Here is a 115,343-nt window from a genome sequence, read left to right on the forward strand (position 1 = left end):
GGACGCTTCCTTCGCGGCCCCTGCGGGCCCCTCCGGGCGCTTCGTTCTTCCGTGTCTCCAGCTTATCAGACCCGCGGAGTGTCTCTCTCCGCTTCGCTGACCCCCGCCGGCGGGGTTCCTGCGTTCTTTCCTTCGCCTTCCGGCGCTTTCCGACTCTAGCAGACCGATCGGATCGCTCCGTGAGCCGAATTCCCCGAACATGTCGAATGCAAATGCATCGGATGTTCGACGGGAGGTGCCGCTGCGCGGAGTCCGCGCTGAGCGACCGTGGAACTGTACGGCCGCGGCGGCGGCGGAAGCAAATCGACCCTCCGGACCGCCCGAGGGCGGTGCGGAGGGTCTCGGTCCTGCCGTTGCGTGCTCCGGTTCCGTGGTCCCGGAGCGCGGGTCAGCGGACCTCGGTGATCTCGGGACCCCGGTCGAAGGGGTTCAGGTGGGAGCCGGCGAAGCGGGAGTCGCCCTCGACCGGAGCCGCACCGGTGTCGGCCACCATCTGGGCGTCCTCGGGCAGCTTGAGCACGATCGGGTCGCGGGGCGCCATCGGCGACTCACCGCGGACCACCACGGTCTCCCGGAACACCTGTTCCAGCACGCCGGCGGTCTCCGGCTGCACGGCGGCCTGGCCGGAGATCACACCGCGGAGGAACCAGCGGGGGCCGTCGCAGCCCACGAAGCGCACCAGCTGGACCCCCTGGGTGCCATCCGGCAGCTGCACGGGCACCTGGGCGCGGAGGTGCCAGCCCAGCGGGCCCTCCTCCTCGTCGACGATGCCGCCCTGCTGGGTGATCCCGCCGGCGATCTCGTCGCGGACCTCCCCCCAGATGCCCTCCGACTTCGGCGCGGCGAACGCCTGGAGCTGGATGGCGCTGCTGCCCAGGACCAGGGTCGCGGCGACGATCGAGTCACCCGCGACCTCGACCCGCAGCTCCATGCCCTCGACACCGGGGATCAGCAGACCGCCGAGGTCGACGCGGCCCTCCTCGGGGCTCTCCAGCTCGGAGACGTCCCAGGGCCCGTCCGGCCGGGGAGCGGGCGGCAGCCCGACACGCTCCGCCGGGTCGGCGTCCGATCCGGTCTCGGCGTAGGCGGCACCCTCGACGTCGTCGGCATACTCATCAGCGCCGAAGGCGTCCTCTGCGAGCTGCTCGACAGCGTCCTCGCTCTTGTGGCGACGACGGAACACGGTCACTGTCCTTCCCGGTCGGGGGCCGAAGTGAATACCTGCCCGGCCGCGGGCATGCTAACCGCGGCATGGCCGCCCGTCGACCCGAAGCCCCCGTCGGCGCGGGCCGATCCCGGCAGCTCGGCCACCTCGTGGAAGCGGGCCTTCTCGACCTGCTGGACGACCAGCTGGGCGATCCGGTCCCCGCGGCGGAAGCCGACACGCTCGCGCGGGTCGAGATTCACGACGATCACCTTGATCTCACCACGGTACCCGGCATCGACCGTTCCCGGGGCGTTGACGAGCGCGACCCCGCAGCGCGCCGCGAGGCCGGACCGCGGATGGACGAAGGCGGCGTAGCCGTCGGGCAGGGCGATCGCGACACCGGTGGGCAGGACGGCGCGCTCACCTGGTGCGAGGTCGGCGTCGACGGTGGTGCGCAGGTCGGCGCCGGCGTCGCCGGGGTGCGCGTACTCCGGGAGCGGGAGGCCGGGGTCGAGACGGCGGACCAGGATGTCCACGGGCGGCCGGGGGTGGGAGGCGCTCACGGGTTCACCTCGAAGGCTCGGGCGCGCTTGAGGACGTCGGGGTTCTCCATGGCGGCCTTGATGTCCTCCGGCCGGCCGTGGGTGGTGAAGTGCTCCAGCCGGACCTGGACGAAGAGCGCCTGGGCGCGGATGGCGACCGGTCCGCCGGGGCCGTCGAGGCGGCCCTCGGCGGCACAGTAGATCTTGCGGCCGTGCACGCCGGTGACCCGCGCGTGGATGTGGAGGACGGTGTCCACGGGGACGGGCCGGACGAAGTCGGTCTCGAGCCGCCTGGTCACCGAGGCGGTGTGCAGCATCCAGTTGAGCGAGCCCAGCGCCTCGTCCATGGCGGTCACGAGGACCCCGCCGTGGGCGAGGCCGGGACCGCCCTGGTGCACGGGCTTGACGGTGAACTCGGCGGTGACCTCGACGCCCTCGCCGGCCCGCGCCTCCAGCTGGAGGCCGTGGGTCTGCCGGGGGCCGCAGCCGAAGCAGTGGTCGTAGTGGGAGCCGAGCAGCGTGCCGGGCGCGGGGGCCTCGGGGTGGCGCACGGGGGGCTGGGCGTCGGGCGGCGGGGCGGTCGCGGGCCGCGCTGCGGTCTGGCCCGCGTCCCGGGCCTCTGCCGCCTGGGGTGCAGTTGGTCCGGTCACAGGCGTTGACCCTACCGCCGCACGGCCGGCGGTCCGCACGTGCGCAGGGCGGCCCGGGGCGGGCACGGCGCCCGGGCGGCCCGGGCGCCGCGGAGGGCGGCCCGGCGGGGGCTGCGCGGGGGCCTGCCCGGAGGCGCCCACAATGGAGCCATGTACGACGAACGCCTCTCCGCGCCCCGCTCCTGGTGGCTGCTGCCCGTCGCGGCCGGGCTCTCCCTCGCCCTGATCCTGCTGCGCTTCGGCCCGGTGCCGGGAGTGATCGGCCTGGTGGCCGGCGTGGTGCTCGGCGCCGCGGCGCTGAGCGGGTACGGGGCGGCCCGGATCCGGGTGGTGCAGGGGTCGCTGGTGGCGGGGGACGCCCGGATCCCGGTGGACGCGCTGGGCGAGGCGCGGCCGCTGGACCGGGCGGAGGCGCTGGCGTGGCGGACGGCGAAGGCCGATCCGCGGGCGTTCATGCTGCTGCGGAGCTACGTGCCGACGGCGCTGCGGGTCGAGGTGAGCGATCCGGAGGACCCGACGCCGTACGTCTACCTCTCCACCCGGTCGCCGGAGCGGCTGGCGGCGGCGCTGGAGGCCGCCCGCGCGGAACTGCCGCGCGGCTAGGCCCTGCCCGGCCGCTCCCGCCGGGCCCGCGACGCGCCCCCGGGCCCCGTCCGGGAGGCGCCCCCGGGAACGGGCGCCCGCCGCGTTGCCGTGCCGCCCGGGCAGGGCCACGACGAGGGGCGGTCCTCCGCCCTGCGATCGGCCGCACCGAAGGGCTCCGGGCCCTGCCCGGACGCTCGCGCCGGGCAGGGCAGGGCCCGGAGCGCCTCGGTGCCCGCGGGCCCTGTGCAGGCCGTCGGACGGCCTGCACAGGGCCCGCGGGCACCGAGGGGGCAGGGGAAGGACCGGCGGCCCAGCTGCGGGGCGGTGGGCGGTCCTCAGCGGTCGCCGGGCAGGGCGCGGTCCCAGTAGCCGGGGTCGGCGGGAGTGCGCCTGCGCAGGTCGTGGCGGACCTCGTCGGAGACCCTGCGGGTGTCGCGGCTGTTGATGGTGGCACCGATGCCGGCGCCGATCAGCAGGGGCGTCAGCGACGGCACCCGGCGCAGGGTGTGCCGGGTGAGGCGGCGGCGCAGCTGCTGCTTGAGCTCCCCGCTGAGCCGGAGTGCGGCCATGCCCACCGGCCGGGTGACGTCGATGCCGCGGCGGTTGGTCCAGGCGTTGACGTAGGCGCCCGCGCGGTCGGTGGCGCCCCCGGGGGCGCGCATGCCGTAGGCCTCGTGGAGCTCGGCGATGAGCTTCACCTCGATCGCGGCCACGGCGAGGGTCTCGGCGGCGATCTCGAGGACCATCGTGGGGGGTGTGGGCAGCATGGCGGCGGCTCCGACGCCCGCACCGACGGCGGCGGAGGCGCGGACGGCGCCTGCGGTGAGGCGGTCGGCGAGCTCCTCGGCGTCGCCGGCCTCGGGGTGCTGGGCGCGCAGGGTGGCCAGGTCGCGGACCGGGATGCGCGGCGCCGCGTCGAGGAGGCGGTCGCTCAGTCCCCTGGCCCCGAGGGCCGCGCCGCGTGCGGCGGTGCGGCCGCCGCGGCCCAGTCCGCGGGCCAGCGCGCCTGCGAGCGAGGCCAGGCGCTGCCGGCCCCGCTCGCGACGGTGGGACGGCTCCGCCGCGGCGGTACCGTCCCAGTGCTCCATCTCCGCGGCGATCGATGCGATCTCTTCCGCCGCTTCTTCGGCCGCCCGGTCGGCGGCCTCACCTGCCTCCGGTCCGGACTTCCGGAACCGGTGGGCGCTGCTGAGTCTCCGGATGCGTGCCATGGCTCTCCGGTTACCCGCCGATCAGGCGGCGCAGTCCCGGCAGATGGGGTTGCCGTTCTTCTCCGATGCCAGCTGGCTGCGGTGGTGCACCAGGAAGCAGCTCATGCAGGTGAACTCGTCGGCCTGGCGCGGCAGCACCCGGACCGACAGCTCCTCGTTGGAGAGGTCGGCGCCGGGCAGTTCGAGGCCCTCCGCCTGCTCGAACTCGTCGACGTCGACAGAGCTCGACGTCTTCTCGTTCCTGCGGGCCTTCAGTTCCTCGATGCTGTCCTCGTTGAGGTCGTCATCGGTCTTGCGTGGGGTGTCGTAGTCCGTTGCCATATCACTCTCCCCCTCCGGGTGTCTGCGGTATCTCCAGCGCACGTAACGCATGGGAGGCCGGACTTGTGCCCGACCCGAGGCGGAGATTTTGCCTTACTTCAAGGCCTGTTACTCAATCGACACCCAATCGCACCCCCGAAGAGGTGACGGCGGCGGGCGCCGGTGGAGGGTCGCGGGGGGATGCGGGAGGGGTGCCCCGCCGGGCCCACTGTGCACTTACCGTGATCGAGGCAGAGGGAAACGTTCCATCGGAAACCGTCGCGAAGGCGGTGAATCCGGGGCTTCCGGCCCAGCGCGGCCCACACGGGACCCGGAAGGCGGCAGGGCACTCACGGTCACCTTCGGTGACGGTCGCCGCCCGCCCCCGGGTGACCCTCCGCTCCCGCCCGGACGCCGGGGGCGACCGGATGTGACCTTGGTCACCTTGGCGTGGTGTCCAGACAAATCATGGAAAAAAACCCCGGGAGGAGAGGTCCTCAGCCCTCGGCGCGGGCGGCCCGGCGGGCCAGGAGTGCGGCCCGGCGCTCGTCGAACCGGGCCGCCTGGCCGTCCAGCCCGTCGAGGAAGGCACCGAGCTCCTCCTGAGCCCGCAGCCCCTCCGGACCGAGGCCGCCGCGCTCCATGACCTTCAGGTGCCGCAGCACCGGCTGCAGCACGTCGTCGTGGTGGATGCGCAGGTTGTAGACGCCGCCGACGGCGATCCGGACGGCGGCGCGCTCGAAGCCGGGCATGCCGTGGCCCGGCATGCGGAAGCCGGTCACGACGTCGGCGACGGCCCGCATCGCCTGGTCGGGGGCCAGCTCCAGGGCCGCGAGCAGCAGGTTCCGGTAGAAGACCATGTGGAGGTTCTCGTCGGTGGCGATCCGGGCCAGCAGACGCTCGCAGACGGGGTCGCCGGAGAAGGTCCCCGTGTTGCGGTGCGAGATGCGGGTGGCGAGCTCCTGGAAGGCCACGTACGCCACCGAGTGCAGCATGCTGTGCCGGTTGTCGGACTCGAACCCGGCGGACATGTGGTCCATGCGGGCCCGCTCCAGGGCCACCGGGTCGACGGCCCGGGTGGTGAGGAGGTAGTCGCGGATGGCGATGCCGTGCCGGCCCTCCTCCGCGGTCCAGCGGTGCACCCAGGTGCCCCAGGCGCCGTCGCGGCCGAACATGGTCGCGATCTCGTGGTGGTAGCTGGGGAGGTTGTCCTCGGTGAGCAGGTTGACCACCAGGGAGACGCGGCCCACGTCGGTCAGCCCGGACTGCTCGGGCGCCCACGCCTCACCGCCCAGGACGCCGTCGAAGTCGCGGCCCGCGCTCCACGGCACGTACTCGTGGGGCATCCACTCCTTGGCCACCCTGAGGTGGCGGTCGAGCTCCTGCTCCACCACCTCCTCCAGGGCGTGCAGCAGCCGGACGTCGGTCCAGGCGGTCGAGTCGCTCTGCTGGCTGGGGGCGATGGTCACGGCGGCGGGCTCCTGCGGCGGCTCGGCACACCTACGGATCCGTAGGTTACGCCACCGTAAGTTGAAGCGGCCGGAAATGACAAGCGGCGGCGCCACGGGCGGCGAGGCAGCGGTCCCGGCAGCCGGGCGCACCGCCGGCGTGCGGGGTACGGGGGCACGGGGCTCGCGGGGGCGTGCTGCGGGCGCACAGGAGCGCCCCCGGAGCGCGGTGGCTCCGAGGGCGCGGGAGGGCGCGGAAGGAGGTGCGGGCGGGCGCCCGGGCACCGTCAGGCGCCGGGGATGTACACCCGCACGTCCAGGCCGCCTCCGGGGCGCGGAACGGCCTCGATGGAACCGCCGTGCGCCCGGACGACCGAGCGGACGATGGAGAGGCCGAGGCCCACGCCCTTGTCGCTGCGGGTCCGCTCGGCGCTCTTCACCCGGCGGAACGGCTCGAAGATGTGCTCCATCTCGTACCCGGGGATGACCGGGCCGGTGTTGGACACCACGAGTTCGCCGCCGCCGGGCACCGCCGCCGTGGAGACCTGCACCCAGCCGTCGGGGGTGTTGTAGCGCACGGCGTTCTGCACCAGGTTGAGGGCGATGCGCTCCAGGAGCACGCCGTTGCCGGAGACGGCGGCCGGGGCGAGCGAGGTCCGCAGCGCGACCCGGCGGGACTCCGCCTCCGCCCGGGTCTGCTCCAGCGCCTGGGAGGCCACCTCGGCGAACTCCACCGGCCGCCGGTCGGTGATCTCGTTGTCGCTGCGGGCGAGCAGCAGGAGGCCCTCGACGAGCTGCTCGCTGCGCTCGTTGGTGGCCAGCAGCGTCCTGCCGAGCTGCTGGAGCTCGGGCGACGCCTCCGGGTCGGAGAGCTGGACCTCCAGCAGCGTCCGGTTGATCGCCAGCGGGGTGCGGAGCTCGTGGGAGGCGTTGGCGACGAACTTGCGCTGCGAGTCGAAGGAGCGGTCGAGCCGGTCCAGCATCTCGTCGAAGGTGTCGGCCAGCTCCTTGAGCTCGTCGTCGGGGCCGTCCAGCTCGATCCTGCGGTGCAGGTCGGAGCCGGCGACCTCGCGGGCGGTGCGGGTGATCCTGCCGAGGGGGCTGAGGACCCGGCCGGCGACGGCGTAGCCCAGGGCGAAGGCGGCCACCGCGAGGCCCACCAGGACGGTGATGGACCTGCGCAGCAGGGCGTCCAGCGCGGCGTGCTGGGCTTGGGCCTGCCAGAGCTCGATCTGCTCCTGGAACTGCTGGGGGGTCCAGACCTGGTTGGTGCGCGGGTCGATCACGCGGGTGTTCTCGGGGATGGTCGTCATGGGGAGCTGCGCGCCGACCTGGAGGGCCTGCCGGGCCAGCATGTAGATCACCAGGACCAGCAGCACCCCGGCCATCAGGAACATCCCGCCGTACAGCAGGGTGAGCCGGATCCGGATGGTGGGCCGGAAGGGCAGCCAGCCGAGGCCGGAGCCCGGGGTGTGCCGCCCGGGGCCCGGCGCCCCGGACGCGGCCGTGCGCGGCGGGTGGTCGGGGCGCGGGGGCGCCGCCGGGACGGCGCGGGCGGGGCCCGCGGCGGGGCCGGACGCCGCGGTGGAACCGGAGGCGGTCCCGCCGTCCGCGGCGCGGGCGGGGTCCGAGGGGGCGGCGGGGTGCCGGGTGGACATGGTCGGCGTGCCTCCGTCAGATCCGGTAGCCGGAGCCGGGCACCGTGACGATCACCGCGGGCTCCCCGAGTTTGCGGCGCAGGGTCATCACGGTGACACGGACCACGTTGGTGAACGGGTCGGTGTTCTCGTCCCAGGCCTTCTCCAGCAGCTGCTCGGCCGAGACGACGGCGCCGTTGGCGCGCAGCAGGACCTCCAGCACGGCGAACTCCTTGGGGGCGAGCTGCACCGGCCGGCCGTCGCGGGTCACCTCGCGGCGGCCCGGGTCGAGGGAGATCCCGGCCCGCTCCAGGACGGGCGGCAGGGCGGTGGTGGTGCGCCGTCCGAGGGCGCGCACCCGGGCCACGAGTTCGCTGAAGGCGAACGGCTTGGGAAGGTAGTCGTCCGCTCCCAGTTCGAGGCCCTGCACCCGGTCGCTGACGTCGCCGGCGGCGGTCAGCATGATCACCCGGGTCGGCAGGCCGGAGTCGACCACGGCGCGGCAGACGTCGTCGCCGTGGACCAGCGGCAGGTCGCGGTCGAGGACGACGACGTCGTAGTCGTTGACCCCGATCCGCTCCAGGGCGGCCTCCCCGTCGTACACCACGTCCACCGCCATCGCCTCGCGGCGCAGGCCGGTGGCGACAGCTTCGGCGAGCAGCTGCTCGTCCTCGACGACGAGTACCCGCAAGGCGGTCTCCCCTTCCCCGGGGGCACCCGGTCGCCCCGGGCCCGCCCGGCTGCTCCGGGCCGGGGCGCGGACGGCCCCGACGGTGCTCCCATCCTGCCTCGCCCGGGTGTAAAGCAGTGGTAAGCGGGCAGGCCGTCGGTGCAGCGACCCCGACGGAGGCGGTCGGCCCGGCCGGAGCGGCAGGGTCATCCGGCATTTGCCCGGAGGCCGAGGTTTCCGGCGACGCCGCGATGGGGAGGACGACTGCAACCCGCGATCGCGCCGCCCGGCGGCGGATCGCACCCACCCGCCGTGCGGCCACCGCCGCACCGGGTCGGGAAGCCGATCGTCCGCGGTCGCTGCCCCCCGGGCCGCGACCGCACCGGGAGCCGCTGTCCGGCGGATCCACTCCCCGGTCCCATGCCGTATCCCGAAGCCCGGGGTCGCCCGACATCCCATAGGGGGTCTGCCGATGGACGCCTTCACCGCCGGCATCCTGCAGCGCATACGGAAGACCGAGCAGGACCTGAACCGCGCCCTGGAGTCCGGGGACGAGTTCCTGGCCGAGGTCGAGCAGTCCGAGCTCGACGACCTGCGCCGCCTGGCAGCCGAGCACGGCGTCAGCGTCGCGGAGGAGGCCCTGCCCAGGATCGCCTGAGCAGCGGCCGGCCGCTGCGGCGCGCAAGACCGTACGGGAGCCCCGGACACGTCGGCGTCCGGGGCTCCCGCCGTGTGCCGCCGGGGGATCCCGCGGGCGGACGTCCCGGACGGGCGCCACCGGCGGGTGCCGCGGACGCCGTCCGGGAACGGCGTCTCAGTCGTGCCAGGCGCCGAGCTCCTCCAGGAGCTCCTGCAGGGGTTCCAGCAGTCCGGGCACCGCGGCGACGGCGAGGTCGCCGGACGGCTCCCGGCCCGGGCGGCCGCCCGCCTGCGCGCCCGCCTCGCGGGCGATCAGGACGCCCGCCGCCATGTCCCAGGGGCGCAGACCGCGCTCGTAGAAGGCGTCCAGCCGGCCGCAGGCGAGGTCGCAGAGGTCGACGGCGGCCGCGCCCGCGCGGCGGATGTCGCGGACCTGCGGCATCAGGCCGGCCAGGACCCGGGCCTGGTGGGTGCGGACCTCCCGGACGTAGTTGAAACCGGTGCCCACCAGGGCCTGGCCCGGCGCCGGGGCGGGACGGCAGGTGATGCGCCGCCCGTTGAGGTACGCGCCCCCGCCCGCGACGGCGTGGAAGACCTCGTCGCGCGCCGGTACGGCCACCACGCCGACCACGGCCCGGCCCTCCAGCTCGGCCGCGATGCTGACCCCCCAGGACGGCAGGCCGTAGAGGTAGTTGACGGTGCCGTCCAGCGGGTCCACCACCCAGCGCACACCGCTGCTGCCGGGGCTGCTGGCGCCCTCCTCGCCGAGGAGGCCGTCGTCCGGCCGGCGGGCGGTGACCAGCTCGACGACGAGCTTCTCCGAGGCGGTGTCCATCTCGGTGACCACGTCGACGGGGCTGCTCTTGGTGGCCGCGACGCCGAGGCCCGCCGGTCGGCCGTCGCGGAGCAGCGCGCCGGCCTGCCGGGCCGCCTCCAGGGCGGTCTCCAGCAGTTCGGCGGTGAGCCGGGGGTCGGGCTCGGGCTCGGTCATGGCGGTTCCTCCTGGGGTTCGGGGGCCGGGCCGGCCGCGGCCGCCCGGGGGCAGGTCCCGGTCCGGCCCGCCGGACCGGACCGGGGTCGTCCGGGCTCCCTCCCGGAGGCCGGGCGCGGGCCTCCGGGGCGTCCGGGCTGGGGTGTCCAGGCGGTGTTCAGGCCTGGGCGGCGGCGGGGCGGGGTCCGCGCGGGTTGGGGCAGCAGTCGACCGGGCACACGTCGTGGCTGGGGCCCAGCGCGCCGAAGGCGCAGCGCGGCGGCCGGGCGCCCCGCTCGGTGGCCGCGCGCTCCAGCACCAGTTCGCGGACGGCGGCGACGAAGCGGGCGTCGCACCCCACGGTGGCGGCGCGGGCCACGGGCAGGCCGAGCTCCTCGGCCTTGGCGCGGGCCTCGGTGTCGAGGTCGTACTTGACCTCCATGTGGTCGGAGACGAAGCCGATCGGCACCATCACCGCCGCCTCGGCGCCCTTCGCGTGCAGGGCCTCCAGGTGGTCGCAGACGTCCGGCTCCAGCCACGGGATGTGGGGGGCGCCGCTGCGGCTCTGGTAGACGAGCTCCCAGTGGCGGCCGATGATCCCGGTGGCCTCGGCGACCGCGCCGGCCACCAGCCGGGCCACGTCGAGGTGCTGGGCGACGTACGCGCCGCCGGGGGTGCCCCGGGCCGGGTCGTCCGGGGCGCCGGAGGTCTCGGCCATGGCGGTGGGCACGGAGTGGGTGGTGAAGACGAGGTGGGCGGTGTCGCGCACCTCGTCGGGCAGCTCCGCGAGGGCGGCCAGGGTGTTCTCCACCATCGGGCCGACGAAGCCCGGGTGGTTGTAGAAGTGGCGCAGCTTGTCGACGCGCAGCTCGGGCGCGCCCTCGGCGCGGAGCTGCTCCAGGGCGTCGGCGAGGTTCTCCCGGTACTGGCGGCAGCCGGAGTAGCCGGCGTAGGCGCTGGTGGCGAGGGTGAGGATGCGGCGGTGGCCGGCCTCGGCCATCTCGCGGAGGGCGTCGACGAGGTAGGGGTCCCAGTTGCGGTTGCCCCAGTACACGGGCAGGTCGAGGCCGTGTGCGGCGAAGTCCTTGCGCAGGGCGGCGAGGAATGCGCGGTTCTGCTCGTTGATGGGGCTGACACCGCCGAAGAGGAAGTAGTGCTGCCCCACTTCGGCCAGCCGCTCCTTGGGGATGCCGCGGCCGCGGGTGACGTTCTCCAGGAACGGCACCACGTCGTCCGGGCCCTCGGGCCCGCCGAAGGAGAGCAGGAGCAGGGCGTCGTACGGCGCGGCGTCGGGAGCGGTCTGCAGGGGCTCGGCGTCTGCGGCGCCGGGAGTGCGCGAGTCGGACATGGCACCGATCCTGCCACTGCGGACGGCTCCCCGGTGGACAGGACCGGGCCGGGGCGGGCACCGGGTGCGGGCACCGGGCCCCCGGCCGGGGCCGGCGGCGGACCGCGGGAAACCCCTTGCGGCACTACGTAAGCTGTGTGGAGCAATCACATTCCTTACCGGAGCCCCCGTGCCCTCCATGCTGTCGACCTACCGCCGGATCTTCGCCGCACCCGGCAGCCTGGCCTTCTCCACCACGGGCCTGGTCTCCCGGCTGCCCATCTCGATGGGCGGCGTCGGCATCGTCACCATGCTCGCCCAGCTGCGCGGCGCCTACGGCCTGGCGGGCGCGGTCTCGGCGACGCTGGCGCTGGCGGCCGCCGCGCTCGGCCCGCAGGTGTCGCGGCTGGTGGACCGCCACGGGCAGCGGCGGGTGGCGCTGCCCGCGGTCGCGCTGGCCGCGGCGTCGGCCGTGGGGCTGCTGCTCTGCGCCCGGCTGGGGGCGCCCGACTGGACGCTGTTCGCCTGCGCCGCCGGCATGGGGGCGATGCCGAGCATGGGCTCCCTGGTGCGGGCGCGCTGGGCGCACCTGTACCGCAGCCGGCCGGCGCTGCTGCACACCGCCTACTCCTTCGAGTCGGTGATGGACGAGGTGTGCTTCATCGTGGGGCCGATCCTCGCCATCGGGCTGTCCACCTCGGTCTTCCCCGAGGCGGGCGTGCTGCTGGCGGTGGTGTTCCTGACGGCGGGGACGGCCCTGTTCACCGCCCAGCGGCGGACCGAGCCGCCGGTGCACGCGGCGGAGCACCGCGGGGGCGGCTCCGCGCTGCGGTCGCGGGGGCTGCAGGTCCTGGTGCTGACCTTCGTCGCCACCGGCGCGATCTTCGGCTCGGTGGAGGTGGTCACCGTGGCCTTCGCCCAGGAGCGGGGGAGCACGGCCGCCTCCAGCGTGGTGCTGGCGGTGTACGCCTCCGGCTCGTGCGTCGCGGGCATCGTCTTCGGGGCGCTGCGGCCGACGGGTCCGATGGCCCGGCGCTTCCTGCTGGGCGTGTCGGTGATGGCGGTGAGTATGCTCCCGCTCCTACTGGTGGGAAACCTCGTGGCGCTGGCGGCGGCGCTGTTCGTCGCCGGGCTGTCGATCTCCCCGACCATGGTCACCACGATGGGGATGGTGGAGCGGCTGGTGCCGGCCTCCAGGCTCAACGAGGGGATGACCTGGACGATCACCGGGCTCGCCGTCGGCGTGGCGGCGGGCTCCTCGGTCGGGGGGTGGACGGTGGACCGGGCAGGGGCCTCGGCCGGCTACTGGGTGCCGGCCGTGGCGGGCTCGCTCGCGGCGCTCACGGCGTTCCTCGGGTCGCGCCGGCTGGGGTCGGCGCCGGAGCAGGAGGCAGAGCGTGTCGAAGACGGCGACCGGAAGCCGCAGCACCACCCCTGAGCCGTACCGCTGGAGCAACTGGGCGGGCAACCGCAGCGCGCGTCCCGCACGGGTGGCGGCGCCGTCCTCCGCCGCCGAACTGGCCGAGGAGGTGCGGCGGGCCGCCGAGGACGGCCTCGCGGTCAAGGCGGTGGGGTCCGGCCACTCCTTCTCCTCCATCGCCTCCTCCGACGGCGGGCTGCTGGTGCTCCCGGACCGGCTGACCGCGCTGCGCTCCGTCGACCGCGCGGCGGGCACGGTGACGGTGGAGTCGGGCATGACGCTGGAGCGGCTCAACGTGCTGCTGGAGGCGGCGGGCCTGTCCCTGACCAACATGGGCGACGTCATGGCGCAGACCGTCGCCGGGGCGATCGGCACCGGCACGCACGGCACCGGCCGCGACTCCGGTTCGCTGGCGGCGCAGGTCCGCGCCCTCGAGATCGTGCTGGCGGACGGGACCGTGGCGGCCTGCTCCCCCGCCGAGGACCCCGGACTGTTCGAGGGCGCCCGGCTGGGGCTCGGCGCGCTGGGCGTGGTCACCGCCGTCACCCTCGCGGTGGAGCCGCTCTTCCTGCTGGCCGCCCACGAGAGGCCGATGCGCTTCGACGAGGTCCTGGAGGGCTTCGACGACCTGGCGGCGGTCAATGAGCACTTCGAGTTCTACTGGTTTCCGCACACCGACCGGTGCACCACCAAGCGGAACAACCGCAGCCAGGGGCCGCCGGCGCCGCTGCCGCGGCTGCGGGGGTGGCTGGACGACGAGTTCCTGTCCAACACGGTGTGGGAGGGCGCCTGCCGGGTGGGGCGGCGGTTCCCCGCGGCCGTCCCGGCCATCGCGCAGGTGGCGGGCCGGGCGTGGTCCGAGCGGCGCTACACGGACGTCGCGTACCGGGTCTTCACCAGCCCGCGCCGGGTGCGCTTCACGGAGATGGAGTACGGGGTGCCCCGGGCGGCGGCCGTGGAGGTGCTGCGGGAGCTGCGGGCCCTGGTGGAGCGCTCCGACTGGCGGATCGGCTTCCCCGTGGAGGTGCGGACCGCGCCGGGGGACGACGTCTGGCTCTCCACCGCGTACGGCCGCGACACCTGCTACGTGGCGGTGCACCTGTACCGGGGGACGGCCGAGCAGGGCTACTTCGCCGGGGTGGAGCGGATCATGACGGCGCACGGCGGGCGCCCGCACTGGGGGAAGCTGCACACCCGGGACGCGGAGTACCTCTCCTCGGTGCACCCGCGGCTGGCGGACTTCCGCGCGCTGCGGGACCGGGTGGACCCCGGGCGCCGCTTCGGCAACGCCCACCTGCGGCGGGTGCTCGGCGACTGACGGGGCGGGGCCTCGTACCGGGGCGCGGGGGTCCGAAGGCCCAGAGGTTCAGCGGCCCGGGAGTCCGGGGGCCCAGGAGTCCGGGGGGCGGAACGGCCGGGACGGGACGGCCGCGACGGCCGGCGCGGGACCCGCTGACCGGTTCGGTGCGCTCCCTGTGCTCAACCGGGGGCGGTGTTGGCAGAAACGGGCCCCCGGTTGGCCGAAAGATGTGAAGATGATCACCGTCCACCCGTCGGCGGTCGGCCATCGGAGTGGCGGCCCTTGAGATTCCGCGGATTCGCGGGAGACTTGAGGGGCGAGCCGGACGGCCGGTGCACCACGGATGGAGTACTGTTCGGGGAGCCTGGCCCGCAGGCTGCCGCCCGCCCGACCGTCACCCGGACGGGCCGGACGGGTGACGGGGAGGTGGAGGGCGGCACTCGTCCCGGGGCCGCCCGCTCGCGGTGCAGCCCGCCGGGAGCGACTGGAGCGGCACCGGCCGACGGCGCCGCAAAGAGGTAACCGTGCCACAGCGGCGCGTCGGGGCAGAACCCCGACACGCCGGGTAACTCTGCAATGTTGTGGCCAGCCGCCCGTCGGCAGGTCACACTCGTTACGGGAGCAGCGACGCAGGTGACGTCGGCAGGCACCACCCGGGAGGTAACCGTGCCCGAACTGCGTGTCGTGGCCGTCAGCAATGACGGCACACGGCTGGTGCTCAAGGCTGCCGACAGCACGGAGTACACCCTCCCCATCGACGAGCGGCTGCGCGCCGCCATCCGCGGCGACCGCCCCCGGCTGGGCCAGATCGAGATCGAGGTGGAGAGCCACCTCCGCCCCCGCGACATCCAGGCGCGCATACGGGCGGGCGCCTCCGCGGAGGAGGTCGCGCAGCTCGCCGGGATCTCGGTGGACCGGGTCCGCCGCTTCGAGGGTCCCGTGCTGGCCGAGCGCGCCTTCATGGCGGAGCGGGCGCGCAAGACGCCGATCCGGCGGCACGGCGAGTCCACCGGACCGCAGCTGGGCGACGCGGTGATGGAGCGTCTGGTCCTGCGCGGCGCCGAGAAGGACAGCGAGCGCTGGGACTCCTGGCGGCGGGACGACGGCACGTGGGACGTGGTGCTGCGGTACCGAGTCGACGGCGAGCCGCGCAGCGCCTCCTGGACGTACGACCCGCCGCGCCGGCTCGTGCAGGCCAACGACGACGAGGCGCGCGCCCTGGTCGGCGAGTCGCCCGAGCGCGGCGAGGACCCGGTCTTCCCGTTCGTGCCGAGGATCGCCCGGCTGCCGCAGGAGCGCACCGCGCGCCCGGCACTGGAGCGGCCGTCCCCGGACCGGATCATGGAGCGGCCCGCCGCCGAGGCGCGCGACTCCCTCACCAGCCTGCTGGACGTGGTCCCCAACTTCCGGGGCGACCTGGTGGTGGACCCGGCCGAGGAGCCGGCCGCGCAGGAGGAGGCGGACGAGTCCGCCGCGGCGGCCCCGGCGGCCAGCGCCGGGGCTGCCTACGCGGACATCCTGATGCCGCGTGCGGTCGCACCGCACCGCGACCGCCTGGTCGGCACCACCGACCGGCAGGCGGAGGCGGACGGCGTGCGGCCCGGCCGGCGTGCGACGGTCCCCAGTTGGGACGAGATCGTCTTCGGCAGCCGCCGCAAGAAGCAGGACTGATCCGCCCCTGACGGACGCCCCCCACGGGCGGCCGCACGGAGCAGGGGGCGCGGGCCCCGGGAGCGTTCCCGGGGCCCGCGCCCCTTTGCACGACCGGTGGGTGACGGGCCGTCGACCCGGCTGCGGTGGCGGACGGGCCGCGGCCTCAGCCCGCCTGCGGACCGGTGGCCGCGGGACGGGCCGGGTCGGCCGACCACTCGCTCCACGAGCCGGGGTACAGCGCGGCGCGCAGGCCGGCCGCCTCCATGGCCAGCACCTGGTGGGCGGCGGTGACCCCGGACCCGCAGTAGACACCGGTCTCGGCGGTGTCCGCGCCCAGGGCGCGGAAGCGGTCGGCGAGCGCGGCGGCGGACAGGAAGCGGCCGTCCGGACCGAGATTGGCGGTGGTGGGCGCACTGACCGCGCCGGGGATGTGCCCGGCGCGGGGGTCCACCGGCTCGGTCTCGCCGCGGTACCGCTCCCCCGCGCGGGCGTCCAGCAGCAGGCCGGTGCGGGCGAGCCGGGCGGCGCCGTCGGCGTCGAGGACGGGCATGCCGCCGGGTGCGGGGGTGAAGTCGCCGTCGCCCGGCGGGGGTTCCTCCATGGTCAGCGGCAGTCCGGCGGCGGTCCAGGCGGCCAGGCCGCCGTCGAGGACGCGGACCCGGGTGTGCCCGGCCCAGCGCAGCAGCCACCAGGCGCGGGCGGCCGAGGTCGCCGGCCCCGCGTCGTACACGACCGCGTCGCGGTCGGCGGAGAGCCCGGCGCGGCGCAGGGCGGCGGCCAGCACGCCGGGGTCGGGCAGCGGGTGGCGGCCGGCCGGGCCGGGCGGGGCCGCGAGGTCCCGGTCGAGGTCGAGGTAGTGGGCGCCGGGGAGGTGGCCCGCGCGGTACTCCTGCTCCCCCGGCGGGCCGCCGAGCTGCCAGCGGACGTCGAGCAGGACGGGCGGACGCCCGTCCCGGAGGGCCTCGGCGAGTTCGGCGGCCGCGACCAGCGGGTAGGGGGTGGGGTGGCTGTCCATGGCGTCATTGTGCTCCGGTGTCCGGGCACGGCGCGGACGGCGCTTCTTTTCGCGCTCTTTGCCCGGGTGTCCCGCGCGGCCCGGGGCCCGTGGGGGCGGTGGGTGGCACCATCCGTCCTGGGGCCGAATCACGCCGGTACGCCGTGGAGGAGAGCCGCCCATGACCACAGTCGGAACGCGCTGCGTGCAGGGGGCGCCCTGCTGGGTGAGCCTGATGGCGCGTGACGTGGGGTGCGCCCAGGAGTTCTACGGGCCGCTGCTGGGCTGGGAGTTCACGGCGGGGCCGGCCCGGCTGGGCCCGTACGTGCGCGCGACACTGCGCGGGGTGCCGGTGGCCGGCATCGGGGTGGTCCCGGAGGGGCCCGGCTTCCCGGTGGAGTGGACCCCGTACTTCGCGGCGGACAGCACGGACCGGACCGCGCAGCGGATCCGCGCGTGCGGCGGCACGGTCGCGGTGGGCCCGCTCCAGGCGGACGACGCGGGCCGCCTGGTGGTCGCCTCCGACGTGACCGGCGCGGTCTTCGGCGTCTGGGAGGGCGGTCGGCACCTGGGCTGGCAGGCGGTGGGCGAGCCGGGCGCCCCGGCGTGGACGGAGCTGGTGACACCGGACCGCGGCATGGCGGAGGCCTTCTACGGCTCGGTGTTCGGGTCGTCCGTGGCGCGGTCCGGGGACGGCTCCGTCCTCCGGGTGGCCGGGCGCGACGTGGCGGGGATCCGGGGCGCGGGCGAGCTGCGCGGCGGTCCGCCGCGGTGGCGGACGTACTTCGCGGTGGCGGACGCGGACGCCGCGGCGGCGCGGGCCGTGGAGCTGGGCGGGCGGATGCTGGTGGGGCCGCAGGAGTCGCCGTACGGGCGGGTGGTGCGGCTGGCCGACCCGGAGGGCGGGCACTTCTCGCTGGTGGAGTCCGCCTGACGGGCCGCCGCGCTCCTTCCGGTGCAGCGGACCCCGGTGCGGCGGACCCGGGTGCGGCGGACCCGGGTGCGGCGGACCCGGGTGGGGCGGACGGTCAGGAGAGGGCGCCGTCGCGGTCGCCGGAGCCGAAGGGCAGGACGTCCGGGGAGATGGCGGCGGCCCGGGCGGTGGCGGCGGTCATCCGGCGCCGGTGGTGGCGGCGGCAGAGCACCTCGTACCCGATCTCGTCACTGCTGACCGCGACGTCGCCGACGACCACCTGGGCGCCCTCGACGACCATGACGCCGCCGACGGTGCGGGCGTTGTGGGTGGCGCGGGCGCCGCACCAGCACAGCGCCTCGACCTGGAGCACCTCGACCCGGTCGGCGAGCTCGACGAGGCGCTGGGAGCCGGGGAAGAGCCGGGTGCGGAAGTCGGTGGTGATGCCGAAGGTGTAGACGTCCACGCCGAGCTCGTCGACGACGCGGGCGAGCTGGTCGACCTGGTCCGCGGAGAAGAACTGGGCCTCGTCGCAGATGAGGTAGTCGGCGCGGCCGCCCGCGGAGAGCAGCTGGACGACATGGGCGTGGAAGTCGAGGTCGTCGGTGACCTCGACGGCACCGGTGGCCAGGCCGAGGCGGCTGGAGAGGGTGGCGGCGCCGGCCCGGTCGTTGCGGGTGAAGATGATCCCCTGGCGGCCGCGGGCCGCGTGGTTGTGGTCCATCTGCAGGGCAAGGGTCGACTTGCCGCAGTCCATCGTCCCCGAGAAGAACACCAGCTCGGCCATCAGGGGTGGGGAAACCTTTCTTCCGGGGCGCGGCGGCAGGGTGCCGCCGGGCGGGGAGGACCGCCTCAGCGGCGGACCTCCAGGAGGGGGACGTACTGCTCGACCGGGGTCATGGAGCCGTGCAGCCCGACCATGGCGGACTCGTTGGGCTCGCTGCGGGAGGCGGTCACCGCGACGTCGTCGCAGGCGGCGGCGACCACGTCGCCGATCCGCCGGTACACCCGCTCCTCGACGACCGGGCCGAACCAGCCCGCCTCGATCGCCTGGTCCCGGGTGGCGACCCACATGCGGTCGCCGAGGACCTCGCTCCACACCGCGTGGACGTCGGCGGCGGCGCCCGGCACGGCGTAGACGTGGCGGGCACGGGCCTCGCCGCCGAGCAGGGCGACGCCGGCGCCGAGCTCCCAGTCCTCGTCGAAGTCGATCCGGTCCTCCGGGGCGACGTCGATCATGCCGTGGTCGGCGGTGACGTACAGCGCGGAGCGGGGCGGCAGCTGCTCGGCCAGGCGCCGGGCGAGCCGGTCGACGGTGTCGAGCATCATGCGCCACTCGTCGGAGTCGACGCCGTGCCGGTGGCCCATGGAGTCGAGGTCGCTGACGTACGTGTAGACCAGGGCGCGGTCGGCGGCGCCCAGGCACTCGGCGGCGAGGTCCATCCGCTCCTCGCCGGTGAACCGGCCGAGGAAGGTGCCGCCGGAGAGCGCCACCCGGGTCAGCGGCGTCTGCGCGAAGAGCGGCGAGGAGACCTGGCAGGTCTCCACCCCGGCCTCGTGGGCCCGCTGGAAGACGGTCGGGTGCGGCTGCCAGGCGGCCGGGTCGACCGGGGGCTGCCAGCGCAGCTGGTTCATAAGCCGGTCCTCGCCGGGGATGGCGACCGTGTAGCCGGCCAGCCCGTGGGCGCCCGGCGGCAGCCCGGTGCCGACCGAGGCGAGGCTGGTGGCGGTGGTCGCGGGGAAGCCCGCGGTGAGCGGGCGGCCGGTGCCGTTCAGCGAGGTGCCGAGGAGCGAGGTGAGGAACGGCGCGTACTCGGGGTGGGCGCGCAGCACCTCCCAGCCCAGGCCGTCCACCAGGAAGACGCACACCCGGTCGGCGGGCGCCAGCTCCAGGCCGGGGGCGGCGGAGGCGTACGGCGGCACGCCGAGGCCGGCCGCCACGGCGGGCAGCAGGTCGGCGAGGGAGGCGGTGCCGTAGGCGGGCGCGGGGGCGGCGGCCGGGTCCAGGACGTCGTACGGCTCGGGCGGCGGGGGCAGCAGGGGGCTGGTCACGGTGCGGTGCGGTCCGGCCTCAGGCGCTCTGGGCGATGGTGGCGTCGGACAGGGCGCGGGCGAAGAGCAGCGCCTGCGCGACCGTCTCCGGGCCGTCGCCGGCCTCGCTGACCCGCAGCGACAGGTCGTCGGCGGTGGACGAGCCGGTGTAGCCGTGGTCGGCCTCGCAGCCCGGGTCGGAGCAGCCGGCGGGCTCCAGGTCGATGCGCTGGACGGCGCCCCAGCCGATGGTGAGCACGACCTCGCGGGGCAGCGTGCCGGGGGTGTACGTCTCCGGGTTGGCCACGACGCGGCTGAGCACCACCGAGGAGATCCGGTCCAGGCGCACGCTCTCGGTGGAGGTGGTCGCGTACGGCACCGGGGAGGTGTCGTCGGCGGCCTGCTCGTCGGTGTGGCTGACGATGAACCGGGTGGCGGTGAGCACCAGCACGGTCACGTGGCGCCGGACCTCGTTGGCGTCGAAGGTGGTCTCCTGGTGGACCAGGTACGAGCTCATCGGCTCGGTGCCCACCGCCGACTCCACGGCCTCGGAGACGAGCGCGGGGTAGTAGCCGCTGCGCTCGATCGCGGCGCGCAGGCCCTGCGTGGTGGTCGTGCCGGTCTTCGCCATGTCTCCATCCTGGCATGCCCGGGGGCGCATCCGGGCCGCGCGGGCGTGGCGCGGCCCGGGGGGTCCGGGCTCTTCGGGGGCTGCGGGCCTCTGACGGGCGCCGCCCAGGAAGGTTACAGGGTGCTCATGCTGCGCGGCCCCAGATCACTGCGGGCGGGCAGCGGCGCGACCCGCACCCGGGCGGAGAGGACGGTGAGGCCGCGGGGCGCCACGACGACGGGCTCCAGCTCGACGGAGGCCACCTCCGGCAGGTCGTCGACCAGGCGGGAGACGCGCAGCAGCAGCTCCTCCAGGGCGCCGGTGTCGACCGGGTCGGCACCGCGCCAGCCGAAGAGGAGCGGGGCCGCACGGACCTCCCGGACCAGTTCGGCGGCGTCCCGGTCGGTGGCGGGCAGCAGCCGGTGGGCGACGTCGCCGAGCAGCTCGGCCGGGGCGCCGGAGAGGCCGAAGGAGAGGATGGCGCCCACGGCGGGGTCGACGGCGGCGGCGACCACGGTGTCCACACCGCGCGCCGCCATGGGCTGGACCACCAGCTGCGCCTGGGCGGCGCCGCCGAGCAGTTCGGCCATCTCCCGGTGGGCGCGGCGCAGCTCCGCCTCACCGGTGAGGTCCAGGCGGACGCTGCCCAGGTCGGGGCGGTGGCGCAGGTGCCCGGCGGTGGCCTTGAGCGCGACGGGGTAGCCCAGCTCGGCGGCGGCGCGGGCGGCGGCGTGCTCGTCGGGGGCGGGCAGGGCGCGGACGACGTCGATGCCGTAGTCGGCGAGCAGGGCGGCGGCCGCCGCGTCGTCCAGGGTGATGCGGGCGCCGGACCGGGTGCGGGCCGCGGCGGCGGTGCGGGTCGCCAGGGCGGCGTCGACCCGGGCGCGGGCGGCGGCCTCGTGGATCCGGTCCAGTTCGGGGACGCGGGCGGAGGTCTCGGCGGCGACCGCGGCGCGGCGCCAGGCGGCGTGGCGCACGGCGTGGGCCAGGGCCCGCACGGCCCGTTCGGGGGCCGGGTAGGCGGGGACGGTGCCGGGGAGCAGGACGCCTGCGGCGTCCTCGCGGCGCAGCCGCACGGGGAGGTCGGCGAGGGCCAGGTGGGCGAGGAGCAGGGGCTTGCCCGCGGCGGCGGCCCGGCCGGCGGCCTCGGTGAGGGCCTCCGCGATCGCGGGGGCGTCGGAGGTGAGGGCCGGGTCGCCGGCGGTGGAGCCGAAGAGGGTGGAGCCGGGGAAGCCGGGGGTGCCGATGGGCGGGATCGCCACGGTGATCACCGCGTCGACGGCCGGGTCGTCGAGGGCGGTGGCCAGGGCGATGCGGAAGTGGTCGCCGGTGGCGGCGGTGGTCAGGTCGACGGGGGTGCGCGGGCGCAGCCCGGCGCTGAGGCAGGCGTCGTGGGTGAGCAGGCCGAGGGAGTCGGAGTTGCCGACGATGGCGATCCGGTCGCCGGGCGGCAGCGGCTGGTGGGCGAGGAGCTCGGCCGTGTCGAACATCTCGGTGATGGTGTCCACCCGGACCACGCCAGCCTGCTGGAAGAGGGTGTCGACGGTGGCGTCGCGCAGCGCGGAGGCGGTGGCGGGCACCGCGTGCCCGGGCGGGACGCTGCCGGTGTGGCGGCCGCCCTTGACCACCACGACGGGCTTGGAGGCGGCGATCCGGCGGGCGATGCGGGTGAACTTGCGGGGGTTGCCGAAGGACTCCAGGTAGAGCAGGACGATCCGGGTCGCCGGGTCCTCCTCCCAGTACTGGAGCAGGTCGTTGCCGGAGACGTCGGCGCGGTTGCCGACGGAGGCGAAGCTGGAGACGCCGAGGCCGCGGCGGTGGGCGCTCTCCAGGAGGGCCGCGCCGATGGCGCCCGACTGGCTGAACAGGCCGAGGCCGCCCGCCCGCGGCAGCATCGGGGAGAGGGAGGCGTTGAGGGGCGCCTCGGGCGCGGTGCTGATCAGGCCGAAGGCGTTGGGTCCGACGACGCGCATGCCCGCGGCCCGGGCCTGGCGGACCAGCGCCCGCTGGCGCTCGCGGCCCTCGGGGCCGGTCTCGGCGTAGCCGGCGGTGACGACGACCAGGCCCTGCACGCCGTGGGCGCCGCAGTCGGCGACGGTGTCCGGCACGGCGGCGGCGGGGACCGCGACCACGGCCAGGTCGACCGGGCCGGGGATGTCGCGCACCGAGCGGTGGACGGGGACGCCGTCGAGCTCGGTGCCGGGCGGGGCGGCGCTGTTCACGGCGTACACCGGGCCCGGGAAGCCGGAGGCGAGCAGGTCGCGCAGCAGGGTGCGGCCGACGGCGGCGGGGTTGCGGGAGGCGCCGAGGACGGCGACCGAGCGGGGGGAGAGCAGCCGCTGCACGGACCGGGCCTCGGCGCGGTGCTCGCGGGCGCGCATCACGGCGAGGGACTGCGCGGTGGGTTCGAGGTCGAACTCCAGGTGGACGACGCCGTCGGCGAAGCTCCGCCGCTGGGTGTAGCCGGCGTCGGTGAACACCTTGATCATCTTGCGGTTCTCGGGCAGGACCTCGGCGGCGAAGCGCCGGATGCCGCGCTCCCGGGCGACGGCGGCGATGTGCTCCAGCAGCGCGGAGGCCACGCCGCGGCCCTGGTGGGCGTCCTGCACCAGGAAGGCGACCTCGGCCTCCGCGGCGCCCGTCGAGGCGTCCGCGGGGCGGCCGTCGGCGTCGATGCGGTCGTAGCGGACGGTGGCGATGAACCGGTCGCGCACCACGGCCGCCAGGCCGACCCTGTTGACGTAGTCGTGGTGGGTGAAGCGGCGCACGTCGCGGTCGGAGAGGCGCGGGTAGGGGGCAAAGAAGCGGAAGTACTTGGACTGGTCGGAGACCTCGCCGTAGAACTCCACCAGCCGCTCGGCGTCGTCGGGCGTGATCGGCCGGATGCGGGCCGTACCGCCGTCGCGCAGCAGGACGTCGGCCTCCCAGTGCCGGGGGTAGGCCCGTTCGGGATCGCCGTGTGCCGGGGTGTCGTCCACCTCGACAGGCTATCCGGGGAGGCGGGCGGAGGCAGGCGGCGGCGGGCCGCGGGAACCGGGGCGGGCCGTCCGCCGCCGGGCGGCGGACCGGCCGGGCGGGGCCCGGCGTGCCAGACTGGTGCGGCCAGCGAGGCTTCCACGGAGGGCAGCACCATGGCCGAGCGCCGCGTGACCGTCGGATGGGCCGAGGGCCTGCACGCCCGCCCCGCCTCGATCCTCGTCCGGGCGGCCACCGCGGTCGGCGTGCCGGTGGCCATCGGCCTCCCCGGCGCGCCGCCGGTCAACGCCGCCTCCGTGCTCGGCGTGCTGGCCCTCGGCGCCGGCGCCGGGGACGAGGTCGTCCTCTCCTCCGACGCGGACGGCGCCGGCCCGGCCCTGGACCGCCTCGCCCGCCTGGTGCGGGACGGGCTGGACGAACTGCCGCAGGGCTGAGCCGGGCGGCGGCGGACCGCCGCGCCCCGGTGCGGACGGAGGTCCCGGCACCGGGGCGGCCCCCGCCGCCGGCGCGTCAGCCCTTGACGCAGACCACCTGCTTGAGCTGCGCCACGACCTCGACGAGGTCGCGCTGCTGCTCGATGACCTTCTCGATCGGCTTGTACGCGCCGGGGATCTCGTCGACCACGCCGCTGTCCTTGCGGCACTCCACCCCCCTGGTCTGGTCCTCCAGGTCCCGGGTGGTGAAGCGCTTCTTGGCGGCGGTGCGGCTCATCCTCCGGCCGGCGCCGTGCGAGGCCGAGTTGAAGGCGGCGGTGTTGCCGAGCCCGCGGACGATGTACGAACCGGTGCCCATCGAACCGGGGATGATCCCGTACTCGCCGGAGCCGGCCCGGATGGCGCCCTTGCGGGTGACGAGCAGGTCCTCCCCGTCGTACCGCTCCTCCGAGACGTAGTTGTGGTGGCAGGAGATCACCTGGTCGAAGGAGACCTTCGCCCGGCGGAACTCCCGGCGCACGACGTCCTGGAGGAGCGCCATCATGATCGCCCGGTTGTGCTTCGCGTACTCCTGCGCCCAGAAGAGGTCCCGGCGGTAGGCCGCCATCTGCGGGGTGTCCGCGACGAACACCGCGAGGTCGCGGTCGGCCAGGCCCTGGTTGTGCGGCAGCGAGCGGGCGACGCCGATGTGGTGGTCGGCCAGCTCCTTGCCGATGTTGCGCGACCCGGAGTGCAGCATCAGCCACACCGAGCCCTCGGTGTCCAGGCAGACCTCGACGAAGTGGTTGCCGCCGCCCAGGGACCCCATCTGGGCCAGCGCGCGCTCCCGGCGGAAGCGGACCGCCTCGGCGAGGCCGTCGAAGCGCTCCCAGAAGCCGTCCCAGCCGGCCGTCGGCAGGCCGTGCAGGCGGCCCGGGTCGACCGGGTCGGCGTGCGCCTGGCGGCCGACCGGGATCGCCCCCTCGATGCGCGAACGCAGCCGGGAGAGGTCGTCGGGCAGGTCGCGGGCGGTGAGCGAGGTCTTCACCGCGCTCATCCCGCAGCCGATGTCGACGCCGACCGCGGCCGGGCAGACGGCGTCCTTCATGGCGATGACGGAGCCGACCGTCGCCCCCTTGCCCAGGTGGACGTCGGGCATGACGGCGAGTCCGCTGATCCAGGGCAGCGAGGAGATGTTGCGCAGCTGCTGCATGGCCTGGCCCTCGACGGTGGCCGGGTCGGTCCACATGCGGATCGGCACCCGGACGCCGGGAACCTCGGTGTACGACATGGCTGGGACGACCTCCAAGGTCGGTATGCCCCCTCTGGCGGGAGCGGACGGGAGTCGCCACGCGTGCGTCCGGCGTGGCCCGGGAAGTCTGCGCACCCCGGGTCCGCCTCCCGAACCTCCCCGGAGGGAGGCTCCCCCGTGGGAGGCGGGCCCGGGCGCTGCGGGGCGCGCGCCCCTCCTACCGGGGGGCGCGCACCGGATTCGGCGCGGTGCGGCGGAGCCGCGGGGAGCGGCGGGTGCCGCTGCACCCGCTGCGTGGCTCGACCCGCATGGTTTCCGCCTCCCTCCGCCGAACGGGGGACCGGCTCGGTGCCGTCCCCTGGCCCGTGTGCCGGGCGCGGACCCATCTACCCACGGCGGCGGGGAGGGCCGCAACGGGATTTCCGGTGCGCCGGGCACGGGCGGCCGGCGCGCGGTCCGGGCCGGGATCGGGGCCGGTGCGAGAGCCCGGGCGAGGCCGGTGCGAGAGCCGGGGGCTGGGCCGGGGGCTGGGCCGGGCAGCAGAAGGCCCGGCCCCGGCGGGGACGCCGCCGGGGCCGGGCCTCCCGGTCGGGGTCAGCGGACGACGGTGACCTCGCCGATGCCCAGCTCGCCGACCGGTCCGGCGATCTGCGAGGCGTCGCCGACCAGCACGGTGACCAGCCGGTCCGGCGGGAAGGCCGCGACGACGGCGGCGGTGGCCTCGGCGGTGCCGGTGTCGGCGAGCCGCCGGTAGACCTGGGCCTGGAAGTCGTCGGGCAGGCCCTGCTCGACCTGGTCGGCGAGGGTGCCGGCGACCGCGGCGGAGGTCTCGTACCTCAGCGGCGCCACCCCCACGAGGTTCTGCACGGCGACGTCCCGCTCGGCGTCGGTGAGTCCCTCGGCGGCCAGGGTGCGCAGCACGGTCCAGGCGTCGGCGAGCGCCGGCGCGGTGGAGGGGGTGTCCACCGAGCCGGTGATGGCCAGCAGGACGCGGCCGGAGCCGTCGGGCGCGGAGCGCAGCGGCTGGCTGAGGGCGCGCACGCCGTAGGTGTAGCCCTTCTCCTCGCGCAGCACCTTGTCCAGGCGGGAGGTGAGGGTGCCGCCGAGGCAGTAGGTGCCGAGGACCTGGGCCGCCCAGACGTCGTCGTGGCGGTCGGGGCCGACACGGCCGATGAGCAGCTGGGTCTGCACCGAGCCCGGCCGGTCGACGACGATCACGCGGGCGGCGTCGTCGGCGGTGACGGGGGCGGAGGTGCTGGGCTCGGCCTTGTCGCCGGTCCAGGCGCCGAGGGTGCGGTCGAGGACGCCGGGCAGGTCGACCCCGTCGAGGTCGCCGACGACGACCGCGGTGGCGGTGGCCGGGCGGACGTGGGCGGCGTAGAAGGCCTGCACGGCGGCGCGGTCGATGCCGAGGACGGTCTCGGCGGAGCCGGCGCGGGGGCGGGAGAGCCGGTCGGCGCCGTCGAAGAGCTCCCCGTACAGGGCGAGGGCGGCGCGGCGGGCCGGGTTGGCGAGCTCGTGGACGATCTCGTCGAGGCGGTTGGCGACGAGCCGCTCGATCTCGTGCTCCGGCAGCGCCGGGGCGCGCAGCGCGTCGGCGAGGAGGGTGAGGCCGCGCTCCAGGCGGGAGGCCGGGACCTCCAGGGAGACCCGGACGCAGGGATGGTCGGCGTGGGCGTCCATGGTGGCGCCGGCCCGCTCCAGCTCGCCCGCGAAATCCTCGGCGGTGAGGGTGTCCGTGCCCTGGTTGAGGGCGCGGGCGAGGATCGTCGCCACACCGTCCAGGCCCGCGGGCTCGGCGGCGAGCGGGGCGTCGAGGAGCACCTCGACGGCGATGAGCTCCTGGCCGGGGCGGTGGCAGTGCAGGACGGTGAGGCCGTTGTCCAGGGTGGTCCGCTCGGGGGCGGGGAACGCCCACGGCGTGGGGGTGCCCGCCTGCGGGCGGGGGTGGAAGGTCATGGCGGGCTCGATGCCGGTCATGCGGCGCCTCCCTCGGTGGCGTCGTCGGAGGCTGCGGGGGCGGCGGGGGCCTCGGCGTCCCCGGCCGCGGAGATCTCGGAGGCGTCGGGGGTGGCGGGTGCCGGTCCGGCCTCGGGGTGGACCGGCTCGTAGACGAGGACGGACCGGTTGTCGGGCCGCAGCCGGGCCGCGGCCACGGCGCGGACCTCGTCCGCGGTGACCTCCATGACCCGGGAGAGGGCGGTGTTCACCAGGCCGGGGTCGCCGAAGAGGACGGCGTACCGGCACAGCTCGTCGGCGCGGCCGGAGACGGTCTGCAGCCGGTCCAGCCACTCGCGCTCGATCTGGGCCTGGGCGCGCTCCAGCTCCTCGGGGGTGGGGCCCTCGGCGGCGAAGCGGGCCAGCTCCTCGTCGACGGCGGCCTCGACGGCCTCGACGGTGGCGTCGCCGGAGGTCTTGACGTCCAGCCAGCCCAGGGAAGGGGCGCCGGACAGGCGCAGCAGGCCGAAGCCGGCGGCGACGGCGAGCCGGTCGCGGCGCACCAGCCGGTTGTACAGGCGGCTGGACTCGCCGGAGCCGAGGACGGTGAGCGCCAGGTCGGCGGCGTCGGCCTCGCGGGTGCCGTCGTGCGGCAGCCGGTAGGCGGCCATGAGCGCCCGGGAGGGGACCTCCTCGCGGACGGTGAGGCGCAGCTCCTCCCCCGCCGTGTCCGGCAGCGAGCCGTCGCGCGGGGCGGGCTTGCCGTCGTGGGCGGGGATGCTGCCGAAGTACTTCTCGACCCAGCGCAGGGTCTCCTCGGGGTCGATGTCGCCGACCACGGAGAGCACCGCGTTGTTGGGCGCGTAGTAGGTGGAGAAGAAGGCGCGGGCGTCGTCGAGGGTGGCGGCGTCCAGGTCGGCCATGGAGCCGATCGGCGTGTGGTGGTAGGGGTGGCCCTCGGGGAAGGACATCGCGGTGAGCTTCTCGAAGGCGGTGCCGTAGGGCACGTTGTCGTACCGCTGGCGGCGCTCGTTCTTCACCACGTCGCGCTGGTTGTCCAGGCTCTGCTGGTCGAGGGCGGCGAGGAGCGACCCCATGCGGTCGGCCTCCAGCCAGAGGGCGAGCTCCAGCTGGTGGGCGGGCATGGTCTCGAAGTAGTTGGTCCGCTCGAAGCTGGTGGTGCCGTTGAGGGAGCCGCCGGCGCCCTGGACGAGCTCGAAGTGGCCGTTGCCGGGGACATTGGCGGAGCCCTGGAACATCAGGTGCTCGAAGAGGTGGGCGAGGCCGGTGCGGCCCTGCACCTCGTGGCGCGAGCCGACGTCGTACCAGAGGCACACGGCGGCGACCGGCGTGAGGTGGTCCTCGGAGAGCACCACGCGCAGGCCGTTGGCCAGGCGGTGCTCGGTGATGGCGAGGCCTCCGGAGGAGGCGGGGGCCGGGTTGGCCATGCTCGTCGGGTCCTTCCCGTCGCTGCTCGGTGGTGGTTCCTGCTCGCGGGCGGGGGCGCTGCGCCCTCGTGGTGCCCCATTGTGGTGCAACGGACGGGACGCCCGGAGGTGCCCGCGCGGGCGGGGTGTTCGCCGCGGGCGGACACCGGGCCCGGGGCCGGGGGCCGCGGGGCGGTGGGCGGGGGCCGCGGGGCGGTGGGCGGGGGTGTCGGCGGGAGGGGCCACAATAGGGGTCCCGCCGTGCCCGCCGCGGCGACGATCGACGCTGAACACGCAAAGGAGCCCGCCCGCGATGGCCCGCCGCAGTTCGCCTACCCCGCCGCCCGGCGACTTCGAGGAGCGGATCCTCGACGTCGACGTCGTGGACGAGATGCAGGGCTCCTTCCTGGAGTACGCCTACTCCGTCATCTACTCCCGGGCGCTGCCCGACGCGCGCGACGGCCTGAAGCCGGTGCACCGCCGGATCGTGTACCAGGCCAACGAGATGGGCCTGCGGCCGGAGCGCAGCCACGTGAAGTCGGCCCGCGTGGTCGGCGAGGTGATGGGCCGGCTGCACCCGCACGGCGACGCGGCGATCTACGACACGCTGGTGCGCCTCGCACAGCCGTTCTCGATGCGGCTGCCGCTGATCGACGGCCACGGCAACTTCGGCTCGCTGGGCAACGACGACCCGCCGGCCGCGATGCGGTACACCGAGTCGAGGCTGACCGCCGCCGCGATGGCGATGGTGGAGTCGATCGACGAGGACACCGTCGACTTCGGCCCCAACTACGACGGCAGCGAGCGGGAGCCGGTCGTGCTGCCGGCCGCCTTCCCGAACCTGCTGGTCAACGGCGCCTCGGGCATCGCGGTCGGCATGGCGACCAACATGCCGCCGCACAACCTCTCCGAGGTGGTCGCCGCCGCCCGCCACCTGATCAAGCACCCGGGCGCCGACCTCGACACCCTGATGCGGTTCGTCCCCGGACCGGACCTGCCCACCGGCGGCCGGATCGTCGGCCTGTCGGGCATCCGCGACGCCTACGAGTCGGGGCGCGGCACCTTCAAGATCCGGGCGACCGCGACGGTGGAGAACGTCACCGCGCGGCGCAAGGGGATCGTGGTCACCGAGCTGCCGTACAACGTCGGCCCGGAGAAGGTGATCTCCAAGATCAAGGACCTGGTCGGCTCGAAGAAGCTCCAGGGCATCGCCGACGTCAAGGACCTCACCGACCGCGAGCACGGGCTGCGGCTGGTGATCGAGGTCAAGAACGGCTTCGTGCCCGAGGCCGTGCTGGAGCAGCTGTACAAGCTGACGCCGATGGAGGAGTCCTTCGGCATCAACAACGTGGCGCTGGTCGACGGCCAGCCGCTGACCCTGGGCCTGAAGGAGCTGCTGGAGGTCTACGTCGACCACCGCTTCGAGGTGGTCCGGCGGCGCAGCGAGTTCCGGCGCGGCAAGCGGCAGGACCGGCTGCACCTGGTCGAGGGCCTGCTGGTCGCCCTCGTCGACATCGACGAGGTCATCGCCGTCATCCGGGCCAGCGAGAACGCCGCGCAGGCCAAGGAGCGCCTGATGGAGCGCTTCTCGCTCTCCGAGGTGCAGACCGCCTACATCCTGGACACCCCGCTGCGGCGGCTCACCCGGTTCGACCGGATCGAGCTGGAGGCGGAGAAGGAGCGGCTGCAGCGGGAGATCCAGGAGCTGACCGCGATCCTGGAGTCGGACGCCAAGCTGCGCAGCGTCGTCTCCAACGAACTGGCCGCCGTGGCCAAGCAGTTCGGCACCGAGCGGCGGACGGTGCTGCTGGAGGCCGGCGCGGTGCCGGCCCCGGCGTCCGTGCCGCTGCAGGTCGCCGACGACCCCTGCCGGGTGCTGCTCTCCTCCACCGGCCTGCTGGCCCGCACGGCGGACGGCGAGCCGATGGAGCCCGCGGAGCGGCGGGCCCGGCACGACGTGGTCGTCTCGGCGGTGCCCGCCACCGCCCGCGGCGACGTCGGCGCGGTCACCTCCGCCGGGCGCGTGCTGCGGCTGAGCGTCATCGACCTGCCGGCGCTGCCGCCGAGCTCCACCGCGCCGAGCCTGGCGGGCGGCGCCGCGGTCGGCGAGTTCCTCGAGCTGGCGGCGGGCGAGCGGGTGCTGGCGCTGACCACCCTGGACGAGTCCTCGCCGGGCCTGGCGCTCGGCACCCTGCAGGGCGTGGTCAAGCGGGTCGTGCCGGACTGGCCCGCCAACAAGGACGAGTTCGAGGTGATCGGCCTCCGGGAGGGCGACAGCGTCGTCGGCGCGGTGGAGCTGCGCACCGGCGAGGAGGACCTGGTCTTCATCACCTCCGACGCCCAGCTGCTGCGGTACCCCGCGGGGCAGGTGCGGCCGCAGGGCCGGCCGGCGGGCGGCATGGCCGGTGTGAAGCTGGCCGAGGGCTCCCGGGTGCTCTCCTTCACCGCGGTGGACCCGGCGGCGGACGCGGTGGTGCTCTCCGTCGCGACGGCCTCCGGGACGCTGGACGGCGGCACCCAGACCACGTGGAAGCTCACCCCCTTCGAGCAGTACCCGCGGAAGGGGCGCGCCACCGGCGGCGTCCGCTGCCAGCGGTTCCTGCGCGGGGAGGACGCCCTCGCCTTCGCCTGGGCGGGCGCGGCCCCGGCCCGCGCCGCCACGGCGGCGGGCGCCCCGGTCGACCTGCCGGAGCGGGACCCGCGCCGCGACGGCTCGGGCACGCCGGTCGAGAAGCAGGTCGCGGCGGTCGCCGGGCCGGTCTGACCGGAAGCGGCGCATACGGCGCCCCGGGCCCCGGCGGCGGGAACACCGCCGGGGCGCGGGGCGCGGACGGCGCACGCGGCCGCACCGTGCGGCCCGCCCCGCGCAGGGGCGGGACCGGACGCGCGCAGGGCCGCCGGTCGCGGGCGGGAGGGGCGCCGGCAGCGGGAAGCCCGGGGCGCCCGGACGGCGCACCGCGGGGCGCACGCGGACGGCGGCCGGGCCCCGGTCGGCGGTGCGGACGTAGGGTGACGCGGGTGAGCACCTGTGCGACCCTCTCCGCCGAACTGTCCGAGCCGCTGGCCGGGACCGCCGCCACCGCCGCCACCTGGCTCCTGCTGGAGCAGCACGGCCCGTGGGGCGCCAAGGCGCTCACGCAGAGCCATCTGGACCCCGAGGTCGGCCGGGCACTCGACCGGGCCGCCGACGGGACCGGGGTGCGGGTGGCACTGATGCGCCGGCCCGGGCGGCACGCCGACCGCCGCACCGGCGGGCGGCACGAGGTGGTCGTCGCCCACACCGCGCCGGGCGCGTCCTGGGTGCGGCGGGAGGCCGTCGCGGACCCGGGCGACCTGCTGGGCCTGGACTTCGCCGCACTGGGCGCCGGCAGCCACGGCGGCCTGGGCCGCGCGCACGGCGGCGACCCGCTGGCCCTGGTGTGCACCAACGGCCGCCGCGACCGCTGCTGCGCCCTGCTGGGCCGTCCCCTCGCGGCGGAGCTGGCCGCGTCCGGCCACGGCGAGGTGTGGGAGGTCACCCACCTGGGCGGGCACCGCTTCTCCCCCACCATGCTGGTGCTTCCCCACGGGTACGCCTACGGCCGGCTGGACGCCGCCTCCGCCAAGGAGGTTCTGGCGGCGACGGCCGAGGGCCGCACGGCCGTCGAGCGGTGCCGCGGGCGCTCCTGCTGGGACCGTCCCGGCCAGGCCGCCGAACTGGCGGTGCGCAGGCTGGCGGGCGAGGACCGCGCCGAGGTCCTCGCCGTGGAGCAGCACGAGGAGGCCCCGGGGCTGTGGCGGGTACGCGTCCGGCACGCCGACGGCCGGGCCTGGGACGTCGGGGTCGTCCGGGGCGTGTCCGAACCGCCCCGGCCCGAGAGCTGCGGCAAGGCCGCCGGCACTCCGGCCCGGATGGTCGTGCGGACCGTCGCCGCCGTCGCCGTGGCGGACGGCCCGGAGCGGGGACGGCGCTGAGGGCGAGGGCCCGGGACGCGGTCCGGGGCGCGGACGGCCCCCGGCGCCCCCGTCCGCCGTCCGGGCGGCGGGGGCGCCGGGGGGCCGCCGCGGGTCGGCCGCGGGTCAGCCCGCCGCGGCGGCCTTCTCCACGAACTCGGTGGTGTAGGTCCTGCCGAGGTCGATCTGCCTGCCCTTCACCTCCGGGTTGAAGGAGGAGAGGACGTCGAGGACGGTCTTCGGGCCGTCCGCCGGCATCACGCCGTCCTTGGTGAACATCGGCAGGCTGGTGCCGATGGACTTCGCGTACAGCTCCTGGCCGCCCTGCGCGTAGTCGGCGGGCATCTTCGCGGCGATCTCCGCGGGGGTGTGGGAGGACATCCACGCCAGGGTCCTGACGAAGGCGTTCGCCAGCTTCTGGGTGGTGTCCTTGTGCCCGTTCACCCAGTCCGTGGCCATGTAGAGCGACGAGGACGGGTAGAGGCCGCCGAGGGCCGCCCTGGAGCCCTCGGGGGTGCGCATGTCGTACAGCACCTTGCCCAGGCCCTTGTCGAGGACGTTGGCGACCGTCGGGTCGGTCGTCATGCCGCCGTCGATGCTGCCCTGCTGGAGGGCGGCGATGAAGGTCTGTCCGGCGCCGACGGCGACCGGGTTGAAGTCGCCGGCCCCGACGCCGTGCTTGACGGCGAGGTACTTGGTGAGGAAGTCGGTGGAGGAGCCGAGGCCGGTGATGCCGAGCTTGCGGCCCTTGAAGCCGGAGGCGGACGTGACCGACCCGGCGGCCTTGGCGGAGACCAGCTCCACCTCCCCGGGGGCCTGGGCGAACTGCACCACGGACTCCACCGACTTGCCCTTGGCCTGCAGGTCGATGGTGTGGTCGTAGAAGCCGACGGCGCCCTGGACGTCGCCCGCGAGCAGCGCGGTGGTGGCGTTGACGCCGGCCGGCTCGGTCATCAGCTCGACGTCGACGCCCTCGGCCCGGAAGTAGCCGAGGCGCTGGGTGAGCATCGCGGGCAGGTAGATGACCTTGTCGAGGCCGCCTTCGCCGAGGGCTGGACCACCAAGGAGGCGCCGGCGCACCGCCCGCGCGGGCTGGGGCTGGCGCTGGTGCGGCGGCTGGCGGAGCGCTCCGGGGGACGGGTCGCGGTCGGTACGGGGCCGCTCGGCGGGGCGGAGTTCACGGTCGAGCTGCCGGAGGCCCTGCACCGGCGGTCCGCCGGGGCACCGCCGGCCGGCACGGCGGGGCCGGGGGCCGCGGCGGCGGTCTGCGGGGCGCAGGCGGCCGGTGCGGCGGCGCCGGGGGCCGCGGCGGAGACGGCCGGCGCAGCGGGGGCGGCGCGGTGATCGACGTCCTGGTGGTGGACGACGACTTCCGGGTCGCCGACGTCCACGCCGCCTACGTGGCGAAGGTGCCCGGCTTCCGGGTGGTGGCCAAGGCCCACAGCGCGGGCGAGGCGCTCGCCGTGCTGGGACGCCTGCCGGTGGACCTGGTGCTGCTCGACCACTACCTGCCGGACGGGACCGGCCTGTCGCTGGTGCGGCGGATGCGGGAGCAGAGGCTGCACGGCGACATGGTGATGGTGACCGCCGCCCGGGACGTGTCCACGGTGCACGAGGCCATGCAGCACGGAGCGCTGCAGTACCTGGTGAAGCCGTTCACCTTCGCCGGGCTGCGGGAGAAGCTCGTCGCCTACGCCGAGCTGCGCCGCGCCCTGGCCGGCGGGGAGCGGGAGGCCGGACAGGAGGAGGTGGACCGGCTCTACGGCGCGCTCCGGCGCGCGGGAGGCCCCTCGGCGACCCTCCCCAAGGGCCACTCGGCCCCGACGGCGCACCTGGTGCTGCGGATGCTGCGGGAGGCGGGCCGGCCGGTGTCCGCGCAGGAGGTGGCGGAGGCGACCGGCCTCAGCCGCTCCACCGCACAGCGCTACCTGCGGCAGCTGGAGCGCGACGGGCGGCTGCGGCTGACGCTGCGCTAGGGCGACACCGGCCACCCCGAGCACCGGTACGGGCTGGCCGACGGGCGGCGGTGACGGGACGGGCGGGCCGGACGGGGCAGCCGCCGGGCCGGACGGCCGGGGGTGCCGGCCCCGGGGGCGGCACGGCCCCGCGGGGACGCGGCGGGATCAGACCGCCCCGGCCCCCGTGAGGGAGCGGACCTCCAGTTCGGCGTAGCGGTCGGGATCGGCGGGGGTGCGGGAGGTGACGGTGCCGAGCCATCCGGCCAGGAAGCCGAGCGGGATGGAGACCACACCCGGGTTCTCCAGCGGGAAACAGTGGAAGTCGACGGCGGTGACGAGGGCGTCCGGCCCGCCGGAGACGACCGGGGAGAAGACCACCAGGAGGACCGCGGGGAGCAGTCCGCCGTAGACGGCCCAGACCGCGCCGCGGCTCGTGAAGCGGCGCCAGAAGAGGGTGTAGAGCAGGGTGGGGAGGTTGGCGGAGGCCGCCACGGCGAAGGCGAGCCCGACCAGGAAGGCGACGTTCTGCCGCTGCGCGGAGAGGCTCAGGGCGATCGCGAGGGCGCCGACCACCACGGCGGCGAGCCGCGCCACGGACACCTCCTGACGCTCGGTCACCTGCTTTCCGTCCGGTCGGCGCAGGGCGCGGGCGTAGATGTCGTGGGCGAAGGACGCGGACGAGGCGAGCGTGAGCCCGGCGACCACGGCGAGGATGGTGGCGAAGGCGATCGCGGAGATCACCGCGAAGAGCACGAGCCCGGCGGTGCCGTCCCCGCCGCCGGTCGCCTCCAGCGCGAGCAGCGGCGCGGCGGTGTTCCCCGCCGGGTTGTCGGCGCGCACGGCGGCGGAGCCGACGAGCGCGGCGGCTCCCAGGCCCAGCACGATGGCCATGAGGTAGAAGCAGCCCACCAGGCCGATGGTCCAGACCGTGGAGCGGCGGGCGGCCCGGGCGGTGGGGACGGTGTAGAAGCGGGCCAGGATGTGGGGCAGGCCGGCGGTGCCGAGGACGAGGGCGAGGCCGAGGCTGATGAAGTCCAGGCGGCTGGTGGCGGTGGCGCCGTAGCGGAGGCCGGGCCGGAGGTACGCGTCGCCCGCGCCGCTGCCGCGGGCGGCGGCGCGCATCAGCTCGGCGGGGTCGCCGTGGAACCGGACCAGGACCAGCACCGTGAGCACGGCGGTGCCGCAGAGCAGCAGGACGGCCTTGACGATCTGGATCCAGGTGGTGGCCTTCATGCCGCCGACGGTGACGTACACCACCATCAGGGCGCCCACGCCGACGATGGTCCAACTGCGGGCCGGGCCGTCGCCGGTGCCGAGCAGCAGCGAGACGAGGCTGCCCGCGCCGACCATCTGGGCGACCAGGTAGAGCAGGGTGACGACCAGGCCGGCGCTGCCGCTCGCGGCACGCACCCGGCGCTCCCGCATCCGGACGGCGAGGACGTCGGCGAGCGTGTACCGGCCGCAGTTGCGGACCAGTTCGGCGACCAGCATCAGCACGACGAGCCAGGCGACCAGGAAGCCGATGCTGTAGAGCAGGCCGTCGTAGCCGTAGAGCGCGATGAGCCCGGTGATGCCGAGGAAGGAGGCCGCGGAGAGGTAGTCGCCGGCGAGGGCGAATCCGTTCTGCAGCGGACTGAAGGCACGGCCGCCGACGTAGAAGTCCTCCGCGGCGCGCGTGCGGCGGCCGGCCCACAGGGTGATGGCCAGCGTCACCAGGACGACGCCGGCGAAGAGCGCGGTGGCCAGGCCGTGGTGCTGGGCGGCCGGGCCTGCCGCGAGTACGGTGCGGCCGCTCACCGCAGCCGGTCCTGGGTGTCCCAGCGCAGGCCGAGCGCGGCGCGGTCGCGGGTGGCGCGGGCGTTGCGCCCGTACAGCCAGGTGAGCAGGAAGGTGGAGGCGAACTGGAGCAGCCCCAGCAGCCAGGCCAGGTTGAGCGGGCCGGCGACCTGGCGGCGCATCAGGCCCGGCGCGGTGGTCGCGGCGACGAGGAAGAGCAGGTACCAGAGCAGGAAGAGCACCGACACGGGGAGGACGAAGCCGCGGTAGCCGCGGCGGATCTGCCGGAACGCCTCGCTCTGCTGCACTCCGCGGTACACCTCGGCCGGTGCGGGCCGCCACGCCTCCTCGGCACCGGCCGGGACACCGGCGGGCCGTGTGTCCGGGCCCTGCACGTCGACGCCCTCCACGTCGACGTCCTGCACAGCGGCGTGCCGCACGTCGGCGTGCCCCGCCCCGGCGGTCCCGGCCCGGGCCCCGCCCGACGCGGCGGACCGTCGGCCGGGCCCGCCGCCCCGCGGCGCGGCCTGGGCGCCCGGCGGGCCCGCCGGGCCCGCTGGTGCCTGCTGTCTCGACGGAGTGCTCAACGGTCTGCTCCTGGAGTGGGGCGCGCCGCGGACGGCGGACGCGGTGTCCCTCCCAGGGTGGCCGTCCGGGCGTGCCCGCGCCGTCCGCAGCAGGCATCTTCACCCCATCCGGTGAAGGGCCGGTGACGACGGGTCAGGAGCGGCGGGTCAGGAGCGGCGGGAGAGGCCGCGCCGGTGGGCGTAGCCCACCGCCTGGGCGCGGCTGCGCACCCCGCTCGTGGCGACGAGGTTGCTGATGTGCGTCCTCACCGTGGCCACGCCGACGAAGAGCTCCGCCGCGATCTCCGCGACGGAGAGGCCGTCGGCGAGCGGCGCAGGCCAGAGGCGGCGGGCGCGGCGGACCGGCCGGGGCCGGAACTGCCGGACGGGGACCAGGGCCGTCGCCGCGGCGACGGCGAGTCCGGGGACGGTGCTGCCGCTCATCGGACCTCTCCGTGTCGGGTGCTGCGACGCGGACGACGCTACGGGCGGGCGCGGCGGGGCGCCTCGGAGCGGCGGCGGAGGTCCGGGTGGAGAGCGGGAGCGGCGGCCCTCCACCCGCGGGTGGAGGGCCGCCGGCGGCAGCGCGGGCCCGGGCGTCCGGACGCCACGGCCGCCCCGGGCGGTCAGGCGTACCGGGGGGTCAGGCGTCCCGGGCGGTCAGGTGTCTCAGGCGTCGATGCGGGAGCGGTCCAGGGTGGCGGCGGAGTCCACGATGAACTCCTTGCGGGGGGCGACGTCGTTGCCCATCAGCAGGTCGAAGACCCGCTCCGCGGCCTCCAGGTCGCCGAGGTTGATCCGGCGCAGCGTGCGGTGGCGCGGGTCCAGGGTGGTCTCCGCGAGCTGGTCGGCGTCCATCTCGCCGAGGCCCTTGTACCGCTGGACGGGCTCCTTCCACCGCTTGCCCTTGCGCTGCAGCTCCAGGAGCAGGGAGCGCAGTTCGCTGTCGGAGTAGGTGTAGAGGTACTTCTCCTGGCCGCGGCCGGGGTTGGTGAGCTCGATCCGGTGCAGCGGGGGGACGGCGGCGAAGACCCGGCCGGCCTCGACCATGGGCCGCATGTAGCGCTGGAAGAGGGTCAGCAGCAGGCAGCGGATGTGCGCGCCGTCGACGTCGGCGTCCGCCAGCAGGACGATCTTGCCGTAGCGGGCCTGGTCGATGTCGAAGGTCCGGCCCGAGCCCGCCCCTATCACCTGGATGATCGAGGCGCACTCGGCGTTCTTGAGCATGTCCGCCACGGACGCCTTCTGGACGTTCAGGATCTTGCCGCGGATCGGCAGCAGCGCCTGGAACTCGGAGTTGCGGGCGAGCTTGGCGGTGCCGAGCGCCGAGTCGCCCTCGACGATGAAGAGCTCGCTGCGCTCCACGTCGTCGCTGCGGCAGTCGGCGAGCTTGGCGGGCAGCGACGAGGTCTCCAGCGCGGTCTTGCGGCGCTGGGCCTCCTTGTGCTGGCGGGCCGCGACGCGGGTCCGGGCGGCGGCGACCACCTTCTCCATCACGGAGCGGGCCTGCTGCTTGTCGTCCCGCCTGGTGGAGGTGAGGAAGGCCTTGAGCTCCTTGGCGACCACCGCGGCGACGATGCGGGAGGCCGCCGAGGTGCCCAGGACCTCCTTGGTCTGGCCCTCGAACTGGGGCTCGGCAAGGCGCACGGTGACCACGGCGGTGAGGCCCTCGGTGGCGTCGTCCTTGGTGACGTCGTCCTCGGCGACGCGCAGCAGCTTCGCGGAGCGCAGCACCTCGTTGAGGGTGCGGGTGAGGGCGCGCTCGAAGCCGGCGACGTGGGTGCCGCCCTTGGGGGTGGCGATGATGTTGACGAAGGAGCGCAGGGTGGTGTCGTAGCCGGTGCCCCAGCGCAGCGCGATGTCGACGCCGAGGTCGCGGGTGACCTCGGTGGGGGTCATGTGGCCGCGGTCGTCGAGGACGGGGACGGTCTCCTTGAAGGTGCCGGCACCGGTGAGGCGGAGCACGTCGCTGACGGCCTTGTCGGGCGCGAGGAACTCGCAGAACTCGCCGATGCCGCCGTCGTAGTGGAAGACCTGCTCGTCGACGGTGTCCGTGTCGAGGAGCCGCTCGTCGCGGACGACGATGGTCAGGCCGGGGACGAGGAATGCGGTCTGGCGGGCGCGGTTGTGCAGGTTCTCCAGCGAGAGCCGGGCGTCCTTGAGGAAGATCTGGCGGTCGGCCCAGTAGCGGATGCGGGTCCCCGTGCGGGTGCGGGGCACCTTGCGGACCTTGGCCAGGCCGCTGCCGGGCTCGAAGGGGGCGTCGGGCGAGAGCTCGGTGAAGAGGCCGGGGGTGCCGCGGCGGAAGCTGACCGCGTGCGTGTGGCCGCCGCGGTCGACCTCGACGTCGAGGCGGGCGGAGAGGGCGTTGACGACCGAGGCGCCGACGCCGTGCAGGCCGCCGGAGGCCGCGTAGGAGCCGCCGCCGAACTTGCCGCCGGCGTGGAGCTTGGTCATGACGACCTCGACGCCGGACAGGCCGGTCTTGGGCTCGACGTCGACCGGGATGCCGCGGCCGTTGTCCCGGACCTCGACGGAGCCGTCCTCGTGGAGCAGGACCTCGATGCGGTCGCAGTGGCCGCCGAGTGCCTCGTCGACGGAGTTGTCGATGATCTCCCACAGGCAGTGCATCAGGCCGCGGCTGTCGGTCGAGCCGATGTACATGCCGGGCCGCTTGCGGACGGCTTCGAGCCCTTCGAGGACGAGCAGGTGCCGCGCGGTGTAGTTGGAGCCGTCGTCGCCGGCGAGCAGGGCGGTCGGCACGGTCGTTTCGGCGGTCACGCGGTGCTACTCCTCGATCCGTCTGGGTGATGATGCGGCCTTGGCAGGGGTGCGGGGGCTGTACGCGCTGCGCGAACACGGACTTGAGGATGCGTCCGCCCGGAACGCGCCGCAGGGCACCGTCGCGCACCGCCGCCGGGGCCAGCCTAGGGGGGCCGCCCCGCTGAGGTGCAGGCTACCGGTGCGGGGGCGGGGGCTTATGCTCCCACCCGGGTGCGTTCTATGCTACGCGCACCTCGGACAGCAGTTCGATAACACGTTCGAGTGATAGACACGTCACGGGCGCCGGGACGCATGAACCCTCCGCGGCCGGGGCACGTCCTCACCAACACAACGGAATCCCCCAGACGGCAAGCAGGCGAACCGGCGGCGAAGAGGCCGCCACCGTACGCCGCCACCGGTCAGCCGACCGGGACCGGCCCCGATCCGCCCACAGTGATCAGAAGGTTGCAGAAAGAAAAGCTGTGAGCGGGAACGAATTCGGCCTGGTTGGATGTTGACCCTGGTACGACAGCTCGTCGAGCTAGAGAAGAGGCGACGTGACCACTGTTCTGACCCCCGCGAGCCCGCTCACCGCGGCTGACCGTTGCGACCGTTGCGGCGCCCAGGCTTACCTGCGCGTCGTGCTGGCCAGTGGCGGCGAGCTGCTCTTCTGCGCCCACCACGGGCGGAAGTTCGAGCCGGAGCTCAAGAAGATCGCCGTGGAGATACAGGACGAGACCGGTCGACTCTCCGCGACCTCCGCCACGGCCTCCACCGAGGAGCGCTGACACGAGCGACACTCCACCGACGAGCTGAGGCCGGCAGGACCGGCAGCCGGGCGGCGGACCGAGGAGGTCCGCCGCCCGGTTTTCGCATTCCCGGGCATGACGACACCTCACTCGGGGTGAAATGACGCACACTCAGGGTGTGCGGTCGGGATGGAACGCGCCTCAGAGGTGGCCGCGGACCTCGTCGGCGAGCGCGCCCAGGCGGGTGTAGACGCCCGGGTGGCCCGACTCGGCGCAGCCGGTGCCCCAGGAGACGAGCCCCACCAGCTGCCCGTGGACCACGAGGGGGCCGCCGCTGTCCCCCTGGCAGGCGTCGCGCCCTCCGGAGGGCGCCCCCGCGCAGAGCATGGTCGAGCCGTCGAAGCGCCCGTTCGGACCGCCGGGGTAGTCGTCCGCGCACACGGCGTCGTCGAGGACCGTCACCTCCACGGCATGCAGCCGCGCCGCGTAGCGCCCGGCACCTGTCGTGTCGCCCCAGCCGAACACCGTGGCCCCGGTACCCGGCCGGTAGGGGTTCCGGTCGCCCTGCGCCACCAGGGGCAGGGTCGGGCGGCCCTCCTGGGGCTCCGCGAGGGTCACCACGGCGACATCACGCGTGTTGGCCTCGAAGGAGTACTCCGGGTCGATCCACACGCCACGCACCGCCACCTCCGTGCCCGCGCCGCCGGTGATGTCGGTCCGGCCGACGATCACGCGGAGCCCGGGCCGGTTCGCCCGGATGCCGGTCGACTCGTCGTAGAAGCAGTGCGCCGCGGTCACCACCTTGGTCGGCGTCACCAGGGCACCGCCGCAGAACTGGCCGGAGCGGGTGGAGCCGAACTGCAGCCGGCTGGCGAGGGCCACGACCCAGGGGTGCTGCTCGGTGGAGTCCGGCGATCCCCCCACGATGCGCCGCTCGGCGTGGGCCTCCTGCGCGGTGCCGCCGGCGCCGGTCGCGGCCGCCAGCGGGATGAGGGCCAGCAGGGCCAGGGCGGCGCCTCGGCGCGGTGGTTCGGCGGCACGCGCCCGACGGATGGCCAGCACCGGTGTCCTCCTGGGGGGTATCTGCGACAGACAACCGACCTAGCGTAAGAGAACGATGACTCTCCGTGCCCGGAACGGGCTGCGGAACAACCCTTCCGAGGGACGGCACGCCGCGGGGCCCGGAGCATCCGCTGCTCCGGGCCCCGGGAAAGAGGCCTCGCCGTCCCGCCTGCCGCCCGCCGCCCGCGGGAGCGCGCTCTGCGGGGATGCGCCTCCGTGCACGGACACCGTCGACGGGCGGCCCCGTGCGCGGACGGCCCTGCGGGGGCGCGCCGCACAAACGCCGCCGGCCCGCGGGGGCGCACCCCGGGGCCGGCGGCACCGGCAGGGATCAGTCCAGGTAGTCGCGCAGCACCTGGGAACGGGAGGGGTGGCGCAGCTTCGACATGGTCTTGGACTCGATCTGGCGGATGCGCTCACGGGTGACCCCGTAGACCTTGCCGATCTCGTCCAGCGTCTTCGGCTGGCCGTCGGTGAGGCCGAACCGCATGGAGACCACACCGGCCTCGCGCTCGCTGAGGGTGTCCAGCACGGAGTGCAGCTGCTCCTGAAGGAGGGTGAAGCTGACCGCGTCGGCGGGGACGACCGCCTCGGAGTCCTCGATCAGGTCGCCGAACTCGCTGTCGCCGTCCTCGCCCAGGGGGGTGTGGAGCGAGATGGGCTCCCGGCCGTACTTCTGGACCTCGATGACCTTCTCCGGGGTCATGTCGAGCTCCTTGGCCAGCTCCTCCGGGGTGGGCTCACGGCCCAGGTCCTGGAGCATCTGGCGCTGCACGCGGGCGAGCTTGTTGATGACCTCGACCATGTGGACCGGGATGCGGATGGTCCGCGCCTGGTCGGCCATGGCGCGGGTGATCGCCTGCCGGATCCACCAGGTGGCGTAGGTGGAGAACTTGTAGCCCTTGGTGTAGTCGAACTTCTCGACCGCACGGATCAGACCGAGGTTGCCCTCCTGGATCAGGTCCAGGAAGAGCATGCCGCGACCGGTGTAGCGCTTGGCCAGCGAGACGACCAGCCGGAGGTTGGCCTCCAGCAGGTGGTTCTTGGCGCGGCGGCCGTCCTCGGCGATGATCTCCAGCTCGCGCTTGAGCTTCGGCGCGAGCTTGTCCCCGTTGCCGAGCTTGTCCTCGGCGAAGAGGCCCGCCTCGATCCGCTTGGCGAGCTCCACCTCCTGCTCGGCGTTGAGCAGCGGGACCTTGCCGATCTGCTTGAGGTAGTCCTTGACCGGGTCGGCGGTGGCGCCGGCCGCGGCGACCTGCTGCGCGGGGGCGTCGTCCTCGTCCTCGTCGGAGAGCACGAAGCCCTCGGACTCCTCCTCGGGACCGGCGGGCTCACCCTCGGCCTTGGCGCCGGGCAGCGCGGTGTCCTCGACCAGCTCCTCGTCACCGAGGGCGTCGTCGCCCTTCTTGCCCGCCTTGGCGGCGGTCTTCTTCGCCGCCGTCTTCTTCGCGGGGACGGCCTTCTTGACCGCGGCCTTCCTCGCGGGCGCGGCCTTCCTCGCGGCCGAGGCGGCCGGGGCTGCGACCTCGTCGACGGAGTCGTCCGCGTCGGCGACGGCGACGAGCGGGGCGGCCGCGACAGCTGCGGCCGTGCGGGCCGCGACGGGACGCACCGGGACGGACTGCGGGGCGGCCGCGGTGCGCGTGGTGACCGTCTTGGTGGCAGTGCGCTTCGCGGTGCTCTTGGCAGCAACGCTCTTCCGGGTGCGCTTGGAGGCGGACGGGTCCGCCGCGCTCACCATCAGGTCCACCCCCTCCTCGATGAGGACCTGGTTGAGGCTGCGCATGACGTTCTTCCACTTGGTGACCGGGATCTGGTCCGCCTCGAAGGCCTGACGCACGTCGTCACCGGCGATCTGCCCCTGGGCCTTGCCCCGCTCGATGAGCGCCATGAGAGCGGCGGACTCGGCGATCTCGGGTGGGAGCGAACGGGATGTGCTGGCCGACACGAACAACCTCTCGGACGTGAGTGGACGGGAAGCCGGCTCCGTCCCCCCGCCGATGAGGGCAGGAGGAGTACCGGTGCGCGGCAGGTGCGCGGACGGTGCGGGTCGGGTTCGGGCTTCACGGCTGGGCTTGCGGGACAGGAGCAGCGCCGCAGGGCAACACAGCATTCTGACATGCCGCCCTTATTCCGGAGCTGCTTCCACCTCCGTACACATCGCTGCGCAGACTCAAGTGTTACGCATGCCCTCCGTGGTGCGGGTCACACTGCCCCGACGCAGTCCGGTCGGCATCCGCACGGAGCTCGGCGGCGCGCGGGGGGCGCATGTCCGGGGCCGCAGTGCCGCAGGGGCGCCGCCGGCCCGGCACGCGCTCCGGCCGGACGGCCCGCCGGCGCCCCCGGCCGCCCTTCTCGGGCCGCCCCGGCGGCGGGCACGGCCGCCCGGGGATCCGGCGACCGCCAGGGCCGTGCCGACCGTCCCGGCCGGCACGCCGGAGGCACCTGCCCTTCCCGGGGCACGCCGACAACGGGAGGGCGCACCGTGGCGGCGGCAGGGCATGGAGGAGGCGGAGGGCGGCAAGGAAGAGAGGAGACGGAGGACGCGGGCCCGGCGGGTCCGCCCGACGGCGTGGCCGCGCCGGTCGCCGCGCGCCGCTCCGCCGTGGACCGGCCACCGGGTCTGGTCCACACCCCCTCGACCCCTCCGGGCTTCCCGCGGGACCCGCGCGGCACCTGGCGCACCTGAGGATCCGCGCGGCGCGCCGGACGCCGCCCGTGCGGGCCCCGGGCGGACGGCGGTCGGCGGGCGGCGGACGGCGGTCGGCGGGCGGCGGCGGCCACGCTGTCGGGCGGACCCGGCGCAGTCAGTGCTCGCGGGGCCCGGGGACGACGTGCTCGACGTCGGAGAGGACGAGGTCGGGGTGGACGGTGAGGAGGGACCGCATCGCCGCCTCGGCGGCGGTGCCGTCACCGGCGCCGAGCGCGTCGAGCAGGCGGACGTGCAGCAGGGCGGACGCCTCGGAGGGGCGTTCGCACGCGGTGGCGGGGCCGCCGCTGATCTGCAGGGCCGAGGCGACGATGCCGGAGAGGTGCTCCAGCATCCGGTTGCCGGCGAGCTGCAGCACCAGGGCGTGGAACTCGGCGTCGGCGCGGGCGAAGGTCACGGGGTCGGCCTGCGCGGCGGCGTGGCCCATGATCTCGGCCATGTCGGCGAGCCGCTGCTGGACGTCCTCGTGGCCGTGGCCCGCGGCAAGGCGGGCGGCCAGCGGCTCGATGGCCCAGCGGAGCTCGAAGAGCTCGCGGCGCTGGTCGTCGCGCTGGGGGCCGAAGGCCCGCCACTCGATGATGTCGGGGTCGAGGAGGTTCCAGTCGCTGACCGGCCGGACGCGGGTGCCGACGTTGGGGCGGGCACTGACCAGGCCCTTGGCCTCCAGCACGCGCAGCGACTCGCGGACGACGGTGCGGGAGACCTCGAACCGCTGCCCGATCTCCTCGGGCACCAGGGGGCGGTCGGCGCCCAGGTCTCCGGCGACGATCATCTGGCCCAGCTGCTGCACCAGCTGGCCGTGCAGGCCGCGGCCGCGGCTGCTGGTGGTCTTGCGGCCGATCCTGGCGAGGTCGCCCTCCGCGCCCTCCCAGCGGGGGGCCGGCGGCACCGGCCGTTCGGACAGTGCGTAGCGGTCCAGCTCGTCGGCGGCCGGGACTCCCGACTCGACGGAACGGTTGGGGTTCATGGTGGGGTGCGCAAGGGTACTCACAGGTCCTTTGTCGGCGACAGCCGCCTGCGACTTGAGAGCTTTCGTGAAAAGCACACGAAAGGGTGATCGCCCATCAGTCGACAATTGACTTTCTATCAGGACCCAACACTCATTGGCGTCGCAAGCGGATCGATTCGCCCTTCACATGGTCCGTCGCCGCAGCTGGAACGCCGTCCAGACCGCGAGCAGCACCACCGCGGACAGGCCCGCCGCGACGCAGGACGCGGGCAGGGGTGCGGTGAGGCCCGTGCCGTGTCCGCCGCGGCGCAGCAGAGCAGTCGCGGGATCCCGGAGGACCACGGGCAGGACGGCGAGCACCGGCAGTGCCGACAGCCCGGCCGCGGCGCCGCGCAGCAGGCCGGCCGCGAGCAGGCACGTCCACCCCGCCCCCACGGCCAGCGCGGCCGAACCGGGCAGTGCCGCGAGGAGTCCGCCCGGCCGGGGCGGCACGGCCCACCCCAGGCCGCCGGGGGCCGCAGCGCGGAACACGGCCGCGTCCACCAGCGCGGTGGCCGCCGTCAGGCCGACGGCCACGACCGCCACGGCGAGCAGTTTCGCGGCGAGGAGCCGAAGCCGCCGCCCGACGGGGACGAGGGATGCGGAGAGCGCGGGATTCCTGAGCTCGTGGCCGTACGACAGGGCGCCGAGCACGCCCGATCCAAGGGCGGCGAGGGGGAACGCCGACCGAGGGGGCGCCGCGGTGAGCCGACGGGCCGCCTGCGCTGCGGAAACCGCCCCGACGGGGTCACGTCGGCAGGCCACGGCGGCGAACACGGCTGCTGCAACCACCGTGGTGGCCAGGACGAGCCAGGTGGAGCGGAGGCCGGCCAGCCGCCGCGCCTCGTAGGTCAGGGTGTGCACGCGGTCACTCGCTCCAGGGGCGCGGGCCGGCCTGCGGCTCGGACGGGGGCGGAACAGGCGGGGCGGAGACGGACGGGAGGGGCGGGGGCAGGGCGGCCCGCTCCTCCGTCGGCTCCCGGTGCGGGGGCCGGACGGCACCGCCGCGGAACGGCGCTGCGGGGAACGGCGCTGCGGAGTCCGGGGGCAGCGGACGGTCCTCACGCGGGGGGCCCACCACGGTCGCCGCGACCGCCGCGCCCGGGGAGAGGACGATGACGGTCTCCTCCGGGTCGGGGACCGGCATCAGGGGCCGTCCCTGAGCGTCGCGGAGGCGGACGTCCCCTGCCGGCCAGGCGGAGGCGGAACCCTGCCCGACGGCGGTGGCGGCGGCCGCGGCCGCGGGAACGGGAGCGGCAACGGGAACAGGAGGGGCAACAGGAGCGGGAGGGGGAATGGGAACGGGAGGGGAGCCCGCGGCGACAGGGCCCGCGGCGGCGGCGGTCCCCGGGGCGGACGCGACGGGTAGCTTCACGGCGGAGGAGCGCGTGGCACCGGCGCGGACGGTGCCGGGAAGACCGCCGTGGCCGGCCTGGCGCACGGGGCGCGGGGAGACCCGGTCCGCGAGTTCGTGCAGCAGGACACCGTTGCGGTAGGCGATCTCGCCGATCTCGGTACGGCCCATGCCGGCCACGGCGATGGCGGTGCCGCTCTCCGGCCGCACCTCGGCGCCGCGGGCCAGCAGCAGGTCGGCGAGCCGTCCGACCTGCGGACCGCGGACGGTGACCTCCCTGCGGACCCGGGTGTCCACGAAGTCGCACACGGACTGGTCGGCCACCTGCCGGCCGCCGTCCAGAGTCACCACCCGGTCGGCGGCCAGGGCGGCCTCCTCGGGATCGCGGCAGGTGAGCAGGACCGTGCCCCCGGACGCTGCAAAAGCGCGCAGGAAGGCGTGGTACCAGGCCGCGTTGCGCTCCGACAGGCCATCGGTGGGCGCGTCCAGGAGCAGGACGAAGGGGTCGCCGAGCAGGGCGGCCGCGAGGGAGAGCAGGCGCCCCGTCGCCGGGGAGAAGGTTCGCAGGCGGTGGTCGGCCACCGGGCCGAGCCGGGTCTGCTCCAGCAGCAGGTCGGCGCGCCCGGCGGGTACGCCCAGTGCGGCCGCCAGCATCCTGAGGTGGCCGCGTGCGGTGCGGCCGGGGGCGCCGGAGTGGCCGGTCCTCGGACGTGCCTGCAGCACCACGCCGACCTCGCGCTCGGGACGGCGCAGGACCCGGTACGGGCGCCCGCCGAACAGGGCCGCGCCCCGGCCGCGTTCGAGGCCCAGCATCAGCCGGACGGCGGTGGACTTGCCGGAGCCGCCGGATCCGAGCAGGGCGGTGACCGTGCCGGGACGGGCGTCGAGGGTGAGGTCGAGCAGGGCGGGGGCGCGGCCGCGCCGATAGGTCTTGGTCAGCCCGGTGGCGTGGATCATCGGTGGCTCCCACTCGTGCGCCCGGGACCCGCCACCGCTCCGCCGGGCGGCTCCGCGGCGGCCTCGGGGGGCCCGGGTCAGCACGATAGAACGGGCCGCGTGCCATTCCGGGCATTGCCGGGGCGCCGCCGGGCACCCGGCGGCCGGGCCCACCCGATCGGGCGACGCCGGGGGACGGTTGACCGGTTCGCCTAGGCTTCCGGGCGCAGCATCGGGGGGTTGAGCACGGTGGCCCCGCCCGCTCTGAACAGCTGTGCCGGGCGGCCTCCCTGACGGGTCGTCGTCCCGCCGGACGGCACCAGGAAGCCGGGGGTCCCGGTGACCTTGCGGTGGAAGTTGCGCGGGTCGAGAGCCACGCCCCAGACCGACTCGTACACCCGGCGCAGCTCGCCGACGGTGAACTCCGGGGGGCAGAAGGCGGTTGCCAGCGAGGAGTACTCGATCTTCGACCGGGCGCGCTCGACCCCGTCGGCGAGGATCGCGGCGTGGTCGAAGGCCAGCGGCACGCCGCCTTCCGCACCGTTGCCGAGCAGTTCGCCCACCGGGGCCCAGCGGGCGCTGCGGGCGTCGCCCCCGGGGCGGGGGGCGGGCAGGTCCGGGGCGAGGGCGAGGTGGGCCACGCTCACCACCCGCATCCGCGGATCGCGCTGCGGGTGACCGTACGTGGCGAGCTGCTCCAGGTGGGCACCGGCGCCCTGGGCGTGGCCGCCCCGTGCACGCTCGCCCCGCGCGAGGTCGGCGGGGGCTTCGGCCTGGGTGTGGTTGGCCTGGGCCCGCAGTCCCGTCTCCTCGGCCAGCTCCCGGGCCGCAGCCTCGCCGAGCCCCTCGTCGGGCCGCACGAACCCGCCGGGCAGCGCCCAGTAGCCCTGGAAGGGCGGCTCCCCCCGGCGGACCACGAGCGCGCACAGGGCGTGCTCGCGCACGGTGAGCACCACGAGGTCGACCGTGACGGCGAACGGGGGGAAGGCCGACGGATCGTAACGCGACATGGGGCCGATCCTAGTCGTCTCCCTGACGATAAACAGCGGAACGGGGGTCGGGACGGGGCGCGGCCCGCGGCGGCGGCCCCGGAAGGTACGGTGCCCGGGCACGACCGCCACCAGTGTGTTCCAGGGAGTTCCTTCATGTCCGTCCTCCGTCTGCCGGGGATCGTCTCGACCGACCACGTCGTCCAGGTCCCCCTGGACCACGCCGACCCGGCCGGCGAGCGGATCGAGGTCTACGCGCGGGAGGTGGTGGCTGCGGGCCGGGAACGCGAGGACCTGCCGTGGCTGCTCTTCCTGCAGGGCGGTCCGGGGAACAAGGCCGCCAGGCCGCTGGGGCGGGACGGCTGGCTGGGGCGCGCCCTGGAGGACTACCGGGTGCTGCTGCTCGACCAGCGGGGGACGGGCCGCTCCACGCCGGCCGACCGCCGGACGCTCCCGCTGCGGGGCGGCCCGGCGGAGCAGGCGCGGTACCTGGCGCACTTCCGGGCGGACGCCATCGTGCGCGACGCGGAGGCCGTCCGCAGGCAGCTGCTGGGCGAGCAGGGCCGGTGGAGCCTGCTGGGGCAGAGCTTCGGGGGCTTCTGCACCCTGACCTACCTGTCCCTGGCGCCGGAGGGCCTGCGGGAGGCGTTCGTCACGGGCGGCCTGGCGGGCCTGCGGACCGGCGCGGAGGCGGTGTACCGGGCGGCCTATCCGCGGGTGGCGGAGAAGAACCGCGAGCACTACGCGCGCCACCCGCAGGACGCGGAGGAGGTGCGTCGGATCGCCGGACACCTGCGGTCCCGTCCGGTGCGGCTGCCGGACGGCGGCCTGCTGACCGCGGAGGCGTTCCAGTCCCTGGGCATGCTGCTGGGCACCGGGAGCGGCTCCCACGTCCTGCACTACCTCCTGGAGGAGGCCTGGGTGGTCGGGGCCGGCGGCCCCGAACTGTCGGACACCTTCCTGGCGGGCGTGCAGGCGCACCTCTCCTTCGCGGGCAACCCGCTCTACGCGGTGCTGCACGAGTCGATCTACGGGCAGCGCTCGGTCGACCCCTCGGGGACCCGCTGGGCGGCGCAGCGGGTGCGCGGGGAGTTCCCGGCGTTCGAGGTGGACGGGGCGCTGGCGGGGGACGGCCCGGTGCTGTTCACCGGCGAGATGATCTACCCCTGGATGTTCGACACGGACCCGGCGCTGCGGCCCCTGAAGGAGGCGGCCGAACTGCTCGCCGAACGGGAGGACTGGCCCGACCTCTACGACCCGGCGCGGCTGGCCGCCAACGAGGTGCCGGTGACGGCCGCCGTCTACCACGCCGACATGTACGTGGACACCGCGCACTCGCTGGAGACGGCTCGGAGCGTACGCGGTCTGCGCACGTGGGTCACCGACGAGTGGGAGCACGACGGCCTGCGGGTGAGCGACGGCCGGGTGCTGGACCGGCTGATCCGGATGGGGCGCGGCGAGGTGTGAGCGGGGGCGGACGGGCCCGTCGGCGGGGGCGGCCGAGCGGCGGGCGGACCGGCGGCGGCGCGGGACGGGAGGTCACACGGCACCCGCGGCCGGGCGGCCCGGGCGGCCGGGCCGGCCCCGCCCGGCCGAGCCGCCCGGACCGCTCCGGCCCTCCCGGCGTGCCAGCCGCCGGGCCCGCTCCCTGCGGACGGTCGCCAGCAGCCGGTCGGGCCGCAGGCCGCCGTTGAGGGAGTCGTAGAGGAGCTGGGCGAGGGTGTAGTCCGGGTCCGCATCCAGCGCCCGGGCGAGGGCCACCCTGGTGGTGGCGGTGTCCCCGGCCAGCCACGCCGTCCAGGCCAGCAGGGTCAGCGGAGCCGCCGCGTGGTCCTGGAAGGGCGCGACGCACCTGCGTGCCAGGAACAGCCACAGCCGCCGGGCGGCCGCCAGGTCGGGCGGCTCGGCGAACTCGGCCGCCCGGTCACGGGTCCGCTTGTCCTGCAGCCCGAGGACGAGCCGCACGGCCTCCTCGTCGTCGAGACGGTCGGCGCCGGCGCGGAAGCGCTCCATGGCGGCGTCGAGGAGCGCCCCGGTCCGCTCCCCGACCTGCCGGGCCCCGCCGGGGCGGCCGACCTCGGCGGCCAGGACGGGGGCGATCCGGGCGAAGGCCTCCGCCAGCTCCTGCGCCTCGGGGGGACCGACGGGTTCCATGGCGGCGCGGAGCTCCCGGCGGCGCCCCCGGACGGTGAGCCCGGCGTAGGTGGCGGCGGCCGCGACCGGGCCGGCGTCGCCCGCGGCGCGGACGGGGGTGCCGTCCGGGTCGCAGCACCCCGGCCGGCGGCACGCGTAGGACCACCAGCGGCCGTCCGAGACGCAGAGGGCTTCCTTGACGTCGAGGCCCAGGCCGCGGAAGGCGGTGTCGAGCAGCTCGGCCAGCGGCCGGAGGCCGTCCGCGACCGCGCGTCCGTCCCGGCCCGGGCCGGGGTCCCGGACGAGGTACAGCACCACGCCCCGGGGCCTGCGGTCGTGTGCCTCGGACAGCCGGACCAGGAGCCGGGCCGTGTCGGCCGCGACCCGCTCCCAGTCCGGCCGGCGGGGGATGTCGACCCGCACGGTTCCGCCCTGGCGCAGCCCGGGGCCCTGGAGGCCCAGGGCGACGATGCTGTCGTCGGGATGGAAGCCGAGCAGGTAGGGGAGCATCTCGGCCATGTCGGCGGGGCCGCGCATCCTCACCACGGGCTGCCCGGCGGAAGGGCCCGGCGGCCGCGGGCCCGCACCGGGCAGGCCGGCCGTGCCCCCGGAGGGGGCGCCGGACGTGGCGGACGTGCCGGAGCAGACGGCGGGGCCGGTGCCGGCGTCGCGGTCGGTGCCGGGGCCCCGCTCGGTGTCGCGGCCGGGGTCGGTGCCGGGGTCGGTGTCGGCACTGCGGTCGGTGTCGGCACTGCGGTCGGTGTCGGCACTGCGGTCGGTGTCGCGGTCGGTGTTCCTGCTGGTGTTCTCGTCTGCGCTCATGGCGAGCACTGTGCCGGGAGTTCTGCGGCGCCGCCGGGGTGGTCGTCGCGCCTGTGGACGACACGCGCCGTGTGGATAACCGTGTCACCCGTACGGGTGAGACGCGCGGGCCCGGTCCGGCGCGCCGGTCCGGTGGCCGCCGTCGGGGGGCCGGTTGTGCACAGGTCCGGGGCGGCATTGGCCGGATGTCGGCGGGGCGGGGTTGTATGGGGGCATGGACGCGCATCCGACCACCCCGCCCCCCGGCCCCTCGGGCTCCTCCGACCGGTCCGACCGGACCTCCCCCGACCGTGCGGCCGTCCGCGAGCGCGCGGACGAGGTGCTGCGTCGGCTGGCCGGCGACCGGGCGCGGCTGCGCGAGGACCAGTGGCGGGCCATCGAGGCCCTGGTCGTCGACCGCCGCCGGGCCCTGGTGGTCCAGCGGACCGGGTGGGGGAAGTCCGCGGTGTACTTCGTGGCGACCGCCCTGCTGCGCGAGCGCGGGTCGGGCCCGACAGTGATCGTCTCCCCCCTGCTCGCCCTCATGCGCAACCAGATCGACTCCGCCGCCCGCGCGGGCATCCGGGCCCGCACCATCAACTCCGCGAACATCGACGAGTGGGACACCGTGCAGGCCGAGGTGGCGGCCGGCGAGGTGGACGTCCTGCTGGTGAGCCCCGAACGGCTCAACAACCCCGACTTCCGGGACCAGGTCCTCCCGAAGCTGGCGGCCTCCACCGGTCTGCTGGTGGTGGACGAGGCGCACTGCATCTCCGACTGGGGCCACGACTTCCGCCCCGACTACCGCCGGCTGCGCACGATGCTGGCCGAGCTGACGCCGGGCGTCCCCGTCCTGGCCACCACCGCCACGGCGAACGCCCGGGTCACCGCGGACGTCGCCGAACAGCTGGGCACCGGCACGCCGGGGGGCGGCGCGACGGGCGAGAGCGCATCGGACGACGGCGACGGCGGGGCGCTGGTGCTGCGCGGCCCGCTGGACCGGGAGAGCCTCACCCTGGGCGTCCTGCAGCTCCCCGACCCCGCCCACCGGCTGGCCTGGCTGGCCGACCACCTGGACGAGCTGCCCGGTTCCGGGATCGTCTACACCCTGACCGTGGCCGCGGCGGACGAGGTCACCGCCTTCCTGCGGCAGCGGGGGCACACGGTCGCCTCCTACTCCGGCCGCACCGAGGACGCCGAGCGCCGCGCGGCCGAGGCGGACCTGCTCGACAACCGGGTCAAGGCGCTGGTCGCCACCTCCGCCCTGGGCATGGGGTTCGACAAGCCGGACCTGGGCTTCGTGGTCCACCTGGGCTCGCCCAGCTCCCCCATCGCCTACTACCAGCAGGTCGGGCGGGCGGGCCGCGGCGTGGACCGGGCCGAGGCGCTGCTGCTGCCCGGGCGGGAGGACGAGGCGATCTGGCGCTACTTCGCCTCGTTGGCCTTCCCCCCGGAGGAGCAGGTCCGGCGCACCCTCGACGTCCTGGCGCAGGCCGACCGGCCGGTCTCGACCGCGGCCCTGGAGAGCCGGGTCGACCTGCGCCGGACCCGCCTGGAGACGATGCTCAAGGTCCTGGACGTGGACGGCGCGGTGCGCCGGGTCCGGGGCGGCTGGACGGCGACCGGCCGCAGCTGGGCGTACGACGCCGAGCGCTACGCCCGGGTCGCCGAGGCCCGCGAGAGCGAGCAGCAGGCGATGCGGGAGTACGCGGCGGCCGGCGGCTGCCGGATGGAGTTCCTGCGCCGTCGGCTGGACGACGAGCAGGCGGCCCCCTGCGGCCGCTGCGACGTCTGCGCGGGCCCCCGCCACTCCCCCGAGGTCTCGGCGGAGGCGCTGGAGGCGGCACGGGCGGCGCTCGGCAGGCCCGGGGTGGAGGTGGAACCGCGCCGGATGTGGCCGACGGGGATGGAGGCCGTGGGGATCGCCCTCAAGGGCCGCATCGCCCCGGAGGAGCAGGCGTCCACCGGCCGGGCGCTGGGCCGCCTCTCGGACATCGGCTGGGGCACCCGGCTGCGGGCGCTGCTGGCGCCCGGGGCGCCGGACGGGCCGGTCCCGGCCGAGGTGGTGGACGCGATGGTGACCGTGCTGGCCGACTGGGCGCGCGGCCCGGGCGGATGGGCGGCGCCGGGCGGGGGCGCGGCGCGCCCGGTGGGCGTGGTGACCGTGGCCTCGGCCACCCGCCCGCAGCTGGTGGAGAGCCTGGGCGCCCGGATCGCGGGAGTCGGGCGGCTGCCGCTGCTGGGCCGGGTCGAGTACGGGCCCGCCGGGCCGCCGCGCGGGGCGCGCAGCAACAGCGCCCAGCGGCTGCGGGCCCTGCACGACGCCTTCGTGGTCCCTCCGGAGCTGGCCTCCGCGCTGGCGGCCGCGGGAGGTCCCGTCCTGCTGGTGGACGACCTGTCCGACACCGGGTGGACGATCACGGTGGCGGCCAGGCTGCTGCGGCGGGCCGGCGCGGAGGGGGTGCTGCCGCTGGTGCTGGCGGTCCAGGCGTGACCGGGCGCCGAAGGACGGCCCCGGTCGGCATGACCTCCCCGTGCGAGGTGGAATATATCCGGCAGAGCATGGGGTAACGGGCAGCGTTCGTCATTTCATCATTGCCGCTCGTGCCGGTGGGACGTGACAATTGGGGAGCGTCCCCTGACTCCGGCCCCTCGGGCCCGGCTTCCGGCGTGCGCGCACACCCGCACACCGCGAGAGCATGCGGAAGGAGGAACGTGATCGACGGCATAGGCCGCGGCCTCACGCCCTCCCCGATGAGCCGCACGCTCGACCTGGAGGCGTGGTCCGCCCTGGGTGCACCGCTCCTGCGGGACCCCCGTGCCTTCGTCGCCGATCTCCACCAGCGCCACCTGCCCCCTCCGGGGACGGTCGTGGTGGGAGTCCTGGACGCGCTGCACCGGCTGGTCGGCTCGGCGTCGTTCACGCCCAGGCCCAGCAGCGGCGACGGCTGGCAGCACCGCAACGCGCTCCTCGCCCACCTGCGGCGCATCGTGCCGCACGACCTCCGCCGGACCGCTCCCTCGCGGACCGCGGTGCTGATGCTGTGCCGCGAGGGCGACGGGGGCTGGACCCCCCAGGACGGCGCCTGGATGTGGGGGCTGCGCGACGCCGCCGGGCTGCACGGCCTGCGGTGCGGCTCCGTCATCACCCTGACCCGGCAGGGATGGCAGGTCCTCGGCGACGGCCGCCGCGGCCGCACCCCGCACGCCGGATCATGGGCCTACGGGGGGCCGCCCGCCGTCCCGGGGCTGACGGTGCACGACGGGCTCGCCGGGTACGACGGGCCGGTGCCGGACGGGCTCACGGGGCACGACGGTCCGGAGTGGGCCCACGGCCCCGCAGGGCCGGTGCGCCGTACCGCCGCCCGCTGACCCCGGCCGCAGGCCGCCCTGCCGGGCCCGCACCCGGGCTGGCAGGCGATCGGCAAGCGGTCGGCACGCAGCCGAACGCGTGACCAGAGGGACGGGAGACGGGCGGACGGGGAACGGCGCGGGCCGGAGAACACCGCCGCGGGGGCCCGGCCGCGGTACGGCCGGGCCCCCGCGCTCCGAAGCACGGTACGGCCCTCAGGCGTGGGCGGGCTGCCGCACGCCGTCCACGAGGGCGCGCAGCTGAACGGTGTCGCCGCAGGCCACGACCAGCGACCGGGCCCTGCCCAGGGCGCCGGACAGCACCTTCGCGGTCTGCTCGGGCGCGCCGTTGGCGGCGATCACCACGACCTCGCGGCGGGCCTGGCGGGCGGCACGGGCCTCGGCGTAGAAGACGTCGCCGCCCTCCTCCAGCTGGGCCCAGTAGCGGTCCTCGCCGAAGGACACCTCGTGCTGCTGCCAGGGGTGGGCCTCGCCGGTGGTGAGGACCAGGATGTCGCCGGGGGCCCGGCCGGCCTCCAGCAGGCGGTCCACCGCCTCGTCGGCACACTCCAGGGCGGTCTGCGCGGTGGCCTGCACCAGCTCGACCTCCGGGGCGGAGGGTGCCGCGGGGCGCCGTGCGGCGGGGCCGGGCTTGGGGATGCGGGTGTTCCGCGGGCCCGGCCGGTCGCCGCGCGGTGGCGCGGGGCGGGGCGGGGCCGGTCGGGGAACCGGCGCGGGGGCCGGTGCCGTGCTGGCGGGGGACGCCGGAGCGGCGGTGGCCGCTGCGGGCGTACGGGGGGCTACTGCGTCCGACTCGCGGGGGAAGGGAACGCCGGGGCCCGGGATGCTCTCGTGAATCTCCGGCTCCTCGGGGAAGACAGGCATACCGGGATGTCTATCAAATGCAGGTGCGGCGCGCACCAGGGCCCCTCCTGTCGGGGCCACGGGAGCAGGTGGTAAGGCGGCGGGGCACGCCCCCCCCCGGCCACCCGACGGGACGTCAGATGTCGAGCGCCAGCTGCCCCTGGTCCCGGGCGGGCGCCCGGACCTTCTTCAGGTGGCGCCAGGCGGGCAGGGCGTCCAGGTAGGACCAGGACAGGCGATGCCACGGACTGGGCCCGTGCTCGGCGAGGGCGGCCCGGTGCACCGGGGAGGGGTAGCCCGCGTTGTCGGCGAAGCCGTACACGGGGAGGTCCGCGCCGAGTTCCGCCATCGCGGCGTCGCGGTGGACCTTGGCGAGCACGGAGGCCGCAGCCACGGAGACGCACTTCTGGTCGCCCTTGACCACGGTGCGCACCTTCCACGGTCCGCCCAGGTAGTCGTGGCTCCCGTCCAGGATCACGGCGTCGGGACGGACCGGCAGCCCCTCGAGGGCGCGCACCGCGGCCAGCCGCAGCGCCGCGGTCATGCCGAGCGCGTCGCACTCCTCGGCGGAGGCGTGCCCGAGCGCGTGGGCGGTGACCCACCCGGCCAGCACGCCCGACAGCTCGGTGCGGCGGCGCGGGGTGAGCAGTTTGGAGTCGGTCAGCCCCTCCGGCGGGCGGCGCAGGCCGGTGACGGCGGCGCACACCGTGACGGGGCCGGCCCAGGCGCCTCGGCCCACCTCGTCGACGCCCGCCACCACGGCGGCGCCGGCGCGGCGGAGCGAGCGCTCCACGCTGTGGGTCGGGGGTTCGTACGGCACCCGCCCAGACTAGCGCGGGCCCCGAGGGCCGCAGCGGCTTCCCCGGGACGGACGGGGCTCCCGGGGCGCCCGGGGGCTCAGGGGAGGGAGCGGACCACCGGCAGCAGTACCCGGTCCACCACCCGGTCCACCACCTGGTCCGCGCAGTCCTCGGGCAGCGGGCCGCCTCGACCCCGGGCCACAGCCCGCTCAGGGCCGGCGCGGCCTTCCTCCCGATCAGCGCGTCGGCCATCACGGCGGCGCGGACCTCCTCCCGCCTCCAGGCCCGGACCGGCCCCGAGCCGTTCATGGCGGCCGGTGCGCTGCCGGTCACCACGGGCCTGCTGCGGCCGACCCGGACGACGGCGGCCGGCGGCTGCCCCGCGGGGGTCTCGGGCCGACGGTGCTCCTCGGCCTCGGCACGGGCTGCATCTTCGTCCCGCTGATGCTGATCGCGGTCTCCGGGGTGGCGCCGCGGGAGACCGGCGCGGCCTCCGGCCTGCTCAACGCGATCCGGCAGGTCGGCGGCTCGCCGGGCGCGGAGGGGGTCCCCTCCGCGCCCGGCCTCCGGCAACAGGCACCCGGCGGCAGGCGGCAGCCGGCAGCCGGCAGCCGGCAGGCGTGCCTAGTACCCGATGCGCCTGTCGTCCACGGGCTGTCCGGCCCGGTCGCAGGCGTCCTCGGGATCGACCAGCGGGTGGTCCCGCAGCAGGGCGCGCGCCCTGGCCTCGCTCAGGCTGGTCGCGTACCAGGGGGGCGACTCGCGCTCCAGCGTCCCCGCGACCTCCTCCAGGGCGCAGCTGCGCTGGGGCTCCGGCAGGCGGTCCAGGGCGGGGACGGCGTCGGCGGAGAGCAGGCGCAGGTAGTCCAGGTCGATCCGGCCGGTCCGGTCGAAGCGGGAGACGTTCTGCCGGGCGACCAGCGCGTCGGGCGAGGCCAGGCCGTACGCCAGGACGCCGACCGCCGCGCTGAGCACCACCGCCCGGGGGAGCCAGCGCCCCGATCGCAGGAGTCCCGCCGCCATCAGCAGCAGGAGGACCACACCGAGCCAGATCTCGACCGCCCCCACCCAGACCCGCAGCTGCGTCAGCCCGTAGGCGTCCACGTAGAGCTGCATCCTGCGCAGCGCGGAGGCGACCACGACCACCGTGAGGAGGCAGAGCGCGCCGAGCAGGCAGCGCGCGAGCACGGTGTCGCGGCGGGTGGCGCGGGGCGCCCGGCGGTGGGCGGCCGCCACCACGGCCAGGGTGAGCACCGTGACGCACAGCAGCTGCCAGAAGCCCTGGCGGGCGTACTGGGCGTAGGTCAGGCCGGTGGAGTGCAGCACCGCCGCGTAGCCGCCGAAGAGCACCACCAGCTGCACGCCGATGAAGACCGCGAAGAGCACGTCGAGGACGACCAGCGGCAGCGCCCACTCCAGCAGTCCGCGCGGCCTGGCGGGACTGACGGGCAGCCGGTCCCAGCGCCGCGGGGACGCAGCGGTCCTCGCGGCGGCCAGGGCCAGGGCCGCACCGCCGCCGAAGAGCAGCACGCGCAGCGGCACCTCGGCCACCGGCACGCTGGGCACCACCCCGCTCAGCAGGTCGGCGAAGGCCGCGTCGGCGCCGGCGAACAGCCCACCGAAGACCAGGAGCAGCACCAGGGCGAGCCCGGCCGCACGCAGGACCGGCCACCACCGGTCACGGGCCGGCAGCGAACGCGCACGCAGCCCCTCCCAGACCCAGGCCGCCCCCGGCGCCACGGCGAGGAGCAGGCCGGCCGCCCCCAGCAGGACGCCCGCCCAGCGGCGCCCGCCGTGCAGGGCGAGCGAACCCGCCGCCAGCGCACCCGCCAGGGCGAGGAAGACCGGCCACCCCGCCTCGCTCAGCGCGGGGACCGCGAGCAGCAGCAGCGCCGTGGCGGCCCAGGCCAGCGTCCAGGGTCTGGCCCGCCGCCGGGCGGCCCGTGCGGCCGCCGCGGCCCCGCCGGCGGCGGCCGACGCCACCAGCAGCAGGCCCGGGCCGATGCCGGAACCGAGCAGCAGGGTCGACAGCAGGCCCGTGAGCAGCACCGCTCCGAGCACCCAGGGGCCCGCCGGGGCCGGCCCGCCCTGCGGCCGCACCGCCTTCTTCCAGGCGGGCGTCACCCGCGGTACGGCCCACGGCGCGGGCGGGGCACCCCCGGCAGCCGCCCCCGGGGCCGCCCCGGCCGCCGCCGTCCCGTGCGGCGGCGGACCTCCCGGCCCGGTCCCGGTCCCCGGGCGTGCCACGGCGGCGGAGCCGCCGGTGGCGGGCGTCGCGGGCACGCCGTTCCCGCCGCCTGCTCCAGGCGCCCCGGCAGCCGGTGCGGTGTCCGACATGATGCCCCCTCGGCCTTACCAGGGCCCGGACGGCCTCGGCGTGGACGGAACTGTAGGGCTCCCGATCATGGGGGTCACCGCCCCGGAGGGCCGCCGGGCCCTTCTGTCGACATCCTGTGACGAAGGGCCCGGCGCCGGAGGAGGCTCCGGCAGGGGTCAGTAGGAGGCGTACAGGGAGTAGGCCGCAGCGGCCTTGACCGAGCTGCCGAAGGACGCGGGCCAGTTGCCGAAGGCGACGCCGCCCGCGCTGTAGGCGCCCTGCCCGGCGCTCCCTGCGCTGTACCGCATGTTGTTCGACGTCCCGTCGGCGCCGTTGGTGTTGTACATCAGCCAGTAGGTGGTGTTCGCGCCGAGCGTGGCGGTGACCGGCAGGGTGTTCCAGGTGTTGGCGGTGAGGGTGCCGGTCGCCGTGGAGGCGACCAGGGTGCCGGGCGACCCGGCGTTGTCGGTGTAGACGGCCAGCTGGTACCTGTCGGCGGGCGCCGCGCTGACGCTGCCGACGTAGACCGACATCGACTTCAGCGACACGGCGGCGGCCCCGGTGGTGACCTTGCTGCCGTTCATGTGGTTGGCGTTGCCGTCGTCGAGCTGGCTGCCGGCCTGGGTGCTGCCGAGGGTCTGCAGCGGGACGCCCCCGGTGGTGAAGCCGGCCGTGAAGGGGGACGCCATGGCGTTCCCGGCGGTGTCCTTGATCTGCTGCACCGTCAGGGTGTAGGCCGTGTCGGCGGTGAGCTGCCGTGCGGGCGTCAGCACCGCAGCGTTCGCGGCGGCGTCCCAGGCCACCGCGGCGGGCACGGCCGCGCCGGCCGCGGTGCGCAGGGTGACGGTGGAGCCCGTGACGGTGGCCGGGTCCACGGGCTCGTCGAATCCCACCCGGACCGCCGTGGTGAGGGCGACGTCCTTGGCGCCGTCCGCCGGAGCGGTGGAGGTGACCGAGGGCGGGGTGGTGTCCTGGCCGTAGGCGGCCGTGTAGGAGCCCGGCTTCGCGTCGAAGAAGGCGTACTGCACGCCCTTGACGGTGTCGGTCAGGTACGGGACCGGGGCGCCCCCGAACGTGATGCCGGCGAGGCTGCCGCCGGCCGAGGAGGCCGGGACCATGCCGCGCAGCCCGTTGGCGCCGCCCGCCACGTCGAAGGTCAGCCTGCCGTTCTGCCAGGCGAGGTTGGTGAAGGTCGAGTTGTTGCGGGTGTCCAGCCAGGTCAGCATCTGGCGGCCGGAGACCACCGGGACCCCGTGGGCCTTCGCCGAGGCGATGATGGCGTCGGAGGCCGCGGACGCGGCGAAGTCGGTGTGGATGTTGGCGGTCAGCGCGGCGTAGTACCCCTGCGAGCCGTAGGCGGCGTCCAGCAGGGTGTCGACGGTGTACGGGTAGGTCTGGCCCGACTCGTCGGTCATCTGCGTGGTGGCCTGGTAGGTGTCGATGACGCTGCCGTCCTCGTCGGCGAAGCGCATGATCTCGCCGGTGCCGTTGAAGAACCCCGGCCGGTTCTTCGTGAAGGACGCCGGATAGTAGTAGTAGTCCGTGTCCAGACGGATGCCGTTCGCCTTCTTCACCTTGGGCTGGGTCGCCCAGTCGTCCCACTCCACGCAGTGGGTGCGGCTGCTGGACGGGCCCGGCAGGGCCGGGTACTTGGCCTTCCAGGCGCCGAGCTGGTCCTGGTAGAGGCCCGACAGCGCGGAGGCCGCGCCCCACGGCCGGCAGTCGGTGGTGACGTGCACGCCCACCTCGAAGCCCTGGTCGGTGTAGGCCTTGGCCTGCGCCGCGGTCATGGGCCCGCTGGTGTAGAGGTACGACGACCCGCGGACGCACTGCCAGGCCGCGACGTCGCAGCCGGACGGGCTCTGCGCGATGTAGCCGTCCCAGCGGCCGGCGGTGCCGCCGATGCCGTGGTCGTCGCCGGTCATCACCACCACGGCCTTCACGTCGCGGGGGAAGTACCAGAAGCGGGGCAGCGGCTTGCGCGGGCGGTCCATCTGCGTGATCAGGTTCACCAGCAGCCGCTGCTGTTCGTCGGCGATCGGGATGATCGCCTTGTCGAGGTTGTTCCAGTCGGGCTGGCCGTTGGTGCCGAAGAACATCTCGCCGGCCTCGTAGCCGTCCGTGGAGTCGCGCTGCTGGCCGGCCCAGGCGATGTTGCCCTGCCGGGTCTGGACCACGGACTTCGCCAGGTCGTAGGTGAACGCCGCCGCCTGGCCGCCGGAGGAGCCGACGCCGCGCAGCGTCACCGCCGGGTCGGTGGTCGCCGTCGTGGCGTCCCCGTACAGGGTGGCGACGGCGGTCGCGCCGTCGAGCGTGTAGCGGTCGGCGGCGCCGTGGTACTGCATGGTCGCGCCCGTGATGCCCGCGCCCGGACCCGAGGAGGTGTCGATCTTCAGGTAGGCGTCGGAGCGGACCGCGCCCGCGTCCGCGATCCCGAGCAGCGGCGCCAGCTTCTTGTCGGGGCGCATGGCGACGAGCTTCCCGCCGCCGGTCGTCCAGTCGCCCAGCATGGCCGCCTGCGCCTGGGTCAGGGGCATCTCGCCGAGCAGGGCGACGTCGTAGCCGGCCAGGGTCGTGGAGGTCACCTGCGCGATGTCCAGGACCTTGAAGTACGGGACGCCCTCGGCGGTGAGGATCTCGCCGTAGTAGCGCGAGTAGGGGTTGGCCGCGGAGGCGATGACCAGGATCGGCCCCCCGCTGCCGGAGCCCGGGCCGGGGTCCGGGGGCGGGGTGGTGTCCACCGTGTAGGTGGCGCGGACGGCGAAGGACACCGACTGGTAGGCGGGGTTGCCGAAGCCCGAGGGCCACGTGCCGAAGGCCGTGCCGCCCGTGGCGTAGGCGCTGCGGCCGCCGCTGTCGTACGTCATGTTGTTGGCGGTCGAGCTGGACGCGTTGGTGTTGTAGGCCAGCCAGTAGGCGGTGTTGGGCTTCACCGTCGCGGAGACGGCGACGGTGTTCCAGCTGTTCGCGGTGAGCGCGGCGGAGGCGCTCTTCGCGATCAGCGTGCCCGGCGCGTTGGCGTTGTCGCTGTAGAGCGCGACCTGGAACTGGTTGCGGGGGGCGGCGCTCACCGCGCCCACGTACACGCTCATGCTGGTCACGGTGCCCCCGGACGCCCCCGTGACGTAGCGCGTCGCGTTCATGTAGTTCGCGTCGCCGCTGTCGGTCCGGGAACCGGGCGTGGTCGCGCCCAGGACCGCCGTGTCGGCGGCCGCCGCGGCGGCCGCCGTCCTGCCCGCCGCCGTCCTCCCCGCACCGGGGGCCGCCGTCCTGCCCGCCCCCGCCGCCGCGGTCACCGCCGCCAGTACGGCCGCCATCACGACGGCCAGCCTCTTCGTGCGCCCCACGCCGACCCCCCGGCACGCGCCGCCGTGCCCTGACGCCCCGTCGGCGCGGGGGTCGCGGCGGACTCCGGCTACCGGTTCTACCGGCTCCCGCCCGCGCCGTCCACGGATTCCCCACATTCCGTGCGCGCACCGCCCACGAACGGGTACCGGACCGCCGCTTGCGGCCCCCGCGCGGCGGGCGCCCCCCAGCGCCGGCACGGGGAGGTCGGCGCAGGACGCCGGGCCCGCGGCCCCGGGGCCCGGCCGGGGCCGGGAACGGGGGCGGGAACGGGGCCGGGAACGGGGGCGGGGCGGCCCCCCGACCGCGGTGGATCGGGGTGCCGCCCGCACGGGGCCGGACGACGTCCGGTCCGTGCAGGGGATCGGCTGGACCTGGCCGTCCCGGGGGCGCCCCCGCCTTTCGGCCTCCTCCAGGGGGATCGCTGCGTCCCAGGTCCAAGGGCTCTGCGGCCCGGCCGGAACCACGTCAGGAATCGGCCTCGTGCACCCGCGGTGTCCCCTCGCCCCGGCCCGGCTGTCGATGGATGTGTCATGGCGTGGGGATAGAGTCCGCCGATCGCTTGCAGGTGAGTTGAAGGAGCTCAGATGGCGAGGACCACTCCACCCCGGCCGATCGACGTCGCCACCGTGTTCCCCGAGCTGGGGCCGCTGGCACGGCAGGCCGTTCGCCTGCACCCCCGCCCCGGCCGGCCCACGATCCACGAGAGCTCGGTCGGCGGCCCGCTGCTCTGGCCTGCCGACGAGGACTGGCCCGCATGCAGTGACGAACACGGACACTGGGACCGGCCGGTCTCACTGGAGGACATCCGCCGGTACCGCGACCTGCTGGAAGCCGCATGGCTCCGGCCGCGGTCCCCGGGGGAGAACCTCCTCACGGCAGAGCAGCGGGCGCACATGGACAAGCTCAGAGAAGGACACCCTCCGCACCACGAGCCGAATCCGCTCCTCCCGGTCGCACAGCTCTACCTGCGCGACATCCCGGGACTCTCCGGACCCGAAGGAGCAGATGTCCTCCAGATACTGTGGTGCCCGCTCGACCACGCGGAGGGCATACCCGCGGCCCGCCTTTTCTGGCGGGACTCCGCCGACGTCCGCGAGGTGCTCGCCCGGCCGCCCGTCCCGCTCGACGTCGACCACTACGGCAACTACGTGCCCGAGCCCTGCGTGCTGCACCCGGAGGTCGTCACCGAGTACCCGGCGTCCCACGAGCTTCCCGACGAACTCGGCAGACGCCTCAGCGCCTGGGGGCGCAACGCGTGGGCAGGGCTGCACCCGGAGGACGACGGCCACCACGGCAGCACGTACTACCAGAACGAGCACAGCGTTGCCCCCGGCTGGAAGGTCGGCGGGTGGGGCCCGTGGAGCTTCCGCGACCCGTCACCCATGAACTGCGGGACCTGCGGCTCGGAACGCTGGCCCCTTCTGACCGTCGACTCGGGGGAATGGGACGGCGGAAGCGGCAGCTGGATTCCGCTCGAGGACCGCGACCACACCGGTCCTGTCGGGATCAGGCATCCGTCCAACCCCCCGATGGTCCAGATCGGCCGCGGTTACACCCTGCAGATCTACATCTGCCCCACGTCCTTCGACCATCCCCACCTCGAGAACATGCAGTGAGCCCGCGGTGGTCCTCCGGCCCTCTCCAGCGAGCCGGAGGACCACCGCTGGGGACGGACGGCTGAACGGTGCTCCCGTCAGGGCGCCGGAGGCCGCTACCGGCGACCGGCAGGTGGGATGCGCGAGGCAGCGCACGTGGCGGCGGACAGCTGGAACAGCGACTCCGGGTCGGCATGACCGGCGGGCAGGCCGGGACAGCGCAGCGTGCCCCCCGGAGATGACCACTCCGGGGGGCACACTGTCCGGCCGCATGCGGCTCATGCCGCCCGTGTCACGGCTTCACCCGAGACCTCGGGCGGGGGGACACATCGAGGACGGCCGCTGTCAGCTGCAGCCGCTGGTCGAGCCGCAGCCCTCGCAGAGGTAGCAGGAGCCGGCGCGGCGCATCTTCGTGCCGCAGGAGAAGCAGAGCGGGGCGTCGGCGTTCAGGCCCTGCTGCGCCTCGACCAGCTCGGTGGAGGAGTGGACCTGCACCGGCACCGGCTGGGCGGCAGCCCGGGGCGTGGCGGGCACGTCGGCGGGCCGGGACTTCTCCCGGGGCGCGGACTGGGCCAGGCCCTCGACGTCCACGTCCTCCTCCTCGGCCGGCTCGTAGGAGCCGGTCTCCAGGTGCCGCTGGCGCTCCTCGGCGGAGTGGATGCCGAGGGCGGAGCGGGTCTCGAAGGGCAGGAAGTCCAGCGCGAGGCGGCGGAAGATGTAGTCGACGATCGACTGCGCCATCCGCACGTCCGGGTCGTCGGTCAGGCCGGCCGGCTCGAACCGCATGTTGGTGAACTTGGAGACGTAGGTCTCCAGCGGGACCCCGTACTGCATGCCGACGGAGACGGCGATGGAGAAGGCGTCCATCATGCCCGCGAGGGTCGAGCCCTGCTTGGACATCTTGAGGAAGACCTCGCCGAGGCCGTCGTCCGGGTAGGAGTTGGCCGTCATGTAGCCCTCGGCACCGCCCACCGTGAAGGAGGTGGTGATCCCCGGGCGCCCCTTCGGGAGGCGCTTGCGGACCGGGCGGTACTCGACGACCTTCTCGACCGAGGCGGCCGGCTTCTCGGCGGCCTTCGCGTCGCTGCTCTTGGTCTTGGCCGAGAGGGGCTGGCCGACCTTGCAGTTGTCGCGGTAGATGGCGAGCGCCTTGACGCCGAGCTTCCACGCCTCGAAGTAGATCTCCTCGACCTCTTCGACGGTGGCGCTCTCCGGCATGTTGACGGTCTTGCTGATGGCGCCGGAGATCCACGGCTGGATCGCGGACATCATCCGGACGTGGCCCATCGGGGAGATGGCGCGCTCACCCATGGCGCAGTCGAAGACCTCGTAGTGCTCGGGCTTGAGGCCCGGGGCGTCGACGACGTTGCCGTGCTCGGCGATGTGGGCGACGATCGCCTCGACCTGCTCGGGGTGGTAGCCGAGGCGGGCCAGGGCGCGCGGGACCGTGTTGTTCACGATCTGCATCGAGCCGCCGCCGACGAGCTTCTTGAACTTGACCAGGGCCAGGTCGGGCTCGACGCCGGTGGTGTCGCAGTCCATCATCAGGCCGATGGTGCCGGTGGGGGCGAGCACGGACGCCTGGGCGTTGCGGAAGCCGTTCTCGGCGCCGAGGCGCAGGACGTCCTGCCAGGCCTCGGTGGCGGCGGCCCAGACGGGGGTGTCCAGGTCGTCCATGCGGGTGGCCGCGGTGTTGGCCTCGGCGTGCTGGCGCATGACGCGCTGGTGCGGCTCGGCGTTGCGGGCGTAGCCGTCGTAGGGGCCGACGATGGCGGCGAGCTCGGCGGAGCGGCGGTAGGCGGTGCCGGTCATCAGCGAGGTGATGGCGCCGGCCAGGGCGCGGCCGCCCTCGGAGTCGTACGCGTGGCCGGTGGCCATGAGCAGGGCGCCGAGGTTGGCGTAGCCGATGCCGAGCTGGCGGAAGGCGCGGGTGGTCTCGCCGATCTTCTCGGTGGGGAAGTCGGCGAAGCAGATGGAGATGTCCATCGCGGTGATGACGAGCTCGACGACCTTGGCGAAGCGCTCGGCGTCGAACGTGTCGTCGTCGCGGAGGAACTTCATGAGGTTGAGCGAGGCGAGGTTGCACGAGGAGTTGTCCAGGTGCATGTACTCGCTGCAGGGGTTGGACGCGTTGATGCGGCCGGACTCCGGGCAGGTGTGCCAGTGGTTGATCACGGAGTCGTACTGGATGCCCGGGTCGGCGCAGGCCCAGGCGGCCTCGGCCATCTTGCGGAAGAGCTTCTTGGCGTCGACGGTCTCGATGACCTCGCCGGTGAGGCGGGCGCGCAGGCCGAACTCGCCGCCGGTCTCGACGGCCTTCATGAACTCGTCGGAGACGCGGACCGAGTTGTTGGCGTTCTGGTACTGGACGGACGTGATGTCGTCGCCGCCGAGGTCCATGTCGAAGCCCGCGTCGCGCAGCGCGCGGATCTTCTCCTCCTCCTTCACCTTGGTGTCGATGAAGGCCTCGACGTCGGGGTGGTCGACGTCCAGCACGACCATCTTGGCCGCGCGGCGGGTGGCGCCGCCGGACTTGATGGTGCCGGCGGAGGCGTCGGCGCCGCGCATGAAGGAGACGGGGCCGGAGGCGTTGCCGCCGGAGGTGAGGAGCTCCTTGCTGGAGCGGATGCGGGAGAGGTTCAGGCCGGCGCCGGAGCCGCCCTTGAAGATCATGCCCTCTTCCTTGTACCAGTCGAGGATCGACTCCATGGAGTCGTCGACGGCCAGGATGAAGCAGGCGCTGACCTGCTGGGGCTGGGGAGTGCCGACGTTGAACCAGACCGGCGAGTTGAAGCTGAAGACCTGGTGGAGGAGGGCGTAGGTCAGCTCGTGCTCGAAGATCTCGGCGTCGGCGGGGGTGGCGAAGTAGCCGTTCTCCTCGCCGGCGGCGCGGTAGGTCCTCACCACGCGGTCGATGATCTGCTTGAGGCTCCACTCCCGCTGCGGGGTGCCGACGGCGCCGCGGAAGTACTTGCTGGTGACGATGTTGACCGCGTTGACGGACCAGGAGTCGGGGAACTCCACGCCGCGCTGCTCGAAGTTGACCGAGCCGTCACGCCAGTTGGTCATGACGACGTCCCGGCGCTCCCAGGTCACCTCGTCGTAGGGGTGGACGCCCGGGGTGGTGTGGATGCGCTCGATCCGCAGGCCCCGGCCGGGCCTGGCGGCGCCCTTGCCGGTGCCCTTGGCGCGTGAACCGCGTGCGGAGCCGCTCGTCGTCTCGGTCACTTCTCCTCCTCCTGGGCAAACGCCCTGCGTGCCCCGCAACTTCCCGGGGCACTGCCTCTCGCATCAGGTGGGCCCGCACGGGGCCGGGGGCGCCCTGGGGTCAGGGCGCGGGGGCGGGGGCGGGCACGGGGGCGCCCCCCTCCGCCGCGGGGGGCCGCTCGTCGCGGAGTTCCGCGATGGCGGCCTCGAAGTCCTCGAGGGAGTCGTACGCCCGGTACACCGAGGCGAACCTCAGGTAGGCGACGACGTCCAGCTCCTTCAGCGGGCCGAGTATGGCCAGTCCCACGTCGTGGGTGGACAGTTCGGCACTGCCGCTGGAGCGCACGCACTCCTCGACCCGCTGCCCGAGGAGCGCGAGGGCGTCCTCGGTGACGGGGCGCCCCTGGCACGCCTTGCGGACACCGGAGATGACCTTGTCGCGGCTGAAGGGCTCGGTGACCCCGCTCCGCTTGATCACCATCAGGGTCGCGGTCTCCACGGTGGTGAAGCGCCGGTTGCAGTCGGGGCACTGCCGGCGCCGCCGGATGGCGGTGCCGTCGTCGGTGGTGCGGCTGTCGACCACACGGCTGTCGGAGTGCCTGCAGAAGGGGCAGTGCACGGGGGGCTCCCTTCCTTCGTCAGCGGGCATCACCGACACCGGGAGGACGGGTGACGACCCCCCCGGAGCAGCGACAAGTGTAGGCGACGCCCGGAGGGCGTGATCCCCGGGGGACCACAACCTGTGGGCTCGGGCATCACTCTAGCCACAAGATGTGGTGTCCGCTGCACGCGTACGGGTGGCGTGTCGGTAGCGCCCGGCTCACCGCCCGCAATCGGCGCTGGTCAGCGCCGAGCGGTCGCCGAGGGCCCGCGGGGGCCGCGGGGAAGGTCACCCGGACGGCCGCCCGGAGGGGCGGGCCGGGCATGCGCGGGGACCGGCGGGAGGGGCCTGCCGGAGGGGCCGCGGGGGCGGGGACGCCCCTTCCGGACGGCGCCCGGAAGGGTGACGCGGACGGGTGTCGCGGACGGGTGTCGCGGAAAGGCGTCCTGGTCCGCCCCGGAGGGGAAGCACGGGTGCCGCGGAGGGGAAGCACGGGTGCCGCGGCGGAGGGGCTGCGATGCACGGCCCGGGGCCACTAGACTGATCATGTCGAACACGTGCTCGTATAGCCCCTTACACCGAAATGCTTGATCAAGTCAGCCGACTCGCTGTAAATTCACTCGAACGTGTGTTTGGCGCAACCTTTCGATAGGAACTACCGTTGGCCTGTTCAGGGAGAACTTCCGTCGAGAGGGGCCGCCGTGACCACCGCAGAAAGCAGCACCGTCCCGGTGCAGGAACGCTCCCAGAAATCCATGGACCAGAATCAGGAAGACCGCCGCGCCGCCGGATCGGGCCTCGTTCCCGACCAGCCCGTCGAGCACGCCGCCGCACAGGACGCCGCGCTGCCGGGCGGCCATGACGTCCCCACCCGGTCGCTTCCGGGCCGGCCGCCCGGAATCCGCACCGACGAATCGGGCCTGACCGACCGCCAGCGCCGGGTGATCGAGGTGATCCGGGATTCCGTCCAGCGCCGCGGATATCCGCCCAGCATGCGGGAGATCGGCCAGGCCGTCGGGCTCTCCAGCACCTCGTCGGTCGCCCACCAGCTCATGGCGCTGGAGCGCAAGGGGTTCCTGCGCCGCGACCCGCACCGCCCCCGCGCCTACGAGGTGCGCGGCGTCGAGGTGGCCCGGCCGAACACCGCGGACAACGCGGGCCGTCCGTCCACCTCGTACGTACCGCTGGTCGGCCGGATCGCCGCAGGCGGCCCCATCCTCGCGGAGCAGACGGTCGAGGACGTCTTCCCGCTGCCCCGCCAGCTGGTCGGCGACGGGGAGCTGTTCGCCCTCAAGGTGAGCGGCGACTCGATGATCGAGGCCGCCATCTGCGACGGCGACTGGGTCACCGTGCGCCGCCAGCCGGTCGCCGAGAACGGCGACATCGTCGCGGCGATGATCGACGGCGAGGCCACCGTGAAGCGCCTCAAGCGCGAGGACGGCCACATCTGGCTCCTGCCGCACAACGCCGCCTACAAGCCGATTCCCGGCGACAGCGCGACCATTCTCGGCAAGGTCGTGGCGGTCCTGCGCCGAATCTGAGACGACCCGTCCGGCCGCCCGCGGAGCCGCGCGCCCTCTCCTCCGGGAGCAGGGCACGCGGCTCCGGCCTTTCCGCCGGGCCCGGCTATTTCCGCTTCGCGACCGCCCGGGGCGGGGGCGCGGAGGAATTGACGGCCGCCAGGGAGCGCCGCACCTGATTGCGGTCGGTGGTGTACCAGAAGTCCGGCATGGAGGAGCGGAAGAATCCGCCGTACCGCGCCGTCGCAAGCCGCGGGTCGAGGACGGCGACCACTCCCCTGTCGTCGGCCGCCCGCACCAGCCGGCCCGCGCCCTGGGCCATCAGCAGGGCCGCGTGCGTGGCCGCGACCGCCATGAAGCCGTTGCCGCCGGCCTCCTCCACGGCCTTCTGCCGGGCGCTCATCAGCGGGTCGTCCGGCCGGGGGAAGGGGATCCTGTCCATGACCACCAGCTGGCACGCGGAGCCGGGCACGTCCACTCCCTGCCAGAGCGAGAGGGTGCCGAAGAGGCAGGTCTCCGCGTCGGAGGCGAAGGCCCGGATGAGCTCGCCCAGGGTGTCCTCGCCCTGGAGCAGGATCGGGTGGTCCAGCCGCTCCCGGAGCGCCTCCGCCGCCGCCTGGGCGGCCCGCATGGAGGAGAAGAGGCCGAGGGTGCGGCCGCCGGCCGCGCCGATGAGGTCGGCCAGCTCGTCCAGCATCTCCGGCCGGTCGGGCTCGCGGCCCGGCGGCGGAAGGTGCCTCGCCACGTAGAGGATGCCCTGCTTGGGATAGGAGAACGGCGAACCCACGTCGAGTCCGCGCCAGACCGGCGGGGCGCCCTCGCCGCGGTCCCGCTCCGGCTCGTCCGTGCGGCGCTCCTCCGGCAGGCGGCCCTCCGGCGGCAGGCCGACCGAGGCCGCGACCCCGCCGAAGTCGCCGCCGAGCTTGAGGGTGGCCGAGGTCAGCACCACGGAGCGCTCGGCGTAGAGGTTCTCCCGCAGCAGGCCCGAGACGGTGAGCGGGGCGACCCGCAGCGAGGCGGCCCCCATCCCGAAGCGGTCGCTGCGCTCGATCCAGACCACGTCGTAGGGCGACTCCTCCAGGAGGCGGTCCGCGGTCTCGTGCAGGGACTCGGCGGAGGCCAGGGTCTGCTTGCGCACGGCGTCCTCGTCGGAGACGCCCTTGTCCCGGACCTCGCCGAGCGAGGTGATGACCGCCCGGCACGCCTCCCGGATCGCCGCCACCGCGTAGGCGAGGTTCTCCGGCAGCTCCTCCACCCGGCCGGGCTGGGCGACCTCCATCAGGCCGTGGTAGTTCTCCGCGGCCGCCTGGAGGGCGTCCACGGCCTTCTCGTTGGCGAGCCGGGCGGCCCGCTTGACCGTGCGGTTGACGGCGGCCGCGGTGAGCTCCGCGGTGGCGACGCCGGTGACCCGGGAGACCAGCTCGTGGGCCTCGTCGACGATGAGCAGCTCGTGCTCGGGGAGGATGGGGGCGCCCTCGATGGAGTCGATGGCCAGCAGCGCGTGGTTGGTGACCACCACGTCGGCCGCCTTGGCGCGCTCGCGGGCCTTCTCCGCGAAGCAGTCCTGGCCGTAGGGGCAGCGCGACGCGCCCAGGCACTCCTTGGAGGTGACCGCCATCTGCGCCCACGCCTTGTCGGAGACGCCGGGGGTGAGGTCGTCCCGGTCGCCGGTCTCCGTCTCGTCCGCCCAGTCGCGCAGCCGCAGGATGTCCTTCCCCAGCTTGCTGCTGGGGCCGCCCAGGGCCTCCGCGGGGTCGAAGAGGCCCTCGCCCTCGTCGCTGGGGGTGCCCTCGTTGGCCCGGTGCAGGCAGAGGTAGTTGGAGCGGCCCTTGAGCATCGCGAACTGCGGCGTGCGCCGCAGCAGCGGACGCAGCGCCTCCACGGTCCGCGGGAGGTCCCGCTCGACCAGCTGGCGCTGGAGCGCGAGGGTCGCCGTGGCGACGACGACCCGGTCCCCGTGCGCCAGGGCGGGCACCAGGTAGGCGAGGGACTTGCCGGTGCCGGTGCCGGCCTGGACCAGCAGGTGCTCGCCGGTGGCGACCGCGTCGGCGACGGCCTCGGCCATCCGCACCTGGCCGGGGCGCTCCACGCCGCCGACGGCGGTGACCGCGGCGTGGAGGAGCTCCCGGACGCGGGCGCGCTCGGCGTCGGGCACGGCGTGGACGGAGGCGTCGTCCGCGACGGGCGGGACGGCTCCGCCGTCCGCCGGGTCGGGGGCGTCGGCCCGGGGACCGGGGGTCTGCGGGCCCGGCGTCGGGGTGGAGGTGTCGTTCGTCATGGCGCGACCAGACTACGGGGCGCCGCCGACAGCGGGGCGGCCCCCGGCGGACCGGGCGGGCGCGGCCGGGCGCGCGGACCGGTGCGGGGCCGGGTGCGGGGCCGGGTGCGGGGCCGGCGGTGCGGGGCGGTGCAGCGGGTTGGGCACGGTGCCGTGGACGGCGGCGTGCGGCCGCTGCGGCCGGTCGCGGTAGCCGTCGAGCAGCAGGCGGTTGCGGTTGAGGCAGAGCCGTTCGATGCGGGGGGTGAGCAGGTCGAAGAGGGCGAAGCGGTCGGCCGCGCCGGGGAAGCGCCGCTGGTACGCGAGGACCTCCTCGCGGACCATGCCCCAGAACTCCTCCTCGGGCACGCCGAGGTGGGCCTCCACCAGGGGGGCGAGGTAGCGGTAGACGCCGACGAAGAGCCCGGAGTGGATGAACTGGCAGAGGAAGTCGGGGCGTTCGCGCAGCAGCACGGCGGCGACGTCGGCGGGCATGTCCGCGAGCTCCGGCAGCGGCCGGTCGCTGACGTTGACGTCGTCGACGAAGTCCTTGACCGCGAGGCGCACCGGGACGTCGCGCTCGTCGAAGAGCACGACGGCGTTCTCGCCGTGCGGGGAGAAGACGGTGCCGTACCGGTAGAGGAAGTGCAGCAGGGGCGGCAGCATCACGGCGAACAGGCGGCGCAGCCAGTCCCGGGCGGCGAGGCCGGAGCGGGCGACCAGCTCGGCGGTGAGCGGGCGGCCGTCGCAGCCGGTCTGCAGGAGCGCGGCCAGGGTGCGGGCGCGCTCGCCCGGGTCCAGGTGGCGGGTGAGCGGCTCGCGCCAGATCGCGCCGAGGAGCTCCTTGTACTGGTAGGGCGCCTCGGGGAGGTCGCCGTACACCGGGTGCTCCACCGTGACGGAGGCGACCTCGCCGAGCAGGACGACCCGGCACTCGTCGCGCAGGAAGGGGTCGCGGTCGCGCAGGGAGTGGACCCAGGCGGTCACGGCGGGGGCCGCGAGGGTCCGCTCGGTGGGCAGGCCGCGCCACACCAGCGTGTTGAGGATGGAGAGCGGGAGCTTGACGTGGTGCCGGTCGGGCCGGCTGGCGTTGAGGAAGGTGCGGATCGACTGCTGGGGCAGCCGGAGGTCGTTGTCGGTGGTGAGGGGGATGATGTCCCCGGCGGCGATCGAGGGCGCGAAGAGGGGGACGACGGTCTCGTCCCACTGCCAGGGGTGGACGGGCAGGAGCAGGTGGTCGTCGGGGTCGGCGCCGCGGGCGAGGAGGGTCCGCCGGAAGGCCTCGCGGACGTCGGGGTCGAGCTCCGCGTCGTAGAGGCGGTCGGGGGTGTCGAGGCCCGCGGTGCCCCGGTAGGCGGCGAGGCGGGTGTGGACGGCGATCCACGGGAGTCGCTGGGGGTTGCGGGACTCGGGGGCCCAGCGGGCGGTGTCGGCGGCGGAGAAGCCGAGGCGGCCCTTGCTGGGGACGATCCAGGGGTGGCCGGTCTGACGGCCCTCCAGGTCGGCGTGGTCCAGGTCGGCGAGCCGGGCGGCGGTGAGGGGGTGGGCGGCGTGGTGGGCGTCGGCGGCCAGGGTGGCGGTGAGCTCGCGGACGAGGTGGCCCGCGGTGTCGCCGCTGATGCCGAGTGCGTGGCGGGCCGCGTGGAGGAGCCGGACCGGGTCGGGGTCGGCGCCGTCCGGCGCGGTGACGCTCTCCGGGTCGACCCGCCAGCTCCCGTACGCGCCGCGGCGGGCGGTGAAGCGGTAGTCGCCGCCGGGGAGGGCGAGCCGGTAGGGCAGGGCGGGGGTGCCGGGGGGTGCGGCAGGGGTGCCGGGGGCGAGGGGCTGCGGGGCGAACAGCTCCTCGTAGCTGAACTCGGCGATCATCTTGGCCGCCAGGCCGCGGCAGGCCTGCCGCCAGGGCCCGGGGGCGAGGTGCGGGGGGAGGTGGAGGGGGCCTTCGGGGGCGGAGGGACGGGCAGGGGACTTCTGCACGGTGGGCTCCTGGTCGGGGACCGGGGGTGCGGGGACGGTGGTCCGGGGTGGGGGCCGCCGGCCGTGGACGGTGGTCCGGTCGGCCGCGGGGCGCGGGAAGGGCCGCGGGTGCGGGTACGGGCGGGGACGGCGGACGGGAGGACCGCCGGGGGCGGTCAGGGGGGATCCGCCGGGGAGCGGCGGGCGGGCGGAACCGGCGGGGCCGGCTGCGGGGAGCGGTCGCGGACCATGAGGGCGGCGCGCTTCCCCGGGAGGTCCAGGTCGGCGGCCCGGCGGAAGCCCGCGGCGCGGAAGGCGGCGACGGAGGCGGCGTTGCGGACGTCCGGCTCGGCGACGACCCGGGTGCAGTGCGGCAGGGCCCGCAGGACGAGGTCGGCGACCGCCCCGATCAGGAGGCCGCCCAGCCCCCTGCCGCGGGTGTCGGCGGGACCGAGGAGGAGGTGGAGGCCGGTGTCGTGCGGCCGGGCCGGGTAGTGCAGGGCCAGCGGGTCGAGGTCGGCCCGGTAGAGCTCCCAGTAGCTCACGGGCCGCCCGTCGAGGACGCCGACGCAGGGGACGCTGCGCCCGTCGCCGGCGAGCTGGGCGCCGACGTGGTCGGCGGTGGTCTCCGGGGGGCCGTCGAGCTCCCAGAAAGCGGCGACCGCCGGGTCGTTCATCCACGCGGCGAGCATCGGGAGGTCGTCGGGCAGGCGGACCGGGCGGAGGCGGAACCGGCCCGCCGGGGTGTCCGCGGCGGGCAGGCGCCCGGGGTCGCCGAGCAGTCCCCCGGGCGGGGCGCCCCCCGGTGCCCGGGTCCGGGTGCCCTCCGGCGCTCCGGACGGGACGGTCATGCCGGGCCGCCGGGGAGGAGGTGCGGGGAGCCCGCCCAGGCCACCGGGTTGGGGACGGTGACGTAGACGGACTGGGTCTCGACCGGCCCGACCAGTTCGTCCATGCCCCGCAGCCGGGTGAGGAGGTTGGCCTTGCAGCGCAGCGTCGGGGAGTCCAGCAGCCGTGCGGGGAGGGTGGAGCCGGTGGCGGCGGTGCGGTCGGCGGCGAGGAAGCGGCGCAGGGCGGCGAGGAGGAGGCGCTCGTCGGCGAGCCGCTGGGAGCCGAACGCGCCGACCAGGCCGAGGAGGTGGTTGATGCCCAGGTAGTAGGCGAAGCGCTCGTCGGCGACCCGGTCGTCGACGAAGGTGTCGCTCCGGGTGCCGATGCCCGGCAGGCGGGCGTCCAGGGCATCGGCACGGGAGCTGCGGAAGTAGTACCCCTGGTTGTCGCGGTAGCGGCCGCCGGCGGGCCAGCCGTCGGCGTCGAGGAGCACCAGGCTGTTCTGCTGGTGGGCCTCCAGGGCCACCCCGGCGCGTCCGTCGAGCCAGAGCACCGGCAGGACGGCGGCGTCGAGGTAGCGCAGGAACCACTCGGCGGCGACGGTGGCGAGCGGGCGGCCGGTGCGGCGGGCGAGGCCGTGCAGCAGGTCGGCGAGGAGGGAGGGGGCGGCGGCGCGCCCGGGTGCGGCGGGGTCGGGCAGCGGCCGCTCGGCGACCAGGCCCGCGACGCACAGCACCCGGTCGGCGGGGCCGAAGGGCTGGAGGCGGACGGCGGTGTCGAGGCCGCCGGCGGTGCCGGGCGGCAGGCCGGGGATGTCCACGCCCAGCCAGGCCGGGTCGCGGACGATGTCGTAGCAGGGGTGGTGGGCGTGCCACTCCGCGGCGAGTCCGCTCTCCAGCAGGCGGTGGACCTCCACCCCCCGGTGGAGCTCCTTGCGCAGGTTCTCCCGGCGGGAGTTGGTGATCCGCAGGCCGAGGGAGAGCTTGAGCATCCAGGGGGTGCCGGGGCGGCAGACGGTGCGGACGGAGGAGGTGGGGTACCAGGGGTCGCCGTGCGCGCCGAGGTCGTGCAGGCGGCCCTCGTCGAGCAGGGCGCGGACGGCGGGACGCAGCGCCAGGTCCTTCGCCTGCCAGGGGTGCAGGGGCAGGGCGACGGTGCCCGGGGGCAGGACCGCGGCGCCGCCGAGGAGGTCCTCGGCGATGCGGGCCGCCGGGACGGCCAGGGCGGAGTCGGCGGCCGCCAGGTCGCGGTCGGCGGCGAACCAGTGGAGGCGGAAGGATCCCCGCAGCTCCGGGGAGTAGGCGTCGGCCTCCGCCCCCCCGATGCCCTCGCGGCTCTTGGGGGTGGGGTGGAGGGGGTGCCCCAGCAGCAGTGCCTGCTCGCCCTCCAGGAAGGGGAGGGGCGGGCGGGCCGCCGCGGCGGGCTCGGAGCGGCGGTGGGCGAGGAAGCGGGCGGTGCGGCGGACCGAGTCGGCGACGCGGCCCGCGAGGTCGGCGATGTCCGCGGCGGAGGCGGGGCCGGCCTCCCGGGTGAGCAGGGCGGCGGCGGTGACGGCGTCGACCGGTACGGCGTCCCGTGGGGCTCCGGCGGGGGCACCGCCGTCCCGGTGGCCCTCGTGCTCCGCGGCCGGGGCGAGCAGGGCGGGGCCGAAGCGGTGCCAGCCGGCGGCCGACCAGTGGCGGACCGGCGCGGTCAGGCGGGCGGCGCCGGCCGCGACCGGGATGCGGAGGACGCCGTCGGGCGGCGGGGCGACGCCGGTCTCGCGGACCCAGCAGCGCAGCAGGCTCTCGAGTGCGGCGTGGTCGGCGGCGAGGTCAGGGTCCGGGTGGAGCAGCGGGTCCGGCCTGGGGGGCGCGGCGGGCCCGTCGGCCGGGGCGCGGCGGCCCGGTCCGGCGGAACCGTCCGGGCGGGCGGCTGCGGCGGCCCGCCAGGGGGCGGCCGCCGGGTCGGGGCCGGCGGCCCGGGCGGGGTCGGCGGCCTGGACGGGGACGATGGTGCTCGGGCCGGTGAGGGCGGGGTCCACTGGCGCCTCCTGCTGGGCAGCGTTTCCGAGCGGCGTAGCGGCGGCAGCGGCGCTGCCCGGACACGTCCGCGGGGTGGCTGGTAAGGCTTACCTTAGTTCGGTGACGGCGGGCAAGCGGCCGGCCACTCGAAGTGGTGATTCCGGCCGCTCGTTTCACCCCGGGGGGTGACGCGGCGAACCGCCGGCCGCGGGCGGCGCGTACGGGGGGCCCGGGCGGTCGTCACGTTTCGGTGACCGTCCGCCAGCGCCCGCAACCGGGGGGCGATGTGCCCCGTCGACCTCGGAGATGGGAAAGTAGTGCCGCCCGACGACGGCGCGAGCCGTGTCTTGAACCCTGGGGGAACTGAGCTCATGTCACCCATACGCAGGGGGCCCCTGCGCCGCCGGACGACCCGCACCGGCACCGGCACCTCCCTCGCCGCCGCCGCCCTGGCGGGCGTCACCCTGCTCGGGGTGACCGCCTGCACCAGCGACGGGGGCTCGTCCGACGCGGGCGGGAGCGTCACCGCCCGGGCGACGTCCGGGGCCGACGGGGGCCTGCCGGGGGACCTGGCCAGCGCGCTGCCGAGCGGCCTGCCCAGCGGCCTGCTCGACGGCCTGCCGAGCAGCCTGGACCAGTTGAAGAACTGGACGTTCGACGACTGGGACAAGTGGGCCCAGGACCACGTCTTCAACAACCCGGTGATCAAGGGCCTGTGGGACCCGCAGAAGATGAAGCAGGCCCGGCCCAAGGACCAGGCGCCCCCGGCGGACCCGCCGAACGACAACGGCAACGGCGGGACCGACAACGGGAGCGACCCGGAGCCCGCCCCGATCCGGGCGACGGCCGTGGAGCGGCCCTACACCAAGTTCGGCGCCGTCGGGAAGATCTTCTTCGACGAGCCCGAGGGCACCGCCGTCTGCTCGGGCACCGTGGTGAGCGACCCGGCGCACCCCGGGAAGAGCAACCTGGTGTGGACCGCCGGCCACTGCGTGCACGGCGGCAGGGGCGGCGACTGGTACAAGCACATCATGTTCGTGCCGGGCTACAACAGCTCGGGCGTGGGCAGCGGCGGGCAGCAGTCGCTGGACCGGGCGCTGGCCCCGCTCGGCCAGTGGTGGGCGGACGACATCGTCACCTCCCCGCAGTGGGCGGCCGAGGGGCCGCCGGCCACCCACGGCCCGGTGAACAAGTCCAGCCAGTACGACTTCGCGGTGCTGCGGGTGCACAACCCGCAGGGGGACGGCCGCTCCCTGGAGGAGACGGTCGGCAGCGCGATCCCGGTGTACTTCAACGCGCCGCGCACCGCCATGGCCCCGGTCGCCAACTGGGGCTACCCGGCCAAGGAGCCCTTCGACGGGCAGGAGCTGTACCGCTGCCGCAGCACGATCCCGCCGGTGCGGCTGTCCTTCGACACCAGCCGGCCGCCGATGCTCGTCATCGGCTGCACGATGACCGCCGGCTCCAGCGGCGGCGGCTGGTTCACCCGGATGCCGGACGGCAGGACGGGCCTGGTCAGCGACAACTCCATCGGCCCGGTGGACAACCCGACCTGGGAGGCCGGCCCGTACCTGGGCACGGTGGCCCAGAAGATGTTCGACTACTTCACGCGCAAGTCGTCCTGACCCGCGGGCACGGCGCGACGGCCGGAGGGCCGGACCCCGATCGGGGTCCGGCCCTCCGGCCGTCGCGCGTCGCCGGGGGCGTCCGTCAGCCCTTGGCGCCGGCCACGGCGTACCGGCCCAGCTCGGCCGCCAGGTCCGCGGCGACCTTGGCCCGCAGCAGCGTGCCCTCGGCGGTGTGCTCGGTACCGGTGATCTCGCCCTCGGCGTGCACCCGGGAGACCAGGTCGCCGCGGGTGTACGGCACCAGGGCCTCGACCTCGATCGAGGGCCGCGGCAGCTCGTCCTCGACCAGCTTGAGCAGCTCGTCGATGCCCTGGCCGGTGCGGGCCGACACCACGATGGCGCGCGGCTCGCGGCGCAGCAGCCGCTGGAGCACCAGCGGGTCGGCGGCGTCGGCCTTGTTGACCACGACGATCTCCGGCACGTGCTGCGCCTCGACGTCGTTGATCACCTGGCGGACCGCCGCGAGCTGCGACTCCGGCTCGGGGTGCGAGCCGTCCACCACGTGCAGGATGAGGTCGGCGTCGGCGACCTCCTCCATGGTGGAGCGGAACGCCTCGACCAGGTGGTGCGGCAGGTGCCGGACGAAGCCCACGGTGTCGGCGATGGTGTAGACGCGGCCGCCCGGCGTGGTGGCGCGGCGCACGGTCGGGTCCAGGGTGGCGAACAGCGCGTTCTCCACCAGGACGCCCGCGCCGGTGAGCCGGTTGAGCAGGGACGACTTGCCGGCGTTGGTGTAGCCCGCGATGGCCACCGACGGCACCTGGTGGCGCCGGCGCTCCTGCCGCTTGGTGTCGCGGCCCTTCTTCATGTCGGCGATCTCGCGGCGGAGCCGGGCCATCTTGACGCGGATGCGCCGCCGGTCCGTCTCGATCTTGGTCTCACCGGGGCCTCGGGTGGCCATGCCGCCGCCCGAGGAGCCGGAGCCGCCGCCGCCCATCTGGCGGGACAGGGACTGGCCCCAGCCGCGCAGCCTGGGCAGCATGTACTGCATCTGGGCGAGCGAGACCTGCGCCTTGCCCTCCCGGGACTTGGCGTGCTGGGCGAAGATGTCGAGGATCAGGGCCGTCCGGTCGACGACCTTGACCTTCACGACGTCCTCGAGGTGGATCAGCTGGCCGGGCGTGAGCTCGCCGTCGCAGACGACGGTGTCGGCGCCGACGGCGGCGACGATGTCGCGGAGCTCCTTCGCCTTGCCCGAGCCGATGTAGGTGCCGGCGTCGGGCACGTCGCGGCGCTGGATCACACCGTCCAGCACCTGGGAGCCGGCCGTCTCGGCGAGGGCGGCGAGCTCGGCGAGGGAGGTCTCGGCCTCCTCCGCCGTGCCGTCCGTCCACACGCCGACGAGCACCACGCGCTCCAGGCGGAGCTGCCGGTACTCGACCTCCGTGACGTCCTGGAGCTCGGTGGAGAGGCCGGCGACACGGCGCAGGGCGGCGCGGTCGCTGCGGTCGTACTGGTCGCCGTCGAAGCCGTGGTCGAGGTCCTCGTCGATCCCCGCGAGGTCCTCGTCCATGAGGGCTGCCGCCCGGAGGTCCTCCGGGCGGCGAGCCGCGCGCCCGGTGGAGTGGTCGCGGTTGTCGAACGTGGAGGTCATCGTGTCCTTAGGGGTGCTGGAACGGATCTGCCGCCGGGATCGTGCCCGGCGTCTCGCCCGGCCTCACTCGGCACTCCTGGTGAACGCCGCGGCGGCGCCGCGGATTCCCGACGATGGTCGCACGCCCGGCGCCGCGGGGTCACCTGCATTTGCCCGGCGGCGGGTCCCGCCCGGGCCCGGCCGGTAGACGTCGTACACCCCCGAGACGCGCAGCATGGCCCGCATGAGGGGGGCCAGTGCGGCCGGGTCGGGCAGCTCGACGGTGTAGGTGTGGCGGACCCGCAGCTCCTGCGGGGGCTCCACGGCGGCGGAGACGATGCCGACGCCCTCGGCGGCGATGGCGGCGGTGAGGTCGGCGAGCAGGCGCGGGCGGTTGAGGGCGTCCGCCAGCAGGGTGACCCGGTAGCCGCGGCGGCGCGGGCCGGAGGTCCAGCCGACCTCGACCGGCGTCCTCCCGGCGGCCCGCATCTGGCGGCCGGCGGGGCAGTCCCGCCGGTGGACGGCGACGGTGCCGCCCCGGATGGCGAAGCCGGTGACCCGGTCCGGGGGGACGGGGGTGCAGCAGCGCGCCAGCCGCACGGGGACGTCGGGGCGGCCGCGCACCTCCACCGGACCCGCCGTGGGGGCGGCGGCGCCGGCCCCGCCGTCACGGCCGTCCCGGTCGGCGCCGCGGGCCGGGGCGGCGGGCGGCGGCCCGCCGTCGGCGGCGGGGGCCGGACCCTCGGCGGCGGGACCCGCGGCGGGATCCTCCGCGGCGGGGACCGGGTGGGCCGCCAGCCAGTGCTCGATGGCCAGCCGGGCGCGGGGGGTGCGGACGTGGCGGAGCCACTCCGGGGAGGGTCCGGAGGGCTCGCCGGGCCCGGGCTCGGTGAGCACGCCCACCACGTCGCCGTCGCCGAGCTGGGTGGAGAGGGCGGCCAGCCGCCCGTTGACCCGGGCGCCGATGCAGCGGTGGCCGACCTGCTCGCCGAGGGCGTACGCCGCGTCCACGCAGGTGGCGCCGGCCCGCAGGGTGAGGGTGGCGCCCTCCTCGGTGACGGCGGTGATCTCCCGGTCGTCGGAGAGGTCCGCGGTCAGGGTGGACCAGAAGGTGTCCGGGTCGGGGGTGTCGCGCTGCCAGTCCAGGAGGCGGGTGAGCCAGCCGGGGCGCGCCGGGTCGGTGCGGTCCAGCTCGTCGCGGTCGGGCTCGGTGCGGCCGGGCGCCTCCGGCCCGTCCGCGTCCGGTCCGGACGCGGGGGGCGCGGACGCGGCGGACCCGGCGGGCCCGTCCTCGGCCGGCCGGTCCCCCTCCGGGCCGCCGCCGGGGCCCTGCGGCTCCGGCTGGCGGGGACTGCCGAGCGCGACCACGCCGAACTCGGCCACCCGGTGCATCCGCCGGGTGCGGACCAGCACCTCCACCACGTCGCCCCGCTCGTCCGCGACCGCGGTGTGCAGCGACTGGTACAGGTTGAACTTGGGTGCGGCGACGAAGTCCTTGAACTCGCCGGGCAGCGGCGTCCAGCAGGTGTGCAGCTCGCCGAGGGCGGCGTAGCAGTCGGCGTTCTCCTCCACCACGACCAGGACCCGCCCGAGGTCCGCGGGGCGCAGCTGCTGGGGGCGGCCGTCCGCCCCGGGGGCGGCGAGCCGCTTGAGCAGCACGCGGTGGACGGAGACGCAGTGCCGGGGCCGGACGGTGACCTCCGCCGCGACCCCCGTCTCGGCGAGCTGGCGGCGCAGCCGGGCGGCGAGGTCGGCGAGGGGCCCGGTGGAGGTGTCGGCGGCGGCGACCAGGGCGGCGGTGCGCCCGTGCTCCTCCGGGTGGAGGGTCGCGAAGACGATGTCCTCCAGCTCCGTCTTGACGACCTGGATGCCGAGGCGCTCGGCGAGCGGGATGAGCACGTCGCGGGTGACCTTGGCGATCCGCACGCGGCTGGCGGGCTTCATGTGCCGGATGGTGCGCATGTTGTGCAGCCGGTCGGCGAGCTTGATGACCATCACCCGGACGTCGTTGCCGGTGGCCAGCAGCATCTTCCGGAAGGTCTCCGCCTCCGCCGCGGCGCCGAAGTCGACCTTCTCCAGCTTGGTGACGCCGTCGACGAGGTAGGCGACCTCCTCGCCGAAGTCCGCCCGGACCTGGTCCAGGGTCATCTCGGTGTCCTCCACGGTGTCGTGGAGGAGGGCGGCGACCAGGGTGGTGGTCTCGGCGCCCAGCTGGGCGAGGATCATGGTGACGGCGAGCGGGTGGGTGATGTAGGGCTCGCCGCTCTTGCGCGTCTGGCCGCGGTGGCCGGCCTCGGCGCTCAGGTAGGCCCGGCCGAGCAGGGCCAGGTCGGCGCGCGGGTGGTGGGCCCGGTGGGCGCGGACGATGGGCTCGATCGCGTCGGGCAGCGGGGGCCGGCCGGTGGCCAGCAGGGCGGCGCGGCCGGCCCTGCCGAGGGCGGCCCGTCCGAGGCGGCGGACGGTCCTCGGGACCGCGGCGGCCGCGGCCCGGCCCGGGGGCTCCTGCACCGCGACCCGCTCCGCCGGGGCCGGGCGCGGGGGGGCCTCCGGGGAGGCCTGCCGCCGGGCGGGTTCGCGGAAGGGCGGCTGCCGGGTCGGCGGCTCCTGGGCGGGGGGCTGCCGCGGGGGCGTGGTCGGGGCGTGCGCGTCGGCCGACGGATCACCGGCTCGAATGGTCATGGGCACCTCCGGCAGCGAACACCGGAGCGCGTCCCGACCCCGGTGGTCCATGCTACCGAGCCCATCACGGCAGGCGACGGTTCACCTGCGGAGCGTCAGAACAATCACCCGATAGGGGGGATTCAACGGAAGCGGCGCTGGGGAGCGGGACCGCTCAGGCCGTCGTGGCCAGCCAGTCGGAGAGGATGACGCCCTCGGCCACGATCACCGCGGGGCCCGTCATCTCCACCCGGCCGTCGGGGTGCTCGGTGATCACCAGCCGGCCGCCGGGCACGTCGACCGTGCAGGTCGCGGACCGGCCGGTGACGGCGGGGTCGGCGCCGTCGCGGCGCGCGACGGCCACGGCGACGGCACAGGCCCCGGTGCCGCAGGAGCGGGTCTCGCCGGACCCGCGCTCGTGGACCCGCATGGCCACGTGGGCCGGACCCCGGTCGACGACGAACTCCACGTTGACGCCGTCGGGGTAGGCCCCGTCCGGGGCGACCGAGGGGGCGGTCAGCAGGTCGCCCGCGTGGCCGAGGTCCTCGACGAAGGCCACGGCGTGCGGGTTGCCCATGTTGACGTTGCGGGCGGGCCAGCGGCGGCCGCCGACGGACACCTCGACGGATTCCGGTCCGGGCAGCACGGCGCGGCCCATGTCCACGGTGACGTCCCCGGGACGGCCGTCCGGCCCGTCCTCGGCGACGTGCGCCCGGCGCACCCCGGCCCGGGTGGCGACGGCCAGGTCGCCGGGCTTGGCGTGGCCGGCGTGGACCAGGTAGCGGGCGAAGACCCGGACGCCGTTGCCGCACATCTCGGCGACGGAGCCGTCGGCGTTGCGGTAGTCCATGAACCACTCGGCGTCGCCCGCGAGGGCCGCGGCCTCCGGGTGGGCGGCGGAGCGGACCACCCGGAGCAGGCCGTCGCCGCCGATGCCGGCGCGGCGGTCGCACAGCCGGGCGACCTGGGCCGGGCCGAGGTCGAGCACGCCGTCCGGGTCCGGCACGATGACGAAGTCGTTCTCGGTGCCGTGGCCCTTGAGGAAGACCGGTCCGTCGGAGGCCGGGGTCGCACCCGGGGTGTGGTCGCTCACGGTGCCAGCGTACGGGTTCGCCCCGGTGCGGGTCGCGGCGGTGCGGGTCACGGCGGGACAGGACAGGAGGGGCGGGCGGAGGCGCGGGGCGGGCGTCAGCCGCGCAGCAGGGCGACGCGCCACACGGCGAGCCCGACGGCGGCGAGCCCGACCAGGGTGTACGCGGCCAGGGGCCGCCAGCCCGCCCGCTCGCCGGAGCCGCGCCGCGGCAGGCCGGGCCAGGTGTAGCCGACCCGCCGGGCCGCCATCGCGCCCCAGCCGACCGAGGCCGAGGTCAGCAGCAGCCCGAGCATCCCGACGACGGCGCCGCCGCCGCCCGACTCGAAGGCGAGCGGGAAGGCGAACATGAGCGAGCCGAGGATGCCGACCACCGCGATCGGCAGCGTCTGCCACCAGCGGAGCCGCCGCCTGGGGCGGATCTCGCGCTCGTGGACCACGCCGTCCGGCGGGGCGGCGGCGGTGCCGCCGATCAGCTCCAGACCGCCGGCGAAGGGGTCCTGCGGGTCCAGCGGGGCGAGCGGCGTCCCGCCGATCCGGTCGGGGAGGGCGGCGCGCAGTCCCGCGGCGGGGGCGTCCAGCCTCCGGTCCGCTTCGGGGCCGGTACCCGTCGACACGCGGCCTCCCCGGACATTCGACGCATGGTGCGACAAGAGATCGTCACCCTGATGTGGTCGATGATGGCACGCCCCCGGGTGGTCACCGCGCGTCACACGAGGTCCTCGGGTGATCCGTGGCCATCACGTGATCCAGCCGTGACCGCGGTGTCCCTCTGCACTTGCACATGCGCCCTGCGTATGCACCGGCCGCCCCGGACGCACGCCGTGCGCGGCGCACGCGCCGGAGGCCGGACCGGCCGGCACGCGGCCCGCCCGGCGCCGGGTCCGGCGCCGGGCAGGGCCGTCCCCGGTCCCGGCGCCGCGTCAGGCCGGTCCTGCGTCAGACCCCGCGCCGTGTCGGGCCCGGACCAGCTCCAGCGCGCGCCGCAGCAGGTCGCCCGGGTCGGAGCCGGTCCCGCCCGGCAGCCAGTGGATCCGCGGGTCGCGGCGGAACCAGGACTCCTGGCGGCGGGCGAAGCGCCGGGTGGCGCGGACGGTCTCCTCGCGGGCCTCGTCCTCCTCGCACTCCCCCGCGAAGTGGGCCAGCACCTGCTGGTAGCCCAGCGCCCGCGAGGCGGTGCGGCCCTCCCGCAGGCCCGCCGCCTCCAGCGTGCGGACCTCGTCGAGCAGGCCGGCCTCCCACATCCGGTCGACCCGCAGCGCGATCCTGGCGTCCAGCTCCGGGCGGGGCACCGCCACACCGAGCTGCACGGTGTCGTAGGCCGAGGTGTGGCCGGGGAGGCTGGCGGTGAAGGGGCGCCCGGTGATCTCGACGACCTCCAGGGCCCGCACGACGCGGCGGCCGTTGCTCGGCAGGATGGCCTCGGCGGCGGCCGGGTCGAGGGCGGCGAGCCGGGCGTGGAGCGTCCCGGAGCCGTGCTGCTCCAGCTCGGCCTCCAGCCGCTCCCGCACCCGCGGGTCGGTGCCGGGGAACTCCATCACGTCGACGGCGGCCCGGACGTACAGCCCGGACCCGCCCACCAGCACCGGGGTGCGGCCGGCGGCGAGCAGCCGGTCGACGACGGCACGGGCCAGCCGCTGGTACTCGGCGACGCTCGCGGCCTCGGTGACGTCCCAGACGTCGAGGAGGTGGTGCGGGACGCCGCGGCGCTCCTCGGGGGTGAGCTTGGCCGTGCCGATGTCCATGCCCCGGTAGAGCTGCATGGAGTCGGTGTTGACGACCTCGCCGCCCAGTTCGCGGGCGAGCGCGACGGCCAGGTCGGACTTGCCGGCGGCGGTCGCGCCGACGACGGCGACAACCCTGGGCTGCGCGGACGGGCCGCCGGGGGCGGCGGGAGCGGCGGGACGGGCGGGGGTGGGGCTGGTCACGCACCCAGTTTCGCAGGCCGCGGGGGGTGGTCGGCCCGGGTGGGCGCCGCTCCGCGGGGGCGGCGGGCGCCGCGACGGCGCCGGACCCGGGCAGGGCGCTCCGGCGCGGCCCCGGCGGCGTCCGCGTCAGGTCCAGGCCGCGACCAGGTAGCCGACCCCGTAGGGCGCCTCGTCGTACAGCAGGCGGCCGCCGAGCCCGGCGCCCCCGGCCGCGCCCGCCAGCACCTGCCAGGGCGCGCGTCCGGCGGCCATCAGCCCGGCCGCGCGGTCCGGCGGCAGCGCGGCCAGGGCGGCGGTGTCGGCGGCGGCGAGGGCACGGGCCGCCGCGGCGTCGAAGGCCTCCGCCCGCCCGTCGAGGTAGCCCGGGGCCTTGAGCGAGCGGCGGGCGCTGCCGTCGCCGAGCACCAGCAGCGCGGTGCGGGGCGCGGCCTCCGCCAGCTCCGCCCCGAGGCGCAGGCAGGCGTCGGGGTCCTCGTCCGGCCGCACGCACCTGGCCTCGCAGGGGCCCGTCCACCCGGCCCGCTCCAGCAGCCAGGCGCCCACGGCCACCGACGCGGTGAGCTCGCCCCACGTGCCGTCGCCGGGGTCCCGGCCCGTGCCGAGGCGGACGGTGCGGTCCACCCCGTAGCGGCGGAAGGAGCCCCGGGCGCCCCAGGGGAAGGAGTTCCGCCGACCGGGGTCGCCCTCGTCCGTGGTGCCGACGACCAAGAGCCGGTCGGGCCGGGCCTCGGCCACGGCGCGCAGCGCCCGGTCGCAGGCGTCGCGCAGCGCGTCCAGCTCCGGGGCGGCGCCGGCGGCGACCTCGGGCACGAGCAGCGGCGGGCAGGGGCAGACGGCGGCGGCGACCAGCATGATCCGCACTCTAGCCGGGCGGTGCGGCGCCGGGCACGGCGCGGGGCGGCGTCGGGAACGGCACGGGGCGGGGCGGCGGGAACGGCGCGGGGCGCCGCGCGGCACGGGAACGGCGCGGGCCCGGCGGGGCGTCGTCCGCCCGCCGGGCCCGTGCGCACGGGTGCCGGTGCCGTCAGTCGCAGCCGCAGGCGCCGCCGGGCGCGGCGGGCAGCGGGGCCGGGACGCCGACGGTGGGCAGGCCCAGCATCACCCCGGCGGGCGCGGCGGCCGGGGCCGCGTGGCGCCGCTCCCAGGCGTCGCCCGCGCGGGTCCGGCGCACCGCGAGCGGGGCGCCCTCGGCCAGCAGGTGGTGCGGGGCGGCGTAGGTGACCTCGACGGTGACCATGTCGCCCGGGCGCGGGGCGGGTCCCTCGGGCCGGGTGAAGTGCACCAGGCGGTTGTCGGGGGCGCGGCCGGAGAGCCGCTCGGTGCGGTCGTCCTTGCGGCCCTCGCCCTCGGCGACGAGGACCTCCAGGGTGCGTCCGAGCTGCTTCCTGTTCTCCGCCCAGGAGATCTCCTCCTGGAGGGCGACCAGCCGCTCGTAGCGCTCCTGGACGACCTCCTTCGGGATCTGGCCGTCCATCTCCGCGGCCGGGGTGCCGGGCCGCTTGGAGTACTGGAAGGTGAAGGCCTGGGCGAAGCGGGCCTCGCGGACCACGTGCAGGGTCTGCTCGAAGTCCTCGTCGGTCTCCCCGGGGAAGCCCACGATGATGTCGGTGGAGAGGGCGGCGTCCGGCATGGCGGCGCGGACCTTCTCGATGATGCCGAGGTAGCGGTCCTGCCGGTAGGAGCGGCGCATGGCGCGCAGCACGGTGTCGGAGCCGGACTGCAGCGGCATGTGGAGCTGGTGCATCACGTTGGGCGTCTCCGCCATGGCGGCGATGACGTCGTCGGTGAAGTCGCGCGGGTGCGGCGAGGTGAAGCGGACGCGCTCCAGGCCGTCGATCCGCCCGCAGGCGCGCAGCAGCTTGGAGAACGCCTCGCGGTCGCCGATGTCGGAGCCGTAGGCGTTGACGTTCTGGCCGAGCAGGGTGACCTCGACCACGCCCTCGGCGACCAGCGCCTCGACCTCGGCGAGGACGTCGCCGGGCCGGCGGTCCTTCTCCTTGCCGCGCAGCGCGGGGACGATGCAGAAGGTGCAGGTGTTGTTGCACCCGACGGAGATGGCGACCCACGCGGCGTACGCGGACTCGCGCCGGGAGGGCAGCGTGGAGGGGAAGGTGTCCAGCGACTCCAGGATCTCCACCTGGGCCTCGGACTCCACCCGGGCGCGCTCCAGCAGCGCCGGCAGGTGGCCGATGTTGTGGGTGCCGAAGACCACGTCGACCCAGGGGGCCCTGCGGACGATGGTGTCCCGGTCCTTCTGGGCCAGGCAGCCGCCGACGGCGATCTGCATCCCCGCCCGGTCCGCCTTGACGGGGGCGAGCCGCCCCAGGTTGCCGTACAGCCGGTTGTCGGCGTTCTCCCGCACCGCGCAGGTGTTGAAGACGACGACGTCGGGGCTGCCGTCCTGGTCGGCCTTGACGTAGCCGGCGTCCTCCAGGAGGCCCGACAGCCGCTCGGAGTCGTGGACATTCATCTGGCACCCGTAGGTGACCACTCGGTAGGTTCGCGCGCTCATCTCAGGGCCAAGGGTACGCGCCCCGGGCCCCCCGCCGCCCCTCCCCTCCGGAGGCCGCGGATGGCAGGATCCGGGCATGGCCGACTCCGCAGCACGCCTGCTCCCCCGCCTGGCCGCGGCGGTCCGCAGCCGCGCCTCGTCCCGGCTGTGGCGCGCGGGCACGGCGCTGGCCGTCGTCGCGTCCCTCCTGCTGGGGTGGTGGCTGTCCGCCCCCGAGGCGCCGTCCTACCCGCGGGGCACCGTCGGCTTCGCCACCGGGGTGCCGCGCGGCGTCTACCAGAAGTACGGGACGATGCTGCGGGCGTACGTGCACACCGCGATGCCGGGGGTGGAGCTGCGGCTGGACGCGTCGGAGGGCTCGCCGGACAACCTGGAGCGGGTGGCGACCGGGCGGGACTCCTTCGCCATCGCCACCGCGGACGCCGTGGCCGTCTACGACGGGCCCGGGAGGGAGCGGCTGCGGGCGATCGCGCGGCTGTACGACGACTACCTGCAGCTGGTGGTGCCGGCCGGCTCGCCGGTGCGCAAGACGGCGGACCTCAGGGGGCTGAGGGTCGGCGTGGGCCAGCCGCAGTCCGGGGTGTCCCTGGTGACCAAGCGGCTGCTGAGGGCCGCAGAGCTGGACCCCACCCGCGACATCACGCCGATGCCGATGGGCATCGGCGCCGCGGCCGACGCCCTGCGGGACGGGCGGATCGACGCCTTCTTCTGGTCCGGGGGCCTGCCGACCGGGGCGGTGGAGGACCTCTCCCGCCAGATGCCGATCAGGCTGGTGCCCCTCGGCGAGCTGGCCGGGGCGCTGCACCAGGGCGGCGACGACGGCTCGGAGGCGTACCGGGCCGCGGTGATGCCCGCCGACGCCTATCCGCTGGCGATCGCCCCGGGGAAGCCGGTGCCGACGGTGGCCGTGGCCAACCTGATGGTCACCCGTGACGACACCGACACCTCCCTGGTCCAGCGGATGACCCAGGCGGTGGTCGGCAGCCGGGACGCGATCGGGGCCCAGGTGCACGCCGCGCAGCTGATGGACCTGCGGACGGCCGTGTACACCGCCCCGCTGCCGCTGCACGAGGGGGCGCGCCGCTACTACGCCTCCGTGAAGCCCTGAGCCGCCCGCGGGTCGCGCACCGCCGCGCGCGACGCCGTATTCGACCGGTTCCTCCCGGCGTTCCCCGGACGGGAGGGGAGGGGAGATGGTCCCGCCCGGCCGGGCCCCCTAACCTGATCCCCTGAACGGCTGAACGGCTGAACGGCCGGACGGCACTCGAGCCAGGGGGCGGGGCATGCAGACCGGGGGTGGACCCGACGGCGAGGAGCGCGCGCAGGGCGCGCCCGCCGGGCGGGAGCAGGGGGACGGCCCCCGGGCCGCCGACCGGGACGGGGCCGAGGGGCACCCGGGACGCCTGATCGACAACCGCTACGAGCTGCAGCGCCGCCTGGGCCGGGGCGGCATGGGGGTGGTCTGGGAGGCCAGGGACACCCGGCTGCACCGGCAGGTGGCGGTCAAGGAGCTGCTCTTCCGGGGCGCCGTGGACCCCGAGACGCAGGCCCAGTGGGTGGAGCGCGCCCGCCGCGAGGCACAGGCCATCGCCCGGATCGGCCACGAGCACGTGGTGACGGTGTACGACGTCACCGAGGCCGACGGCCAGGTGTGGATCGTGATGGAGCAGGTCGACCCGCGCTCCCTGGCGGACCTGCTGCGGGCCAACGGGCGGCTGCCGCTGCAGGACGCGGCCCGGATCTGCCTGGAGGTGCTGCGCGGGCTGCGGGCGGTGCACGCCGCCGGGGTGCTGCACCGCGACGTCAAGCCGCACAACGTCCTCTTCCGGCGCGACGGCCGCGCGGTGCTGATGGACTTCGGCATCGCCACCTTCGAGGGCGCCGCCCAGGTGACCCGGCTGCACGAGACCGTGGGCACGCCCGCCTACCTGGCGCCGGAGCTGGCCGTGCCGTCCGACCGGCGTCCGCCCGGCCCGGCGAGCGACCTGTGGTCGCTCGGCGTGGCCCTGTACGAGATGGTCGAGGGCAGGCTGCCGTTCCGCGGCGCGACCCCGTACGAGGTGCTGCTGGCCGTCCGCGAGGAGGAGCCCCCGCCGCCGGTGCACGCCGGTCCGCTGGGGCCGCTGCTGGCGGGGCTGCTGGCCAAGGACCCGGCGGACCGGACGACCGCGGACCGGGCCGAGGAGCTGCTGCGCCACGTGGTGCAGGACACCCCGGCGACGCCCTCCTCGCTCGACCTGCGGACCTGGCGCCTGGTCGGGTCGGACACCGGCGGCGGCACCGGCACCGGCGGCGGGAACGGTTCCGGGGGTGCCCGCCGGGACGGCGGCCCCGCCGAGCCCGGCCCCGGCGGGGACCGGCCGGTCCGGCGGGCGTGGTGGCGGGACCGGCGGCTGCGGCTGCCGGCGCTGGCGGTCGTGCTCGCCCTGGTGGCGGGCGCGGCCTGGCTCGGCCACCGCGGCCGGGACGCGCAGGACGACCTGGCGGACTCCCCGACGATGGTGCAGGCGCGCCAGCGCGGCATGCTGGTCATCGGCGTCAAGCAGGACCAGCCGGGGCTGGGCGTGCTCGTGGACGCGCACCGGAGCCTCTACCGGGGCTTCGACGTGGACCTGGCCTCGTTCATCGCCCGGGACCTCGGGTTCGGGGCGTCCCGGGTGCGTTTCACCACCGTGAACACCGGCAGCCGGGAGCTGATGCTGCAGAACGGCTCGGTGGACCTCGTGGTGGCCAGCTACAGCATGACGCCGGAGCGGGCCCGGGAGGTGACCTTCGCCGGGCCGTACTACCTGACGGGACAGGACCTCCTGGTCCGCACCGACCAGACCGGCGTGCAGGGCGCGGAGGACCTGGCCGGCCGCACGGTGTGCACGGCCTACGGATCGACGCCCGGGAAGCGGCTGGCGAGGCTCTTCCCCGCCATCAGGGTGGCGTACCGCAACGCCTACGCCCTGTGCGTCGACGACCTGCTGGCCCACCGGGTGGACGCGGTCTCGACCGACGACATCATCCTGGCCGGCTACATGAACCAGAAGGAGTACCGCGGCCGGCTGCGGCTGCTGCACGCCCCCTTCGGGTCGGAGTCGTACGGCGTCGGCATGGCGCTGGGCGACGAGGCGATGCGGCGCCGCGTGTGCGCGTCGATCGACCGCTACGTCGACAGCGGCGCCTGGCACGCCTCGTGGAAGCGGTGGCTGGAACCGCTGGGCCTGCTGCAGCCGAGGCCGGGCACCTGCTCCGACCAGACCTGGCGGAACACCGGCTGACGCGGTGCGGAGCCCGGCGGGCGGTGTCCCGGGGCCGGTTCCGGCCTCAGTCCACCGTGCGGCGCGGGGCGGTCAGGGTCACCCGCAGCCCCGTCGGCTCGCCCGGGCCGAACTCCAGCGCCCCGCCGGTGGCCGCCAGCAGGGTGCGGGCGATGGAGAGGCCGAGGCCGGACCCGTCGACGTTCTGGTGGCGGGGGCTGCGCCAGAAGCGGTCGCCGATCCGTGCCAGCTCCTCGTCGGTCAGCCCGGGCCCGCCGTCCGCCACGGTGACGGCGACGTCGTCGCCGCGCAGGGCCACCGACACCCGCACCGGCTCCCCGCGGGGGGTGAACTTCAGCGCGTTGTCGACCACCGCGTCCAGCGCGCTGCCGAAGCCGACGGGGTCCGTCCAGCCCAGGGCCATCGGCGGCCCCTCCCAGGCCAGCTCCACACCGCGCTGCCCGGCGACCGGCCGCCAGGCGTCCACCCGCCCCAGCGCCAGCCTGACCAGGTCGGTGCGGACCGCCTCGGGGCGGGCGTGCTCGGCGGTGGCGAGCCCCAGGAGGTCGTCGAGGACGCGGGCCAGGCGGCGGCCCTCCTCGCGCACCGCGGCCAGCTCCTCCTCGTGGCCCTCGGGCAGTTCCAGGCCCAGCAGCTCGATCCGCAGCATGAGCGCGGCCAGCGGGTTGCGCAGCTGGTGGGAGGCGTCGGCGACGAAGTCCCGCTGGCGCTGCATGGACAGCTCCACGTGGTCGGCCATCTCGTTGAAGGACCCGGCGAGGCGGCGCAGCTCCGGGGGGCCGCCGGCGGGGGCGACGCGGGCGTTCATCCGTCCGGTGGCGATCTCGTGGGTGGCCCGGTCGAGGACCCGCACGGGACGCAGCACCCAGCCGGTGAGGCGGACGGAGGCCAGCACGGCGAGGGTCATGGCGGCGGCCTCGCCGGCGCCCAGCAGCAGCCAGCGGCGCAGGATGCGGGCGCGCAGCGCGCCGGTGGGCGAGTCGGTGTAGACCACGGCCACCACGTCGCCGTCGCGGACCACCGGGGAGGCGACCGTCAGGGTGCGGTCGTCCGACCAGGGCCAGACCTGCGGGGGGTTGTGGCTGCGGCGGCCGTCGAGCGCCTCCTGGAACGGCTCGCTCCGGGGGCCGTCCTCCTGGCTCCACCAGCCGCCCGGGGAGACGGCGAGGGCGCGTCCGCTGCGGGAGAAGACCCCGGCCCGGATGCCGTACACCTCGCTGTACCGGACGATCTCGGCACGCAGGACGTCCAGCGGGGCGGAGTCGCCGCTGTCGGCGGGGACGTACTGGGCGAGGCCCGCGAAGCGGGCGGAGTCGTCGATCCGGTCGACGACGACGCGCTGCTGCTCGGCGGCGGCCTCGGCGGCGGCGAGCGGCACGCCGAGGGCGGCCAGGACACCGGCCATCAGGGAGAGGAGGATGCCGAGGAGGCGGGTGCGCATGACGGGTCAGCGGCCGCTTCCGGGGGCCGGGGGCGGGGCCGCCTGGTTCCGGGCCGCCGCGGGCGGGGCGGGCGGCCCGTCCGGGGGCTCGGGGACCAGCCGGTAGCCGACGCCGCGCACCGTCTCCACCAGTGCCGGCAGCGCGAGCTTGGCGCGCAGCGAGGCGACGTGGACCTCCAGGGTGCGGCCGTTGCCCTCCCAGCCGCTGCGCCACACCTCGCTGAAGATCTGCTCCCGCCGGTAGACGACGCCGGGGTGCTGGGCGAGCAGCGCCAGCAGGTCGAACTCCTTGCGGGTGAGCGGGACCTCGCGGCCCTCCACGGTCACCCGGCGGCACTCCCGGTCGATGGCGATGCCCCGGGCCGCCAGCGGACCGGCCTCGGCGGCCCGGTCGACGGCGGCCGGTGCGCCGGTGCGGTCGGCGGGCGGCGCGGAGCCGCGGCGGGCGACGGCGTGGATGCGGGCGAGCAGCTCGCCCATGTCGTACGGCTTGGTGACGTAGTCGTCGGCGCCGAGGTTGAGGCCGTGGATGCGGGACCGGGTGTCGGCGCGCGCGGTGACCATGATCACGGGTACCCCGCTGGAGTCCCGGATCCGGCTGCACACCTCGAAGCCGTCGCGGTCGGGCAGGCCGAGGTCGAGCAGCACCACGCGGTAGGGCTCCGCGCCGTCGGGCACGAGCGCGTCGAGCGCCTCACTGCCGCTGCGGGCGTGGCGCACCTGGAAGCCGTGCCTGCCGAGTACGGCCACCAGGGCGGCCGCCACGCGGTCGTCGTCCTCGACGAGGAGCAGGCGCATCCCGCTCTCCCCTTCCGCCCGGATTCCCTGACGGTGCCGTCCGGCTCCGTGCCGTCCGGACCCGTCCGTGTCGCTGTCGGTGTCCGTGTCGCTGTCGCTCTGTCCATGTCGCTTCGGCAGGCCGCCGCGGTTCCCTGAATCCACGCCCAGGCCACCCGTCCCGGTCAACCCCGATCCGGTGAACCCGCAGGTACCGTTATTGACCTGGAACCTTGCCGACGGCGCCGTCCGCCACCTGCGGGGAGGTCCTCCGTGTCCCGATCGTGATCCTCAAGTTCCGCTCAGATCTGCTGACGGAGCGTCGCATGCGCTCCTATGGTCACCCCACCGGGGCTGCGGACTCCGCCGGTCCGCGCCCCGGCTGAACAGCCGGTACGGCCGGCGGGGAACGGGCAGCCGGCGGAAGCAGCCGGCAGGACGGCGAGAAGGAGCAGTGTGCGCATGACCGAGGCCGCCACCTCCGGGACCACCGCCGGGGCCGACGCCCTGGTGTCGCTGAAGGGCGTGAACAAGCACTTCGGTGCCCTGCACGTGCTCCAGGACGTCGACCTGGAGATCGCCGCGGGCGAGGTGGTCGTGGTGATCGGCCCGTCCGGCTCCGGCAAGTCCACCCTCTGCCGCACGATCAACAGGCTGGAGACGGTCGACTCCGGCACCATCACCGTGGACGGCCGGCCGCTGCCCGCCGAGGGCCGGGAGCTGGCCCGGCTGCGCGCCGAGGTCGGCATGGTGTTCCAGTCCTTCAACCTCTTCGCGCACCGCACGGTGCTGGAGAACGTCGTCATGGGCCAGGTCAAGGTGCGGAAGGTGCCGCGCGACCAGGCCGAGGCGAAGGCCCGGACGCTGCTGGACCGGGTCGGCGTCGGCGCCCAGGCCGACAAGTACCCGGCGCAGCTCTCCGGCGGCCAGCAGCAGCGTGTCGCCATCGCCCGCGCCCTGGCCATGGACCCCAAGGTGATGCTCTTCGACGAGCCCACCTCCGCCCTGGACCCCGAGATGATCAACGAGGTCCTGGAGGTGATGCGGCAGCTGGCCGCCGAGGGCATGACCATGATCGTGGTCACCCACGAGATGGGCTTCGCGCGCTCCGCCGCCAACCGGGTCGTCTTCATGGCCGACGGGCGCATCGTCGAGGAGAACACCCCGGAGGCCTTCTTCACCGCGCCCCGCAGCGACCGGGCCAAGGACTTCCTGTCGAAGATCCTCCACCACTGAACCGGGCCGCGGCCGCCCTTCCGGCCCGATCCCGCCCCCTCCCGTCCCCTCCTCCCGTCCGCTCCCGCACCCGTCCGCTCCCGCACCCTGCCGCCGAGCAGGCCGACGCCCGCTCCCCGTGGCCGGGGGCCGGGCGAGACCCCGCCAAGGAGAGAACCCGCATGAGGACTCGTCGCACCGCCGCGGCCGCACTGGCCGTGCTCGCCCTGACCGCCGTCGCCGCGTGCGGCAAGGAGGGGTCGCCGAACGGCGACAGCTCGGGCCCCGCCTCCTCGTACGAGGTGAAGAAGGACGTCTCAATCTCCGGCTCCCCCACCTTCGACGCGGCGAAGAAGCGCGGCAAGCTGATCGTCGGCGCCAAGGCCGACCAGCCGAACCTCGGCTTCGAGGACGTCGCCAACGGCACCCGCACCGGCTTCGACATCGAGATCGCCAAGATGGTCGCCGCCGACCTGGGCTTCCCCGCCGACAAGGTGGAGTTCAAGACCGTCCCGTCGACCAACCGCGAGACGGCGATCTCCGGCGGCGAGGTCGACTACTACGTCGGCACCTACACCATCAACGAGGACCGCAAGCAGAAGGTCTCCTTCGCCGGCCCGTACTACGTCGCCGGCCAGGACCTGCTGGTCGCCAAGGACAACACGGACATCACCGGCCCCGAGGCCACCAAGGGCAAGAAGGTCTGCTCGGCGACCGGCTCGACCTCCATCGAGCGGATCCGGAAGTACGGCGCGCAGATCGTCGCCTTCGACACCTACTCGCAGTGCGTCGACAAGCTGCTCGACGGCTCGGTCGACGCCGTCACCACCGACGACGCCATCCTCAAGGGCTACGCCGCCAAGTACGAGGGCAAGCTCAAGGTCGTCGGCAAGCCGTTCTCCCAGGAGCCCTACGGCGTCGGCCTCAACAGGGCCGACAAGCCGCTGCGCGACGCGATCAACAACGCGATCGAGGCGCACGAGAAGAACGGCGACTGGAAGAAGGCGTACGACGCGACGCTCGGCAAGTCCGGGTCGAACGCCACGCCCCCGCAGCTCGTCCGCTACTGACCGAACCCCCGGGGCGGCGGCCGTCCGGCCGCCGCCCCGGCCACGCCCGAATCCCCACCCCGGGAGGAGGAAGGCCGCCTTGGACCTCCTGTTCCGCGACCACAACCTCGCACTCTTCCGCGACGGCTTCCTGCACACGGTCGAGCTGACCGCGATCAGCGGCCTGCTCGCCCTGCTGCTGGGGGTGCTGCTGGCCGCCTTCCGCGTCTCGCCCGTGCCGCCGCTGCGCGTCTTCGGCACGGTCTGGGTGAACGTGCTCCGCAACACCCCGCTCGTCCTGCTCTTCTTCGCCGTCGTCTTCGGCCTGCCGAAGATCGGCGTCTCGCTGGACTACTTCACCTTCGCCGTGCTGGCGCTGGGCTGCTACACCTCCAGCTTCGTCTGCGAGGCGGTGCGCTCGGGCATCAACACGGTGCCGCTGGGCCAGGCCGAGGCGGCCCGCAGCCTGGGCATGACCTTCGGCCAGACGCTGCGCCTGGTGGTGCTGCCCCAGGCCACCCGCACGGTGGTGGCGCCCCTCGGGTCCGTCCTGATCGCGCTCGCCAAGAACTCCGCGATCGCCGGCGCGTTCAACGTCTTCGAGCTCTACGGCGTGATGCGGACCTGGAACGAGCGCGGCTACGACATCGTCGCGATCTTCTTCTGGGTGGCCGTGGGCTACCTCGTCATCACCTTCGCGATCAGCGGGCTGTTCCGCGCCCTGGAGAACCGACTGGCGGTGGCACGATGAGCGGCAGCGTCCTCTACGACGCCCCGGGCCCCCGGGCCCGCCGGCGCAACCTCGCCGTCGGCGTGCTCGCCACCGCGGGCATCGCCGCCCTGGTCTGGGTGGCGGTGGCGCGGCTGGCCTCGCACGGGCAGTTCTCGGCCGACATGTGGGCGCCGTTCCAGTACAAGAACGTGCAGGAGCGGCTGCTGCACGGGCTGCAGGACACCCTGACCGCGTTCGCGTTCGCCGCCGTGCTGTCGCTGCTCCTCGGCGCGCTGCTGGCGGCCGGGCGGCTCTCGGACCACCGGCCGGTGCGCTGGTTCTGCACCGCCTTCGTCGAGTTCTTCCGGGCGATGCCGCTGGTCATCATGATCTTCGCGCTCTACCAGGGGCTCTTCGGCGACGCACCGCTGTGGGCGCTGGTGACGGGCCTGACGCTGTACAACGGCTCGGTGCAGGCCGAGATCTTCCGCGCCGGCATCAACGCCGTGCCCCGGGGGCAGGCCGAGGCGGCGTACGCGCTCGGCATGCGCAAGTCCCAGGTCATGGGCGGCGTGCTGGTGCCGCAGGCCGTCCGGGCGATGCTGCCGTCGGTGCTCAGCCAACTGGTCGTCACCCTCAAGGACACGTCGCTCGGCTACATCATCACCTACGAGGAGCTGCTGTACGTCGGCAAGCTGATCGCGGGCACCACCAGCACCGCCGAGGGCTACCCCTACGTGCCGGTCGTACTCGTGATCGCGCCGGTCTACATCGGCCTGTGCCTGGCCCTGTCCGGCCTGGCCCGGTGGCTGGAGACCCGCGGCCGCCGGAACCGCGGCGCGGGGCCCGGCGCACCGGCGAAGGACGCGGGGACGGGCGGCGCGGGCCTGCCGGCCGCGGCGGGGCCCGCGGCCGCGGGATCGGCGGCCACCGGGGAGTGAGCCGGCGGGAGGCGGACCGCCGGGGAGCGGACCGCCTCGGCCGACGCAGCATCAACAGCCCCCGGAGCGCCCGGCGCCCCGGGGGCTCCCCGGTCTCCGCGGCGCGATCCGGCGTGCACCCGGAGCTGCTTGACGCGCCCCCCGGCGATCTGTTGCATTGCTCTTCGTGACAGGATGCGGGGTACTGCGGCCAGGCGGCCCACCGGGCGGACCGACACACCGTCGGCTGCGCCGTACGCGACCCCCGCAGCCCCTCCCGGGAGCCGCACCGTGGATCCGGTGATCATCATCGGGGCCGGACCGGTCGGCCTCGCCCTCGCGCTCGACCTCGCCCGCCACGAGGTGCCCAGCGTCGTCCTCGACGACGGACCGGGCCTGTGCCCGGAGTCGCCCCGCACCACCGTCCTGCGCCCGGACACCGCGGCCCAGCTCGCCCGGCTCGGCTACACGCGCGCCGCCGCCGACGGCGCCGCCTGGGACGCCTGGCACGTCCTGCGACGCCGCCAGGAGGTGCTCAGCCTCGACCTGTCCGCGACGCCCGTCCTCCACCTGCCCCAGCACCGCCTCCAGCGCGGCCTGCGGGACGCCGCCGGCGCCGAGCCGCTGGTCGAACTGGTGCCGCTGCAGCGCGTCGAGGAGCTGGAGCAGGACGGCGACGGGGTGGGCGTGCTCACCCGGCACGCCCAGGACGGCCGGTCCACCTGGTGGCGCGGCAGCCACCTCGTCGGCTGCGACGGCGCCCGGTCCACGGTGCGCCGCCTGCTGCGCGTCCGCTTCCCCGGCCGGACGGCCGTCGACCGGTACGCCGTCGCCACCCTCCGTGTCGACCTGCCCTTCCCCGGCGAGGCCCGGCTGCACCGCGACCCGCCGTGGCACGGCGACCGCGAGGCCCTGGCCCGCCCGCTGCCCGACGGCGTGTGGCGGCTCGACTGGCGGCTGCCGCCCGGCCGCCCCTCCCCCGCCGAACCCGTCGACCCGCACGCCACCTGGCCCGGCATCGTCACCGGCGACACCCTGGTCGCCCGGGTCCGCGCCACCCTGGCGGGCTGGTGCGGCGAGGTCCCCCGCTACGAGCTGCTGGCGGCCGCCGACCACACCGTGCAGCAGCGGCTCGCCGGGCGGTTCCGCACCGGGCGCTGCTTCCTCGCCGGCGACGCCGCCCACCTGCACGGTGCGCTCGGCATGCAGAACCTGGACGACGGGCTGCGGGACGCCGCCAACCTCGCCTGGAAGCTCGCCCTCGTCTGGCACCACCACGCCGGCGACGCCCTGCTGGACTCCTACGAGGCCGAGCGGCGCGGCGCGGTCGGCGCACGGCTGCGGGCCGTGGACCAGGCCATGCCGCTGCTGCGGCCCGTCAAGGGCTGGCAGCAGGCCCGGCGCAGCCTGCTGTCCGGCTCCTTCCGCCGGCACGCCCCGCTGCTGGCCGACGGCACGCTCGGCACCGGGCGCTTCGGCAGCCCCCCGGCCTACCCGGGCGGCCCCGGCGGCCCGGCCCGGTCCGGCGGGGCGGGCGGCGGCCGGGGCGGGCGGGGCGCCACCGCACTCTCGGAGGGCATGGCCTCCACGGCGTCGGGCGTCCTGGTGCCGGACGTCCCGGTGATCACCGCCGACGGCGCGCACCACCGGCTGTACGAACGGCTCGGCCGCGGGTTCCTGCTGGTGCTGGTGGCCCCCGGCACGGGGGTGTGGGCCAGCGAGCACTGGCTGGGGGCCGGGCTGATGCCGCGGCTCGCGGCGTCCGCCGCGGCGCTGCCGGCGCCCGCCGAGGTGGTGGTGGCCGAGGTGTACGAGGGTGCGGCCGCCCACACCGTGCTGCTGGTCCGGCCGGACGGCCACCTGGTCGGCACGGTCCAGGGGCACCGGCCGGAGGAGCTGCGGGAGCTCGCGGACCGCGCCCGCGGCGGCCCCGCCGCCCTGCCCGCCGCGGAGCCCGCCGGCTGAGCCTGCCGGTCGGCCCCGGGGGTCGGCCCCAGGGGTCGGACCCGGGGGTCGGACCCGTGCGGTGAGCCCGGAGGCCGAACGCACGGGTCGGGCACGGGGGCCGCACGCGGCGGTCGGCGGCGCGGCTGAGCAGGCCACCGGCGCCAGGAGCGGCTCGCAGGGGAGCAGCACCGCGGGACGGCGGTGCTGCGGTGCTGCGGGATGCGGGGGTGCGGGATGCGGGGGTGCGGGGGTGCGGGCCGCCGACGGCGCCGCAATGCGTCCTTGACCGGGTTCCGCCCACGTGGTTGAGTCCGACCGTGGGACTTCTCGGCATCAGGCTCTTCCGCCGTACGCACCTGGACACGGTCCGGTACGTCGGCTGCCTGTGTTGCCGCTGCGCCGTCTGACCGACCCCGTCCGCGGATCCCGCCGGCCGCCGCCCCGCAGCCCGCGCCGTCCGCGCCGTCGCGCCCAGCGCAGTCGCCCCGCCGCACTCCCGGCCGGGCCATCCGCACCCGCAGTCGCCCGCATCCGGGCGCCGCCCCAGGACGGTCCTCCTTGCCCCGCACCGACTCATCCGCGTCCGCATCCGCATCCGCATCCGCATCCACCCGCACATACGCCGCCTCCTCCCGTACATCCGCGCCTGCCCCGCCGGTGTCCGCACGCGTGACGCGGGGGAACCCGGCGGCCGGCAGCCGGGCGGCCGAGAACCCGAGGACCGGGACCCCGGCGGCCGCTCCTGCCGCAGCCGCTCCCGTGGTGGCCGCTCCTGCGGACGGCGGCCCCTCGCTCGCCGAGCTGCTGGACTTCGCCCACCGCACCGCCGCCGACCCCGGCGTCCTGGCCCGGCTGCCGCTCCGTCCGAAGGAGCGGACCTGGATCGCGCTGGAGGGGCCCGGCGGCAGCGAGGCCTGGGTGATCGGCTGGCCGCCGGGGAGCGGAACCGGCTGGCACGACCACGGCGGCTCCCGCGGCGCCTTCGCCACCGCCGCGGGCCGGCTCACCGAGCAGTCGCTGGCCGCGGAGCTGCCCACCGAGGGGTGGCGGACGCTGGAGCTGGTGGAGGGCGTCGACCGCGAACGCGACCTCCCGGCCGGGCGAGGGCGGGCGTTCGGCCCCCACCACGTGCACCAGGTGGTGAACGCCTCACCGGAGGGGCACGCCGTCTCGGTGCACGTCTACCACCCGCCGCTGCCCCTGCTGCGGCGCTACAGCAGGGACGGACAGGTACTGCGCCTGGAAGCCGTCGAGGAGTCCGAGGAGTGGACGCGGTGACAAAAACACCCCGCAGCATCGACCAGGTCCTCGCGGCGGTCCGCGCCCGCCTCGACAGGGTGACGCCCCGTCAGGCGGATGCCGCCGTGCGGGAGCAGGGGGCGCTGCTGGTCGACATCCGCTACGCCGCGCTGCGCGCACGGGACGGGACGGTGCCCGGCGCCCTGGTCGTCGAGCGCAACGAACTGGAGTGGCGTCTCGACCCGCAGTGCGACCACCGGCTGCCCGAGGCCGTCCACCACGGCCTGCGCGTGATCGTGCTCTGCAACGAGGGCTACGCCTCCTCCCTCGCCGCGGCCTCCCTGCGGGAACTCGGCCTGCACCGGGCCACCGACCTGGTCGGCGGCTTCCAGGCGTGGGCCGCCGCCGGCCTGCCCGTCGATCCGCCGGCGCCGGGCCGCAGTGAGCAGAGTCGGAGCGGCCGGCGGCAGAACGGATGCCGGCGAACGGACGGCGGCGCAGCGGACGGCAGGGCGGTCGGCCGTGCGGTGTGTGCCGTGCCGGGGGTGTGAGCCCGCCGGCCGCAGGCCCCGCTCCACTGCCGGGATCCGGCGCGCCCCCCGCGCACCGGCCCGGACGGGAAGGCCACCGCACGGCCCGGACCGGCACCGGACACCCGAAGCCCTGTCGGCGGACCGGGGACCCCTCCGGCGGCCGGACCGGCGGACAGCAACCGCCGGGCGGCACCCACCGGGCGGCAATCACCGGGCGGCTCGACGGTCGGGGTGCTCCGTGATCGTGCGCCGAGCCGTCGGGAGCCGGTCTCCACGGGTCCAACCGTCCTGCGCCCGGCTGTCGGGTGTCCGGCTGTCGGGTGTCCGGCCGCCCGGTGCTCGGTCGTCGGGTGCTCAGTCGTCGGGCAGCCAGTGGTCCAGTGCCTCGCCGGACTCGCCCTCCTCGGCGAGCGCCTCCCGCACGACCCGCAGGGCCAGGCCCTCGGGGTAGCCGCGGCGGGCGAGCATCCCGGCCAGGCGGCGGATGCGCACCTGCCGGTCGAGGCCGCGGGTGGAGCGCAGCTTGCGGTCCACCAGGGCGCGGGCGGTCTGCGCCTCCTGCTCCGGGTCGAGCCGGGCGACCGCCTCGTCGGCCACGTCGCCGGAGACCCCCCGGGAACGCAGCTCCCGGGCGAGGGCGCGCCGGGCCAGCCCGCGGCCGGCGTGACGGGACTCCACCCAGGCTCCGGCGAAGGCCGCGTCGTCGATCAGGCCCACGTCCTCGAACCGGGAGAGCACCTCCTCGGCGGCCTCCTCGGGGATGCCCCGCCTGCGCAGGGCGTCCGCGAGCTGCCTGCGGGTGCGCGGCGACCCGGTGAGCAGCCGCAGGCAGATCGCCCGCGCCTGCGTCGCGGGATCCCGCGTGTCGGGCTCCTCCTCCGCACGGGAGGAGGAGCCCGCCGTACGCCCGGACCGGCCGGTGCGCGTGCGTCGGCCGGACCCGGCCGGGGACCGGCGGGCCGGCGCGGACGGCGGCGGTTCGCCCCCGTCCCCGTCGGGCGCAGCCGGTCCGGGTTCCGGTCGCGGCTCCTGCTGCTGGTACGAGGTGCCCCCGACGCCGCTGGCGCACCAGTCCAGGGGACCCCAGTCGCCCGTCCCCGGTGCTCCGCCGGGGACGGGCGGCTCGGCGCTGCTCCGCATCGGCGGATCAGGCCTTGGCGGTCTTCTTGGCCGCCGCGGCCTTGGCGGCGGTGGCCGTGATGGGCTTGGCCGCGTCGTCGGCGGCGGCCGGGACGGCCGGAGCAGTCGCGGCGGCCGGGTCCGCCGGGTCGGCGGCGGGGGTGTCGACGCGCGGTCCGACGCCCAGCTTCTCCTTGATCTTCTTCTCGATCTCGTCGGCGAGGTCGGGGTTGTCGCGCAGGAAGTTGCGCGCGTTCTCCTTGCCCTGGCCGAGCTGGTCGCCCTCGTAGGTGTACCAGGCGCCCGACTTGCGGATGAAGCCGTGCTCCACACCCATGTCGATCAGGCCGCCCTCGCGGCTGATGCCCACGCCGTAGAGGATGTCGAACTCGGCCTGCTTGAACGGCGAGGCCACCTTGTTCTTGACGACCTTGACCCGGGTGCGGTTGCCGACCGCCTCGGTGCCGTCCTTGAGGGTCTCGATGCGGCGGATGTCCAGGCGCACCGAGGCGTAGAACTTCAGCGCCCGGCCACCGGTGGTGGTCTCGGGGGAGCCGAACATCACGCCGACCTTCTCGCGGAGCTGGTTGATGAAGATCGCGGTGGTCTTGGACTGGTTGAGCGCACCGGTGATCTTCCGCAGCGCCTGGCTCATCAGGCGGGCCTGGAGGCCCACGTGCGAGTCGCCCATCTCGCCCTCGATCTCGGCGCGCGGCACCAGGGCCGCCACCGAGTCGATGACGATGAGGTCGATGGCCCCGGAGCGGATCAGCATGTCCGTGATCTCCAGGGCCTGCTCGCCCGTGTCGGGCTGCGAGACCAGGAGGGCGTCGGTGTCGACGCCCAGCTTCTTCGCGTAGTCGGGGTCGAGGGCGTGCTCGGCGTCCACGAACGCCACGATGCCGCCGGCCCGCTGGGCGTTGGCCACCGCGTGGAGGGCGATGGTCGTCTTGCCGGAGGACTCCGGACCGTAGACCTCCACCACGCGGCCGCGCGGGAGCCCGCCGACGCCGAGGGCGACGTCCAGGGCGATGGAGCCGGTCGGGATGACCTCGATCGGTGCACGCGCCTCGTCACCGAGGCGCATCACCGACCCCTTGCCGAACTGTCGCTCGATCTGCGCGAGTGCGGTCTCGAGGGCCCGCTCGCGATCGGTACCTGCCATGGATTCCACCCTGCTGGTTTGTGCTGTGCGCTTCATCGTCCTCGACGCTAGCGCGTACCACTGACAATCGGGCCCGGGCGGCCCCGCCTGTGGACAACCCGCCGGGAACCAGCATGCAGAACACAAGTTCGATTACCGGGGGGAACGGCACCCCGGGACCGAGCCCGGGACACCCCGGGGCAGCACCGGCGCCCCGCGGGAGCGCCCTCAGCCGCGGTCCGGACCGCCCGCCGCGGATCCGTCCCCGCCGCCGTCCCGACCGCCGTCCCGACCGCCGGAGTCCCCGCCGCCACCCCTGCCGGGACCCGCCCCGGGGCCGGTCCCGCCGCCGCCGCCGCGGCGGCGGCGGGAGACGAGCCGGCGCAGGCGCCGGGCCGCCTCGGCGCGCCGCAGCCGCCGCAGCCGCCGCGCCTCGCCCCGGTCGATCCGCGGGTCGTGGGCGACCTCGTAGCGCCGCACGTACGTGCTGACGAACCCCTGGAGGGTCGCCGCCACCGGGATGGCGATGACCGCGCCCACCCCTCCCAGCAGGGCGGCCCCCGCGACCACCGCGCCGAACGCCACCGCCGGGTGCACCTCCACCGTCCGCGCGGTCACCCGGGGCTGCAGCAGGTAGTTCTCCACCTGCTGGTAGACGACCACGAAGACCAGCACCCACAGCGCGTCGACCGGGTCCACGGTGAGCGCCACCAGGATCGGCAGCGCCCCGGCCAGGTAGGTGCCGATGGTCGGCACGAACTGCGAGACCACGCCCACCCAGACCGCGAGCGCGGCCGCGTACGGGATGCCCAGGGCGAACAGGAGCGCCGCGTGCGCCACGGCGGAGAAGAGCGCCAGCAGGGCGCGCGAGTAGAGGTACCCGCCGGTCTTGGCGAGGGCGATCTCCCAGGCGCGCAGCACTTCGGCCTGCCGCGACGGCGGCAGCAGCGAGCAGACCGTGCGGCGCACCCGGGGGCCGTCCGCCGTGAAGTAGAAGGTGAAGAGGGCGATGGTGAAGAGACGGAAGAGGCCGCCCACCAGCGTGCTGGACAGGCCCCAGACGTTCCCGGCGGCCTGCTGGGCGTACCGCTCGACGTCGCCGGAGTCCCGCAGGATTCGCCGCTGCAGCTCGTCCAGGGTCAGCTGCGTGTGGAAGGTGGCGTTGACCCGGCGGACCAGGTCGTCCAGCAGGTGCGGCAGCTGCCGCGCCACCTGGCCGACCTGGTCGACCAGGAGGGTTCCCAGGGCGGCCAGGAAGCCGGCCATGCAGAGCAGCACCACCAGGAAGACGACGAGGGTGCCGAGGCCGCGCCGCACCCCGCGGGCCGCCATCCGGTCCACGGCGGGCTCCATCGCCAGGGACAGGAAGAAGGAGACCAGGAGCATGGTGAAGAGGCCGACCAGCCGGTGGAAGGCCCAGTCGGCGAACTCGAAGAGCCCCGCGAAGGCGAAGCCGAGCAGCAGCGCCCTGGGGAGCCAGCGGGGCATGGCCTCGCCCCACCGGGAGGCGCGCTCCGGTGCGGGCGCGGACCCGGGGGCGCCGGGGGTCTGCCGGGGCCCGGGTCCCTGCGGCATCCCGGGGGTCTGCTGGGGTTCGTCGCTGCCGGCCACAGGCCCAGTCTCACCCATGCATGCAGCGGCCCGCGCACGGGCCCGCCACCCCGCCACCCCGCCGCCCCCTCCGCCGCAGGCCCGGCGGCCCGGGGCGCACCGGGGAGCGGAGCCCCGGGGGCACGGGGCCCGGGGTTCACGGGTTCCCGGAGGGCTCAGCGGTGGGCCGCGGGCACCTCCATCGCCGCGCACACCGCGCGCCAGACGTCCTTGGCCTCCCACCCCGCGTCCAGGGCCTGGTGGACGGTGCGCCCGCCGAGCTCGGTCATCACGTGGTCGCGGGCGAAGCTGTCCGCGTACGCCTCGCCGAAGTGGGCGTTCATCCTCCGCCAGAACTCTGTCAGCCGCATGGCGTCCAGTATGGCGCCCCGCGCCGCCCCCGCCGTCGGGGGCGGCCGCCCGACGCACCGGCGCCGCCGCGGGGACCGCCGCCGCGGCCGCCCCGCACCCGGGGTCCCGGGCGCGCGGCCCCGGGCGGGCGGTCGGGCGGTCCGGTGGCCCCGGTACGGGGACGCGGGGCGGCTACGGGCCGGACCCGGGCGCGGGCGGGTCCGGCGGGACGGCGAGCACCCCGGCGCCGAAGTAGCGCGGGTCCGCGCACAGCTCCGGCCCGAGCGGGCAGCGCCCCCGCCGCGCCGCGGCGGCCAGCGCCTCCCGCAGCCGGTCCGAGCCCCAGTCCGGGTGGGCGGCCGCCGCCAGCGCCACCGCGCCGGTGACGTGCGCGGCCGCCATCGAGGTGCCGGCCAGCGCCGCGTAGCGCCCGCCCGGCCAGTCCGAGACCACGGCACGGGCCGAACCGCCGTCCGGGTCGCCGCCGGGTGCGGCGAGCGTGATCCGGCCGCCGCCGTAGTTGGAGTACCCGGCGAGCGCGCCGGAGCGCTCCACGGCGCTCACCGCGACGACCCCGGGCAGCTCCGCCGGCAGGCGGATGCACTCGCTGCCGAGGGTGCGGACCACCGGGGCGGCGCCGGCGGTCCGGTCGTTGGGGCTGCGGGCGTCGGTGCGGGGCGCCCCGAGGTCCTGGGCGTCGTTGCCGGCCGAGGCGACCACCACGGCGCCGCGCTCCTGGGCGTAGCGCACCGCGCGGGCGACGGCGGCGATGACGGCCGCCTGGTCGGGGTCCTCGGGGCAGTTGTACTTCCACGGGTCGGAGAAGTAGCTGTCGTTGATGGCGCGGGCCCCGTGGTCGGCCGCCCACAGCAGCCCGCAGACGATGTTCTCGGCGTAGTACTGGCCCTGCGGGCCGAGCAGCCGCACGGCGGCGATCCGCACGCCGGGGGCCACCCCGACCACGCCGTCGCCGTCCCGGGCCGCGCCGACGATGCCGGCGACGTGGGTGCCGTGGCCGCTCTCGGGGATGGTGCCGTCGGGCCGCCAGGCGCCGTCGGAGCGGTCGGGCCTGCCGTCGGCGCAGGAGGCCGAGCGGTCCGGGTCGACCGCGGCGCGCAGGTCGGGGTGGCTGTCGTCCACGCCGGAGTCCAGGACGGCCACCACCACGCGGCCGAGCGCCTCCTGCCGCCGGTCGCCGCCGAACCCGCTGGGCAGTCCGGCGACGTCGCCGCCCGGTCCCGGGTCGGCGCCGATCATCTCCAGGTTCCAGGCGGGCCGCTCGCGGGGGTCCGGGACGGTCGGGGTGTCGTCCGCCGGGAGCAGGTCCGCCGGGCGTCCCCGGGCGGGGGCGGCGTCCTGCGGGGCGGGGGCGGCGTCCTGCGGCCCGGGGACGGCACCCTCAGGCCTGGAGGCGGCGCCGCGCGGGGACCGGGGGCCGCCGGGGCGGCGGAGGTCTCCGGGGTCCGCCAGGCTCCCGGGGGGCGCGGGCACGGGGGCGGTGCGGGCGGCGCCGGCCTCGGCGATGCCGGGGCGCCGCCGCAGCCGGTCCGCGAAGGAACGGCTGTCGGCGTAGGCGAGGACCACGCCGATCTGGGGGTAGTCCTGGACGACGGTGCCGCCGGCCGCGCGCACCTCCCGTCCGGCGAGGGCTGCGCCGGACGCGTCGTCGCGGTCGGCGACGACCAGGTAGCCGAGGTAGGCGTGGCCGGGGCCGCCCATGTAGGGGACGGCCCCGCCGAGGATCAGTGCGGCGAGCGAGAGCACGACCAGGCACCGGACGGGCAGGAGGAGGGTACGGCGGCTCCTGACCTGCTGCACCGCACCTCCAACCGTCGCCGGCGCCCTGCGGGAGACCACAGGCCCTTTCATACGATATGAGCAGAATGTGAGGTGTGCCGCGCCGGGCTGGACCGGACGCGGGACGGCGGTGCCGTCCGGGGCCGGCTGTCAGTGGGGCGGGGCACCATGGGGGGATGGCGCGACGCACCCCCGCCCCGAAGGGCGGCCCCGACCCGGACCCCGGCCCCCGGGACGCCGCGGACCGGCGGCCCCGCACGGCCGGCGGCCCGCGGTCCGGTCCGCGGTCCGGTGAGCCGTCCGGTGAGCCGTCCGGTGAGCCGTCCGGTGAGCCGTCCGGTCCCGGGCCCGGCGCACCCGCGGGCGCGCCGTCCGACCCGCTCGCCGGGTTCTCCCCCGCGACCCGGTCCTGGTTCGAGGGCGCCTTCCACGCCCCCACCCCCGCCCAGGCCGGCGCCTGGCGGGCCATCGGCGAGGACTCCGACGTCCTGGTGGTGGCGCCCACCGGCTCCGGCAAGACGCTCGCCGCCTTCCTCTCCGCCCTGGACCGCCTCGCCACCGTCCCGCCGCCCGCCGAGGCCGTCCGGCGCTGCCGGGTCCTGTACGTCTCGCCGCTGAAGGCGCTCGCCGTCGACGTCGAGCGCAACCTGCGCTCCCCGCTCACCGGCCTGCGGCAGACCGCGGTGCGGCTCGGCCTGCCCGAGCCCGAGGTGCAGGTGGGCATCCGGTCCGGGGACACCCCGGCCGCCGAGCGGCGCCGCTTCGCCACCCACCCGCCGGACATCCTCATCACCACCCCCGAGTCGCTCTTCCTGCTGCTCACCTCGGCGGCCCGGGAGGCGCTGCGCGGTGTGGAGACGGTGATCCTCGACGAGGTGCACGCCGTCGCCGGGACGAAGCGCGGCGCCCACCTCGCCCTCACCCTGGAGCGGCTGGACCACCTGCTGGAGCGGCCCGCCCGCCGTATCGGCCTCTCCGCGACCGTGCGCCCGGTGGACGAGGTCGCCCGCTTCCTCAGCCCGCAGCGCCGGGTGGCGGTGGTCCAGCCGCCGTCGGCGAAGGAGTTCGACCTGTCGGTGGTCGTCCCGGTGGAGGACCTGGGCGAGCTGTCCGGGGGCCGGCCCCCGGAGCAGGACGGCCCCCCGGGCGACCCGGCGCGGCAGGCGTCGATCTGGCCGCACGTCGAGGAGAGGATCACCGACCTGGTGCAGGAGCACCGCTCGACCATCGTCTTCGCCAACTCCCGGCGCCTCGCCGAGCGGCTCTGCAACCGGCTCAACGAGATCGCCCACGAGCGCGCGGGCGGCGGACCGCTGCCCGAGGACCACTCCCCCGCGGCGACCGCGGCGCAGGCCGGGGCGAGCCGGGCGGCGCCGCCGGTGCTGGCCCGCGCCCACCACGGCTCGGTCTCCAAGGAGCAGCGCGCCGTGGTCGAGGAGCAGCTCAAGGCCGGGGTGCTGCCCGCCGTGGTCGCCACCTCCAGCCTGGAGCTGGGCATCGACATGGGCGCCGTCGACCTGGTCGTCCAGGTGGAGTCGCCGCCGTCGGTCGCGTCCGGCCTGCAGCGGGTGGGCCGGGCCGGGCACCAGGTCGGGGCGGTCTCCACCGGCGTGGTCTTCCCCAAGTACCGGGGCGACCTGGTGCAGGCGGCCGTGGTCACCGAGCGGATGCGCGAGGGCCGGATCGAGTCCCTGCGGGTGCCGCGCAACCCGCTGGACGTGCTGGCGCAGCAGGTCGTCGCGATGACCGCCCTGGACACCTGGGACGTCGACGAGCTGCTGGCCGTGGTGCGGCGCGCCGCGCCGTTCGCCGCGCTGCCGCAGTCGGCGTACGAGTCGGTGCTGGACATGCTCGCCGGGCGCTACCCCTCCGACGCCTTCGCCGAGCTGCGGCCCCGGGTCGTCTGGGACCGGGTGGCCGGTACCGTCGCCGGGCGCCCGGGCGCGCAGCGCCTCGCCGTCACCTCCGGCGGCACCATCCCCGACCGGGGCCTGTTCGGGGTCTTCCTGGCCGGCGCGGACCCGAAGAAGGGCGGCGGCCGGGTCGGCGAGCTCGACGAGGAGATGGTGTACGAGTCGCGCGTCGGCGACGTCTTCACCCTGGGCACCACCTCCTGGCGGATCGAGGACATCACCCACGACCGGGTGCTGGTCTCCCCCGCGCCCGGTGTCCCCGGCAAGCTGCCGTTCTGGCACGGCGACGCGCTGGGGCGGCCGCTGGAGCTGGGCCGGGCCCTCGGCGCGTTCCTCCGGGAGGTCGGCGGCCTCGCCCCCGACGCCGCCCGCGAGCGGCTGCGGGCCGCCGGGCTGGACGAGTGGGCCGCCGCCAACGTGGTCTCCTACCTCGCCGAGCAGCGGCAGGCCTGCGGGCACGTGCCCGACGACCGGACCGTGGTGGTGGAGCGGTTCCGCGACGAGCTGGGCGACTGGCGGGTCGCCGTGCACTCCCCCTTCGGCGCCCAGGTGCACGCCCCCTGGGCGCTGGCCCTCGGCGCGCGGCTGCAGGAGCGGTACGGGCTGGACGCGCAGGTCATGCACGCCGACGACGGCATCGTGCTGCGGCTCCCCGACGCGGACCTGCTGGACTTCCCGCAGGAGCTCGACCCGTTCGCCGGGGCGGCCGGCGCCGCACCGGCCCCCGGCGCCGACGAGGCACCGCTCGGCGCGGACGCCGCCGTCTTCGACCCGGGCGAGGTGGAGCAGCTGGTCACCGACCAGGTCGGCGGCTCGGCCCTGTTCGCCTCCCGGTTCCGCGAGTGCGCGGCCCGCGCCCTGCTGCTGCCGCGCCGCAGCCCCGGCCGCCGCACCCCGCTGTGGCAGCAGCGCCAGCGGGCCTCGCAGCTGCTCCAGGTGGCCTCGGAGTTCGGGTCGTTCCCGATCGTGCTGGAGGCCGTCCGCGAGTGCCTGCAGGACGTCTTCGACGTCCCCGGGCTGGTCGAGCTGATGCGCGACATCGAGGCCCGGCGGGTCCGCCTGGTCGAGGTGACCACGCCCGAGCCCTCCCCCTTCGCCCGCTCGCTGCTCTTCGGCTACGTCGCCCAGTTCCTGTACGAGGGCGACTCGCCGCTGGCCGAGCGGCGCGCCTCGGCGCTGTCGCTGGACTCACGGCTCCTCGCCGAGCTGCTCGGCCAGGCCGAGCTGCGCGAGCTGCTGGACCCGGACGTCCTCGCCGGGCTGGAGGCCGAGCTGCAGCGGCTCACCCCCGACCGGCGGGTCAAGGACGCCGAGGGCGTCGCCGACGCCCTGCGGCTGCTGGGCCCGCTGACCACGGCGGAACTGGCCGAGCGGGGCGCGGAGCCGGGCTGGCCCGCGGAGCTGGAGGCCGCCCGCCGCGCCATCCGGGTGCGGATCGCCGGCGAGGAGCGGTGGGCCGCGGTCGAGGACGCCGGGCGGCTGCGCGACGCCCTGGGCACACCGCTGCCGGTGGGCGTGCCCGAGGCGTTCACCGAGCCGGTCAAGGACCCCCTCGGTGACCTGATGGCCCGCCACGCCCGCACCCACGGGCCGTTCACCGCCGCCGACGCCGCCGCCCGGTTCGGCCTCGGCACCGCCGTGGCCGCCGGCGCCCTGCACCGGCTGGCCGCCGTCGGGCGGGTCGTCCAGGGCGAGTTCCGGCCCGGCGGCAGCGGCAGCGAGTGGTGCGACAGCGAGGTGCTGCGGCGGCTGCGGCGGCGCTCGCTGGCCGCGCTGCGCCAGGAGGTGGAGCCGGTGCCGCCGCGCGCGCTCGCCGCCTTCCTCCCCCGGTGGCAGCACGTCGGGGCCGGCCGGCTGCGGGGCGTGGACGGGCTGGTCCGCGCCGTGGAGCAGCTCCAGGGCGCCCCCGTGCCCGCGTCCGCCCTGGAGAAGCTGGTGCTGCCCTCCCGGATGCTCGACTACTCCCCCGCGATGCTCGACGAGCTCACCGCCGCCGGCGAGGTCGTCTGGTCCGGCGCCGGGGCACTGCCCGGCAAGGACGGCTGGGTCACGCTCCACCTCGCCGACACCGCCCACCTGCTGCTGCCCGAGCCGCTGCCCCTGGAGACCACGCCCGTCCACCGCGCCCTGCTGGACGCCCTGGCGGGCGGCTACGGCCTCTTCTTCCGGCAGCTCGCCGACCGGGCCACGGCCGCGGCGGCCGCCGCCGGGGAGGCCCCGCCGTCCGACACCGCCCTGGCCGACGCCCTGTGGGACCTCGTCTGGGCCGGGTACGCCACCAACGACACCCTCGGCCCGATGCGGGCCCTGCTCGGCTCGGGCCGCACCGCGGGCTCCACGGCCCACCGGGCGCCGCGCGCCGTCCCCCGCGGCCGCATCGGCGGCGCGGGCCGGGGGCTCGGCGGCCGCGCCGGACACACCTCCCGCACCGGGCCGCCCACGACGGCCGGCCGCTGGTCGCTGCTCCCCGAACGGACCGGCGACCCCACGCTGCGCGCCACCGCCGTGGCGCAGACCCTGCTGGACCGGCACGGCGTCGTCACCCGGGGCGCGGTGGCCGCCGAGCGTGTGCCGGGCGGCTTCGCCGCCGCCTACCGGGTGCTGTCCGCCTTCGAGGAGAACGGCCGGGCCCGGCGCGGCTACGTCGTGGACGGCCTGGGCGCCGCCCAGTTCGCCACCGACGGCGCGGTGGACCGGCTGCGCGCCGTCAACGGCGCCCTGGAGCGGTCGGCCGCCGCCGGTGCGGGATGGGGCGACCCCGACGGGGGGCCGGGCGTGCCCGGTACCGGCCCCCTGCCGCCGGGCATCCGGCCGCCCGGGGGCCGCGGCCCCCGGACCGACGACGGCCCGCGGGCCCTGGTCCTGGCGGCCGCCGACCCCGCCAACGCCTACGGTGCGGCCCTGCCCTGGCCCGACCCGCCCGGTGCCGAGGACGCCCGGTCGGGGCACAAGCCGGGCCGCAAGGCGGGGGCGCTGGTCGTCCTGGTCGACGGGGAGCTGGTCCTGTACGTGGAGCGCGGCGGCAAGTCGCTGCTCTCCTGGGCCGACGACGCCGACCGGCTCGGGCCGGCCACCGAGGCCCTGGCACGGGCGGTCCGGGAGGGGGCGCTCGGCGGGGTCACCGTGGAGCGGACCAACGGGGAGGCCGCCCTCACCTCGCCCCTGGGCCGCGCCCTGGAGGAGGCCGGGTTCCACCCCACCCCCCGCGGGCTGCGGCTGCGCGGATGAGCGGGTGAGCCGGTGAGCGGCGCCGCGCACGTCGGCCGCCGCGACCGGCGAGGAGGCCGGGACCGTACGGCGACGGCCTCTTCGCCGTGCTGACCTGCCGTCAGCGACGTCCGGGTGCCGGCGGCGGCCGCCACCGGGCGCGTGCGACGCCGGCACCCGGCCGGGGACGCCCGACCCGTGTCCCGCCGGGCCGCGGCCGGCCGGACCCCGGTCGACCGGACCGCAGGCGGTCGCACTGCACCCGGGCGAACTGCACCCGGGAGGAACCGCGTTGCGCGGGCCGCAGCCGGCCGGGACGCGCCCGGGTCAACCCGGAACACGCCCCGTCAGGTCGTGTCCCGTCAGGTCGCTCCCCGCCGGGACGCGTCCGGCCGGACCGGGCCCGGCGGGTCCACGCCCGGCGGGTCCGCGCTCGGCCGGTCCGCGCTCGGCCGGTCCATGCTCGGCCGGTCCATGCTCGGCCAGCATCCTGCCGCGCAGCGCCACCTCCAGCTGGAAGCGCACCCCGGGATCGACGAGGGCCTGGCCGAACAGCTCGTCCACCCGGCGCATGCGCTGACGCACCGTCTGCGGATGGATGCCCAGCCGGGCGGCGATCTCCGGTCCGCTCCCGTTGGTCTCCAGTCTGGCCAGCAGGGTCTCCTCGATACGGCGGCGCTGCTTCTCCGTCAGCGCCTCGAGCGGCGCCAGACGGCGCTCCGCCAGCAGCCGCACCAGCTCCTCGTCCACCAGGAGCAGCAGCGTGTCGAGCCGGTCGTCGCAGAACACCGGCCGCGGCGCCCGCTGCTGCGCCGGGTCCGGGAGCAGCCGGTCGAGCAGCAGCCGGGCCCAGCGCAGCGAGTGGGCGGCCCGCTCCGGGGCGACGGCCGGGCCGACGACGGCGGTCCGGCCCGCCAGGACGGCCCGCAGCAGGGCCGCCCGGCCGGGGTCCCGGGGCTCCGGCACCAGGGCGAACGCGTCGGGCCGCTCGAAGTCCCAGAGCACCCCGGCGGGCCAGTCCGGCGCCGCGGCGGACGTCCGCGGGGCCCAGGGGTCGGCGGGCGGCCCCAGCACCACCGCACTGACCTCCTGCGGCCAGCGCCACTCGGCCGCGCGCGCCGCCTCCTTCACGAGCGGCGGGGCCGCTCCCTCCGCGAGCAGTTCCAGGAGCCGGTGCCGCCGCCGCTGCCGGGCGCCCGCGGCGTCGGCCTGGGCCTCCGCGTAGCCCTCCACGGAGGCGCAGGCGATCCCGTCGATGTGGGCGAAGAGCGCCTCGGCCAGGACCGCGCGCAGGGCGGGACTCATCCCGGCGCGCTCGGCGACGACCGAGTAGCGCCGCCAGGCGAGCCTGGCGCCGAGCCGGTAGGCGGCCTGCAGGGCGTCCAGGCTGCGCCCCTCCCGCAGTTCGCCGCGCCCCAGGGCGCGGAACACGCGGGTGCCCTCCTCGTCCGGGGCGTCGTCGCCCGCGATCAGGTCGGCGAAGCGGTCCAGCGCCTGCCGCACCCCGAGCTGGATGCCGGTGCCGAAGGAGCCGTGCAGCGGCCGGGCGAACTCCGGTATCCGGCGGCGGACCTCCGCGACGATCTCCGCGGTCAGCCTGCGGTGCTCGGCGCGCAGCAGCGGCGCGAACTCCGGCGGCAGCGCGGCCCACGGGCGGTCGTAGGAGACCTCCGGCGCTCCGGGCCCGTCGGGCCCTGCTGCCGGTCCGCCGGCCCTGCCGTCCCGTACCGGCGGCATCCGTCCCACTCCCTCCGCACCCCCGGCCCTCCGCAGGTGGAAGCGGACGACTGCCGGCGGGGACGGCGCGACGCGGTGGAACGCCCTGCCGAAGCGGAGGATTTCCGACTCCGCCGCAGTATCGATTTGCTTCCGGACCCGTGTCAACGCCGCATCCCGCGCCTTTCCGTCCTGTGAAGGATTGCGCACGGAACGGCCGTGTGCGGCGGCGGCCGCCGGTTCCGCCGGCCGCGCACCGGCCCCGCACCGTCATGACGGACCGTCACCGCTCTTCGGTGGAAGCTGCTCACGTGCGCCGGGGGAGCGTCCGCGACGGGAGCCCGCAACACCGGCGAAACACTCGCCCCGGCGAGTGTTTCGCCGTACCGGACTCTTCGCCCGCCGCCATCTTCGACCCGCCGCGTACTTCTCCGTTGACACCCGGAAAGGCCGGAACCTACGGTCTGGCCAGCCTGCGGGAGGGATTGCCCGCGCCCCCGAATTCCTCTCCGCAGGTCGTATTCCTCGTTCCTCGCCATTCCCGCGCACGCCCCGGCCGGCATTCCGGCCGGGGCGCCACCGGTGACCCTGCGCACCACCCGATCGACCGCGCAGGCACCCCGAGCGAGAGGACCCGCCATGCGTCCCACCCGTCGCCGGCACCTCACCCCGAGCACGCGGAGCACCTCCACAACCCGCCCCGAACCCGCCACCCGCCCCGAACCCGCCACCTCCGACGGCACCGCCACCCACCCCGGCAGCACTGCCCGCCGTACCCGCCGTACCCGCCGCACCCTCCGCGCGGCAGCCACCGCCGCCGCCACCTCGGCGGCCCTGGCCCTGTCCGCGGTCGTCGGCGCACCCGCCCAGGCCCAGCAGCTACCGGTGAACTACAACTTCTCGTCCGGATTCGTCCGGGGGTTCCTGACCCCCCAGAAGGCGCCGCCGGGGGCGAACAACTGGAGCTGCCGTCCGAGCGCCGCCCACCCGGACCCCGTGGTGCTGGTGCACGGCACGTTCGGCAACATGAACAGCACCTGGCGCGGCGCGGCGCCGCTGCTGGCGAACAACGGCTACTGCGTCTTCGCCCTCACCTACGGGGGCCCGTCCCCCACCTCCGCCATCCAGGGCGTCGGCCGCATCACCGGCAGCGCGGCATCCCTGGCCTCGTTCGTCGACCGCGTCCTCGCCGCCACCGGGGCCGACCGGGTCGACCTCGTCGGCCACTCCCAGGGCGGGGCCGTCGCCCGCTACTACACGAAGTTCCTCGGCGGCTCCACGAAGGTCCGCCGGCTCGTCGGAATGTCCCCGAGCGGCCACGGCACCACCCTGGACGGCCTGACCACGCTCGGCCAGGCCCTGCACATCCTCGAGCCGGTCAACCGGCTGCTCAACACCACGTTCCCCGCCCTGGCCGACCAGCAGGTCGGCTCGCCGTTCATCACCGCGCTCAACGCGGGCGGCGACACCGTGCCGGGCATCTCCTACACCACGGTCGTCACCCGGTACGACAAGGTGGTGACCCCTTACCAGACCGCCTACCTCAGCGGCCCGGACACCGTCAACATCACGGTGCAGGACCAGTGCGAGGCCGACCTCACCGACCACCTCGAGATGTCCTACGACCCGGTGGCCCTCACCTACGTGCTCAACGCCCTCGACCCGGAGCACCCCCGCGGCATCCCCTGCCAGGTGGTGCTCCCCCTGACCGGCCCGGTGCACTGAGGTCCACCCGCCTCCCGCACCGGGACCGGTGAGCCCCCGGGCCGCACGGCGACACCGCCGCCGCGGCCCGGGGGCGCGCGGCATGATGGAGGGGTGCCCGAAGGCGACAGCGTGTACATGGCCGCCACCCGGCTCCGCGAGGCGCTCGCGGGCCGGGTGCTCACCACCGCCGACCTGCGGGTGCCCCGGCTGGCGACCGCGGACCTGGCCGGCCGCGAGGTCACCGCGGTCGTCCCCCGGGGCAAGCACCTGCTGACGCGCGTCTCGGGCGGCTGGACCCTCCACACCCACCTGCGCATGGACGGCCGCTGGCAGGTGTACCGGCCCGGGGAGCGCTGGCGCGGCGGGCCCGACTGGCAGGTCCGGGTGGTCCTCGGCACCGAGGCGGGCGCGGCCGTCGGCTACCGGCTCCCCGTCGTGGAGCTGCTGCGGACCGAGGACGAGGCGCAGGCCGTCGGGCACCTCGGGCCGGACCTGCTCGGGCCGGACTGGGACCCGGAGGAGGCCCTGCGGCGGCTGCTGCGGCAGCCGGACCGCCCCCTCGGCGAGGCCCTGCTCGACCAGCGCACCCTGGCCGGGATCGGCAACGTCTACCGCTGCGAGCTGTGCTTCCTGCGCGGGGTGACGCCGTGGACCCCCGTCGGCGAGGTGGACCGGCCCGGGCGTCTGCTCGACCTGGCCCACCGGGCGCTGGACGCCAACAAGCTGCGGTACGGCCACGTCACCACGGGCGACACGCGGCCGGGCCGACGGCACTGGGTCTACGGCAGGGCGGGGCAGCCGTGCCTGCGGTGCGGGACCACGGTGGCGGTGGCGGAGCGGGAGGACCCGTCCCTGGAGCGGATCACCTACTGGTGCCCGGTCTGCCAGCGGGG

The 115,343-nt window shown here is 75.7% G+C and carries 83 protein-coding genes and 2 pseudogenes (1 of these 85 running past the window's edge); 30 read left to right on the plus strand and 55 right to left on the minus strand.

Annotated elements, in window-relative coordinates; all coding sequences use genetic code 11:
* Positions 1-388 precede the first annotated feature (388 nt).
* The 3 genes from ACFY07_RS21105 to ACFY07_RS21115 are packed head-to-tail and all read right to left on the minus strand — an operon-like array spanning position 389 to position 2,240.
* Entirely contained in the window at positions 389-1,183 is a 795-nt protein-coding gene (locus ACFY07_RS21105; RefSeq protein ID WP_230747613.1) for a DUF3710 domain-containing protein, read from the minus strand.
* Positions 1,184-1,185: 2 nt separating this feature from the next.
* Positions 1,186-1,710, minus strand: a complete 525-nt coding sequence (gene dut / locus ACFY07_RS21110) for a dUTP diphosphatase (protein WP_390870532.1) — start codon at positions 1,708-1,710, stop codon at positions 1,186-1,188.
* Positions 1,707-2,240, minus strand: a complete 534-nt coding sequence (locus tag ACFY07_RS21115) for a PaaI family thioesterase (protein WP_390870687.1) — start codon at positions 2,238-2,240, stop codon at positions 1,707-1,709. Before ACFY07_RS21115 ends, dut begins: the two co-directional genes overlap by 4 nt.
* 249 nt (positions 2,241-2,489) lie before the next feature.
* Between ACFY07_RS21115 and ACFY07_RS21120 the strand changes: the two genes are divergently transcribed.
* Complete coding sequence (locus ACFY07_RS21120; protein WP_230747615.1) at positions 2,490-2,942, plus strand: DUF3093 domain-containing protein; 453 nt, start codon at positions 2,490-2,492, stop codon at positions 2,940-2,942.
* A gap of 317 nt (positions 2,943-3,259) precedes the next feature.
* Here ACFY07_RS21120 and ACFY07_RS21125 read toward each other — a convergent pair whose 3' ends face one another.
* From ACFY07_RS21125 to ACFY07_RS21145, 5 genes are all read right to left on the minus strand, one after another.
* A complete protein-coding gene (locus tag ACFY07_RS21125; RefSeq protein WP_230747616.1) occupies positions 3,260-4,135 on the minus strand; it encodes a hypothetical protein in 876 nt (291 codons plus the stop codon).
* A gap of 21 nt (positions 4,136-4,156) precedes the next feature.
* Positions 4,157-4,456, minus strand: coding sequence for a DUF4193 domain-containing protein (locus tag ACFY07_RS21130; protein WP_230747617.1), 300 nt, complete (start codon positions 4,454-4,456; stop codon positions 4,157-4,159).
* Positions 4,457-4,932: 476 nt separating this feature from the next.
* Positions 4,933-5,904 (minus strand): acyl-ACP desaturase, encoded by a 972-nt coding sequence (locus tag ACFY07_RS21135; protein WP_230747618.1) that lies wholly within the window; start codon positions 5,902-5,904, stop codon positions 4,933-4,935.
* Positions 5,905-6,170: 266 nt separating this feature from the next.
* Positions 6,171-7,541 carry a sensor histidine kinase gene (locus tag ACFY07_RS21140; protein ID WP_390870535.1) on the minus strand — a complete coding sequence of 457 codons (1,371 nt, stop codon included), beginning with the start codon at positions 7,539-7,541 and terminating at the stop codon, positions 6,171-6,173.
* Positions 7,542-7,557: 16 nt separating this feature from the next.
* Positions 7,558-8,211 carry a response regulator transcription factor gene (locus ACFY07_RS21145; protein WP_230747620.1) on the minus strand — a complete coding sequence of 218 codons (654 nt, stop codon included), beginning with the start codon at positions 8,209-8,211 and terminating at the stop codon, positions 7,558-7,560.
* Positions 8,212-8,662: 451 nt separating this feature from the next.
* Between ACFY07_RS21145 and ACFY07_RS21150 the strand changes: the two genes are divergently transcribed.
* Complete coding sequence (locus tag ACFY07_RS21150) at positions 8,663-8,848, plus strand: hypothetical protein (protein ID WP_230747622.1); 186 nt, start codon at positions 8,663-8,665, stop codon at positions 8,846-8,848.
* Between the two features lie 156 nt (positions 8,849-9,004).
* Here ACFY07_RS21150 and ACFY07_RS21155 read toward each other — a convergent pair whose 3' ends face one another.
* Positions 9,005-9,820 carry an inositol monophosphatase family protein gene (locus tag ACFY07_RS21155; RefSeq protein ID WP_390870537.1) on the minus strand — a complete coding sequence of 272 codons (816 nt, stop codon included), beginning with the start codon at positions 9,818-9,820 and terminating at the stop codon, positions 9,005-9,007.
* Between the two features lie 157 nt (positions 9,821-9,977).
* The gene (locus tag ACFY07_RS21160; protein ID WP_390870539.1) at positions 9,978-11,147 is read right to left on the minus strand and encodes a ferrochelatase; all 1,170 of its coding nucleotides are present in this window, start codon (positions 11,145-11,147) and stop codon (positions 9,978-9,980) included.
* A gap of 178 nt (positions 11,148-11,325) precedes the next feature.
* On the opposite strand from ACFY07_RS21160, the gene ACFY07_RS21165 reads away from it, so the two are divergent.
* From ACFY07_RS21165 to sepH, 3 genes are all read left to right on the plus strand, one after another.
* Positions 11,326-12,564: an MFS transporter gene (locus tag ACFY07_RS21165; protein WP_390870689.1), complete on the plus strand. Its 1,239-nt coding sequence runs from the start codon at positions 11,326-11,328 to the stop codon at positions 12,562-12,564.
* The gene (locus tag ACFY07_RS21170; RefSeq protein WP_390870541.1) at positions 12,524-13,864 is read left to right on the plus strand and encodes a D-arabinono-1,4-lactone oxidase; all 1,341 of its coding nucleotides are present in this window, start codon (positions 12,524-12,526) and stop codon (positions 13,862-13,864) included. Before ACFY07_RS21165 ends, ACFY07_RS21170 begins: the two co-directional genes overlap by 41 nt.
* A gap of 615 nt (positions 13,865-14,479) precedes the next feature.
* The gene (sepH, locus tag ACFY07_RS21175; protein WP_230747630.1) at positions 14,480-15,517 is read left to right on the plus strand and encodes a septation protein SepH; all 1,038 of its coding nucleotides are present in this window, start codon (positions 14,480-14,482) and stop codon (positions 15,515-15,517) included.
* A 145-nt stretch (positions 15,518-15,662) separates the two neighbouring features.
* Here the strand turns inward: sepH and ACFY07_RS21180 are convergent, their stop codons facing one another.
* Positions 15,663-16,514 (minus strand): sulfurtransferase, encoded by an 852-nt coding sequence (locus tag ACFY07_RS21180; protein ID WP_390870542.1) that lies wholly within the window; start codon positions 16,512-16,514, stop codon positions 15,663-15,665.
* Between the two features lie 160 nt (positions 16,515-16,674).
* Here ACFY07_RS21180 and ACFY07_RS21185 point away from each other — a divergent pair, with 160 nt between their 5' ends.
* Positions 16,675-17,427, plus strand: coding sequence for a VOC family protein (locus ACFY07_RS21185; protein ID WP_390870545.1), 753 nt, complete (start codon positions 16,675-16,677; stop codon positions 17,425-17,427).
* 94 nt (positions 17,428-17,521) lie between these two features.
* Here the strand turns inward: ACFY07_RS21185 and ACFY07_RS21190 are convergent, their stop codons facing one another.
* The 4 genes from ACFY07_RS21190 to ACFY07_RS21205 all read right to left on the minus strand — a co-directional run bounded on the left by ACFY07_RS21190 (position 17,522) and on the right by ACFY07_RS21205 (position 23,025).
* Positions 17,522-18,193, minus strand: a complete 672-nt coding sequence (locus ACFY07_RS21190; protein WP_390870547.1) for a thymidine kinase — start codon at positions 18,191-18,193, stop codon at positions 17,522-17,524.
* Between the two features lie 65 nt (positions 18,194-18,258).
* Entirely contained in the window at positions 18,259-19,458 is a 1,200-nt protein-coding gene (locus ACFY07_RS21195) for an alkaline phosphatase family protein (RefSeq protein WP_390870549.1), read from the minus strand.
* A 19-nt stretch (positions 19,459-19,477) separates the two neighbouring features.
* Positions 19,478-20,068, minus strand: coding sequence for a DUF5998 family protein (locus tag ACFY07_RS21200; protein ID WP_390870551.1), 591 nt, complete (start codon positions 20,066-20,068; stop codon positions 19,478-19,480).
* 113 nt (positions 20,069-20,181) lie between these two features.
* Positions 20,182-23,025, minus strand: coding sequence for a GNAT family N-acetyltransferase (locus ACFY07_RS21205; RefSeq protein ID WP_390870552.1), 2,844 nt, complete (start codon positions 23,023-23,025; stop codon positions 20,182-20,184).
* Between the two features lie 153 nt (positions 23,026-23,178).
* Between ACFY07_RS21205 and ACFY07_RS21210 the strand changes: the two genes are divergently transcribed.
* Positions 23,179-23,457 carry an HPr family phosphocarrier protein gene (locus tag ACFY07_RS21210; RefSeq protein ID WP_390870554.1) on the plus strand — a complete coding sequence of 93 codons (279 nt, stop codon included), beginning with the start codon at positions 23,179-23,181 and terminating at the stop codon, positions 23,455-23,457.
* 76 nt (positions 23,458-23,533) lie between these two features.
* On the opposite strand, the gene ACFY07_RS21215 is transcribed toward ACFY07_RS21210, so the two are convergent.
* The 3 genes from ACFY07_RS21215 to ACFY07_RS21225 form a co-directional block, all read right to left on the minus strand.
* Positions 23,534-24,727, minus strand: a complete 1,194-nt coding sequence (locus ACFY07_RS21215; protein WP_390870556.1) for an RtcB family protein — start codon at positions 24,725-24,727, stop codon at positions 23,534-23,536.
* 555 nt (positions 24,728-25,282) lie between these two features.
* Positions 25,283-26,668, minus strand: a complete 1,386-nt coding sequence (locus tag ACFY07_RS21220) for a M16 family metallopeptidase (RefSeq protein WP_390870558.1) — start codon at positions 26,666-26,668, stop codon at positions 25,283-25,285.
* Positions 26,665-28,074 carry a M16 family metallopeptidase gene (locus ACFY07_RS21225; RefSeq protein WP_390870559.1) on the minus strand — a complete coding sequence of 470 codons (1,410 nt, stop codon included), beginning with the start codon at positions 28,072-28,074 and terminating at the stop codon, positions 26,665-26,667. The genes ACFY07_RS21220 and ACFY07_RS21225 overlap by 4 nt, the downstream gene beginning before the upstream one ends.
* 292 nt (positions 28,075-28,366) lie before the next feature.
* Between ACFY07_RS21225 and ACFY07_RS21230 the strand changes: the two genes are divergently transcribed.
* Both ACFY07_RS21230 and ACFY07_RS21235 read left to right on the plus strand, forming a co-directional pair.
* A complete protein-coding gene (locus ACFY07_RS21230) occupies positions 28,367-30,817 on the plus strand; it encodes a DNA topoisomerase (ATP-hydrolyzing) subunit A (protein WP_390870561.1) in 2,451 nt (816 codons plus the stop codon).
* Between the two features lie 254 nt (positions 30,818-31,071).
* Positions 31,072-32,007, plus strand: a complete 936-nt coding sequence (locus ACFY07_RS21235; protein WP_390870563.1) for a sucrase ferredoxin — start codon at positions 31,072-31,074, stop codon at positions 32,005-32,007.
* Between the two features lie 105 nt (positions 32,008-32,112).
* On the opposite strand, the pseudogene ACFY07_RS21240 reads toward ACFY07_RS21235, so the two are convergent.
* Positions 32,113-33,027, minus strand: a pseudogene (locus tag ACFY07_RS21240) (ABC transporter substrate-binding protein); the annotation flags it as partial.
* On the opposite strand from ACFY07_RS21240, the gene ACFY07_RS21245 reads away from it, so the two are divergent.
* A complete protein-coding gene (locus ACFY07_RS21245) occupies positions 32,983-33,330 on the plus strand; it encodes an ATP-binding protein (RefSeq protein ID WP_390870691.1) in 348 nt (115 codons plus the stop codon). The pseudogene ACFY07_RS21240 and the gene ACFY07_RS21245 overlap by 45 nt on opposite strands.
* A complete protein-coding gene (locus ACFY07_RS21250) occupies positions 33,327-33,962 on the plus strand; it encodes a response regulator (RefSeq protein WP_390870564.1) in 636 nt (211 codons plus the stop codon). Before ACFY07_RS21245 ends, ACFY07_RS21250 begins: the two co-directional genes overlap by 4 nt.
* A gap of 147 nt (positions 33,963-34,109) precedes the next feature.
* On the opposite strand, the gene ACFY07_RS21255 is transcribed toward ACFY07_RS21250, so the two are convergent.
* From ACFY07_RS21255 to ACFY07_RS21270, 4 genes are all read right to left on the minus strand, one after another.
* The gene (locus ACFY07_RS21255) at positions 34,110-35,741 is read right to left on the minus strand and encodes a cation acetate symporter (RefSeq protein ID WP_390870566.1); all 1,632 of its coding nucleotides are present in this window, start codon (positions 35,739-35,741) and stop codon (positions 34,110-34,112) included.
* Positions 35,738-36,160 carry a DUF485 domain-containing protein gene (locus ACFY07_RS21260; protein WP_390870567.1) on the minus strand — a complete coding sequence of 141 codons (423 nt, stop codon included), beginning with the start codon at positions 36,158-36,160 and terminating at the stop codon, positions 35,738-35,740. Before ACFY07_RS21260 ends, ACFY07_RS21255 begins: the two co-directional genes overlap by 4 nt.
* A 294-nt stretch (positions 36,161-36,454) precedes the next feature.
* Positions 36,455-36,730: a response regulator transcription factor gene (locus ACFY07_RS21265; protein ID WP_390870569.1), complete on the minus strand. Its 276-nt coding sequence runs from the start codon at positions 36,728-36,730 to the stop codon at positions 36,455-36,457.
* Positions 36,731-36,955: 225 nt separating this feature from the next.
* Entirely contained in the window at positions 36,956-39,067 is a 2,112-nt protein-coding gene (locus ACFY07_RS21270; RefSeq protein ID WP_390870571.1) for a type IIA DNA topoisomerase subunit B, read from the minus strand.
* Positions 39,068-39,606: 539 nt separating this feature from the next.
* Between ACFY07_RS21270 and ACFY07_RS21275 the strand changes: the two genes are divergently transcribed.
* Positions 39,607-39,837, plus strand: a complete 231-nt coding sequence (locus ACFY07_RS21275; protein ID WP_230654470.1) for a hypothetical protein — start codon at positions 39,607-39,609, stop codon at positions 39,835-39,837.
* A gap of 162 nt (positions 39,838-39,999) precedes the next feature.
* Here ACFY07_RS21275 and ACFY07_RS21280 read toward each other — a convergent pair whose 3' ends face one another.
* The 6 genes from ACFY07_RS21280 to ACFY07_RS21305 all read right to left on the minus strand — a co-directional run bounded on the left by ACFY07_RS21280 (position 40,000) and on the right by ACFY07_RS21305 (position 47,858).
* Positions 40,000-40,860: a S1 family peptidase gene (locus tag ACFY07_RS21280; protein ID WP_390870573.1), complete on the minus strand. Its 861-nt coding sequence runs from the start codon at positions 40,858-40,860 to the stop codon at positions 40,000-40,002.
* Positions 40,861-41,191: 331 nt separating this feature from the next.
* The gene (locus ACFY07_RS21285) at positions 41,192-42,814 is read right to left on the minus strand and encodes an RNA polymerase sigma factor (protein ID WP_390870575.1); all 1,623 of its coding nucleotides are present in this window, start codon (positions 42,812-42,814) and stop codon (positions 41,192-41,194) included.
* Between the two features lie 853 nt (positions 42,815-43,667).
* Positions 43,668-44,615 (minus strand): FadR/GntR family transcriptional regulator, encoded by a 948-nt coding sequence (locus tag ACFY07_RS21290; protein WP_308188956.1) that lies wholly within the window; start codon positions 44,613-44,615, stop codon positions 43,668-43,670.
* An 87-nt stretch (positions 44,616-44,702) separates the two neighbouring features.
* Entirely contained in the window at positions 44,703-45,422 is a 720-nt protein-coding gene (locus ACFY07_RS21295; RefSeq protein ID WP_390870577.1) for a hypothetical protein, read from the minus strand.
* 4 nt (positions 45,423-45,426) lie between these two features.
* A complete protein-coding gene (locus ACFY07_RS21300; RefSeq protein ID WP_390870579.1) occupies positions 45,427-46,869 on the minus strand; it encodes an ATP-binding cassette domain-containing protein in 1,443 nt (480 codons plus the stop codon).
* 191 nt (positions 46,870-47,060) lie between these two features.
* Positions 47,061-47,858 carry an NUDIX domain-containing protein gene (locus tag ACFY07_RS21305; RefSeq protein ID WP_390870581.1) on the minus strand — a complete coding sequence of 266 codons (798 nt, stop codon included), beginning with the start codon at positions 47,856-47,858 and terminating at the stop codon, positions 47,061-47,063.
* A 135-nt stretch (positions 47,859-47,993) separates the two neighbouring features.
* On the opposite strand from ACFY07_RS21305, the gene ACFY07_RS21310 reads away from it, so the two are divergent.
* Positions 47,994-49,304 carry an alpha/beta fold hydrolase gene (locus ACFY07_RS21310; protein ID WP_390870582.1) on the plus strand — a complete coding sequence of 437 codons (1,311 nt, stop codon included), beginning with the start codon at positions 47,994-47,996 and terminating at the stop codon, positions 49,302-49,304.
* A 72-nt stretch (positions 49,305-49,376) separates the two neighbouring features.
* Here the strand turns inward: ACFY07_RS21310 and ACFY07_RS21315 are convergent, their stop codons facing one another.
* On the minus strand, positions 49,377-50,792 hold the full coding sequence (locus ACFY07_RS21315) for a DUF4192 family protein (protein WP_390870584.1): 1,416 nt from the start codon (positions 50,790-50,792) through the stop codon (positions 49,377-49,379).
* 214 nt (positions 50,793-51,006) lie between these two features.
* On the opposite strand from ACFY07_RS21315, the gene ACFY07_RS21320 reads away from it, so the two are divergent.
* Complete coding sequence (locus tag ACFY07_RS21320) at positions 51,007-53,265, plus strand: DEAD/DEAH box helicase (RefSeq protein ID WP_390870586.1); 2,259 nt, start codon at positions 51,007-51,009, stop codon at positions 53,263-53,265.
* A gap of 260 nt (positions 53,266-53,525) precedes the next feature.
* Entirely contained in the window at positions 53,526-54,143 is a 618-nt protein-coding gene (locus ACFY07_RS21325; RefSeq protein ID WP_390870693.1) for a hypothetical protein, read from the plus strand.
* A gap of 195 nt (positions 54,144-54,338) precedes the next feature.
* Here ACFY07_RS21325 and ACFY07_RS21330 read toward each other — a convergent pair whose 3' ends face one another.
* The 4 genes from ACFY07_RS21330 to ACFY07_RS21345 form a co-directional block, all read right to left on the minus strand.
* A complete protein-coding gene (locus tag ACFY07_RS21330) occupies positions 54,339-54,719 on the minus strand; it encodes a hypothetical protein (protein WP_308188957.1) in 381 nt (126 codons plus the stop codon).
* A gap of 403 nt (positions 54,720-55,122) precedes the next feature.
* A complete protein-coding gene (locus ACFY07_RS21335; RefSeq protein WP_390870588.1) occupies positions 55,123-55,806 on the minus strand; it encodes a ribonuclease HII in 684 nt (227 codons plus the stop codon).
* Positions 55,807-56,410: 604 nt separating this feature from the next.
* The gene (locus ACFY07_RS21340) at positions 56,411-57,910 is read right to left on the minus strand and encodes a DUF4173 domain-containing protein (RefSeq protein ID WP_390870589.1); all 1,500 of its coding nucleotides are present in this window, start codon (positions 57,908-57,910) and stop codon (positions 56,411-56,413) included.
* A 369-nt stretch (positions 57,911-58,279) separates the two neighbouring features.
* On the minus strand, positions 58,280-61,450 hold the full coding sequence (locus ACFY07_RS21345) for an Ig-like domain-containing protein (RefSeq protein WP_390870591.1): 3,171 nt from the start codon (positions 61,448-61,450) through the stop codon (positions 58,280-58,282).
* Positions 61,451-62,035: 585 nt separating this feature from the next.
* Between ACFY07_RS21345 and ACFY07_RS21350 the strand changes: the two genes are divergently transcribed.
* Entirely contained in the window at positions 62,036-63,067 is a 1,032-nt protein-coding gene (locus ACFY07_RS21350; RefSeq protein WP_390870593.1) for a hypothetical protein, read from the plus strand.
* A gap of 324 nt (positions 63,068-63,391) precedes the next feature.
* Here the strand turns inward: ACFY07_RS21350 and ACFY07_RS21355 are convergent, their stop codons facing one another.
* The gene (locus ACFY07_RS21355; RefSeq protein WP_390870594.1) at positions 63,392-66,274 is read right to left on the minus strand and encodes a vitamin B12-dependent ribonucleotide reductase; all 2,883 of its coding nucleotides are present in this window, start codon (positions 66,272-66,274) and stop codon (positions 63,392-63,394) included.
* A 100-nt stretch (positions 66,275-66,374) separates the two neighbouring features.
* Entirely contained in the window at positions 66,375-66,872 is a 498-nt protein-coding gene (nrdR, locus tag ACFY07_RS21360) for a transcriptional regulator NrdR (protein ID WP_390870596.1), read from the minus strand.
* 737 nt (positions 66,873-67,609) lie between these two features.
* On the opposite strand from nrdR, the gene lexA reads away from it, so the two are divergent.
* On the plus strand, positions 67,610-68,395 hold the full coding sequence (gene lexA, locus ACFY07_RS21365) for a transcriptional repressor LexA (protein ID WP_390870695.1): 786 nt from the start codon (positions 67,610-67,612) through the stop codon (positions 68,393-68,395).
* A gap of 85 nt (positions 68,396-68,480) precedes the next feature.
* Here lexA and ACFY07_RS21370 read toward each other — a convergent pair whose 3' ends face one another.
* From ACFY07_RS21370 to ACFY07_RS21385, 4 genes are all read right to left on the minus strand, one after another.
* Positions 68,481-70,652 (minus strand): ATP-dependent DNA helicase, encoded by a 2,172-nt coding sequence (locus ACFY07_RS21370; protein ID WP_390870598.1) that lies wholly within the window; start codon positions 70,650-70,652, stop codon positions 68,481-68,483.
* 12 nt (positions 70,653-70,664) lie between these two features.
* Entirely contained in the window at positions 70,665-72,605 is a 1,941-nt protein-coding gene (locus ACFY07_RS21375) for an IucA/IucC family protein (RefSeq protein WP_390870599.1), read from the minus strand.
* Between the two features lie 155 nt (positions 72,606-72,760).
* Positions 72,761-73,435 carry a GNAT family N-acetyltransferase gene (locus tag ACFY07_RS21380; protein WP_390870601.1) on the minus strand — a complete coding sequence of 225 codons (675 nt, stop codon included), beginning with the start codon at positions 73,433-73,435 and terminating at the stop codon, positions 72,761-72,763.
* A complete protein-coding gene (locus ACFY07_RS21385; protein ID WP_390870603.1) occupies positions 73,432-75,438 on the minus strand; it encodes an IucA/IucC family protein in 2,007 nt (668 codons plus the stop codon). The genes ACFY07_RS21380 and ACFY07_RS21385 overlap by 4 nt, the downstream gene beginning before the upstream one ends.
* Positions 75,439-75,789: 351 nt before the next feature.
* Here ACFY07_RS21385 and ACFY07_RS21390 point away from each other — a divergent pair, with 351 nt between their 5' ends.
* On the plus strand, positions 75,790-77,043 hold the full coding sequence (locus tag ACFY07_RS21390) for a trypsin-like serine peptidase (protein WP_390870605.1): 1,254 nt from the start codon (positions 75,790-75,792) through the stop codon (positions 77,041-77,043).
* An 85-nt stretch (positions 77,044-77,128) separates the two neighbouring features.
* On the opposite strand, the gene hflX is transcribed toward ACFY07_RS21390, so the two are convergent.
* From hflX to miaB, 7 genes are all read right to left on the minus strand, one after another.
* Positions 77,129-78,640 (minus strand): GTPase HflX, encoded by a 1,512-nt coding sequence (gene hflX, locus ACFY07_RS21395; RefSeq protein ID WP_390870607.1) that lies wholly within the window; start codon positions 78,638-78,640, stop codon positions 77,129-77,131.
* A 63-nt stretch (positions 78,641-78,703) separates the two neighbouring features.
* Complete coding sequence (locus tag ACFY07_RS21400) at positions 78,704-81,298, minus strand: RelA/SpoT family protein (protein WP_390870608.1); 2,595 nt, start codon at positions 81,296-81,298, stop codon at positions 78,704-78,706.
* A gap of 154 nt (positions 81,299-81,452) precedes the next feature.
* Positions 81,453-82,370 (minus strand): diaminopimelate epimerase, encoded by a 918-nt coding sequence (gene dapF / locus ACFY07_RS21405; protein ID WP_390870610.1) that lies wholly within the window; start codon positions 82,368-82,370, stop codon positions 81,453-81,455.
* Positions 82,371-82,465: 95 nt separating this feature from the next.
* A complete protein-coding gene (locus tag ACFY07_RS21410; RefSeq protein ID WP_230654521.1) occupies positions 82,466-82,984 on the minus strand; it encodes a hypothetical protein in 519 nt (172 codons plus the stop codon).
* A 306-nt stretch (positions 82,985-83,290) separates the two neighbouring features.
* A complete protein-coding gene (miaA, locus tag ACFY07_RS21415) occupies positions 83,291-84,295 on the minus strand; it encodes a tRNA (adenosine(37)-N6)-dimethylallyltransferase MiaA (protein WP_390870612.1) in 1,005 nt (334 codons plus the stop codon).
* 126 nt (positions 84,296-84,421) lie between these two features.
* Positions 84,422-85,147 (minus strand): hypothetical protein, encoded by a 726-nt coding sequence (locus tag ACFY07_RS21420; RefSeq protein WP_390870614.1) that lies wholly within the window; start codon positions 85,145-85,147, stop codon positions 84,422-84,424.
* A 172-nt stretch (positions 85,148-85,319) separates the two neighbouring features.
* Positions 85,320-86,807: a tRNA (N6-isopentenyl adenosine(37)-C2)-methylthiotransferase MiaB gene (gene miaB, locus ACFY07_RS21425; protein ID WP_390870616.1), complete on the minus strand. Its 1,488-nt coding sequence runs from the start codon at positions 86,805-86,807 to the stop codon at positions 85,320-85,322.
* 76 nt (positions 86,808-86,883) lie between these two features.
* On the opposite strand from miaB, the gene ACFY07_RS21430 reads away from it, so the two are divergent.
* A complete protein-coding gene (locus ACFY07_RS21430; RefSeq protein WP_390870618.1) occupies positions 86,884-87,915 on the plus strand; it encodes a TAXI family TRAP transporter solute-binding subunit in 1,032 nt (343 codons plus the stop codon).
* A 175-nt stretch (positions 87,916-88,090) separates the two neighbouring features.
* Positions 88,091-90,073: a bifunctional serine/threonine-protein kinase/glutamate ABC transporter substrate-binding protein gene (locus tag ACFY07_RS21435; protein ID WP_390870620.1), complete on the plus strand. Its 1,983-nt coding sequence runs from the start codon at positions 88,091-88,093 to the stop codon at positions 90,071-90,073.
* A 46-nt stretch (positions 90,074-90,119) separates the two neighbouring features.
* Here ACFY07_RS21435 and ACFY07_RS21440 read toward each other — a convergent pair whose 3' ends face one another.
* Together ACFY07_RS21440 and ACFY07_RS21445 are read right to left on the minus strand one after the other, a co-directional pair.
* Positions 90,120-91,514, minus strand: coding sequence for a sensor histidine kinase (locus ACFY07_RS21440; protein WP_390870622.1), 1,395 nt, complete (start codon positions 91,512-91,514; stop codon positions 90,120-90,122).
* A 6-nt stretch (positions 91,515-91,520) separates the two neighbouring features.
* A complete protein-coding gene (locus tag ACFY07_RS21445) occupies positions 91,521-92,312 on the minus strand; it encodes a response regulator transcription factor (RefSeq protein WP_390870624.1) in 792 nt (263 codons plus the stop codon).
* 441 nt (positions 92,313-92,753) lie between these two features.
* Between ACFY07_RS21445 and ACFY07_RS21450 the strand changes: the two genes are divergently transcribed.
* From ACFY07_RS21450 to ACFY07_RS21480, 7 genes and pseudogenes are all read left to right on the plus strand, one after another.
* Positions 92,754-93,527 carry an amino acid ABC transporter ATP-binding protein gene (locus ACFY07_RS21450; RefSeq protein WP_304944847.1) on the plus strand — a complete coding sequence of 258 codons (774 nt, stop codon included), beginning with the start codon at positions 92,754-92,756 and terminating at the stop codon, positions 93,525-93,527.
* Between the two features lie 161 nt (positions 93,528-93,688).
* Positions 93,689-94,576, plus strand: coding sequence for a glutamate ABC transporter substrate-binding protein (locus ACFY07_RS21455; RefSeq protein ID WP_390870626.1), 888 nt, complete (start codon positions 93,689-93,691; stop codon positions 94,574-94,576).
* An 88-nt stretch (positions 94,577-94,664) separates the two neighbouring features.
* Entirely contained in the window at positions 94,665-95,306 is a 642-nt protein-coding gene (locus ACFY07_RS21460; RefSeq protein WP_374228205.1) for an amino acid ABC transporter permease, read from the plus strand.
* Positions 95,303-96,208 carry an amino acid ABC transporter permease gene (locus tag ACFY07_RS21465; protein ID WP_390870628.1) on the plus strand — a complete coding sequence of 302 codons (906 nt, stop codon included), beginning with the start codon at positions 95,303-95,305 and terminating at the stop codon, positions 96,206-96,208. Before ACFY07_RS21460 ends, ACFY07_RS21465 begins: the two co-directional genes overlap by 4 nt.
* 279 nt (positions 96,209-96,487) lie before the next feature.
* Entirely contained in the window at positions 96,488-98,152 is a 1,665-nt protein-coding gene (locus ACFY07_RS21470) for an FAD-dependent monooxygenase (protein ID WP_390870630.1), read from the plus strand.
* A 744-nt stretch (positions 98,153-98,896) separates the two neighbouring features.
* Complete coding sequence (locus ACFY07_RS21475; RefSeq protein WP_390870632.1) at positions 98,897-99,412, plus strand: cysteine dioxygenase; 516 nt, start codon at positions 98,897-98,899, stop codon at positions 99,410-99,412.
* Positions 99,400-99,792, plus strand: a pseudogene (locus ACFY07_RS21480) (rhodanese-like domain-containing protein); the annotation flags it as partial. The gene ACFY07_RS21475 and the pseudogene ACFY07_RS21480, both read left to right, overlap by 13 nt.
* A 468-nt stretch (positions 99,793-100,260) precedes the next feature.
* On the opposite strand, the gene recX reads toward ACFY07_RS21480, so the two are convergent.
* The 5 genes from recX to ACFY07_RS21505 form a co-directional block, all read right to left on the minus strand.
* Positions 100,261-101,046, minus strand: coding sequence for a recombination regulator RecX (recX, locus tag ACFY07_RS21485; protein WP_390870634.1), 786 nt, complete (start codon positions 101,044-101,046; stop codon positions 100,261-100,263).
* 7 nt (positions 101,047-101,053) lie between these two features.
* Positions 101,054-102,190: a recombinase RecA gene (gene recA / locus ACFY07_RS21490; protein WP_390870636.1), complete on the minus strand. Its 1,137-nt coding sequence runs from the start codon at positions 102,188-102,190 to the stop codon at positions 101,054-101,056.
* 207 nt (positions 102,191-102,397) lie between these two features.
* On the minus strand, positions 102,398-103,780 hold the full coding sequence (locus tag ACFY07_RS21495; protein WP_390870638.1) for an AI-2E family transporter: 1,383 nt from the start codon (positions 103,778-103,780) through the stop codon (positions 102,398-102,400).
* 155 nt (positions 103,781-103,935) lie between these two features.
* A complete protein-coding gene (locus tag ACFY07_RS21500; RefSeq protein ID WP_230654543.1) occupies positions 103,936-104,130 on the minus strand; it encodes a DUF3046 domain-containing protein in 195 nt (64 codons plus the stop codon).
* 172 nt (positions 104,131-104,302) lie between these two features.
* Entirely contained in the window at positions 104,303-105,928 is a 1,626-nt protein-coding gene (locus ACFY07_RS21505) for a S8 family serine peptidase (RefSeq protein WP_390870640.1), read from the minus strand.
* A gap of 155 nt (positions 105,929-106,083) precedes the next feature.
* On the opposite strand from ACFY07_RS21505, the gene ACFY07_RS21510 reads away from it, so the two are divergent.
* On the plus strand, positions 106,084-111,048 hold the full coding sequence (locus tag ACFY07_RS21510; protein ID WP_390870642.1) for an ATP-dependent helicase: 4,965 nt from the start codon (positions 106,084-106,086) through the stop codon (positions 111,046-111,048).
* A 306-nt stretch (positions 111,049-111,354) separates the two neighbouring features.
* Here ACFY07_RS21510 and ACFY07_RS21515 read toward each other — a convergent pair whose 3' ends face one another.
* A complete protein-coding gene (locus ACFY07_RS21515) occupies positions 111,355-112,764 on the minus strand; it encodes a helix-turn-helix domain-containing protein (RefSeq protein ID WP_390870644.1) in 1,410 nt (469 codons plus the stop codon).
* A gap of 618 nt (positions 112,765-113,382) precedes the next feature.
* Between ACFY07_RS21515 and ACFY07_RS21520 the strand changes: the two genes are divergently transcribed.
* Both ACFY07_RS21520 and ACFY07_RS21525 read left to right on the plus strand, forming a co-directional pair.
* The gene (locus tag ACFY07_RS21520; protein WP_390870645.1) at positions 113,383-114,468 is read left to right on the plus strand and encodes a lipase family alpha/beta hydrolase; all 1,086 of its coding nucleotides are present in this window, start codon (positions 113,383-113,385) and stop codon (positions 114,466-114,468) included.
* 93 nt (positions 114,469-114,561) lie between these two features.
* Positions 114,562-115,343: the 5' portion of a DNA-formamidopyrimidine glycosylase family protein gene (locus ACFY07_RS21525; RefSeq protein ID WP_390870647.1), read on the plus strand. It continues 49 nt past the right edge of the window; 782 of the gene's 831 nt are visible here — the first part of the coding sequence; its start codon is at positions 114,562-114,564; its stop codon lies beyond the right edge, outside the window.

Source organism: Streptomyces sp. NPDC001380 (genome assembly GCF_042895785.1).
Lineage (GTDB): Bacteria > Actinomycetota > Actinomycetes > Streptomycetales > Streptomycetaceae > Peterkaempfera.

Bases quoted from the DNA above. Each gene is read 5' to 3' on its own strand.
- ACFY07_RS21120 (WP_230747615.1), top strand. From the start codon at position 2,490: ATGTACGACGAACGCCTCTCCGCGCCCCGCTCCTGGTGGCTGCTGCCC.
- ACFY07_RS21125 (WP_230747616.1), bottom strand. From the start codon at position 4,135: ATGGCACGCATCCGGAGACTCAGCAGCGCCCACCGGTTCCGGAAGTCC.
- ACFY07_RS21130 (WP_230747617.1), bottom strand. From the start codon at position 4,456: ATGGCAACGGACTACGACACCCCACGCAAGACCGATGACGACCTCAAC.
- ACFY07_RS21140 (WP_390870535.1), bottom strand. From the start codon at position 7,541: ATGTCCACCCGGCACCCCGCCGCCCCCTCGGACCCCGCCCGCGCCGCG.
- ACFY07_RS21150 (WP_230747622.1), top strand. From the start codon at position 8,663: ATGGACGCCTTCACCGCCGGCATCCTGCAGCGCATACGGAAGACCGAG.
- ACFY07_RS21155 (WP_390870537.1), bottom strand. From the start codon at position 9,820: ATGACCGAGCCCGAGCCCGACCCCCGGCTCACCGCCGAACTGCTGGAG.
- ACFY07_RS21160 (WP_390870539.1), bottom strand. From the start codon at position 11,147: ATGTCCGACTCGCGCACTCCCGGCGCCGCAGACGCCGAGCCCCTGCAG.
- ACFY07_RS21165 (WP_390870689.1), top strand. From the start codon at position 11,326: ATGCTGTCGACCTACCGCCGGATCTTCGCCGCACCCGGCAGCCTGGCC.
- ACFY07_RS21180 (WP_390870542.1), bottom strand. From the start codon at position 16,514: ATGGACAGCCACCCCACCCCCTACCCGCTGGTCGCGGCCGCCGAACTC.
- ACFY07_RS21185 (WP_390870545.1), top strand. From the start codon at position 16,675: ATGACCACAGTCGGAACGCGCTGCGTGCAGGGGGCGCCCTGCTGGGTG.
- ACFY07_RS21190 (WP_390870547.1), bottom strand. From the start codon at position 18,193: ATGGCCGAGCTGGTGTTCTTCTCGGGGACGATGGACTGCGGCAAGTCG.
- ACFY07_RS21200 (WP_390870551.1), bottom strand. From the start codon at position 20,068: ATGGCGAAGACCGGCACGACCACCACGCAGGGCCTGCGCGCCGCGATC.
- ACFY07_RS21210 (WP_390870554.1), top strand. From the start codon at position 23,179: ATGGCCGAGCGCCGCGTGACCGTCGGATGGGCCGAGGGCCTGCACGCC.
- ACFY07_RS21215 (WP_390870556.1), bottom strand. From the start codon at position 24,727: ATGTCGTACACCGAGGTTCCCGGCGTCCGGGTGCCGATCCGCATGTGG.
- ACFY07_RS21220 (WP_390870558.1), bottom strand. From the start codon at position 26,668: ATGACCGGCATCGAGCCCGCCATGACCTTCCACCCCCGCCCGCAGGCG.
- ACFY07_RS21225 (WP_390870559.1), bottom strand. From the start codon at position 28,074: ATGGCCAACCCGGCCCCCGCCTCCTCCGGAGGCCTCGCCATCACCGAG.
- ACFY07_RS21230 (WP_390870561.1), top strand. From the start codon at position 28,367: ATGGCCCGCCGCAGTTCGCCTACCCCGCCGCCCGGCGACTTCGAGGAG.
- ACFY07_RS21265 (WP_390870569.1), bottom strand. From the start codon at position 36,730: ATGAGCGGCAGCACCGTCCCCGGACTCGCCGTCGCCGCGGCGACGGCC.
- ACFY07_RS21300 (WP_390870579.1), bottom strand. From the start codon at position 46,869: ATGATCCACGCCACCGGGCTGACCAAGACCTATCGGCGCGGCCGCGCC.
- ACFY07_RS21305 (WP_390870581.1), bottom strand. From the start codon at position 47,858: ATGTCGCGTTACGATCCGTCGGCCTTCCCCCCGTTCGCCGTCACGGTC.
- ACFY07_RS21310 (WP_390870582.1), top strand. From the start codon at position 47,994: ATGTCCGTCCTCCGTCTGCCGGGGATCGTCTCGACCGACCACGTCGTC.
- ACFY07_RS21315 (WP_390870584.1), bottom strand. From the start codon at position 50,792: ATGAGCGCAGACGAGAACACCAGCAGGAACACCGACCGCGACACCGAC.
- ACFY07_RS21320 (WP_390870586.1), top strand. From the start codon at position 51,007: ATGGACGCGCATCCGACCACCCCGCCCCCCGGCCCCTCGGGCTCCTCC.
- ACFY07_RS21325 (WP_390870693.1), top strand. From the start codon at position 53,526: ATGAGCCGCACGCTCGACCTGGAGGCGTGGTCCGCCCTGGGTGCACCG.
- ACFY07_RS21350 (WP_390870593.1), top strand. From the start codon at position 62,036: ATGGCGAGGACCACTCCACCCCGGCCGATCGACGTCGCCACCGTGTTC.
- lexA (WP_390870695.1), top strand. From the start codon at position 67,610: ATGGACCAGAATCAGGAAGACCGCCGCGCCGCCGGATCGGGCCTCGTT.
- ACFY07_RS21370 (WP_390870598.1), bottom strand. From the start codon at position 70,652: ATGACGAACGACACCTCCACCCCGACGCCGGGCCCGCAGACCCCCGGT.
- ACFY07_RS21380 (WP_390870601.1), bottom strand. From the start codon at position 73,435: ATGACCGTCCCGTCCGGAGCGCCGGAGGGCACCCGGACCCGGGCACCG.
- ACFY07_RS21390 (WP_390870605.1), top strand. From the start codon at position 75,790: ATGTCACCCATACGCAGGGGGCCCCTGCGCCGCCGGACGACCCGCACC.
- hflX (WP_390870607.1), bottom strand. From the start codon at position 78,640: ATGACCTCCACGTTCGACAACCGCGACCACTCCACCGGGCGCGCGGCT.
- ACFY07_RS21400 (WP_390870608.1), bottom strand. From the start codon at position 81,298: ATGACCATTCGAGCCGGTGATCCGTCGGCCGACGCGCACGCCCCGACC.
- ACFY07_RS21420 (WP_390870614.1), bottom strand. From the start codon at position 85,147: ATGCTGGTCGCCGCCGCCGTCTGCCCCTGCCCGCCGCTGCTCGTGCCC.
- miaB (WP_390870616.1), bottom strand. From the start codon at position 86,807: ATGAGCGCGCGAACCTACCGAGTGGTCACCTACGGGTGCCAGATGAAT.
- ACFY07_RS21430 (WP_390870618.1), top strand. From the start codon at position 86,884: ATGGCCGACTCCGCAGCACGCCTGCTCCCCCGCCTGGCCGCGGCGGTC.
- ACFY07_RS21435 (WP_390870620.1), top strand. From the start codon at position 88,091: ATGCAGACCGGGGGTGGACCCGACGGCGAGGAGCGCGCGCAGGGCGCG.
- ACFY07_RS21440 (WP_390870622.1), bottom strand. From the start codon at position 91,514: ATGCGCACCCGCCTCCTCGGCATCCTCCTCTCCCTGATGGCCGGTGTC.
- ACFY07_RS21445 (WP_390870624.1), bottom strand. From the start codon at position 92,312: ATGCGCCTGCTCCTCGTCGAGGACGACGACCGCGTGGCGGCCGCCCTG.
- ACFY07_RS21450 (WP_304944847.1), top strand. From the start codon at position 92,754: ATGACCGAGGCCGCCACCTCCGGGACCACCGCCGGGGCCGACGCCCTG.
- ACFY07_RS21455 (WP_390870626.1), top strand. From the start codon at position 93,689: ATGAGGACTCGTCGCACCGCCGCGGCCGCACTGGCCGTGCTCGCCCTG.
- ACFY07_RS21465 (WP_390870628.1), top strand. From the start codon at position 95,303: ATGAGCGGCAGCGTCCTCTACGACGCCCCGGGCCCCCGGGCCCGCCGG.
- recX (WP_390870634.1), bottom strand. From the start codon at position 101,046: ATGCGGAGCAGCGCCGAGCCGCCCGTCCCCGGCGGAGCACCGGGGACG.
- recA (WP_390870636.1), bottom strand. From the start codon at position 102,190: ATGGCAGGTACCGATCGCGAGCGGGCCCTCGAGACCGCACTCGCGCAG.
- ACFY07_RS21500 (WP_230654543.1), bottom strand. From the start codon at position 104,130: ATGCGGCTGACAGAGTTCTGGCGGAGGATGAACGCCCACTTCGGCGAG.
- ACFY07_RS21510 (WP_390870642.1), top strand. From the start codon at position 106,084: ATGGCGCGACGCACCCCCGCCCCGAAGGGCGGCCCCGACCCGGACCCC.
- ACFY07_RS21515 (WP_390870644.1), bottom strand. From the start codon at position 112,764: ATGCCGCCGGTACGGGACGGCAGGGCCGGCGGACCGGCAGCAGGGCCC.
- ACFY07_RS21520 (WP_390870645.1), top strand. From the start codon at position 113,383: ATGCGTCCCACCCGTCGCCGGCACCTCACCCCGAGCACGCGGAGCACC.